Origin of the sequence: Pseudomonas sp. P8_229 (assembly GCF_034008635.1) — a bacterium.
In the GTDB taxonomy this organism is placed as follows: Bacteria; Pseudomonadota; Gammaproteobacteria; order Pseudomonadales; family Pseudomonadaceae; genus Aquipseudomonas.
The window spans coordinates 5,326,531-5,440,172 of sequence record NZ_CP125378.1 but is presented as its reverse complement, the minus strand read 5'-3'; the positions used below and the strand labels follow the sequence as shown (position 1 = coordinate 5,440,172).

The 113,642-nt window shown below is 60.1% G+C and carries 108 protein-coding genes and 2 pseudogenes (2 of these 110 only partly in view); 63 read left to right on the top strand and 47 right to left on the bottom strand.

The genetic code is table 11. The features are described from left to right. Positions 1 to 765, top strand: partial view of a class I SAM-dependent methyltransferase gene (locus tag QMK55_RS24480; protein WP_320330122.1) — the 3' portion only. The gene continues 177 nt to the left of window position 1, outside the view; the window shows 765 of its 942 coding nt (coding positions 178-942); its start codon lies off the left edge, out of view; its stop codon occupies positions 763 to 765. A 125-nt stretch (positions 766 to 890) separates the two neighbouring features. Here the strand turns inward: QMK55_RS24480 and QMK55_RS24475 are convergent, their stop codons facing one another. Continuing rightward, positions 891 to 1,670, bottom strand: coding sequence for a helix-turn-helix transcriptional regulator (locus QMK55_RS24475; protein WP_320330121.1), 780 nt, complete (start codon positions 1,668 to 1,670; stop codon positions 891 to 893). A gap of 111 nt (positions 1,671 to 1,781) precedes the next feature. Between QMK55_RS24475 and QMK55_RS24470 the strand changes: the two genes are divergently transcribed. Both QMK55_RS24470 and QMK55_RS24465 read left to right on the top strand, forming a co-directional pair. Beyond that, entirely contained in the window at positions 1,782 to 2,897 is a 1,116-nt protein-coding gene (locus tag QMK55_RS24470) for a polyamine ABC transporter substrate-binding protein (RefSeq protein WP_320330120.1), read from the top strand. 63 nt (positions 2,898 to 2,960) lie between these two features. Continuing rightward, entirely contained in the window at positions 2,961 to 4,079 is a 1,119-nt protein-coding gene (locus QMK55_RS24465) for a P1 family peptidase (RefSeq protein ID WP_320330119.1), read from the top strand. Positions 4,080 to 4,126: 47 nt separating this feature from the next. On the opposite strand, the gene QMK55_RS24460 is transcribed toward QMK55_RS24465, so the two are convergent. Beyond that, positions 4,127 to 4,774 (bottom strand): NAD(P)H-dependent oxidoreductase, encoded by a 648-nt coding sequence (locus QMK55_RS24460; RefSeq protein WP_320330118.1) that lies wholly within the window; start codon positions 4,772 to 4,774, stop codon positions 4,127 to 4,129. Positions 4,775 to 4,860: 86 nt separating this feature from the next. On the opposite strand from QMK55_RS24460, the gene QMK55_RS24455 reads away from it, so the two are divergent. Then, complete coding sequence (locus QMK55_RS24455) at positions 4,861 to 5,499, top strand: TetR/AcrR family transcriptional regulator (protein ID WP_320330117.1); 639 nt, start codon at positions 4,861 to 4,863, stop codon at positions 5,497 to 5,499. 192 nt (positions 5,500 to 5,691) lie between these two features. Here the strand turns inward: QMK55_RS24455 and QMK55_RS24450 are convergent, their stop codons facing one another. After that, entirely contained in the window at positions 5,692 to 6,378 is a 687-nt protein-coding gene (locus QMK55_RS24450; protein WP_102358451.1) for a GNAT family N-acetyltransferase, read from the bottom strand. 324 nt (positions 6,379 to 6,702) lie between these two features. On the opposite strand from QMK55_RS24450, the gene QMK55_RS24445 reads away from it, so the two are divergent. The 3 genes from QMK55_RS24445 (at position 6,703) to QMK55_RS24435 (ending at position 8,289) form a co-directional block, all read left to right on the top strand. Continuing rightward, positions 6,703 to 7,578, top strand: a complete 876-nt coding sequence (locus QMK55_RS24445) for a hypothetical protein (RefSeq protein ID WP_320330116.1) — start codon at positions 6,703 to 6,705, stop codon at positions 7,576 to 7,578. A 133-nt stretch (positions 7,579 to 7,711) separates the two neighbouring features. Further along, positions 7,712 to 8,035, top strand: a complete 324-nt coding sequence (locus QMK55_RS24440) for a YXWGXW repeat-containing protein (protein ID WP_102358454.1) — start codon at positions 7,712 to 7,714, stop codon at positions 8,033 to 8,035. Between the two features lie 41 nt (positions 8,036 to 8,076). Next, a complete protein-coding gene (locus tag QMK55_RS24435) occupies positions 8,077 to 8,289 on the top strand; it encodes a YXWGXW repeat-containing protein (RefSeq protein ID WP_102358455.1) in 213 nt (70 codons plus the stop codon). Between the two features lie 15 nt (positions 8,290 to 8,304). Here QMK55_RS24435 and QMK55_RS24430 read toward each other — a convergent pair whose 3' ends face one another. From QMK55_RS24430 to QMK55_RS24420, 3 genes are all read right to left on the bottom strand, one after another. Then, entirely contained in the window at positions 8,305 to 8,865 is a 561-nt protein-coding gene (locus QMK55_RS24430; RefSeq protein ID WP_102358456.1) for a YceI family protein, read from the bottom strand. A gap of 92 nt (positions 8,866 to 8,957) precedes the next feature. After that, on the bottom strand, positions 8,958 to 9,953 hold the full coding sequence (locus tag QMK55_RS24425; RefSeq protein WP_102358457.1) for an acyltransferase family protein: 996 nt from the start codon (positions 9,951 to 9,953) through the stop codon (positions 8,958 to 8,960). A 163-nt stretch (positions 9,954 to 10,116) separates the two neighbouring features. Beyond that, positions 10,117 to 11,475, bottom strand: a complete 1,359-nt coding sequence (locus QMK55_RS24420; RefSeq protein ID WP_102358458.1) for an MATE family efflux transporter — start codon at positions 11,473 to 11,475, stop codon at positions 10,117 to 10,119. Positions 11,476 to 11,601: 126 nt separating this feature from the next. Here QMK55_RS24420 and QMK55_RS24415 point away from each other — a divergent pair, with 126 nt between their 5' ends. Together QMK55_RS24415 and QMK55_RS24410 are read left to right on the top strand one after the other, a co-directional pair. Further along, a complete protein-coding gene (locus tag QMK55_RS24415) occupies positions 11,602 to 12,171 on the top strand; it encodes a chorismate mutase (RefSeq protein ID WP_320330115.1) in 570 nt (189 codons plus the stop codon). A gap of 124 nt (positions 12,172 to 12,295) precedes the next feature. After that, positions 12,296 to 12,697, top strand: a complete 402-nt coding sequence (locus tag QMK55_RS24410; protein WP_320330114.1) for a hypothetical protein — start codon at positions 12,296 to 12,298, stop codon at positions 12,695 to 12,697. 117 nt (positions 12,698 to 12,814) lie between these two features. On the opposite strand, the gene QMK55_RS24405 is transcribed toward QMK55_RS24410, so the two are convergent. The 3 genes from QMK55_RS24405 to QMK55_RS24395 all read right to left on the bottom strand — a co-directional run bounded on the left by QMK55_RS24405 (position 12,815) and on the right by QMK55_RS24395 (position 16,072). After that, positions 12,815 to 13,510, bottom strand: coding sequence for a hypothetical protein (locus QMK55_RS24405; RefSeq protein WP_102358461.1), 696 nt, complete (start codon positions 13,508 to 13,510; stop codon positions 12,815 to 12,817). A gap of 123 nt (positions 13,511 to 13,633) precedes the next feature. After that, positions 13,634 to 14,719 carry a polyamine ABC transporter substrate-binding protein gene (locus tag QMK55_RS24400; protein WP_320330113.1) on the bottom strand — a complete coding sequence of 362 codons (1,086 nt, stop codon included), beginning with the start codon at positions 14,717 to 14,719 and terminating at the stop codon, positions 13,634 to 13,636. A 51-nt stretch (positions 14,720 to 14,770) separates the two neighbouring features. Further along, positions 14,771 to 16,072, bottom strand: a complete 1,302-nt coding sequence (locus QMK55_RS24395) for an NAD(P)/FAD-dependent oxidoreductase (protein WP_102358463.1) — start codon at positions 16,070 to 16,072, stop codon at positions 14,771 to 14,773. A 160-nt stretch (positions 16,073 to 16,232) separates the two neighbouring features. Between QMK55_RS24395 and QMK55_RS24390 the strand changes: the two genes are divergently transcribed. Then, positions 16,233 to 17,117: a LysR substrate-binding domain-containing protein gene (locus tag QMK55_RS24390; protein WP_102358464.1), complete on the top strand. Its 885-nt coding sequence runs from the start codon at positions 16,233 to 16,235 to the stop codon at positions 17,115 to 17,117. Here the strand turns inward: QMK55_RS24390 and QMK55_RS24385 are convergent. Both QMK55_RS24385 and QMK55_RS24380 read right to left on the bottom strand, forming a co-directional pair. Then, positions 17,114 to 17,500 (bottom strand): c-type cytochrome, encoded by a 387-nt coding sequence (locus QMK55_RS24385; RefSeq protein ID WP_102358465.1) that lies wholly within the window; start codon positions 17,498 to 17,500, stop codon positions 17,114 to 17,116. The two genes, QMK55_RS24390 and QMK55_RS24385, sit on opposite strands and share 4 nt — an antisense overlap. A 164-nt stretch (positions 17,501 to 17,664) precedes the next feature. Next, positions 17,665 to 18,996 (bottom strand): PLP-dependent aminotransferase family protein, encoded by a 1,332-nt coding sequence (locus tag QMK55_RS24380; protein WP_102358466.1) that lies wholly within the window; start codon positions 18,994 to 18,996, stop codon positions 17,665 to 17,667. 90 nt (positions 18,997 to 19,086) lie between these two features. Between QMK55_RS24380 and QMK55_RS24375 the strand changes: the two genes are divergently transcribed. Both QMK55_RS24375 and QMK55_RS24370 read left to right on the top strand, forming a co-directional pair. Next, positions 19,087 to 19,980 carry a DMT family transporter gene (locus QMK55_RS24375; RefSeq protein WP_102358467.1) on the top strand — a complete coding sequence of 298 codons (894 nt, stop codon included), beginning with the start codon at positions 19,087 to 19,089 and terminating at the stop codon, positions 19,978 to 19,980. Positions 19,981 to 20,435: 455 nt separating this feature from the next. Next, positions 20,436 to 21,383, top strand: a complete 948-nt coding sequence (locus QMK55_RS24370; RefSeq protein WP_102359176.1) for an IS110 family transposase — start codon at positions 20,436 to 20,438, stop codon at positions 21,381 to 21,383. A gap of 796 nt (positions 21,384 to 22,179) precedes the next feature. Here QMK55_RS24370 and QMK55_RS24365 read toward each other — a convergent pair. Then, positions 22,180 to 23,625 (bottom strand): SulP family inorganic anion transporter, encoded by a 1,446-nt coding sequence (locus QMK55_RS24365; protein ID WP_102359165.1) that lies wholly within the window; start codon positions 23,623 to 23,625, stop codon positions 22,180 to 22,182. 157 nt (positions 23,626 to 23,782) lie between these two features. Here QMK55_RS24365 and QMK55_RS24360 point away from each other — a divergent pair, with 157 nt between their 5' ends. After that, the gene (locus QMK55_RS24360; RefSeq protein WP_102359164.1) at positions 23,783 to 24,103 is read left to right on the top strand and encodes a hypothetical protein; all 321 of its coding nucleotides are present in this window, start codon (positions 23,783 to 23,785) and stop codon (positions 24,101 to 24,103) included. Positions 24,104 to 24,186: 83 nt separating this feature from the next. Next, positions 24,187 to 24,732, top strand: a complete 546-nt coding sequence (locus QMK55_RS24355; RefSeq protein ID WP_320330112.1) for a hypothetical protein — start codon at positions 24,187 to 24,189, stop codon at positions 24,730 to 24,732. A gap of 222 nt (positions 24,733 to 24,954) precedes the next feature. Here the strand turns inward: QMK55_RS24355 and QMK55_RS24350 are convergent, their stop codons facing one another. Further along, on the bottom strand, positions 24,955 to 25,590 hold the full coding sequence (locus tag QMK55_RS24350; protein WP_320330111.1) for a hypothetical protein: 636 nt from the start codon (positions 25,588 to 25,590) through the stop codon (positions 24,955 to 24,957). Between the two features lie 126 nt (positions 25,591 to 25,716). Beyond that, entirely contained in the window at positions 25,717 to 26,175 is a 459-nt protein-coding gene (locus tag QMK55_RS24345; RefSeq protein ID WP_320330110.1) for a GNAT family N-acetyltransferase, read from the bottom strand. A 141-nt stretch (positions 26,176 to 26,316) separates the two neighbouring features. Here QMK55_RS24345 and QMK55_RS24340 point away from each other — a divergent pair, with 141 nt between their 5' ends. Further along, positions 26,317 to 26,958, top strand: a complete 642-nt coding sequence (locus tag QMK55_RS24340; RefSeq protein WP_320330109.1) for a TetR/AcrR family transcriptional regulator — start codon at positions 26,317 to 26,319, stop codon at positions 26,956 to 26,958. Positions 26,959 to 27,020: 62 nt separating this feature from the next. Here QMK55_RS24340 and QMK55_RS24335 read toward each other — a convergent pair whose 3' ends face one another. The 3 genes from QMK55_RS24335 to ggt all read right to left on the bottom strand — a co-directional run bounded on the left by QMK55_RS24335 (position 27,021) and on the right by ggt (position 30,883). Beyond that, entirely contained in the window at positions 27,021 to 28,040 is a 1,020-nt protein-coding gene (locus QMK55_RS24335) for a lysozyme inhibitor LprI family protein (RefSeq protein WP_102358598.1), read from the bottom strand. Between the two features lie 513 nt (positions 28,041 to 28,553). After that, entirely contained in the window at positions 28,554 to 29,087 is a 534-nt protein-coding gene (locus QMK55_RS24330) for a cysteine hydrolase family protein (protein WP_320330108.1), read from the bottom strand. Between the two features lie 68 nt (positions 29,088 to 29,155). Then, positions 29,156 to 30,883, bottom strand: a complete 1,728-nt coding sequence (ggt, locus tag QMK55_RS24325) for a gamma-glutamyltransferase (RefSeq protein WP_320330107.1) — start codon at positions 30,881 to 30,883, stop codon at positions 29,156 to 29,158. A 152-nt stretch (positions 30,884 to 31,035) separates the two neighbouring features. On the opposite strand from ggt, the gene QMK55_RS24320 reads away from it, so the two are divergent. Beyond that, positions 31,036 to 31,551, top strand: coding sequence for a methylated-DNA--[protein]-cysteine S-methyltransferase (locus tag QMK55_RS24320; protein ID WP_320330106.1), 516 nt, complete (start codon positions 31,036 to 31,038; stop codon positions 31,549 to 31,551). A 131-nt stretch (positions 31,552 to 31,682) separates the two neighbouring features. On the opposite strand, the gene QMK55_RS24315 is transcribed toward QMK55_RS24320, so the two are convergent. From QMK55_RS24315 to QMK55_RS24300, 4 genes and pseudogenes are all read right to left on the bottom strand, one after another. Then, positions 31,683 to 32,273 (bottom strand): NUDIX domain-containing protein, encoded by a 591-nt coding sequence (locus QMK55_RS24315; RefSeq protein WP_320330105.1) that lies wholly within the window; start codon positions 32,271 to 32,273, stop codon positions 31,683 to 31,685. Between the two features lie 153 nt (positions 32,274 to 32,426). Then, positions 32,427 to 33,425, bottom strand: a pseudogene (locus tag QMK55_RS24310) (chitinase); the annotation flags it as partial. A gap of 43 nt (positions 33,426 to 33,468) precedes the next feature. Beyond that, a complete protein-coding gene (locus QMK55_RS24305; RefSeq protein ID WP_320330104.1) occupies positions 33,469 to 34,104 on the bottom strand; it encodes a lytic polysaccharide monooxygenase auxiliary activity family 9 protein in 636 nt (211 codons plus the stop codon). Between the two features lie 222 nt (positions 34,105 to 34,326). Next, the gene (locus QMK55_RS24300; protein ID WP_320330103.1) at positions 34,327 to 34,764 is read right to left on the bottom strand and encodes a hemerythrin domain-containing protein; all 438 of its coding nucleotides are present in this window, start codon (positions 34,762 to 34,764) and stop codon (positions 34,327 to 34,329) included. A gap of 147 nt (positions 34,765 to 34,911) precedes the next feature. Between QMK55_RS24300 and QMK55_RS24295 the strand changes: the two genes are divergently transcribed. Continuing rightward, positions 34,912 to 35,337, top strand: coding sequence for a GNAT family N-acetyltransferase (locus QMK55_RS24295; RefSeq protein ID WP_320330102.1), 426 nt, complete (start codon positions 34,912 to 34,914; stop codon positions 35,335 to 35,337). A gap of 110 nt (positions 35,338 to 35,447) precedes the next feature. Here the strand turns inward: QMK55_RS24295 and QMK55_RS24290 are convergent, their stop codons facing one another. Next, positions 35,448 to 35,798 carry a hypothetical protein gene (locus QMK55_RS24290; RefSeq protein WP_047601654.1) on the bottom strand — a complete coding sequence of 117 codons (351 nt, stop codon included), beginning with the start codon at positions 35,796 to 35,798 and terminating at the stop codon, positions 35,448 to 35,450. Between the two features lie 134 nt (positions 35,799 to 35,932). On the opposite strand from QMK55_RS24290, the gene QMK55_RS24285 reads away from it, so the two are divergent. The 8 genes from QMK55_RS24285 to QMK55_RS24250 all read left to right on the top strand — a co-directional run bounded on the left by QMK55_RS24285 (position 35,933) and on the right by QMK55_RS24250 (position 40,640). Further along, entirely contained in the window at positions 35,933 to 36,262 is a 330-nt protein-coding gene (locus QMK55_RS24285) for a DUF6388 family protein (RefSeq protein WP_102358603.1), read from the top strand. Positions 36,263 to 36,287: 25 nt separating this feature from the next. Continuing rightward, on the top strand, positions 36,288 to 36,992 hold the full coding sequence (locus tag QMK55_RS24280; protein ID WP_102358590.1) for a YoaK family protein: 705 nt from the start codon (positions 36,288 to 36,290) through the stop codon (positions 36,990 to 36,992). 181 nt (positions 36,993 to 37,173) lie between these two features. Next, positions 37,174 to 37,566 carry a sulfurtransferase complex subunit TusD gene (gene tusD, locus QMK55_RS24275; protein ID WP_102358602.1) on the top strand — a complete coding sequence of 131 codons (393 nt, stop codon included), beginning with the start codon at positions 37,174 to 37,176 and terminating at the stop codon, positions 37,564 to 37,566. 1 nt (position 37,567) lies between these two features. Beyond that, a complete protein-coding gene (gene tusC / locus QMK55_RS24270) occupies positions 37,568 to 37,924 on the top strand; it encodes a sulfurtransferase complex subunit TusC (RefSeq protein WP_102358589.1) in 357 nt (118 codons plus the stop codon). Next, entirely contained in the window at positions 37,924 to 38,217 is a 294-nt protein-coding gene (gene tusB, locus QMK55_RS24265; RefSeq protein ID WP_102358588.1) for a sulfurtransferase complex subunit TusB, read from the top strand. Before tusC ends, tusB begins: the two co-directional genes overlap by 1 nt. Next, positions 38,214 to 38,549: a TusE/DsrC/DsvC family sulfur relay protein gene (locus QMK55_RS24260; RefSeq protein WP_102358587.1), complete on the top strand. Its 336-nt coding sequence runs from the start codon at positions 38,214 to 38,216 to the stop codon at positions 38,547 to 38,549. Before tusB ends, QMK55_RS24260 begins: the two co-directional genes overlap by 4 nt. After that, positions 38,546 to 39,547, top strand: a complete 1,002-nt coding sequence (locus QMK55_RS24255) for a glycosyl transferase family protein (RefSeq protein WP_320330101.1) — start codon at positions 38,546 to 38,548, stop codon at positions 39,545 to 39,547. The genes QMK55_RS24260 and QMK55_RS24255 overlap by 4 nt, the downstream gene beginning before the upstream one ends. 91 nt (positions 39,548 to 39,638) lie before the next feature. Further along, complete coding sequence (locus QMK55_RS24250) at positions 39,639 to 40,640, top strand: glutathione S-transferase family protein (RefSeq protein ID WP_102358585.1); 1,002 nt, start codon at positions 39,639 to 39,641, stop codon at positions 40,638 to 40,640. A gap of 109 nt (positions 40,641 to 40,749) precedes the next feature. Here QMK55_RS24250 and cysG read toward each other — a convergent pair whose 3' ends face one another. From cysG to QMK55_RS24220, 6 genes are all read right to left on the bottom strand, one after another. Continuing rightward, positions 40,750 to 42,144, bottom strand: a complete 1,395-nt coding sequence (gene cysG, locus QMK55_RS24245; protein ID WP_102358584.1) for a siroheme synthase CysG — start codon at positions 42,142 to 42,144, stop codon at positions 40,750 to 40,752. Next, positions 42,145 to 43,425, bottom strand: coding sequence for a serine--tRNA ligase (serS, locus tag QMK55_RS24240; protein WP_320330100.1), 1,281 nt, complete (start codon positions 43,423 to 43,425; stop codon positions 42,145 to 42,147). A 15-nt stretch (positions 43,426 to 43,440) separates the two neighbouring features. Beyond that, on the bottom strand, positions 43,441 to 43,815 hold the full coding sequence (gene crcB, locus QMK55_RS24235; RefSeq protein WP_102358583.1) for a fluoride efflux transporter CrcB: 375 nt from the start codon (positions 43,813 to 43,815) through the stop codon (positions 43,441 to 43,443). After that, positions 43,815 to 45,137: a replication-associated recombination protein A gene (locus tag QMK55_RS24230; RefSeq protein WP_102358582.1), complete on the bottom strand. Its 1,323-nt coding sequence runs from the start codon at positions 45,135 to 45,137 to the stop codon at positions 43,815 to 43,817. The genes crcB and QMK55_RS24230 overlap by 1 nt, the downstream gene beginning before the upstream one ends. Positions 45,138 to 45,291: 154 nt before the next feature. After that, on the bottom strand, positions 45,292 to 45,912 hold the full coding sequence (gene lolA, locus QMK55_RS24225) for an outer membrane lipoprotein chaperone LolA (RefSeq protein WP_320330099.1): 621 nt from the start codon (positions 45,910 to 45,912) through the stop codon (positions 45,292 to 45,294). A 67-nt stretch (positions 45,913 to 45,979) separates the two neighbouring features. Beyond that, positions 45,980 to 48,388 (bottom strand): DNA translocase FtsK, encoded by a 2,409-nt coding sequence (locus QMK55_RS24220; protein ID WP_102358580.1) that lies wholly within the window; start codon positions 48,386 to 48,388, stop codon positions 45,980 to 45,982. Between the two features lie 309 nt (positions 48,389 to 48,697). Between QMK55_RS24220 and trxB the strand changes: the two genes are divergently transcribed. From trxB to infA, 4 genes are all read left to right on the top strand, one after another. Next, positions 48,698 to 49,657, top strand: coding sequence for a thioredoxin-disulfide reductase (gene trxB, locus QMK55_RS24215; protein ID WP_320330098.1), 960 nt, complete (start codon positions 48,698 to 48,700; stop codon positions 49,655 to 49,657). A 62-nt stretch (positions 49,658 to 49,719) separates the two neighbouring features. Then, positions 49,720 to 50,400 (top strand): leucyl/phenylalanyl-tRNA--protein transferase, encoded by a 681-nt coding sequence (gene aat, locus QMK55_RS24210; protein ID WP_025109007.1) that lies wholly within the window; start codon positions 49,720 to 49,722, stop codon positions 50,398 to 50,400. Between the two features lie 57 nt (positions 50,401 to 50,457). Continuing rightward, positions 50,458 to 51,165 (top strand): arginyltransferase, encoded by a 708-nt coding sequence (locus tag QMK55_RS24205; RefSeq protein ID WP_102358578.1) that lies wholly within the window; start codon positions 50,458 to 50,460, stop codon positions 51,163 to 51,165. 112 nt (positions 51,166 to 51,277) lie between these two features. Continuing rightward, positions 51,278 to 51,496, top strand: a complete 219-nt coding sequence (gene infA / locus QMK55_RS24200) for a translation initiation factor IF-1 (protein ID WP_002553999.1) — start codon at positions 51,278 to 51,280, stop codon at positions 51,494 to 51,496. A gap of 935 nt (positions 51,497 to 52,431) precedes the next feature. On the opposite strand, the gene clpA is transcribed toward infA, so the two are convergent. After that, the gene (gene clpA / locus QMK55_RS24195; protein ID WP_016987404.1) at positions 52,432 to 54,702 is read right to left on the bottom strand and encodes an ATP-dependent Clp protease ATP-binding subunit ClpA; all 2,271 of its coding nucleotides are present in this window, start codon (positions 54,700 to 54,702) and stop codon (positions 52,432 to 52,434) included. Between the two features lie 30 nt (positions 54,703 to 54,732). Beyond that, positions 54,733 to 55,116, bottom strand: coding sequence for an ATP-dependent Clp protease adapter ClpS (gene clpS, locus QMK55_RS24190; RefSeq protein ID WP_011334948.1), 384 nt, complete (start codon positions 55,114 to 55,116; stop codon positions 54,733 to 54,735). A gap of 224 nt (positions 55,117 to 55,340) precedes the next feature. On the opposite strand from clpS, the gene QMK55_RS24185 reads away from it, so the two are divergent. Beyond that, positions 55,341 to 55,622, top strand: coding sequence for a cold shock domain-containing protein (locus tag QMK55_RS24185; protein ID WP_102358983.1), 282 nt, complete (start codon positions 55,341 to 55,343; stop codon positions 55,620 to 55,622). 64 nt (positions 55,623 to 55,686) lie between these two features. Here QMK55_RS24185 and icd read toward each other — a convergent pair whose 3' ends face one another. Further along, positions 55,687 to 56,943, bottom strand: coding sequence for an NADP-dependent isocitrate dehydrogenase (gene icd, locus QMK55_RS24180; protein WP_102358982.1), 1,257 nt, complete (start codon positions 56,941 to 56,943; stop codon positions 55,687 to 55,689). 481 nt (positions 56,944 to 57,424) lie between these two features. On the opposite strand from icd, the gene QMK55_RS24175 reads away from it, so the two are divergent. The 25 genes and pseudogenes from QMK55_RS24175 to QMK55_RS24055 all read left to right on the top strand — a co-directional run bounded on the left by QMK55_RS24175 (position 57,425) and on the right by QMK55_RS24055 (position 86,233). After that, positions 57,425 to 59,650 carry an NADP-dependent isocitrate dehydrogenase gene (locus tag QMK55_RS24175; protein ID WP_320330097.1) on the top strand — a complete coding sequence of 742 codons (2,226 nt, stop codon included), beginning with the start codon at positions 57,425 to 57,427 and terminating at the stop codon, positions 59,648 to 59,650. Positions 59,651 to 59,850: 200 nt separating this feature from the next. Further along, positions 59,851 to 60,297 carry an NUDIX hydrolase gene (locus QMK55_RS24170; RefSeq protein WP_102358980.1) on the top strand — a complete coding sequence of 149 codons (447 nt, stop codon included), beginning with the start codon at positions 59,851 to 59,853 and terminating at the stop codon, positions 60,295 to 60,297. Positions 60,298 to 60,356: 59 nt separating this feature from the next. Beyond that, a complete protein-coding gene (mnmA, locus tag QMK55_RS24165) occupies positions 60,357 to 61,481 on the top strand; it encodes a tRNA 2-thiouridine(34) synthase MnmA (protein WP_102358979.1) in 1,125 nt (374 codons plus the stop codon). Further along, positions 61,478 to 62,101 (top strand): high frequency lysogenization protein HflD, encoded by a 624-nt coding sequence (hflD, locus tag QMK55_RS24160; protein WP_025108999.1) that lies wholly within the window; start codon positions 61,478 to 61,480, stop codon positions 62,099 to 62,101. Before mnmA ends, hflD begins: the two co-directional genes overlap by 4 nt. 128 nt (positions 62,102 to 62,229) lie before the next feature. Then, positions 62,230 to 63,600, top strand: coding sequence for an adenylosuccinate lyase (gene purB, locus QMK55_RS24155; RefSeq protein ID WP_320330096.1), 1,371 nt, complete (start codon positions 62,230 to 62,232; stop codon positions 63,598 to 63,600). 86 nt (positions 63,601 to 63,686) lie between these two features. Beyond that, positions 63,687 to 64,856, top strand: a complete 1,170-nt coding sequence (locus QMK55_RS24150; protein WP_102358978.1) for a cupin domain-containing protein — start codon at positions 63,687 to 63,689, stop codon at positions 64,854 to 64,856. Beyond that, complete coding sequence (locus QMK55_RS24145; protein ID WP_320330095.1) at positions 64,849 to 65,274, top strand: GNAT family N-acetyltransferase; 426 nt, start codon at positions 64,849 to 64,851, stop codon at positions 65,272 to 65,274. Before QMK55_RS24150 ends, QMK55_RS24145 begins: the two co-directional genes overlap by 8 nt. A gap of 243 nt (positions 65,275 to 65,517) precedes the next feature. After that, positions 65,518 to 66,255 (top strand): secretin N-terminal domain-containing protein, encoded by a 738-nt coding sequence (locus QMK55_RS24140; protein ID WP_320330094.1) that lies wholly within the window; start codon positions 65,518 to 65,520, stop codon positions 66,253 to 66,255. A 473-nt stretch (positions 66,256 to 66,728) separates the two neighbouring features. Continuing rightward, positions 66,729 to 68,054 carry an isocitrate lyase gene (aceA, locus tag QMK55_RS24135; protein WP_093434273.1) on the top strand — a complete coding sequence of 442 codons (1,326 nt, stop codon included), beginning with the start codon at positions 66,729 to 66,731 and terminating at the stop codon, positions 68,052 to 68,054. A 643-nt stretch (positions 68,055 to 68,697) separates the two neighbouring features. Next, positions 68,698 to 69,111 carry an NADH-quinone oxidoreductase subunit A gene (locus QMK55_RS24130; protein ID WP_003223812.1) on the top strand — a complete coding sequence of 138 codons (414 nt, stop codon included), beginning with the start codon at positions 68,698 to 68,700 and terminating at the stop codon, positions 69,109 to 69,111. A gap of 10 nt (positions 69,112 to 69,121) precedes the next feature. Then, positions 69,122 to 69,796, top strand: coding sequence for a NuoB/complex I 20 kDa subunit family protein (locus QMK55_RS24125; RefSeq protein ID WP_003223809.1), 675 nt, complete (start codon positions 69,122 to 69,124; stop codon positions 69,794 to 69,796). A gap of 73 nt (positions 69,797 to 69,869) precedes the next feature. Then, positions 69,870 to 71,654 carry an NADH-quinone oxidoreductase subunit C/D gene (gene nuoC, locus QMK55_RS24120; protein WP_102357811.1) on the top strand — a complete coding sequence of 595 codons (1,785 nt, stop codon included), beginning with the start codon at positions 69,870 to 69,872 and terminating at the stop codon, positions 71,652 to 71,654. A 2-nt stretch (positions 71,655 to 71,656) separates the two neighbouring features. Next, positions 71,657 to 72,154, top strand: a complete 498-nt coding sequence (gene nuoE / locus QMK55_RS24115) for an NADH-quinone oxidoreductase subunit NuoE (protein ID WP_003223804.1) — start codon at positions 71,657 to 71,659, stop codon at positions 72,152 to 72,154. Next, a complete protein-coding gene (nuoF, locus tag QMK55_RS24110) occupies positions 72,151 to 73,506 on the top strand; it encodes an NADH-quinone oxidoreductase subunit NuoF (protein ID WP_102357810.1) in 1,356 nt (451 codons plus the stop codon). The genes nuoE and nuoF overlap by 4 nt, the downstream gene beginning before the upstream one ends. A 136-nt stretch (positions 73,507 to 73,642) precedes the next feature. Continuing rightward, a complete protein-coding gene (gene nuoG, locus QMK55_RS24105) occupies positions 73,643 to 76,357 on the top strand; it encodes an NADH-quinone oxidoreductase subunit NuoG (RefSeq protein WP_320330093.1) in 2,715 nt (904 codons plus the stop codon). Beyond that, positions 76,354 to 77,361, top strand: coding sequence for an NADH-quinone oxidoreductase subunit NuoH (nuoH, locus tag QMK55_RS24100; RefSeq protein ID WP_007964859.1), 1,008 nt, complete (start codon positions 76,354 to 76,356; stop codon positions 77,359 to 77,361). Before nuoG ends, nuoH begins: the two co-directional genes overlap by 4 nt. Positions 77,362 to 77,372: 11 nt before the next feature. Next, on the top strand, positions 77,373 to 77,921 hold the full coding sequence (nuoI, locus tag QMK55_RS24095; protein WP_007920177.1) for an NADH-quinone oxidoreductase subunit NuoI: 549 nt from the start codon (positions 77,373 to 77,375) through the stop codon (positions 77,919 to 77,921). A gap of 9 nt (positions 77,922 to 77,930) precedes the next feature. Continuing rightward, complete coding sequence (nuoJ, locus tag QMK55_RS24090) at positions 77,931 to 78,431, top strand: NADH-quinone oxidoreductase subunit J (RefSeq protein WP_007951462.1); 501 nt, start codon at positions 77,931 to 77,933, stop codon at positions 78,429 to 78,431. A 3-nt stretch (positions 78,432 to 78,434) separates the two neighbouring features. Further along, entirely contained in the window at positions 78,435 to 78,743 is a 309-nt protein-coding gene (gene nuoK, locus QMK55_RS24085; protein ID WP_003223790.1) for an NADH-quinone oxidoreductase subunit NuoK, read from the top strand. Continuing rightward, positions 78,740 to 80,593 carry an NADH-quinone oxidoreductase subunit L gene (gene nuoL, locus QMK55_RS24080; RefSeq protein WP_102357808.1) on the top strand — a complete coding sequence of 618 codons (1,854 nt, stop codon included), beginning with the start codon at positions 78,740 to 78,742 and terminating at the stop codon, positions 80,591 to 80,593. Before nuoK ends, nuoL begins: the two co-directional genes overlap by 4 nt. Positions 80,594 to 80,632: 39 nt before the next feature. Next, a complete protein-coding gene (gene nuoM, locus QMK55_RS24075) occupies positions 80,633 to 82,165 on the top strand; it encodes an NADH-quinone oxidoreductase subunit M (RefSeq protein ID WP_102357806.1) in 1,533 nt (510 codons plus the stop codon). A gap of 7 nt (positions 82,166 to 82,172) precedes the next feature. Then, positions 82,173 to 83,636: an NADH-quinone oxidoreductase subunit NuoN gene (gene nuoN / locus QMK55_RS24070; protein ID WP_007920173.1), complete on the top strand. Its 1,464-nt coding sequence runs from the start codon at positions 82,173 to 82,175 to the stop codon at positions 83,634 to 83,636. A 446-nt stretch (positions 83,637 to 84,082) separates the two neighbouring features. Further along, positions 84,083 to 84,434: pseudogene (locus QMK55_RS24065) on the top strand (toxin). Further along, entirely contained in the window at positions 84,424 to 84,738 is a 315-nt protein-coding gene (locus QMK55_RS24060) for a helix-turn-helix domain-containing protein (RefSeq protein WP_007964870.1), read from the top strand. The pseudogene QMK55_RS24065 and the gene QMK55_RS24060 overlap by 11 nt, the downstream one beginning before the upstream one ends. A 169-nt stretch (positions 84,739 to 84,907) precedes the next feature. Next, entirely contained in the window at positions 84,908 to 86,233 is a 1,326-nt protein-coding gene (locus QMK55_RS24055) for an OprD family porin (RefSeq protein WP_320330092.1), read from the top strand. A 207-nt stretch (positions 86,234 to 86,440) separates the two neighbouring features. Here QMK55_RS24055 and QMK55_RS24050 read toward each other — a convergent pair whose 3' ends face one another. From QMK55_RS24050 to QMK55_RS24025, 6 genes are all read right to left on the bottom strand, one after another. After that, the gene (locus QMK55_RS24050) at positions 86,441 to 86,821 is read right to left on the bottom strand and encodes a DUF6124 family protein (protein ID WP_102357803.1); all 381 of its coding nucleotides are present in this window, start codon (positions 86,819 to 86,821) and stop codon (positions 86,441 to 86,443) included. 355 nt (positions 86,822 to 87,176) lie between these two features. Beyond that, positions 87,177 to 87,509, bottom strand: coding sequence for a DUF2790 domain-containing protein (locus tag QMK55_RS24045; protein ID WP_102357802.1), 333 nt, complete (start codon positions 87,507 to 87,509; stop codon positions 87,177 to 87,179). Between the two features lie 78 nt (positions 87,510 to 87,587). Continuing rightward, positions 87,588 to 87,791 carry a co-regulatory protein PtrA N-terminal domain-containing protein gene (locus QMK55_RS24040; RefSeq protein ID WP_102357800.1) on the bottom strand — a complete coding sequence of 68 codons (204 nt, stop codon included), beginning with the start codon at positions 87,789 to 87,791 and terminating at the stop codon, positions 87,588 to 87,590. Positions 87,792 to 87,901: 110 nt separating this feature from the next. Next, positions 87,902 to 91,054 (bottom strand): CusA/CzcA family heavy metal efflux RND transporter, encoded by a 3,153-nt coding sequence (locus QMK55_RS24035; RefSeq protein WP_320330091.1) that lies wholly within the window; start codon positions 91,052 to 91,054, stop codon positions 87,902 to 87,904. A gap of 27 nt (positions 91,055 to 91,081) precedes the next feature. Further along, positions 91,082 to 92,275 carry an efflux RND transporter periplasmic adaptor subunit gene (locus QMK55_RS24030; RefSeq protein ID WP_320330090.1) on the bottom strand — a complete coding sequence of 398 codons (1,194 nt, stop codon included), beginning with the start codon at positions 92,273 to 92,275 and terminating at the stop codon, positions 91,082 to 91,084. A 48-nt stretch (positions 92,276 to 92,323) separates the two neighbouring features. After that, on the bottom strand, positions 92,324 to 93,571 hold the full coding sequence (locus tag QMK55_RS24025) for a TolC family protein (RefSeq protein WP_320330089.1): 1,248 nt from the start codon (positions 93,569 to 93,571) through the stop codon (positions 92,324 to 92,326). A gap of 411 nt (positions 93,572 to 93,982) precedes the next feature. On the opposite strand from QMK55_RS24025, the gene QMK55_RS24020 reads away from it, so the two are divergent. The 4 genes from QMK55_RS24020 (at position 93,983) to QMK55_RS24005 (ending at position 97,029) form a co-directional block, all read left to right on the top strand. Further along, on the top strand, positions 93,983 to 94,657 hold the full coding sequence (locus tag QMK55_RS24020; protein WP_102357794.1) for a heavy metal response regulator transcription factor: 675 nt from the start codon (positions 93,983 to 93,985) through the stop codon (positions 94,655 to 94,657). Next, on the top strand, positions 94,654 to 96,087 hold the full coding sequence (locus QMK55_RS24015; protein ID WP_102357793.1) for a heavy metal sensor histidine kinase: 1,434 nt from the start codon (positions 94,654 to 94,656) through the stop codon (positions 96,085 to 96,087). The genes QMK55_RS24020 and QMK55_RS24015 overlap by 4 nt, the downstream gene beginning before the upstream one ends. 229 nt (positions 96,088 to 96,316) lie before the next feature. Then, positions 96,317 to 96,655: a type II toxin-antitoxin system Phd/YefM family antitoxin gene (locus tag QMK55_RS24010; RefSeq protein WP_242207617.1), complete on the top strand. Its 339-nt coding sequence runs from the start codon at positions 96,317 to 96,319 to the stop codon at positions 96,653 to 96,655. After that, entirely contained in the window at positions 96,652 to 97,029 is a 378-nt protein-coding gene (locus QMK55_RS24005; RefSeq protein ID WP_064389299.1) for a type II toxin-antitoxin system VapC family toxin, read from the top strand. Before QMK55_RS24010 ends, QMK55_RS24005 begins: the two co-directional genes overlap by 4 nt. Before the next feature lie 234 nt (positions 97,030 to 97,263). Here the strand turns inward: QMK55_RS24005 and QMK55_RS24000 are convergent, their stop codons facing one another. Genes QMK55_RS24000 through QMK55_RS23975 form a run of 6 tightly spaced genes read right to left on the bottom strand, consistent with a single transcriptional unit; the run spans position 97,264 to position 103,219 of the window. Continuing rightward, positions 97,264 to 99,006, bottom strand: coding sequence for an ABC transporter substrate-binding protein (locus tag QMK55_RS24000; protein WP_320330088.1), 1,743 nt, complete (start codon positions 99,004 to 99,006; stop codon positions 97,264 to 97,266). A 47-nt stretch (positions 99,007 to 99,053) separates the two neighbouring features. Next, positions 99,054 to 99,326, bottom strand: coding sequence for a DUF2160 domain-containing protein (locus QMK55_RS23995; RefSeq protein WP_102357790.1), 273 nt, complete (start codon positions 99,324 to 99,326; stop codon positions 99,054 to 99,056). 10 nt (positions 99,327 to 99,336) lie between these two features. After that, a complete protein-coding gene (locus tag QMK55_RS23990) occupies positions 99,337 to 100,137 on the bottom strand; it encodes a carbohydrate ABC transporter permease (protein ID WP_102357788.1) in 801 nt (266 codons plus the stop codon). A 9-nt stretch (positions 100,138 to 100,146) separates the two neighbouring features. Further along, complete coding sequence (locus tag QMK55_RS23985) at positions 100,147 to 101,013, bottom strand: carbohydrate ABC transporter permease (RefSeq protein ID WP_102357787.1); 867 nt, start codon at positions 101,011 to 101,013, stop codon at positions 100,147 to 100,149. Next, positions 101,010 to 102,125, bottom strand: a complete 1,116-nt coding sequence (locus QMK55_RS23980) for an ABC transporter ATP-binding protein (RefSeq protein WP_320330087.1) — start codon at positions 102,123 to 102,125, stop codon at positions 101,010 to 101,012. The genes QMK55_RS23985 and QMK55_RS23980 overlap by 4 nt, the downstream gene beginning before the upstream one ends. Beyond that, positions 102,125 to 103,219: an ABC transporter ATP-binding protein gene (locus tag QMK55_RS23975; RefSeq protein ID WP_102357784.1), complete on the bottom strand. Its 1,095-nt coding sequence runs from the start codon at positions 103,217 to 103,219 to the stop codon at positions 102,125 to 102,127. The genes QMK55_RS23980 and QMK55_RS23975 overlap by 1 nt, the downstream gene beginning before the upstream one ends. Positions 103,220 to 103,600: 381 nt before the next feature. Here QMK55_RS23975 and QMK55_RS23970 point away from each other — a divergent pair, with 381 nt between their 5' ends. Both QMK55_RS23970 and QMK55_RS23965 read left to right on the top strand, forming a co-directional pair. Next, on the top strand, positions 103,601 to 105,451 hold the full coding sequence (locus tag QMK55_RS23970) for a sigma-54-dependent Fis family transcriptional regulator (protein ID WP_102357782.1): 1,851 nt from the start codon (positions 103,601 to 103,603) through the stop codon (positions 105,449 to 105,451). Between the two features lie 253 nt (positions 105,452 to 105,704). Then, positions 105,705 to 106,577 carry an undecaprenyl-diphosphate phosphatase gene (locus tag QMK55_RS23965; RefSeq protein WP_102357781.1) on the top strand — a complete coding sequence of 291 codons (873 nt, stop codon included), beginning with the start codon at positions 105,705 to 105,707 and terminating at the stop codon, positions 106,575 to 106,577. Positions 106,578 to 106,644: 67 nt separating this feature from the next. On the opposite strand, the gene QMK55_RS23960 is transcribed toward QMK55_RS23965, so the two are convergent. The 3 genes from QMK55_RS23960 to QMK55_RS23950 form a co-directional block, all read right to left on the bottom strand. Further along, positions 106,645 to 107,853, bottom strand: coding sequence for an MFS transporter (locus QMK55_RS23960; protein WP_102357779.1), 1,209 nt, complete (start codon positions 107,851 to 107,853; stop codon positions 106,645 to 106,647). Positions 107,854 to 108,197: 344 nt separating this feature from the next. Then, positions 108,198 to 109,580, bottom strand: coding sequence for a cysteine--tRNA ligase (gene cysS / locus QMK55_RS23955; protein ID WP_008082133.1), 1,383 nt, complete (start codon positions 109,578 to 109,580; stop codon positions 108,198 to 108,200). A gap of 21 nt (positions 109,581 to 109,601) precedes the next feature. Continuing rightward, positions 109,602 to 111,299, bottom strand: coding sequence for a glutamine--tRNA ligase/YqeY domain fusion protein (locus QMK55_RS23950; protein ID WP_320330086.1), 1,698 nt, complete (start codon positions 111,297 to 111,299; stop codon positions 109,602 to 109,604). A 249-nt stretch (positions 111,300 to 111,548) separates the two neighbouring features. On the opposite strand from QMK55_RS23950, the gene QMK55_RS23945 reads away from it, so the two are divergent. Together QMK55_RS23945 and lpxH are read left to right on the top strand one after the other, a co-directional pair. Further along, positions 111,549 to 112,055, top strand: a complete 507-nt coding sequence (locus tag QMK55_RS23945; protein WP_016986556.1) for a peptidylprolyl isomerase — start codon at positions 111,549 to 111,551, stop codon at positions 112,053 to 112,055. Next, positions 112,052 to 112,804, top strand: a complete 753-nt coding sequence (gene lpxH / locus QMK55_RS23940; protein ID WP_320330085.1) for a UDP-2,3-diacylglucosamine diphosphatase — start codon at positions 112,052 to 112,054, stop codon at positions 112,802 to 112,804. Before QMK55_RS23945 ends, lpxH begins: the two co-directional genes overlap by 4 nt. Positions 112,805 to 112,921: 117 nt before the next feature. Here lpxH and QMK55_RS23935 read toward each other — a convergent pair whose 3' ends face one another. Beyond that, on the bottom strand, positions 112,922 to 113,642 hold the end of the coding sequence (locus tag QMK55_RS23935) for a DHA2 family efflux MFS transporter permease subunit (protein ID WP_007961985.1). 809 nt of this gene lie beyond the right edge of the window; only the last 721 of its 1,530 coding nucleotides appear in the window; its start codon lies beyond the right edge, outside the window; it ends in the stop codon at positions 112,922 to 112,924.

Sequence of the window (113,642 nt, the reverse complement as noted above, 5' to 3'; positions counted from 1 at the left end):
CCGGAGCAGCTCGAAGCGCTCAAGCACTTGCTGCTCGACATCAGCGCCTCGACCGAATGGCAACAGTGCGGCGCGCACACTTTGCTGCTGCAACACCGTTACCTGCCGCAAAGCACCGCCGAATGGCTGCTGGGCAACGAGATCGACGAGATGAGCATCGTCGAGGGCGGCTTGCAGTACCGCGTCGACCTGGGCCGCAAACAGAACGCCGGGCTGTTTCTCGACATGCGCTTCGGACGCAACTGGGTGCGCGAGCAGGCCGCGGGCAAACGCGTACTGAACCTGTTCGCCTACACCTGCGGGTTTTCCGTGGCGGCGATCGAAGGCGGCGCCAGCCATGTGGTCAACCTCGACATGTCCCGCGCAGCCCTGAGCCGTGGCCGCGACAATCACCGGTTGAACGGGCATGACCTGAGCAAGGTGAGCTTTCTCGGCCACGACCTGTTCAAGTCCTGGGGCAAGGTGATCAACAGCGGCCCGTACGACCTGGTGATCATCGACCCGCCGTCGTTCCAGAAAGGCAGCTTTCTGCTGACCAAGGATTACCAGCGGGTGCTGCGCCGCTTGCCGGAATTACTGACAGCGAACGGCACGGTGCTGGCGTGCATGAATGATCCGTCGTTTGGCTCGGACTTTCTGATTGATGGCGTGACTCAGGAAGCGCCGAGCTTGCGCTTCGAACAACGGCTGGAGAATCCGCCTGAGTTTCCGGATGTCGATCCGCAGAGCGGCCTGAAAGCCCTGGTCTTCAAACGCCTCGACTGACACAGCGCAAATCCCCTGTAGGAGTGAGCCTGCTCGCGATAGCGTTCTGTCAGTTGATGAAAATGTTGACTGACCCACCGCTGTCGCGAGCAGGCTCACTCCTACAAGGGGGGATTTGTGGTGGGTCAGGCAGTCGGGGGGCGCAGCACCAGCGCAAACAGCTCGCCATGCCCGTTTACATTGAGTTTGTGATAGAGATTGCGCCGATGGACTTTCACCGTCTCCGGTGAAATGCCCATCTGCTGGGCAATGGCCTTGCTGGAAAAGCCCTGCAGAATCAGCCGCGCAGTGTCGACTTCACGGGCGGTCAGGCGTGCATCGAAGCGGTCGAGCAAGGTCGCCAGGTCTCCCGCCACGGGTTCAGCGCCCGCCCCTTGCGGCGGCAGCAACTGCATATGGCGACGCATCGCGGCCAGCACCCAGTCGCGCGCGCACAGCAAGCGCCCCTGCTCGGTCAGGTCGAACGCCATCGAGCGCCCGAGTGACAGGCCCAGTACGCCGCCCTCGACGTTGATCATGAACTGCAACTCGTCTTCGCCCACCACCGAACGGAAATAACTCTGGTAATACTCGCTGTGCAGAAACTGGTCCGGCGCCACCGAAGCCAGGCTGTGCAAGCCGTCGGCAATGCCGGTCGAGGCGGTTTGATAGAACGGATCGAGCAGGTACATCCCGGCGCTGTAGCTGGCCAGTTCCTCCTGCTCATCGGCGCGACCCTTGCTGTCGAAATCGATCAGCAACCGCGGCGCCTGCCCCGCCTGCATCAACGCCACCAGCGCGTTGTCCAGCGGCACCAGCAGCCGCAGCGTGTCCACCAGCGCGCGCCAGAAAGCGTCCTGCCCGACCGTGGCAAACACCCGCGCCAGACCTTGATGCACCGGCAACTCCCGCAACAACGCGTCCACGCACTACCCCTTTTGAGTAACCCATGATGGGAATGGGTCAGACGTGATCGGCCCGATAGGCTGAGCACTCCCGATCATCACCGGCCTGCCGCAGGCCAGGAGTGCCGCATCATGCGTTGTCGTCGTGGCTATATCAACTTGGGCATCCACCTGAGCCTGCTCGCCTGTATCGGCGGCGTGTCCGCCGCCAGTGCCGCCGACGCACCGAGCGTGCACGTCTACAACTGGTACGACTACATCGGCCCCAACACCCTGGCTGACTTCAAGCGCGACAGTGGCATTCAACCGGTTTACGACACTTTCGACAGCGCCGAAGTGCTCGAAGGCAAACTGATGACCAGCCGCAGCGGTTACGACGTGGTGGTGGCGAGTAACTACAGCCTGCCGACGCTGATCAAGGCCGGCGCACTCGCCCCGCTGCCGCGCGATCAGTTGCCGGGCTGGAAGAATCTGGACAACGACCTGCTGAGCAAACTGGCCAACAACGACCCCGGCAATCAATACGCCGTGCCGTACCTGTGGGGCACCAACGGCATCGGCTACAACGTCGACAAGGTGCGCGCCGCCCTCGGCGACAAGGCGCCGGTGGATTCCTGGGACCTGGTGTTCAAGGAAGAGAACCTCGCCAAACTCGGCCAGTGCGGGGTGGCGATGCTCGATTCGCCGTCGGAAATGCTCCCGGTAGCCCTGCACTACCTCGGACTGCCGCCCAACAGCACCCACCCCGAGGACTACCAGAAAGCCGAAGCGCTGCTGCTCAAGCTGCGCCCGCACATCGCCTATTTCAACTCGTCGAAATTCATCAGTGACCTGTCCAACGGCAACATCTGCGTGGCCGTGGGCTGGTCCGGGGCGATGCTCGAAGCCAAGATCAATGCCGAGCAGGCGAACAACGGCGTGAAGATCGCCTACAGCCTGCCCAAGGAAGGCGCACCGGTGTGGTTCGACACACTGGTGCTGCTCAAGGACGCGCCGAACCGCGTTCAGGGCCTGGCATTCATCGACTACCTGCTGCGCCCGGAAGTGATCGCGCCGGTCAGTGATCATCTGTCGTATCCAAACGGCAATCGCGCAGCAACGCCGCTGGTGGCCGAGGCCACTCGGGATAACCCGGCGGTGTATCCGTCGGCTGCGGCGATGGCCACCTTGTACACCCTTGAACCGCTGCCCAAAGCCACCGAGCGGGTGCGCACGCGGGTGTGGAGCAAGGTCAAGAACGGCCAGTAAACCCACCACCATTTCCCTTGTGGGTCGGTGAACAATCCAGCAACGTTAGAGAGACTGAATTCGATGAAACCCCGTGCCCGTGACCTCAATATCCGCATCGGCCAACTGCAACACGGCCCGCTCAACGCCATCACCGACGTCCCCGGGGTGCGCGTCGGCCACAGCAATGTGCGTGGACGCAGCGAGGCCGGGCGCGATATCTGCACCGGCGTCACCGTGATCGAACCGCGTCGCGGCTCGACCAACCAGCAACCGTGTTTCGCCGGGGTGCATGTGCTCAACGGCAATGGCGATGCCACCGGCCTTGAGTGGATTCGCGAGGCCGGGCTGCTGACCAGCCCCATCGCCTTCACCAATACCCACAGCCTCGGCGTGGTGCGCGACGCGTTGATTGCGCTGGATCGCCAGCAGCAACCCGACGACGGGCGTCTCTACTGGAACATGCCGGTGGTGCTGGAGACATTCGACGGGCTGCTCAACGACATCAACGGTTTTCACGTCAAGCCCGAGCATGTCGCCGAGGCACTGAATTGCGCGCATGACGGTGCCGTCGAAGAAGGCGCAGTCGGTGGTGGCAGCGGCATGATCTGCCATGAATTCAAGGGCGGGATCGGCAGCGCGTCGCGCCGATTGAGCCGCGCGCAAGGCGGCTGGACGGTGGGGGCGATTGTCCAGGCCAACCACGGCATTCGCAGCGAGTTGCGGGTCGACGGTTATCCGGTGGGCCGTTACATGGAGCAGGTGGATTCACCGTTCCTGCGCGCTGCACTGCCACACCCGGGCATGGGTTCGATCGTGGTCTGCCTGGCCACCGATGCGCCGCTGCTGCCGCATCAGTGTACGCGTCTGGCGCAACGGGCCAGCCTCGGCCTGGCGCGCAGCGGCGGCGGCAACGAAGACCACAGCGGTGACATCTTCATCGCCTTCGCCACCGGCAACGATCACGTCCCGCCTGCCGCGTATGAAGGCAAAGGTGCGCCCACCTGTGACGGTTTGCGCATGGTCAATAACGACCACATCAGCGAGCTGTTCCTGGCCGCCACCGAAGCGGTAGAAGAAGCGATCATCAATGCCCTGCTCGCCAGCGACAGCACTGAAGGCAACGGGCATGCGGTGCCGGGGCTGGACAAGGAAACCTTGCTCGCCGCACTCGCCAACGCCGGCTGGCCCGGCACCCGCTGACATTAAAGATACCCTGTGGGAGCGAGCCTGCTCGCGAAAGCGGTCTGTCAGCTGGCGATCAGTTCGACTGCACGGGTGCCTTCGCGAGCAGGCTCGCTCCCGCCCGGAACCGGGAATATCCGGACACCGATTTTATAAGCCGTTTGCAAATGCCCCTGCGGATCACTCGACTCCGACTCCAGCAGCAACGTCGAACTCTGCACCGTCGCCCCGCTGTAATCGAAAATCCCGTGCTCGATCTGCGCCTTCATCGCCTCAGCATAACCATGACGCTGAAACGCCCCGGCGTCCGCCCCGCCCAGCCCGACCAGATGCACGCGCAGGCGCTGCAGCTTTTTAATGTGCTTCTGGTCACTGCCATAATCAAACGCCCAGCCATTGCTGAACACCCGGTCGATCCAGCCCTTGAGCAGCGCCGGCATCGACCACCAGTACACCGGGAACACCAGCACCAACGCATCAGCGCGGTCGATCCGCGCGTGCTCGGCCTGCACGTCGGCGGGCGGCAGCGCTTCCCGGTGATGCACGGCGAAATCCGCTGCGCCGAACACCGGCTGGAAACCTTGCGCATACAAATCAGCGATTTCACAGGTATTGGCCGGTTCAGCCTGGGTCAGGCCCTCGGCAATCTGTGTCGCCACGCTGTGGGTCAGCGAACGCGGCTGATGATGCGCCACAACAATCAATGCATGCATGGGAATTCTCCTGTAAGTTTGCGCTGACCAAGGGCTATGTACTCTTGGTAAGTTACGAACAGTAAGTTACGTTTGGTATATTAGCGATGTCAACCACTGAAATGACCGAAGCCGATGCCCCTGCCCAACCGCGCCGTCGTCTGTCGCGCGAAGATCGCAATCGCCAGTTGCTCGACATCGCCTGGCAGATCATCCGTGCCGAAGGCACCGATGCGCTGACGCTGGGTTATCTGGCGGACAAGGCTGGCGTGACCAAACCGGTGGTCTACGACCACTTCACCACGCGCTCGGGCCTGCTCGTGGCGCTGTACCGGGATTTCGACACGCGCCAGACGGCGGTGATGGACGCGGCCATCGACAATTGCCCACCGACACTGATCGACACCGCGACGGTGATCGCCACCGCGTATGTCGATTGCGTGCTGTTGCAGGGCAATGAGATTCCGGGAGTGATTGCGGCGTTGGGTAGCACGCCGGAGCTGGAGAAGATCAAGCGCGATTACGAGGTGATCTTCCTCGAAAAGTGTCGCCGAGTGCTGCAACCGCTTGCTGCTGGTGGCGAAATCACCCAAGCCGGTTTGCGCGCCATGCTTGGCGCCGCCGAGGCACTGTCGAATGCCGCCGCCAGCAGTGAAATCAGCGCGGATCAGGCCAGGGAAGAGTTGTTCGCTACGCTCATCGCGATGGTCGAAAGAGCTGCCGCCCGCGCGACTAGCGGTACTTGAGTCGGCCCCCGCGCATTCCCATGATGAAGATACGCAGTCGCTTCACTCCTGAGCGTCTGCGTAGGGAACGGGTGCTCTGAACCCCAAATCAAGCCCGTTCCTTGTTTCATGCGCAGCTTGAGCCTCGTGGGCTCTACTTCTCCCCATCAAAGAGCCTTGAGGCTCTTTTTTTGTCTGTTTTTTGCGTCAGACTCAGTGCAGCGTCAAACGCTGGCGCACGAATTCGTCAGTGTGACGGGTGACCTGATCCAGATGCCGGTCGCGCTGTTTTTCAGCATCGAGCATCGCGCGCTTGCCGTTTTTCTGCAGCAGGTAGGTGTGAATCTGTTGCACTTCCAGCGAGCGATAGATCGGCGTGGTGTCGATAAAACCGCGCAAGCCGTTGCTGCGGTAATGCCGGGTGCTCATCAGCACCTGAGTCTCACGCGCGCCGATCACCTCGAAACCCAGCGCCTCGAAGTACGGCACTTTGCCGACACTGCAGGTCAGCTCGGCATGCGGATAACGGCTGACCATCTCGCCGATCATCGCCCGCGCCACACCCTGGCGCCGATACCCTTCGCGCACGGCCATGTAGGCGACGCTGCAAGCCTCCCAATCGCCCTGCACCGGCAGGTACAAGAGGAACCCGATGACCAGCTCCGGGTCGTCCTCGGCCGTCGCGACCAGCAACTCCACCTCGGTGCCCTTCTCGCCGTTCAGCGCTTCCAGATACAGATGCACCTCATAGCCAACCGCGTACTGATAGACGTTGTACAGCAGGTTGCTCGGGCCGAGGCCGACCGCGCTGATGTCGGTCAGATAGTCGACCACCAGTTGCAGAATCTGGCTGTTGACGCTTTCAGGGCATGGGGATTTGTAGTGGGTGATGCGTGGCATGACAGCTGAACTCCGGCGGCAAAGACATGTTGCCAGCGGTCGGGCTGCCGGCGAACCGCGACATCATACCGTGCCCGGCCCGGCCAGGGCCTAAAGTTCCCGGATCCAGCGCCGATGCAGCGGCTTCCAGCGTCTGGCATCACCAAAGATCAGGTCATGTTCTATCCCCGCGAAGCCGCAAGAGACCACCTAGATAACCGTATCGTCATGATGACCGGCGCCGGCCGTGGCGTGTTTGCAGATTGCGAACTACAACAAGATGAGAGGGATACATCCGCTGCTGCTATCACAGGGTGACGCTGACCAGGATGCTCGGAGCATGAAATGAAAACACGACGTCGATTTTCGTTGGCAGCCTTACCGTTCCTTGCAGCGCCTGTGTGTTCCGCCGCCGACGGCCCCACGTTCAATGCGCCATACATGGATGTCCCTACCGCAGAGCTCCTGCAGAAGCAGTTTGCGATTCCTGCTCATCTGATCCCGCTGTATCAGATAGGCGGACACTTCTACACCGTTTCTTACATCGCCGAGCTGGCAGGTGTCGAACGCAGCAGAGCCGACAGGTTGACGTGCTTTTCTCAGGCGCCGGACGCGATAAGCACTTACAACGCCATTCCGGTCTCGATCAAAAATACCTTCTACGACCGAACCTGGCGGCACCAGATCGTCAATTCACTGCATTCATTGCATGGCGGCGACAGCCAGGCCGTCGCTGCCAGACGGTCCAACCTGCAAAGACTGGTGGCTGCCTCGTATGCGAAGGGCACAACGTCGGACTGGAAAACCGGCTTCCTGATCCATGCGCTCGGCGACAGCTATGCACATGTCTACGGACCGTTTGAAGCACCCCATGCCTACCCCGAGGCCTACGGGCATCTCTTCGCGTTATTCCAGAGCCCGGATGACGTTTATGCCGGCGAGAACTACCGAGCGTTCGATGTTTACATCCACGCCCTGTTCGACACGCTCAAAGATGCGCAACACGCCGGGGAACGCAGCAAAGTCGATGATCTCGCCTCGATCATCAAAAGCAATGCCGGACGGGGTAATAAACAAGACTACCGACTCATTTCTCTGATGATCAGCCTGACACATGCGCCAATTTCGGAAAGTGATTGCACCCGCATCAATGCCGAACTGAACGAAGCGGATGTCCGCACATTCCTGGCCGAACTGACCCGTAAACTGAAAGCCCCCTAGCGCTCGACGGGCCCTCCAGACACCTGCCCGACTCTGAAGAAAATTTCATCTCTTGCAGACCGGATCTTTTGCCGATTTGGCGTCCAATTCTTCAACTGCGTTGTCTTTTTCACGCAGGCCTTGAGGAGTTGTCATGAGCGTTTTGCGTTCCCTGTTCAAATGGCGAAAGACCTTGCTGCTGGTGCCGATGACGCTGGCGGCGCTGGCCAGTGCACCGGTGTTCGCCCAGCAGGTGGTGATCGTCCAGCAAGCCCCACCGCCAATGCGCATGGAAGTGATGCCCGGGCCGCGTCACGGTTATGTCTGGGACCAGGGCCATTGGCGTTGGGAAGGACGTGGTTACGTGTGGATGCCCGGTCACTGGCAACCGGTGCGCTACGGCGCGCACTGGCGACCGGGGCATTGGCAGGCGCGCGGGCCGAACTGGTTCTGGGTTGAAGGGCACTGGGTGCGCTGAAATCTCGTCAACCTGAGCCTCTCAACTATAAGGAACACCCCATGTCCAGAAGCATTAAAACCTTGATCGCCGCGTCGCTGGTGGCCATCACCTTGTCCGGCTGTATCGTCGAACCGGCCCGTCCGCACCGACCACCGCCGCCGGTGGAAGTCGTGCCGGTCATGCCTGCGCCGGGCTATCACTGGGTCGCCGGTCATTACCGCTGGGGCGGCCATGAATGGCGCTGGGTGCCGGGACACTGGCGGGCCTACTGATCCGGTTGGCTGGCGTCACTGCTGTGGCGCCACCACCTTGAATTTGATGGCAATGTCGTTGGACACCACCGTGTCCGCCCACTCTCCCGCTCCGAGCCCGAACTCGCTCCTTTTGAGGACCAGTTCGCCGTCGAAAATACCTATCGCGCTTTCCGGTTTCAGCTCGACCGGCACCTGCACTGCACGAGTGATGCCTTTGACGGTGAGCTGGCCGGCGATCAGATAGTGGTTGTCCGCCACCCGGGTAAACCGGCTGGATTCGAACACAGCCACGGGAAAGCGCCGGGTATCGAACCACGCCGGCTTCACCAGCTCCGTATTGGCGTCCTCGCTGCCGGCGTCAATGCTGTTGAGGTCGATGTGCAATGTGGTGTGAGCGCCGGCGAGGTTGTCGCTGTCGAACTGCAGCGTCGCGTCGAACTTGCCGAAGGTGCCGTACATCAGCGAGCCCATCTGGTTGTAGGTAAAGCTGATCTGGCTGGCGGTGGTATTGACGCGGTTGTATTCAGCGGCCTGCGCCGCGCTCATGACGTACAGGCAGGCAAACAGTGCCACAGCGGTGAATCGAGCACGCATGGGATTCTCCGGACAGGGCAAACCTTCGAGGCCTCGACTGACTTAAGCAAACAACCGGCGGATGCGCCATGTCATCTGTCTGCCGGTGCGCCTCATGCGGTCGTCTCGACGCCTTGGATTTGCACGCGCTGGCGCGGCCCGCGACGCAGGCGATGGCGCAGTGCCAACGCCGGGCGCTCGACGCAGTAATAGGAAACCCCGCTCAGCGCAAAGGCCAGCACCAGCACCGCCACGACGATGTGCGCGTCGTAGGGCACCGGCCAGAAGCCGCGCAAAAAGTACATCACCACAAAGTGATTGAGGAACACACCGTAGCTGATATTGCCGAGGAACTCGTCAACCCGGTGATACTTGAGTCGGGTCAGCAGGTACACCGCCGCAATGCCCAGTGCGATACCCAGGCTCACCTCCGCGTTGAATGGACGACGTTCGATGACTCCCGTCATAATCGCCACGAACAGCAATCCCGCCACCAGCGCCGTGCCGACCGCGATGGCCAGGCCTTTGGCCCGCGGCCGGTACAGATAGCTGCCGCACAGGAAGATAAACAGCACCCCCGGCAGCAACCGGTAACCGTAGATATCGGTATTGAGATAGCCCAGACACGCCAGCATGAAAATGCCAACCGACAGCACAAACGCAGCGCCCCGCGCCTTGAAGATCAGCAGGAACGGGATCACCAGGTAGAAACACAGCTCCAGCCCCAGCGACCAGGCCGGAGGCAGGATTTCAGTCCCCGCCACTCCGAACATGTAGAAGCCGAGCGGCAGCATGAGCACACTGCTGACGATGGTCTTCAGCGTCAACTCCGCCGCCTGGGGCGTGCCGGGCAGCAGGAAGTGGATCACCGCACAAGAGACGACGAAGTAGAACAGGAACTGCGGAAACAGCCGCAAGGCCCGGTCCACATAGAACCGGCCGATTTCCCCGGGCGCGTTGTAGTTGCGTTCGATGAGCGAGGTCATGACAAAACCGCTGATGATCAGGAACGAGATGACGGCCACCACCCCCGGGTTGAGTCCTGCGACCGTCTTGCCCATATGAGAAACGGCGACCAGAACCGCCAGCAACAGACGAAAAGCTCCCATCGATACCCTCAAGCGTCCTTATCGTTATGGCGGCTAAGCTACGACGCTTTGCACGACAATGCCAGCGGCACAAAAAAGGGCCGCCCCACCGGGCCGCCCTCTCTCGATCCTCCAGTGGGAGCAAGCCTGCTCGCAAAGAGGTCGGCCCTGCTCGCGGGGTCCTTCAGACCAGACGCTCGATCTTCTGATGCTGCCAGACCAGTTTGTAATACAGGGTCTGCAACACCAGCATGCCCAGATACGCCACCGGGAACCCCATCCACACGCCTTGCAAGCCGTACTGCCCATCCAGCCAGTAAGCCGCCGGCAGTTGCACGCCAACCACACAGACAATCGCAATCGCCACCGGCACCAGCACCGTGCCGCTGGCGCGCATGATGCCGCCGATGATCGCCTGAAAGCCGAACACCAACAGGCTCCAGAGCATGATGTGCAGCAAGTGCTCCGCCATCACCCGGGTCGAGTCTTCAGTCAGGAACAGCCCCAGCAACCAGTGCGACAACAGGTAACCGAGCACGATCAAACCGCCGGTGAGGCACACGTTGATCAACAGCCCGGTGCGCAGGATCGGCGTCATGTGTTCCAGGCGTCCGGCACCGATGGCCTGCGCGCCGAGGATCGACGCAGTGATCGCAATCGACAGCGCCGGGAACTGCACGTAGTTGACGATCTGCGTCACCGCGCCATAGGCCGCCGTCGCCTGCGAACCGTGCTGGTTGACCAGCGCCAGAATCACCAGCTCCGAGAGTGACAACACGATCATCTGCACCCCGGTCGGCAGGCCGATGCGCAGCACCTTGCCGAGAATCACCCCGTCCAGCCGCAGTGCAGCAAAGAACTCGCGGTCCGGCGCCAGCGGATGGCGCTTGCGAATCAACCGCCACGCCAGCCACGCCATCGCGCACAGGTTACCGGCCAGACCGGCGAACGCCGCGCTCTGAATCCCCAGTTGGGGCAGACCGAACCAGCCGCGAATCAACGCCGGGGTCAGCGCCAGCCCGACGCACGTTGACACCATCAACGCCAACAACGGCGACACGGTATCGCTGACCCCGCGCAGCAATTGCGTGAACAGCACAAACACCAGCATCGACGGCAGAATCCACATCATCACGTGCGCATAGGCCACTGCATCGTCCAGCACATCCGCCGGCGTGCCCAACCCCTGCAAAGCCTGCCGCGCGAACACACTGCCGAGCACCGCCGCCGCCAGCCCGATCAACACGCCCAGCAACAACGTCGCCCCGGCAATCGCCTTGACCATGTGCGCCTCGCGCGCGCCCCACGCCTGGCCGATCAACACCCCGGCGCCCGCACCCAGCCCGATCACCAGCGCGATAAAGAAAAAGATGATCGGAAACATCCCCGACACCGCCGCCAGCGCCTGCGTACCGAGCATCTGCCCGATGTAAATGCTGTTGACCGTGCCCGACATCGACTGCAGAAAGTTGGACAGCACCATCGGTGCGAGGAACAGCAGGTAGGTTTGCCAGAGGGGTTTGGCGGCGGTCGGGGTTTGCATTGAGGATCCGTCTCGGGGTGGGAGATGCGAGGGATATTACGCTAGATGGGCGGGTTAAAGTCGGTCGACATCGAGTCCGCTCAAGGCTTAAATGGCGACACTCTTATCCGTGGATTGCGCCTGCCCATGACCCCTTTGCGAAATGTTCTGAGCTGTTCCCTGCTGGTTGTTTTCAGCCACATGACTCACGCCGCCGAAGCCCTCACTCCCGCCGAATCGCTGCGCCCCTTGCTGACGACCCTGAACCAACGTCTGAACATCGGCGACCTCGTGGCCTTGACCAAATGGGACAGCGGCAAGCCGATTCAGGACAGCCCGCGCGAGGCGCAGGTCATCGCCAACGCCCGAACGCTGGCCAGCGAACGCAAGCTCGATCCCGAAGACGTGGCGCAGTTGATTGCCGCGCAAATGGAAGCGAACAAACTGGTGCAATACGGACTGCTGACGCAATGGCAGGCGGCAGGTCGCGCGCCGGACACGCCGCGACCGGATCTGGCGCAACAGATTCGCCCGCAACTGGACCAATTGCAGAGCCGTCTGCTGCGCCAATACGCCGACTTCGTGCCTTATCGTCGTGACCCTGATTGTCCGGTCTGGCTGGCCAGGGCGCGTCAGGGTCTGACCCACGATGCATTGCACGATCTGGCCCTGACCCGCGCCACCGGGGAGCTGTGCATTCGGGCGGCGGGCCTCTGAATCGCGGGTTCCGGCACACATCGCTGGCGTCGATAGTCACCATCACGCCAATGAAGTTCTCATAGAAAATCCGCGGCGTAACATTGGCTCCAGACCAACCAACCACACCCCAGAGCACACGATCATGAAACGCCAAACCATCCTCGGCATCGCTTTCTCGGTTCTCGCAGTCAACGCTTTTGCAGCAACGCCCGCTCACACCCTGGTCGCTGAAGGCGGCTCGGACAAGTTGATTGAAAGCCGTCTGGCTGAAGGTGGTTCTGATCGTTTGCTGGAACGTCGTGTTGCCGAAGGTGGTTCTGATCGCCTGCTGGAACGTCGTGTTGCCGAAGGTGGTTCTGATCGCCTGCAGGAACGCCGTGTTGCCGAAGGTGGTTCGGATCGTCTGCTGGAACGCCGTGTTGCCGAAGGTGGCTCGGATCGCCTGCTGGAACGTCGCGTTGCCGAAGGTGGCTCGGATCGACTGCTGGAACGCCGTGTTGCCGAAGGTGGCTCGGATCGCCTGATCGAAAGTCGCAACGCCTGAACGAATGGTTCTCCCGCATTAAAGAAGCCCGGCCTGATCAGCCGGGCTTTTTTCATGATGCATGAATCCGCTGGGGAGTCCTCAGGGTTGATACTGAACGCTGGATTTTCCGTGCCTTCACTGCTTCAAATCATCGACCAGTTTATTCATCACCAGGTCGGATACATGGGTAAATGCCTTGCGCAAGGCCTCGGGATCGGTGGCGTATTGCTCGGGTGTATAGGCGATAGTGTTGGCGTCATTGAACACTGAGATGGTTTCGAAATTACGCCACACCGCCGAACCATTGCGTTTGATGGACGCATTGGCGCCGACAACGGGATACAGCACGGTACTGTAGTTCTTCAGGCAAAGACCCCACTGCATCACGAGGATCTCCACCTCGGCGTCAGCCTGCTCGCCCTCACCCACGACGGTGAACATGCGCTCCTGCTGGATGCGGCTGACGAAGCTCTGCCGGATCAGCTGACTGAGGTCGATACCGTTGGCTTTCATGTTGTTCTGAATCGCTCGGAAAATGTCCCCGGTCGCCACATCGCCAACTTTTGTCCCGGCCACTGAGCCCGCGCCGGTCAGCGCCGCTGTCCCGCCGGACGACGCACCGGACGCCATCCCGGTTGCCGCGCCAGCGCCAGCACCGAGCCCTGCACCCCATGCCTGCGTCATGCTGGTGTACTGGAAGTTGTCGACCGCCACAAACACCGGAAGCACCTTCAGGGTTTTGATTTGGTGCCGGTCTTCAGTGCTCAGGCTTTTGGTCACGCAACCCGACAGCAACGCCAGGGCACAAACAAGAGTGACGAACTTTTTCATATCAGACGGGATCCAGAACTTGGGAGAAAGGCATATCGCCCTCCACCGGCATTTCTTGAGTCCCGCGAGGCCTCGCGGGTGCGGGCCGTGCATCCATGCACAACCCGGATCGAGTGCGTGAACTCAGGTATTGGTTTTCAACTTGGTCCACAACCGCGTCGACAACCGTGCAATCGCCGCCGGCAACTCTTCCACGGTGAACAACCGTTGCATCACGTCCTTGGGCGGGTAGATAGCCGGATCCTGCTTTACATCCGCGTTGAGGAACGGTTCGGCCGCCGCATTCGGGTTGGCGTAGTGAATGCTGTTGCTGATGTTGGCCACCACTTTGGGGTCGAGCAGGTAATTCATGTAGGCGTAGCCGTTCTTTGCATGCGGCGCGCTTTTGGGCATGACCACCATGTCGAACCACAAGGTCGTGCCTTCTTTCGGAATCGAGTACGCGATATTGATGCCGTTCTTCGCTTCCTTCGCACTGGCGGCGGCCTGAACGATGTCGCCGTTGAAGCCGATCACCGCGCAGACGTTGCCGTTGGCCAGGTCACTGATGTACTTCGAGGCGTGGAAGTACTGAATGTAAGGACGGATTTTCAGCAAGGCCTGTTCGGCCTGTTTGTAATCCGCCGGCTCATGACTGTGCGCAGGCAAGTGCAGGTAGTTCAGCGTGATCGGCAGCACCTGCGTCGGGTTGTCGATGAACGCCACGCCGCACTGGCTGAGCTTCTTGATGTTTTCTTGGTTGAAGAAAAAGTCCCATGACTGGGTGACATCGGTGCTGCCGAAGATCGCCTTGATCTTCTCGACGTTGTAACCGATACCGGCTGTGCCCCACATGTAGGGATAGCCGTACTGGTTGCCAGGATCGTTGACTTCAAGTTTTTGCAGCAGCACCGGGTCGAGGTTTTTCCAGTTCGGCAGTTGCGCCCTGTCGAGCTTCTGAATCGCCCCGGCCTTGATCAACCGCGAGAGAAAGTGGTTCGACGGACTGACCACGTCATAACCGGTGTTGCCGGTCATCAATTTCGATTCCAGCACTTCGTTGCTGTCGTGAATGTCGTAGGTGGTCTTGATCCCTGTGGCCTGGGTGAAATTGGCCAGGGTGTCCGGGGCGATGTAGCTGTTCCAGTTGGAGATATTGACAGTTTCGTCGGCACAAGCGGCTGTGCTGGCCGCGAGCAGGATCGCCAGGAAAAGTGGATTGACGCGCATGGTCTGTCACCTGTGTTGAGTGGCTTTTGTTGTTGTGCGGTAGGCGAATGTTCAGATTTCTGTTCTGGCCCTGACTGCCTCCACGCGCATGCGAAGCATGGCACCGATGTCGAAAAAAGGTCGTGGCGGCAGCCAGCCGGGTTCGGCCCGTTGCATCACCGATTGCAGCAGCGGTGAATCAACGCCAGATGCCAGTTGCGCCAATAAACGTCCCCACAGCGTGCCGCGCGCCACCCCCGAACCATTGCAACCGGCCACAGCAAACACGCCCTCTTCCACCCGCTGGAAAAACGCCTGACCACTGCGGGTCGCGCTCAAGTGGCCGGTCCAGGTGTATTGGATGTCTTGCGCGCCGAGGAACGGGAAGCGTCGTTGCAAGCCGCGCACATGGTGCTGACGGCGCAGCGCCAGTTCGCTCTCGGACAGGTCGCGCGTGCGGTATTCGGCGGTGTTGCGGATCATCACCCGCCGATCTGGCGTCAGTCGCACCGTGGCCCCCAGCGGCCGGGTCGACAGTACGCCCCACGGCTCGACCGCGCCGATAGCTTGAAACTCCTGAGCGCTAAGCGGCCGGGTGAGACTGGCACTGAGCTCCATCGGGAAGGTGCTGCTGTCGTGGATTCCGACCCGGGGAATGAAGGCGTTCAGGCACACCAGCACCCGTTTGGCCTCGACACTGCCATCCACCGCGTTGGCCCGCAGTCGCCCGTGGCTCATGCGCTCCAGGCGGGTGATGTCGGTGTGTTCGTAAACCGTGATGTTGCCCGGCAACGCATTGAGCAGGCCTTTAACGTATTTGGCCGGTTGCAGCAGTGCATTGCCGCTGCCGCACCAGATCGCCGCCGCGTAGTGCGGCGTGCCGAGTTTTTGCGCCAGCGCCGCACCCTGGAGAAATTCGGCGCGGGCACCGAGGGCGCGTAAAGTTGCCAGTTTGGCGTCGACATGACTGAGCTTGGCGGCGTCGCTGACGGCGAAGAAGTAACCGTTGTCACGAAAGTCGCAGTCGATGGCATGGTCGGCGATACATTGGCGCACGGCTTCACTGGCGGCACGGGAAATCGCCGTGTCGGTTTCAAATCCGCGAAAGCCTGGCGCGCCGATCAACTCACTGTCGGCGGGATGTTCGTGGGCCACGACAAACCCCGAGTTACGCGCCGATGCGCCCTGCGCCGCGCGCTGCCGATCAACCACCACGATGCGCGCCTGCGGGTGCATTTGTGCCAGGTTGTGCGCGGCGCTGAGACCGGTGATGCCGGCGCCGATCACCAGCCAGTCGGCCTTTTGCGCACCGCTCAGGCGGCTACGCTGCGGCGAACTGCCGGCCTGCGCGATCCAGCCACATACGTTTTCCATTGCTGACCTCATTCGACTGTCGTTCCACGGCTTGCCTTTCGCCCTGACCCATGCGTGAATCGCATGAGAAAACTGCAAAGGTCGCCGCCAGAGCTAAAATCTATAAGGTCCTGGCTTGCCCAACCAACGTTATAAAATCATCGAGCCATTCTGAAAACGCATGGATAAAATTCGCCACGTGCCCTCGCTGCAAGCCCTGCAGACGCTGGTTGAAGTCGCCCGCTGCGCCAGCTTCACCCAGGCTGCGCAACAGCTGTGCCTGACCCAGAGCGCCGTCAGCCGGCAGATCCAGCAACTGGAAAGCCATTTCAACGTCGCGCTGTTCATCCGCACCAGCCGCAGCCTGCGCCTGACCCCGGAGGGCGAACAGGTTCTGGCCAGCGCCATCAGCATTCTCGATCAACTAAAAAGCCTCGAAGAACGCCTCGTCCCGCAACAGCGCCCGTTCCGTATCCGTATGCACGTGTCACTGGCGGTGCGTTGGTTGCTGCCCAGACTCAGCGACTTCTACCTCAGCCACCCCGAGGTCTCGCTGGCGATTGAAACCGTTGCCACCGAAGTCGTCGAGCCGGCCAGCGACAGCGATGCCTACATTCTTTACCTGCCGCAGCCGTCCACTGAGGCGGATTGCCTGACGCTGTTCGAGGAAGCCCTGGTGCCGGTGTGTTCGCCCAACCTTGCGGGGTCACCGCGGTCAGTTGATGAGTTACAGCGTTTCGCCTTGCTGCATCGCTCGGCCGATCGGCAGGCCTGGATCGAATGGCTGGCGGCCAACGATGGTCAGCCGCTGGAGCGCTACCGGCACATTCCGTTCAACCTCGATGAGTTGGCGCTGGATGCAGCGGCGCGAGGCCTGGGCGTGGCGGTGACGGACATGACGCTCGCGGCGGAGTCCATCGAGCGTGGCGTACTGGTGGTGCCGTTCGGGCAGCCGCTGAAGACCGGCGGAATTTACGCGTTGTGCCTGCAGCCGGCAGCAGCTTCAAACCCGGCGTGCGAGGTGGTCATGCAGTGGTTTGCCGGGCAGGCCGAGCAAAACGGTTAATTGGAGTACTGCTGCAGGTACGCCAGCAAATTATCGATTTTCTCCTGATCACTCAGGCCCCAGAAAATCATCCGCGTGCCAGGCACCACGCCTTTAGGGTCTTTCAAATACGCAGTCAACGTGTCGCGATCCCAGGTCACGCCAGAGTTTTTCATGGCGTCGGAATACACGTAGTTGGCCGAGGTCCCGGCCGCTCGACCGATGATGCCGTTGAGTTGTGGGCCGAAACCCGGGCGCGCATCCGGCCCCACCTGATGGCAGCCGCCGCACAGGCGCGGGAAGATTTTTTCGCCGGCTGCGGGGTCGCCAGCGGCGCGGGTGGTTGAGCTGAACAGAACGGCGGTGGCGGTCAAGGCAAGCAAGAGTGCAACGGTGTTTTTCATCGGGTGTTCCAAAACGGTGTGATGCAGTTGAGGCAAGGCTAACACTTTGTAGCGAGGGCACTTGCTCCCGCTGGCCTGCGCAGCAGGCTCATCACAGGGGCGCGCTTCGCACCCGGCGAGAGCAAGCTAACTCGCAACAGGTGGGTTTTCACAAGAGGTACTTTTTACAGGTAAGCGGCGATGATCCTCCTGACAGTGATCAACGCTTGCTCCAACACATCCATTTCCACCGACCCCAGTGCCAGCCGAATCGCATGCGGCACATGCGCCGATACCGCAAACGGCTCGGCCGTGGTGACCGAAATCTGCTGATGCATCAATTCCACCACGATCTGATCAGCGCGCACATCTTCCGGTAACGGCAGCCACAGGAAGTACGAATTCGGATGGGCGACGCACGGCAAGCCTTTGAGCAATCGGGCGGCCAGTACCTGGCGGGCCTGAGCGTCGCTGCGTTTTTGCGCTTCGAGCTCGATCACGGTGCCGTCGTCGAGCCAGCCACAGGCAATCGCGGTCATCAGCCCCGGCGTGTTCCAGGTGGTTGCGCGGATAACCCGCTCCAACGCCGGTACGCTGGCTGCAGGCGCCGCAATGAAGCCAACGCGCAGGCCGGTGGCGATGTTCTTCGACAGACCGGAGACGTAAACCGTACGCTCTGACGCCAGATCGACCAGAGGCCGCGGCGGATTTTCCACGAGAAAGGCGTAGGCCGCGTCTTCGATGAGGGTCAAATCATGCCGTCGCGCGATGGCAACCAATTCCTCGCGCTGCTCGAGCGGCATCACCCAGCCCAGCGGATTGTGCAGGGTCGGCATGCTATACACGGCACGTACCGAACGACTGCGGCAGAGTTTTTCCAGCGCAGGCAGATCCGGCCCGTGCTCGTTGACCGGGATCGCCACCACTTCCAGATGCAACGCTTCAGCCAGCACCTTGAACCCGGAGTAAGTCAACGCATCGGCGGCGATCACGTCGCCGGGCTTGAGCAACGCCATCAGCGTCACCGCCAGTCCCTGCTGGGCGCCATTGACGATCAGCACTTGCTCGGCGTCCACCGTCACCCCGCGACTGCGCAAATGGCGGGCGACCGAGGCCCGTTCATGGGCACGACCGGCATGGGGCTGATAGCGCAACAAAGCTTCCAGGTCACCGGACAACGCCAACTGACGCAAGGCGCTACGCAACAACTGCGTTTGCCCGGGCAGCGACGGGTAATTGAAATTGAGGTCGATCATGCCGACTGCCACGTCTTTCTGATCGATGCCCTGCCCTGGCGACAACGCGGTTTCACGCACGAAAGTGCCGCGCCCGGTTTCGCCGCTGACCAGGCCCATGGCTTCGAGCTCGGCATACACCCGCGAGGCCGTGACCAGCGCCAGTCCTTCCTGCGTGGCCAGTTGCCGATGCGTCGGCAGTCGCGTGCCGGGCGCCAGACGCCCGCTGCGAATGTCGGCAGCGTAGGTGTCGACGAGGGTCTTGTAGCGTGAGCGTGGCATGCCGGGATGTATCCATGACAATTTTTTGATTGTCCTGATTCTCAGCCATAGGATCGACCCAACGCAACCCACCTCTGAGCACAATTTAGTATGGAACGAACCTCTAATCTGCCCCACCCGACCCTGGAAAAAACCAGTGGCTGGATCAACGGCTTTATTGGCGTGGTGATTTTCAGCGGCTCACTGCCGGCTACGCGTCTGGCAGTGCTGGAGTTCGACCCGGTGTTTCTCACCGTCGCGCGTGCGACCATTGCCGGCGTGCTGGCTGTGGCCTTGTTGTGGTTGTTCCGTGAACGGCGACCGGCGAGGGATCAGTGGTTGTCATTGGTCATCGTGGCATTGGGCGTCGTGCTCGGCTTCCCGTTGCTGACGGCGCTGGCCCTGCAACACGTGACGTCGGCACATTCGATTGTGTTTGTTGGCTTGCTGCCACTGGCGACTGCGTTATTTGGTGTATTGCGCGGTGGCGAGCGTCCGCGTCTGGTGTTCTGGATCTTCTCGATCCTCGGCAGCACGCTGGTGGTTGGGTTTGCCTTGTCGCAGGGGCTGTCCGCCTCGCCCACCGGCGACCTGCTGATGCTGGCCTCGATTCTGGTCTGTGGTCTCGGTTATGCCGAAGGCGCAAAACTGTCGCGCACACTGGGTGGCTGGCAGGTGATCTGTTGGGCATTGGTGTTGTCGCTGCCATTGATGGCAATCGCGAGCCTGTGGCTGGCCCCGCCGTCGTTCAGCAGCATCAGCGTGTCGGCATGGGCCTGCCTGGGCTACGTTTCGCTGTTCAGTATGCTGATTGCCTTTGTGTTCTGGTATCGCGGGCTGGCCCAGGGCGGGATCGCGGCCGTCGGACAGTTGCAGTTGCTGCAACCGTTTTTCGGCCTGGCGCTGGCGGCGACGTTGCTGCATGAGCACGTCAGCATCGGCATGCTGGCGGTGACGGTTGGCGTCATCCTCTGCGTGGCCGGCGCAAAGAAATTCGCCCGATAGTGATCTTTGGCATCGCATCTGTGGGAGTGGGCTTGCTCACGAAGAGGCCGGAACATCCAGCATCCATGTCGACTGACCTGACGCCTTCGTCGGAACGCCGCCCGGAGCAAGCCCGCTCCCACTGTAGATTGGTGGTGGATGGAGGATTCGGGGCTGGCCGAGATCAAGGGTGGGAGTGGGCTTGCTCACGAAGAGGCCGGAACATCCAGCATCCATGTCGACTGACCTGACGCCTTCGCGAGCAGGCTCGCTTGTATGGTAGGACTTGAAGGGAGGAGGAGGGACAAGGCTCGATTCTGACTGTTAGCGCAGTACAGACCGTGGGAGATTTCACCCCTCCTCCTTTCACCCAAGCGCCGATAAAGAATGCATCTGGCCTAGACCGACGATAGGAACAAGCCTGCGCCTCTGGGTGAACCCTTCAAGCGTTCAAACCTTAGCCCGGAGGATTTCTCATGGCAATGCCCGTCGTTACCACTCAGTCGATTATCGGGGTTGATGTCGCCAAGGACGAACTGGTGATTTATCACGCCGAATCAGATCAGCTCGAGACAATCTCCAATACCAAAGCGGCGATCAAGAAATGGCTCAAAACCGCTGCCAAGCCAGTGGCAATCGCCATCGAAGCCACCAATATCTATCACCAGGAATTTGCTGATCTGGCGTATGCCGATGGTTGCGTGATCTATATGGTTGGCGGTTATGAGCTCAGCCATTACCGCAAAGGTGTGAACGTTCGCGCCAAAACTGATGCGCTGGATGCCCGATTACTGGCCCGTTATCTGACAAACGAAGGGGACCACTTACGCCCTTGGACACCGCCGTCGCCCTTGTATTGCCGGCTCATCAGTCTTTTCCGGCGTCGTGCGGCTCTGGTCCAGGCTCGTGTCAGCCTCAAGCAGAGCTGGGAGAATGAGCCATTGCTCAAAACCGCTTTCAAAAATCAGATAAACGCCATGCAAAGACTGGAAATCCTGCTGGAGAAAACGATCCTGGCGCAGATAGACGAAGCCGGTTTAGGCGCTCAGCTCAAGCGTTGCATGAAGGTAGAAGGCATCGGTACGTTGACCGGCGCCCGCTTGCTCGCATCCTTTCAGCGTGGGGACTTCAGGAATGCCGACGCTTTCATCGCCTTTCTAGGCCTGGATCTGCGCATATCGGACTCAGGCAAAAAGAAAGGCCGTCGCTGCCTGACCAAACGAGGCGACTCAGAGGCACGTCGATTGCTGCACAACGCTGCAATGGCGGCGAGCCGGACCTCGGCGTGGAAAGGGTTTTATGAGGCTTTAAGAGAGCGCGGATTGAGCACTACCCAAGCACTGGTCGCACTAGCCCGCAAGCTTGCCCGGGTGGTATTTGCTCTGTTGAAAAACCAGAGCGAATACTCACCTAAAGCCGTTTAGGGGCTAGGCATGAACCATAGAATCTCCCACTGGGCATTGGTGGTGAATGAAGGGTTCGGGGCTGGCCGAGATCGAAGGTGGGAGTGGGCTTGCTCACGAAGAGGTTGGCACATTCAGCATCCATGTCGACTGACCTGACGCCTTCGTCGGAACGCCGCCCGGAGCAAGCCCGCTCCCACAGTAGATTGGTGGTGGATGGAGGATTCGGGGCTGGCCGAGATCAAGGGTGGGAGTGGGCTTGCTCACGAAGAGGCCGGAACATCCAGCATCCATGTCGACTGACCTGACGCCTTCGTCGGAACGCCGCCCGGAGCAAGCCCGCTCCCACAGTAGATTGGTGGTGGATGGAGGATTCGGGGCTGGCCGAGATCAAGGGTGGGAGTGGGCTTGCTCACGAAGGGGTTGGCACATTCTGCATCCATATCGACTGACCTGGCGCCTTCGTCGGAACGCCGCCCGGAGCAAGCCCGCTCCCACAGTAGATTGGTGGTGGATGGAGGATTCGGGGCTGGCCGAGATCAAGGGTGGGAGTGGGCTTGCTCACGAAGAGGCCGGAACATCCAGCATCCATGTCGACTGACCTGACGCCTTCGTCGGAACGCCGCCCGGAGCAAGCCCGCTCCCACTGTAGATTGGTGGTGGATGGAGGATTCGGGGCTGGCCGAGATCAAGGGTGGGAGTGGGCTTGCTCACGAAGAGGCCGGAACATCCAGCATCCATGTCGACTGACCTGACGCCTTCGTCGGAACGCCGCCCGGAGCAAGCCCGCTCCCACAGTGGATCTGCGTTACAGCGCTCAGTGGTGTTCCACTCCGGCGCGTTTCAACAGCTTCTTGCAGCGCTCGGACAGATGAAACACCTGCAACTCCTTGCCTGCCTTGGCGTAACGCTCGCGCAAGGTCTTCAGCGCGGCAATCGCGGAATAATCGACGAAGCTCAGATGCCGGCAATCCAGCGTGACTTTCGCCGGGTCATTGGCCGGGTCGAACTGGTTGAGGAACGGCGTCGTCGAGGCAAAAAACAGTGTGCCGTGCAGGCGATAGAGTTTGCTGCCGTCGGCTTCCAGATGTTCATCGGCGTACAACTCACGGGCCTGCTGCCAGGCAAAATTCAGGGCGGCAATGATGATCCCGCACAGCACAGCGGTGGCCAGATCGGTGAACACGGTAATGGTGGTCACCGCGATGATCACCAGCACATCGTTGAGCGGCACTTTGTTCAACACCCGCAACGAGGCCCAGGCGAAGGTCTGCTGCGAGACCACGAACATCACACCCACCAGCGCCGCCAGCGGAATGCGCTCGATCAGCGGCGACAGGAACAGGATGAACAACAGAATCAGCCCCCCCGCCACCACCCCGGACAAGCGTCCGCGTCCGCCGGAGCTGAGGTTGATCACGGTCTGGCCGATCATCGCGCAACCGCCCATGCCACCGAACGCACCGGAGACCATGTTCGCCGCACCCAGCGCCACGCACTCGCGATCCGGATAGCCACGGGTTTCGGTGATTTCGTCGGTGAGGTTGAGGGTCAGCAGGGTTTCCAGCAGGCCGACCAGCGCCATCAGAATCGCGTAGGGGGCGATGATGCGCAGGGTCTCCAGGTTCCACGGGATGTCCGGCAGCGCGAAGCTCGGCAGACCACCGGCGATGTGCGCCATGTCGCCGAGGGTGCGGGTCGGCAGGCCGAACAGGTAGACCAGCAGCCCCACGCCAAGGATCGCCACCAGTGCCGGCGGCACCGCGCGGGTCAGGCGCGGCAGGAGGTAGACGATGGCCATGGTCAGCACCACCAGCCCGGTCATCAGGTACAACGGCGTGCCGCTGAGCCAGTGTTCGCCGCTCTTGAAATGCTCCAGTTGCGCCAGCGCAATGATGATCGCCAGGCCGTTGACGAAGCCGAGCATCACCGGGTGCGGCACCATGCGCACCAGTTTGCCCAGACGCAACAAGCCGAACGCCATCATGATCAAGCCACCCAGCAACACCGTCGCCAGCAGGTATTGCACGCCGTGCTGCACCACCAGCGCGACAATCACCACCGCCATTGAACCCGCCGCCCCGGAGACCATCCCCGGCCGGCCGCCGAACAACGCGGTCAAGGTGCAGATGATGAAGGCACCGTACAGGCCCATCAGCGGATTGAGGTGGGCCACCAGCGCAAACGCAATGCATTCGGGCAACAAGGCAAACGAGGTGGTGAGTCCGGCCAGGACATCGGCGCGCAGACGTATCGGTTTCATGGCTTACCTGACTGACGGCCGACGAGCGCGGCCGCTGATATTCGTAAAAAAGTGGGGTGCGGATGGTACGGAATAGTTCGGAATCGGGCCAGCAATCGCTGACACCCATCGACGCGCGATTTATGCTGACGCGCTTCTGCCGCCACCGAGTACAACCATGACTGCATTGCTGACCGCCCGCGACGTTTGCCAACGCCTGCGCGAGGCCGCGCTGGGTGTGCGGCTATTCAACCTGTGCCCGTCGCCCGGCGACGCCGGCCTGATGGCCGTGGATATTGACGGCTGGCGCCTGTTGCTGGAGGTCGAGGGTGGGCGATTACATCATTGTGAACACTGCCACAGCCCGGAGGATGGCGATTGGTATTTCAACGCCCGCTATGGCACCGACCCGGTCAATCTGTTGAGTACCTGGGAACTGGCGCAGATCGAGAAATGGCTGGTCGAACAACAAACACAAGGACGGCTCGCGGAAGGCTGATTACAGCTTGGGCGAAGACGGTTGCTCAATGATGGCACTCTGCCCATAATTCGCCCCCCCTTATCCTCACGCAAGGAAACGCCGTGCAAAAGTCTCTGTTGTTGATCCCGATGCTGGCCGTGCTGCTGCAAGGCTGCGGCATGACCATGACCCGCTACGAGCCGAGCTACGAAAACGTCCAGAAGCTCAAGCAGACCCCGCCCCTGCACGCGATCAGCAATCCGCAAGTGAGTGCCGAGTCCGGCGAAGGCTCGCTGGTGGTACGGGCCAACCCGGTGCGCTCGCCATCCGGCAGCATCCCGGCGCACATTCAGGACGCGATCACTGAAGAGCTGCGCAAGGCCGGCCTGCTTGATCCGCAAGCCCAGCGTCAGTTGAAAGTGCTGGTAGTGAAGAACGAACTGTCGGCCGGCATGGGCACAGGCGACGGTCAGCTCGCGGCACGCTTCACGCTGCTCAATGGCCAGGACGTGGTCTACGACGCGACCAAGAATGTCAGCAGCCAGTGGAGCAGCAGCTTCTTCGGTTTCATTGCGATTCCGAATGCGGTGAACGCTTACAACCCGATGCTGCGCGATTTGCTGAAAGAACTGTACAGCGATCCGCAGTTCATCCAGGCCCTGAAGTAAGGGCAAAAAAAGAGCCGCGATTGCGGCTAATGCCGATCAGTTAAGCGAACTCAATGCTCAAAGCATCGAAGATCAATAGTGGGAGCGGGCTTGCTCGAGAAGACGTCGGCCCAGCCAACATTGATGTTGACTGTCCTACCGCTTTCGCGAGCAAGCCCGCTCCCACAGGGGATCTGCGCTTAACTGATCGGCATTATCGCGATTGCGGCTCTTTTTTTCGCATCACGCCCGTGGAATACGAGTCTCGAGCGCCGAGTATTTCAGGTGGTTGTTGTCGATCATTTGCTTGAGCAGCGCATTGACCTGACGGGCGAACGTGTCGTTGACCGCTGCCTTCGGGGTGTTGCCCATCAGCGGAATGAACCAGATGCCGATCCAGGTACCCACCGCATCGTGGTTGCTCGCGGTGGTCAGGGCCTGACCCGTTCCGTCCACGGCTTCGAGGCTCATGGTGTATTGATCCGTGCCGTATGCCGGGATCACCCCCAGACTGAAACCACTGATGAAGCCCAGCACCATCGAACCGGCATTCGGCGGATGGTTGTACATTTTCAGGCGCAGGCTGTAATCGCCCGGTTGCTTCTGGAACTCGTCCAGCGTGACACGGCCAAACAGGCCGGAATCGCTCAGAATCTTTTGCAGCTCTGGTTTGAGCTGGTCACGTGCCTGCGGCACCTCTACAGCCGAAGCGCTTTTCGGCTCGCCCTGATAGAAGTCGAAATCCACATAGACATTGGGCTTGTTGGCGTAGCTGGCCATCGATGGCAGTTTGACCGGCGCCACTTCGTCTTTGGTGAAACTGGCACAACCACCCAGCGTAAGCACCAGGCCCAGCGCCAGGATTTTCCCGAATTGCATATTGTCTTCCCTATCTGAACCGAGCCGAGTGATATCAAAGAGCCTCCATTGCGGAGGCCGGGCGGATTCTAGAGAGAGCAGTCGCTTGAGGAAAGACTGAATCGGGAAATTTACACAAAAAGTCAGTCAGCCCTGACGCAAGTCGAGCATGTAGGTGTAATAACCCGTATCGCGCACATAACCCAGCGACTCGTACAAACCCTGCGCGGTGAAGTTGTCGGTGGCGGTTTCCAGCACCAGCCCTTTGGCGCCGGTCTGCAGCGCAAAGTCCCGCGCCGTGTTCATCAGCAACCGGCCGACGCCACGACCACGGGCGGCAGGCGCGGTGAACAAATCACTGAGCAGCCAGGTGCGGTGGGCATCGATCGAGGAAAACGTCGGGTACAACTGTACAAAGCCCAGCGCTCCGCCGTTTTCATCCTGCGCGAGGAAAATTGCCGATTCGTCACCGTCCATGCGCTCGGCAATGAACGCTCGCGATTGCGCCAGATTCGACGGCTGTTGATAGAAACCACGATAAGCGTCGAACAGTTCCGCCACCGCCTCCAACTGAGCAGTGGTGGCGCGCATTACCTGAATAGTCATATTCCCTCTCCATTATTTGAATCGTCGAACCAGCATAGCGCTGTCCGACGAGTTAGCTGGCCCCACCGCTATATAGTTTTGTATATTGCGAGACCGAATTTGCCAGAACCTGCCCATGCCATCCATTTACACCGTGCTCCCATGAGCGCCATCCGCGTACGCAACGAGCAACTGATCCTCGCCGCCGCCAGCGAGGAGTTTGCCGCCAACGGCTTCGATGCGACCCAGACCCGCGACATCGCCGCCCGCGCTGGCGTGCCCAAGGCTAACCTGTATTACTACTTCCAGACCAAGGAAAACCTGTACTCCAAGGTCCTCCTGGGATTTGTCGAGCCGCTTCTGGAAGCCTCGGCGGCACTGCGCGAAAGCGACGATCCGCTGATCGGCCTGCGTGCCTACGTCGCCGCCCGCATCCGCATCGCCCGCGAGCATCCGGCGATCGCCAAGGTGTTCAGCGGCGAACTGCTGCTTGGTGGACGCCAACTGCCGGACGAATGCCGCGACCTGCTGCACGCCGAAGCGCGGCGCAACGTCGACTGCCTGCGCAGCTGGATCGAACGCGGCTTGCTGGCACCGGTAGACCCGGAGCATCTGATGCTCTTCATCTGGTCGGCGACCCGCACCTACACCAACATCGGCTGGCAGATGGGCTGCATCACCGGGCGCCCGGTGCCGCAGGATGAGGACTATCAGACCGCCGCCAACACCATCACGCGGATGGTGCTGGAGGGGGTGGTGTCGGAACCTGTGGCGACTGCACGTGGATGGTTGTTTGCGACTTGAACGACGCGGGGCTGCCTCGGGCAGCCCCGTCGATGTTTCGCCAAGTACCTCGCCGCAGAGCGTCAGGGCATGAAATCCAGCGGCAAAGTCTCACCGTTCGCTATTCGCGTATGCCAGGCAAGCAGTGCTTCGGGCACACGTTTTTTCCATTGCGGTACGTTGGTGTAATAGCGGGCACGCAATTGACGCTGCTCATCGAACACCAATAACACGAGCCATACCCGAGCGTCCGGCGCTCGCATCAGGATGCCTGCATTGGTATTGGCCAGCCCACGTAACCAGAACTCATCGACCTGAGCATCCGGCACATCGCGGGAAGCCTCGCCCGTCACCATCGATCCACTGTTTTGCAACAACGTCTGATAATCGCCTTTGAGCAGCGTGTGCAATAGCTCGTTTTCCTGCTCAGTCCGCGCCACCCCCAGGCTGAGCAGGTCGTAATCAATCGACAGTGACTGTTCCGACGCCACGTAGCGCCCGCCGTAATAAACCCCCATACCACCACCGCAAGCAGGGTCTGCACCATCTTGTGCAATGTCCAACAGTCCGTTGAATGGGCTGAACTTCAACGAACAGTTGACTTGGGCGTAGTGTGCTTCGCTGCCCTCAATGGTGGCGACGCCATCCATGTCGCCGGAGTTGGCGCCGGCCACGCCTGAAATATCAAAGGCGATATGAGTGGCATCGATACGCTTGGTGTTCACCACAACCGCCGCTGAAACGCCCCATGGAATGAGCTGCCAGGTCGCATCCCAATTGAAGGGTTTGGCCATGAACTCCAGGGCCTTGAGGCGCATCAGGTATTGCCGGCGCAAACAGGCAACATCCGCAGCACATTGATTGCGTTGCTTCAGCCAGCCTCGCTGATCGACCTTCAAGGCTTTCGAATCCACAACTTTGGGCAACGTAGCACGCCACAGCGAGCCCAGTTTCTCATCAAGATTCGAGATATAGGGATCAGAGCAAATGGTTTTTTCAGCCGGACTGGTGGCGCTGGCGCAATCAAAACTGCTGGCGTGTACAGCGGGAATAAACATCAGGGACGCCAGCAGAAACGCGTGGCGGAGTTTGAAAGGCAACATCGACAGATTCCATTCTTCGGGGCAGCGGCATTATGCCAGCGAAATGTTGGCAGTGCTGCCGCCTTCGCGGGCAAGCCCCACAGGGGACTTATGCTGGACAGGGGAATCTGCGAACACCACGCATTATTGTGGGAGCGGGCTTGCTCGCAAAGGCGTTGGGTTAGCCAACACACACGTCACAGAAGCAACGCTTTCGCGAGCAGGCTCACTCCTACAGGGGACTTATGCCGGACATAGGAATCTGTGAACACCATCAATCATTGTGGGAGCGGGCTTGCTCGCGAAGGCGTTGGGTCAGCCAACACATGCGTCACAGGCATGCGTCACAGGCACACCGCTTTCGCGAGCAGGCTTGCTCCTACAGGGGGCCTATGCTGGACAGGGGAATCTGCGAACACCACGCATTATTGTGGGAGCGGGCTTGCTCGCGAAGGCATTTGGTCAGCCAACACGTGCGTCACAGGCACACCGCTTTCGCGAGCAGGCTCGCTCCCACAGGGGTATGCGCTGGCTTTAGAAAACGATGTCGGCTGCGGGTTTGACGTCGATGCGGCCGGTGGCACCGGTCAGGTGCGCCAGGTCCTTATTGTGTTCGGCGATGATGTCTTCGGCGCTCATGTTGCCATTGTCGACGGTGGAGTGAGCGTCCGCGACGAGTACCACGTCATAACCCAGATGATGGGCCTTGCGCACGGTGGCGTTGACGCAGTAGTCGGTTTGCAGGCCGCAGATGATCAGGCGTTCGAAGTCTTCGCCGGGCAGCAGTTTGCCCAGGTCGGGCTGGTAGAACGAATCCGGGGCGGTTTTGCGTACACGCAGGTCTTGGGCTTCAGTCAGCAGGCCTTCGGCCAGTTGCCAGCCTTCGGCACCGTGGGCCAATGGGCTGTCCTTTTCTTCATGCTGAATCAGCACCACCGGCACGCGGCAATTGCGCGCGCGCGTACTGAGCTGGTTGATGGTGTCGATGACGCGGTGGATGTCGAAGCACTGGTACTGGCCGGAGCAGAGGGCCTGCTGGACGTCGATGATCAGCAATGCGCTAGACATGATGGGCCTTCCTTGATCGATCCTTGAGAGGGGGGCGGGCCAGAGCCCGCCCCCCTCTTTTACGCCTATCAGTAACCCAGTGACAACCCGGTATTGCGCCGTGGATCGTTGGCGCCGTAGAAGCGGTTTTTGCCCACCGGCTTACCGCCCAGCGACGGCGCGCCGACCAGGATCGCCGCAATGTGGTTGGCATCCTGCGGCCCCGCAAACTTGTGGCCCCAGCTCTCGAGGATCTTCTTCGTGTCGGGGCTGGCGGCGAAGTCTTCGAGGTTGGTTTGTTCCGGCATCCATTGCTGGTGGAAACGTGGCGCGTCGACCGCTTCCTGCAGGCCCATGCCGTAGTCGATGACGTTGAGCATGGTCAGCAAGGTGGCGGTGATGATCCGGCTGCCACCTGGTGTACCGACCACCATCACCACTTTTCCGTCCTTGGTGACGATGGTCGGGCTCATCGACGACAGCGGGGTTTTGCCCGGCGCAATGGCGTTGGCTTCACCCTGGACCAGGCCGTACATGTTCGGCACGCCGACCTTGGAGGTGAAGTCGTCCATTTCGTCGTTGAGGATCACCCCGGTCTTGCTCGCCATCACGCCGGCGCCGAACCAGTCATTGAGGGTGTAGGTCACCGACACCGCGTTGCCCCACTTGTCGACGATCGAATAGTGCGTGGTGTTGTTGCCTTCATGCGGCGCGACGCCGGGTTTCAGCTCGGCGGAGATTCCGGCCTTCTGCGGCTGGATCGCGTCACGCAGCTTGGTCGCGTAGTTCTTGTCCAGCAGGTGCTCGATCGGGTTCTTGACGAAATCCGGGTCGCCCAGGTAGCTGTTGCGGTCCACGTAGGCGTGACGCATCGCCTCGATCTGGTAGTGCATGCCCTGGGCCGAATGGAAGCCCAGATCCTTCATCGGGTAGCCTTCGAGAATGTTCATGATCTCGCAGATCACTACCCCGCCAGAGCTTGGCGGTGGCGCCGAGACTACGTGGTAGCCACGGTAGTCGCATTCCACCGGGGCCAGTTCACGGGTCTTGTACTTGTCGAGGTCAGCCTGGGTGATGATGCCCTTGTTGGCCTGGCTGGAGGTGACGATAGCGTCGGCCACCCAGCCTTTATAGAAGCCGTCGGCGCCTTTTTCCGAGATGGTGCGCAGGGTTTTCGCCAGGTCCTTCTGCACCAGTTTCTGCCCGACCTGCATCGGCTCGCCGTTGTGCAGGAAGATCGAGCCGGAGTCGCGCATGTCCTTCTTGAACACATCGGTGGCGTAGTCCAGCAGATCGACGTCGCCCTGCTCCAGTTCGAAACCGTCTTCAGCCAGTTTGATCGCCGGAGCGATCATGTCCTTGCGCGGCTTGGTGCCGTACTTGCTCAGCGCCAGCTCCATGCCCGACACGGTGCCCGGCACTGCCACGGCGAGATGGCCACGGGTGCTCAGGTCCGGGACGACGTTGCCGTCCTTGTCCAGGTACATGTTGGCGGTTGCCGCCAGCGGGGCTTTTTCGCGGAAGTCGAGAAAGGTCTTGCGCCCGTCCGCCAGTTGAATGGTCATGAAGCCGCCACCGCCGAGATTGCCCGCCGCGGGATAAACCACCGCCAGCGCATAACCCACGGCAACCGCAGCATCCACCGCGTTGCCGCCGTTTTTCAACACATCGACGCCGACATGGGACGCCAGGTGTTGGGCGGTGACCACCATGCCGTTCTCGGCGGTAACCGGTGCCACCGACGCGGCGTGGGCCATGAGGCAGCTCAGTGCCAGTGACGTCGCAATCAGCGTTTTGGCCAAAGGTTCGTACTTCATGAGTCGATCTCTTTTTTTGTTTTTGGATTCTGTGCAGAACAGAAGGGAACGCTTCAAAAGCAACAAACAGTATGGTCGCTATTGCGATTTGCGCCTCCTCGATCAGGCAGTATGCTGGGCGCTCTCGCCGTGCCGATCCGGAGTTCCACCCCATGTCTTACACGTTCATCACCCTGCCCTCACCAGTCGGTGAATTGAAGCTGGTCGCGAACGACACACGACTGGCGGCCATCCTCTGGGAAAACGATAAAGCAGGCCGGGTGCGCCTCGGGCCGATGACTGAAGCGCCGGATAATCCGTTGCTGCAGAAAGCCGCTCGACAGCTGCAAGAATATTTTGCCGGCAGCCGCGATCGTTTCGATCTGGAGCTGGACTTTGTCGGCACCGACTTTCAGAAGAAGGTCTGGGCGGCGCTGCTGACCATTCCGTTTGGCGAAACCCGCACCTACAGCCAGATCGCCCAACAGATCGGCAATCCGACCGCCGTGCGTGCGGTGGGGGCTGCGAACGGGCGCAACCCGATTTCAATTGTGGCGCCGTGTCATCGGGTGATCGGCGCGTCGGGAAAACTGACCGGTTTTGCCGGTGGGCTTGAGGCCAAGGAGCGGTTGCTGACGCTGGAGGATGGCGGTCGGTCTGACGTCGGTAGAACAGGCAACCTGTTTTAACCCTGTGAAAATCCATTTGTGGCGAGGGCGCTTGCTCCCGCCGGGCTGCAAAGCGGCCCCGGGATTTTGCCAGCGCTGCTCACTGGAGCAGGAGCAAGCAGCGCCCTCACCACAATGGATTTACGCTGAATTCAGGTGTTGAACAGCTTATTCATCGCCGCGTACTGCAACAGCATGATGGTCTTGGCATCGCAGATCTCGCCGCGATGGAACGCCGCCAAGGCGTCATCAAAGCCCCATTCCAGCACTTCCAGTTCTTCGGTTTCCTCTTCCAGGCCGCCGCCCTCGCTGACCTTCGACTTCGCGTCGTACTCGGCAATGAAGAAGTGCAGTTTCTCGGTCACCGAGCCGGGGCTCATGTAGGCCTCGAACACCTTCTTCACGTCGTGCACGCGGTAACCGGTTTCCTCTTCGGCCTCATCACGAATCCGCTGCTCCGGCGCGGCGCCTTCGAGCAGCCCCGCCGCCACTTCAATCAACAAGCCGTCGTGACCGTTGACGAACACCGGTAAACGGAATTGGCGCGTCAACACCACGGTGCGCTTGTCACGGTTGAACAGCAGAATCGCGGCGCCATTGCCTCGGTCGTAGACCTCGCGCGTCTGACGCTGCCAGTCCCCATTGTTGCGCAGGTAGTCAAAGCTGATTTTCTTCAGCAGGTACCAGTCGTGGGACAACACCTGAGTGTCGACAATGTTGACCCGCTCGGCGGTCTTGGTCATGACGCCTGATCCTTGTGTCATCGGAAAACGCCCATATTCGAATAATCGCGCCCACAAAAAAAGCCCGGCAGCGCTACCGGGCTTCTTTATTTGCGTTTAACGGGCGAGGCGCGACAACGCGTCATCCGTTTCCTGGGCCGCTGTGCGGACGCCGTGAATCAGTGGTCCATAACGCCGACTGAATTCCCAGTTGTACGGCACGCGGTCCTTGCTGGCGCCGTTGTCCCAGTTCACCGACCAGGTCATCAGGCCCTTGATCGGCAGCCCTTTGATCGCCAGGCGCTTGAGCGCATTGCCCACTGCGGTGCTGTCGATCACATACCCCGTGGCGGCGTCAACATTGGCCGGCAGGCCGATGACGAATTTATCCGCCGCAATTTTGGTGAAGCCCCGGGTACCGGTCACCAGACTTTCGGTCAGGTAATAAAGGAAGTCCTCTTTCAGCACATCGTTGTTCTGCGCGATCCACGCGCCGTTGCCGTTGTTGGCTTCCGGCACCCAGACCCCATCACCGCCCTGGTTATAGAACTGCGGGGCGATGAAGTCGTAGTAGCCTTCCAGCGCCTGCAGGTAACCAACGTACTTGCCGTTGGTGGTCAGGTACGGAAACTCCGGGGCCATGCTGATGATGAAGTGCTTGCCCTGGCCTGCGTAGTGATCCTTGACCAGTTTCAGTGCGGCCGGGAGCACGGTCTTGTTGGCAGCGAAATCAATCGCGCTCTGTTCAAGATCGATGTCCAGCCCGTCGAAGCCGTAGGTTTCCACCAGTCGGATGATTTCATTGGCCAGCGGCTGTTCCTGTCCGGCACGCAGTTCGATATGCGCATCGGCGCCACCCAGGGAGATCAGTACCGCCCGCCCCTGACTGTTGAGCACGCCGACCTGGCGACGAAACTCGGCGTCGGAGACGTTGAACGGCTTGAAGGTCGGAATCCCGCTGCCCTTCATGAACGCCACCGCGACCACGTTGTACTCCTTGGGCACTGCCTCCAGAGACATTTCGGCGAACCGGCCCTGATGGTAGCCGTCACTCGGACCGGCCGGCCAGTTGTGCCAGAAGCCCATGAGGATCTTCTTGCCGGCGATGCTCGGCATTAACGAAGCCGCGTCACCCACTGTGTTTTGCATCAATGAAAAGTCGATTTTTGACATGTTCTAATCCTTCAGAACCTGTGAATTTGACGGCGTTGCGCCGTTATTTGAAGTCGACGTCGAACGCCTGATAGAAGGCGTTGCCGGTGTTGGCGACGATCCACATCAGCACGATGACGTGATGCCCCTTCTTGTTGGCCGGCAGTTTCACTTCGTGATCGACCTTGGCCTTCATCTCACCGGCATGACTGTAGTACGGCACCTGCGTGTAGAAATCCTCGAAGAACGGCTGTGCTTCCAGCTGCGCACGGCTGATGCGCTGCTGCGGATCCCAGCCATCCTTGGTGATCAGCCAGCGATAACCACGGGTGGTGTGCGCTGCGGTGTACACCCAGTCGACCTTGAGGGTCTGACCCGGGGTAACGTTGAGCAGCGGCCACTCGAATGGGCGATTGAGCTTCTTGCTCATCTCGGCGCCGGTGAAGTTCACGCAATCGCGGGCATCGGCCTTGCCGCCACTGAGGATGTAACCGTCGGCCGGCGGCGTGACGCTGTCACTATCGGAACCGTACGGTGCCGGGAACGGCCCGGCCACCAGCGCCGGGAAGTTCTTGCCGCCTTCCATTTCGTTGACTTGCCAGCCGGCCAGCAGACCCAGGTCGATGGCGACCGAGCCGCGGCTTGCGGGAGAGGTGACGCGACCGTGTCGCAGTTGGGTTTGAGCTTGTGGTTGATTCATGTTTTTCACTCCGTTGATTTAAGAACTCTCCTTCCCGAGGAGAGGCCTTCAAGCTAACGGAGGTGGATTTTTTGTCCATCGGCGGTTTTGTCGCAGGCATCCGCCGTCGATGGCGGAAAACACCCAGAATACTGGATGCATATACAGCCAACTGCGACAAAACCCACCTGTCGCATGGCTAAAGGCCTACACGCCGACACTGCAAAAACCGCCATTCAGCACTCATGGCAGTTGTGCCTGATACTCCTTTTCGTATTGGCCGGCGAGATGTTCCTTTTGCTTGTCGTCGAGCAGTTTGCCGGCCATCTGGAAGAACTTCTGCTCTTCTTCCTTGAGATGGTGATGGACTTTGTCCGAGAGCTTCTTCGCGGTTACCAGCCACGCTGGGCTGGACATCTCGGTCTCGTCCAGTTCTTCCATCATCTCGTCCATCTCGTGGTGTTCCGAGATCGCGTGGCGGCTGAGGTCGACGCCGTTGTCGAACTCCATCAACGGGATGTAGAAGTGGCGTTCTTCGGCGGTTTCGTGGGCCTGCAGTTCGGCCTTGAGCTGCTTGTAGGCTTCGACCCGCTCTGGAGTATCGCCGCTGGTTTTGACCAGGGCTTTGGCGTAATTGCGCTGCCGGTCGTGGCTTTCGCGAAGGGCTTCGAAAATATTCATGGGGGATCCTCATCAACCGCGTTCGGAATGACGCTTAAAAAGCTAGACCCCGACGCGGCAGCGGCGGTTCCAAGGGGATGAGGAAGGACTTGGAAGACGCCCACCGGGCAGGATAGGCTGGCGGTTCACCTCACAAGGAAGTTCCGCATGACGTTGCGAATCGAGTTGTCGAAGAACCCCACGGAAGAACAACGCAAGGCCATTCTCGAGCCACTGATTGCCTATAACGATGCCAAGACCGGCGGCTCCACGTCGGAACCTTTCGCGCTGATGGTGCGCGATGAGCACGACGCAATTCTCGGCGGCTTGTATGGCCGGGTGATTTTCCAGTGGATGTACATCGAGTTGCTTTCAGTGCCGGAGCAGGGACGCGGCCAGGGCATTGGCTCGAGATTGATGGCGATGGCCGAAGCACTGGCCAACGAGAAGCGCTGCCTGGGGATCTGGCTGGACACCTTCGATTTTCAGGCGCCGGAGTTCTACAAGAAGCTGGGATTCAGCCAGTTTGGCGAGATTATCGATTACCCGCCGGGGCATAGCCGGCATTATTTCCAGAAGCGGTTGAACGGCTGAATTCACTGGCCCCATCGCGAGCAGGCTCACTCCTACAGAATGGGTGGCAAACACAAATCCAGTGTAGGAGTGAGCCCGCTCGCGATGACGGCGGCCGCCTCAACACATGATCAGAGACAGGTCGCCAACGCCGCCAACCGCCGCTTGGCAACAAAATCATCCTTCTGCGCGTAGTAATTGAGCACGGTCCCCGAAGCATCGCTGGTCACGTCGACAAACGATTCCGCCGAACGGGTATACACCGTCGACCCACCCTTCTTGCCCGGTTGCAGATACGCCCCGGCATCCACGCCGAACACCGCTTCGTCCTGCCAGCCGAACTGCACGCACTGGGCGACAACTTTCTCAGGCTTGTCCGAGGTCAGGACCTTGTACGGGGCTTTGGTGCGAGAATCGTCCATTACCGAACCCGCGCAACCGGCCAGCACCGTCGCGGCCAGCGCTACCATCAGAATTCGCATTGCATTCGCTCATTCAGAAAAAAGCGGACTGTATCACCGCAACAGGCAAAATCGTTCTGCTTTACTGCATTTATAGCGCGACACGCACGGGCCGCTCCGGCACCCTAGGGTCATCAGCCTCACAAGGAACACACATGGCGCCCACCGACCAGCGACACGAACAGGCCCTGAAACTGTTTCTCGACGCACGCCCCGAACTGCGCGAAACCCTCGATCATCTCAATCCACTGCTGGCCCAGGCCAAGGGTGAAACCGCCGCACAGTATCGTGAAGAACGCTTGCATGAAGCCTTCGAGGCCGAGGCTGAAGATCAGGGACTGTTTGCCTGGGAACTGACCTTGCTGCTCACGGCGGCAACGCCCGAGGAGTATCAGGCCCAGCGCATGGAGGTGCATCGCGAGGTGGCAGAAATGGCGCACATGAGTTGGCCGGATTACTGCGACCTGTATGGGCTGGAACTGTAACCGCCGCTCAAGGATATCGTCGCCGATGCTGCCTTCCACTTCGACTCACCGCGCCACCTCCGGTCATCTGCATCGGCAGAAATGGCGCGGGCGCATCGGTCTGGCGCTGGTGGCCAGCCTGTCGGTACTCGCCGGGATGACCGACGCGATCGGCTTCATGGCCAGCGGCGATTTCGTCTCGTTCATGAGCGGCAACACCACGCGGCTGGCGGTGGCGATCAGTGTCGGCGATCTGGGGCTGACGTTGCGCCTGGTCATCCTCGTCGTCACGTTTGTGCTCGGCAATGCCCTGGGGATTGTGATCGGGCGCGTGGGTGGGCGGCGCACACTGCCGTTGTTACTGTGCATCGCCACCCTGCTCTGCGTGGCAGCCGCGTTGCCATCTGACACGCAACTCCCGGCGCTGCTGGCGGCGATCGTCGCGATGGGCATGCTCAACGCCGCGGTCGAGGAAGTGAACGGTCTCCCGGTGGGCCTGACCTACGTGACCGGGGCGCTGTCGCGGTTTGGTCGTGGACTGGGGCGCTGGATGCTCGGCGAACGCCGTAACGGCTGGCGGGTGCAGCTGGTGCCGTGGACCGGCATGTTCATCGGCGCGATCCTGGGGGCGGTGCTGGAACATCAGCTCGGGCTGCGGGCATTATTCGCCAGCGGCTTGCTGGCGGCGGTGCTCGGCGTGCTGTCGCTGACCATTCCGCGGCGCTGGCAACTCGGCTACATGCCCCGCTGAAATGCGCCCCTGTGGGAGCGGGCTTGCTCGCGAAGAGGCCGGTACATTCAATATCTTTATCGCCTGACCCACCGCTTTCGCGAGCAGGCTCACTCCTACAGGGGACATGCGTACAACTTGGGTTTCGCGGCAGCCTTCATAAAGCTTTATCATGACCGCAGTTTTGCTGATCGAGTCCGTCATGAAGTTCGCCATTGCGCTGTTTTCCGCCGCCCATGCGCCCTCCTCGCGCCGTGCCCTGCTGTTTGCGCAGGCAGCACTGGCCGGTGGGCATGAAATTGTCCGGCTGTTTTTCTATCAGGACGGCGTCTACAACGCCTCGGACGCGGTGGTCACCCCGCAGGACGAACTGGACCTGCCCAAACAATGGCGCGCGTTCATCACCGAGCAGCAACTGGACGGCGTGGTGTGCATCGCCGCTGCCTTACGCCGTGGCGCATTGAACGGCGAAGAAGCCAGGCGCTACCAGCGCGATGCCGTCTCGGTCAACGCGCCGTGGGAGTTGTCCGGCCTCGGCCAATTGCATGACGCGGTGCAGGATGCCGACCGTCTGATCTGCTTCGGAGGTGCGTGAGATGGCCAAATCCCTGTTGATCATCAGCCGCCAGTCACCGTGGTCCGGCCCCGGTGCCCGCGAAGCGCTGGACATCGTGCTCGCCGGTGGCGCGTTCGATCTGCCGATCGGCCTGCTGTTTCTCGACGACGGCGTGTTGCAACTGGCCGCCGGACAAAACGCCAGAGCCTTGCAACAGAAAGACCTGAGCGCCAACCTGCAGGCGCTGCCGATGTTCGGCGTTGAAGCGCTGTTCTACTGCGCCGACAGCGCCAGCCTGCGTGGCCTGAGCAAACTGTCGCTGGACGAGGCACAGCCGCTCGGCGCCGAACAAATCACCGCCCTTATTGACCGTTACGACCAGGTGATCACCCTCTGATGTCGACTTTGCATGTGTTGTCTCATTCCCCGTTCGGTGACGAACGCCTGACCAGTTGCCTGCGCGTGCTCGGCAACAAGGATGCGCTACTGCTGTCTGGCGACGCGGTGTATGCCCTGCAACCCGGCACCGCGCCGTTCACCGCGCTGCAAAACCGTCAGTTGAAGCTGCTGGTGCTGGCCGAAGATGCGCAGGCGCGTGCCGTGCAGGTGCCGGACTGGGCCGAAGCCATCGATTACCCGGCCTTCGTCGAACTGTCGATCCACCACGACAAGGTCAACAGCTGGCTATGAATTCCCTGACCGTCGGCGCCCGCGCCATCGAACTGGACAAGGACGGCTTTCTGCTCGACCTCGACGACTGGTCTCGTGACGTCGCCGGCGCCCTCGCCGCCGCCGAAGCGATCGAACTGACGGCCGAACACTGGGAAGTCCTCGAACTGCTGCGCAGCTTCTACGCCGAATTCCAGCTGTCCCCGGCCACCCGGCCGTTGATCAAGTACACCGCACTGAAACTCGGCCCGGACAAAGGCAACAGCCTGCACCTGAACCGACTGTTCAAAGGCACCCCTGCCAAACTCGCCGCGAAACTGGCGGGTCTGCCCAAACCGACGAATTGCTTATGACCGACTTTCCAGCGCTGACCCTTGAAACGCCCGCCGAACACCCGTTCGCTCAATTCGTGCGGATCCTCGGCAAGGGCAAGCGCGGCGCCCGCGACCTGACCCGTGAGGAAGCCCGGGAGGCGATGGGCATGGTGCTCGACGACAAGGTCGAAGACACCCAGCTCGGGGCCTTCCTGATGCTGCTGCGGCACAAGGAAGAAAGCGCCGAGGAAATGGCCGGTTTCACCGAGGCCTTGCGCGAGCGCTTGCAGGCGCCGGCGTTGAATGTCGATCTGGACTGGCCGACCTACGCCGGCAAAAAACGTCATCTGCCGTGGTACCTGCTGGCAGCCAAGTGCCTGGCGCAAAACGGCGTGCGGATTTTCATGCACGGCGGCGGCGCGCATACCGCCGGGCGCTTGTACACCGAACAACTGCTTGGCGAACTGCACATCCCGCTGTGCCGCACCTGGCAGCAGGTCGCCAGTGCGCTGGACAACGGCGGCCTGGCGTTCATGCCGCTGATGGACTGGGCGCCGCAGTTGCAAAAGATGATTGACCTGCGCAACACCATGGGCCTGCGTTCGCCGATCCACTCGCTGGCGCGGATTCTCAATCCGCTGCGCGCACGGTGTGGCCTGCAAAGTATTTTTCACCCGGGCTATCAAGCGGTGCACCGCGACGCCAGCGGCCTGCTCGGCGACACGGCGATCGTGGTCAAGGGCGATGGCGGTGAAATCGAGATCAACCCGGATGCCGACAGTCATCTGTACGGCACCACTGGCGGCGAGAGCTGGGACGAGGAATGGCCGCAACTGTCGAGCCAGCGCCACGTCAAACCGGCCACGCTGGATGTTGAACATCTGAAGGCTGTGTGGCGCGGCGAGGTGGTCGACAGCTATCCGCAAATGGCCCTGATCTCGACCATGGCCTTGGCTCTGCGCGGCCTCGGGCGAAGCCGCGAGCATGCGTTCGAAACCGCCGAGCAGTACTGGGCGGCGCGCAACAAATCGATTTAACCGATCATCGACGCCCGATCTTTGCGCTTTTTGTTCGAACTCATCGGAATAGACTCGGCTCCAACGCTTATTGGATTGTGGAGTCTTGATCATGGGTTTACTCGTTGATGGCCACTGGCAGGACAAGTGGTACGAAAGCAGCAAGGACGGCGCGTTCCAGCGCGAACAGGCGCAGCGCCGCCACTGGGTTACCGCTGACGGCCAGCCCGGGCCGAGCGGTGAAGGTGGTTTTGCCGCCGAAGTCGGGCGTTATCACCTCTACGTTTCTCTCGCCTGTCCTTGGGCGCATCGCACGCTGATCCTGCGCAAGCTCAAAGGTCTGGAAAGACTGGTCGACGTTTCGGTGGTCAGTTGGTTGATGCTGGAAAACGGCTGGACCTTCGACAAAGCACTTGGTTCGACGGGCGACAAGCTTGATGGCTTTGAATTCATGCATCAGCGCTACACCGCCGACACTGCCGACTACACCGGCCGCGTCACCGTGCCGGTGCTGTGGGACAAGAAGCTCAAGCGCATCGTCAGCAATGAGTCGGCGGAGATCATCCGCATGTTCAACAGCGCCTTTGATGACCTGACTGGCAACGATCTGGATTTCTACCCGGCACCATTACGCGGCGAGATCGATGCGCTGAACGAGCGGATCTATCCAGCGGTAAACAACGGTGTCTATCGCGCAGGCTTTGCGACTTCGCAACAGGCTTATGAAGAAGCATTCGATGAGGTGTTTGCCGAGCTCGATCACCTTGAGCGCGTTTTGGGCGCCAACCGTTATCTGAGCGGGGAATACCTGACTGAAGCAGACATCCGCCTGTTCACCACGATGATTCGTTTTGACGCGGTGTATCACGGGCACTTCAAGTGCAACCTGCGGCGGATTGCCGATTACCCGAATCTGTCGAGCTGGCTGCGTGAGGTGTATCAGCTGCCGGGGATTGCCGAGACGGTGGATTTCCAGCACATCAAGAATCATTACTACGGCAGCCACAAGACCATTAACCCGACGGGGATTGTGCCGAAGGGACCGGAGCAGGATTTTACTGTTGCCCATGACCGGGCGCGGTTAAACGGGAAAGGGGTTTGGCGCCGGGGCTGATCAGAGTCTGTGTGATTTTCGAGGGCCTCATCGCGAGCAGGCTCACTCTTACAGGAGATCGCTGTCCTCTGTAGGAGTGAGCCTGCTCGCGATGGAGGTACCTCGGTGATCAGACTTGCGCCTGAGCCCCTTCGAACCAAGCCAGTTTCTCGCGCAGTTGCACCACTTCTCCAACGATCACCAGTGTCGGCGCATGCACTTCATGCTCCGCCACCAGGCGCGGCAGATCGGCCAGAGTGCCGGTGAAGACGCGCTGATTGACCGTGGTGCCCTGCTGAATCAGCGCAGCCGGAGTATCCGCTGAACGACCATGTTTGATCAGTTGTTCGCAAATGACCGGCAACCCGACCAGGCCCATGTAGAACACCAGCGTCTGCGCCGGCGCGACGAGGTCGGCCCACGGCAGGTCGGTGGAGCCGTCCTTCAAGTGACCGGTGACGAACCGCACCGACTGCGCGTAATCGCGATGGGTCAGCGGAATCCCGGCATACGCCGCGCAACCGCTGGCCGCCGTGATCCCCGGCACCACCTGGAATGGAATGCCATGGGCTGCCAGTTCTTCGATCTCTTCACCGCCACGGCCGAAAATGAACGGATCACCGCCCTTCAACCGCACCACGCGCTTGCCGGCCTTGGCCAGATCGACCAATTGCTGGTTGATCTGATCCTGCGGCACAGCATGATCGGCGCGACGCTTGCCGACGTAAATCCGCTCGGCATCGCGACGGCACAGCTCAAGAATCGCCGGAGCGACCAAGCGGTCGTACAGCACCACGTCGGCTTGCTGCATCAGACGCAAGGCGCGGAAGGTCAGCAGGTCCGGATCACCCGGCCCGGCGCCCACCAGATACACCTCACCGGTGGTGATATCCGCTTCGCCATCGATCTTCGCTTGCAGCAGACGTTCGGCCTCGGCGCCCTGCCCGGCCAATTGCCGGTCGGCAATCGGGCCTTGAAACACGTCTTCCCAGAAACCACGACGTTGCTGCACATCCGGAAACAGGTTTTTCACCTGATTGCGGAAACGCGCCGCCAGTCCGGCCAACTGGCCGTAGGTCGAAGGAATCCAGGTCTCGATCTTGGCGCGAATCAACCGGGCCAGCACCGGCGCATCGCCGCCGCTGGACACCGCAATGATCAATGGCGAGCGATCGACGATCGCCGGGAAGATCACGCTGCACAACTGCGGCGCGTCGACCACATTGACCGGCACGCAACGCCGATGAGCATCGCTGGAAACTTGCGCATTCAGCGCTTCATCGTCGGTGGCGGCGATGATCAGCCCGCAACCGTCCAGGTCCGCTTCCACGTACCCGCGCAGCAGGCACTCGCCACCGTTGGCGGTGACCAGTTCCCGCAGCTGGCTTTCGATTTCAGGTGCGATCACCCGCAGCAGCGCACCGGCATCGGCCAGCAGGCGGGATTTGCGCAAGGCAATTTCCCCCCCACCGACAACCAACACACGACTGCCGCGCAGGTTGTGAAACAGCGGCAGATATTTCATTTAGCCGATGACCTCAAGGCCACCCATGTACGGCTTCAGCACGTCCGGCACACGGATCGAACCGTCGGCCTGCTGGTAGTTTTCCAGCACGGCAACCAGGGTACGACCGACCGCCAGACCCGAACCGTTCAGGGTGTGCACCAGCTCAGGCTTGCCGGTTTCCGGGTTGCGGAAACGCGCCTGCATGCGACGAGCCTGGAAGTCACCGCAGTTGGAGCACGAAGAAATTTCGCGGTACTTGTCCTGGCTCGGAATCCACACTTCGAGGTCGTAAGTCTTGACCGCGCTGAAGCCCATGTCGCCGGTGCACAGCGCCAGGGTGCGGTAAGGCAGACCCAGCAGTTGCAGGACTTTCTCGGCGTTGGCGGTCAGGCCTTCCAGTGCTTCCATCGAAGTCGACGGCTCAACGATCTGGACCATTTCGACTTTGTCGAACTGGTGCTGACGGATCATGCCGCGCGTGTCGCGACCCGATGCGCCGGCTTCGCTGCGGAAGCACGGGGTGTGGGCGACGAACTTGATCGGCAGCAGTTTCGAGTCGACGATTTCGCCGGCCACAATGTTGGTCAGCGACACTTCGGCGGTCGGGATCAGGTACAGATCGGCTTCACCTTCGCGAGCGATCTTGAACAGGTCTTCCTCGAACTTCGGCAGTTGACCGGTGCCTTGCAGCGCCGGGGCCTGAACCAGATAAGGCGTGTAGGCCTCTTCGTAGCCGTGTTCGTTGACGTGCAGGTTGATCATGAACTGCGCCAGGGCGCGGTGCAGACGGGCAATAGGCCCACGCAGCAGAGCGAAACGCGCACCGGACAGCTTGGCGGCGGTTTCGAAATCCAGCCAGCCGAACTTCTCGCCCAGCGCGACGTGGTCCTTGACCTCGAAATCGAACGCGGTCGGGGTGCCCCAGCGACGCACTTCGACGTTGCCGTCTTCATCTTCGCCAACCGGCACCGATTCGTGCGGCAGGTTGGGGATACCCAGCAGGATCGAGTCCAGTTCGGTCTGGATCGCGTCCAGTTCGACTTTACCGGCGCTCAGTTCGCCCGCCATGCGCTCGACGTCCGCCATCAGCGGCGCGATGTCTTCGCCACGCTGCTTGGCCTGACCGATGGATTTGGAACGCGCGTTACGTTCAGCCTGCAGTGCTTCGGTGCGGGTCTGGACGGTCTTGCGCTGTTCTTCCAGCGCTTCGATGCGCGCGGTATCCAGGGCAAAGCCACGGGAAGCCAGGCGGTCCGCTACGTCCTGAAGGTTGCTACGTAACAGTTTGGAATCGAGCATGTCGGTTTCTCGTTATCAAAGTTTGGTCAAAGACAGGCCAGCCCACGTCGCGAGCAGCCCGCCGAATACGCTGAGTGCTGCATAGCCCAGGGCCAGCGGCACTTGCCCGCTTTCTAGCAGGCGCACCGTATCCAGTGAAAAGGATGAAAAAGTCGTCAGCCCTCCGAGGAAGCCGACGATCAACCCGGCACGCACCTCGATCGGCACCTCCGGGCGTATCAAAAACAGGCCGTACAACACGCCAATCAACAGACAGCCCACGATATTAACGGCCAGCGTCGCGGTATAGAAGTGCCGCGGCCAATTGGCACTGACCCAATTGGCCGCGGCGAAGCGCAACAGCGTACCGGCAATCCCGCCGGCGGAGACGGCAACAATCAATGGAAGCACTATTTTCTCCGCTGCCGAGGGCTTGAACGGTCGAGTTGAGCGAGGTGGTTGAGCTTTTCACCGATCTTCAATTCCAGACCACGGGGCACCGGCTGGTAGAACGGGATCGGTTCGAGTTCTTCCGGGAAATAATCTTCGCCGGCGGCATAGGCGTCCGGCTCGTCGTGGGCATAGCGGTATTCGTCGCCGTAACCCAATTGTTTCATCAGCTTGGTCGGCGCGTTGCGCAGGTGCAGCGGCACTTCCAGCGAGCCGTTCTCAGCGGCCGCACGCAGCGCGGTCTTGAAGCCCATGTACACCGCGTTGCTTTTCGGCGCACAGGCCAGATAAGTGATGGCCTGGGCCACCGCCAACTCGCCTTCCGGGCTGCCGAGGCGCTCCTGCACTTCCCACGCCGCCAGGCACAGGCTCAGGGCACGCGGGTCGGCATTGCCGATGTCTTCGCTGGCCATGCGCACCACGCGTCGGGCCAGGTACAGCGGATCGCAACCGCCATCGATCATCCGCGCGAACCAGTAGAGTGCGCCGTCGGGGTTGGAGCCACGGACCGATTTGTGCAGTGCCGAGATCTGGTCGTAGAACGCTTCGCCGCCCTTGTCGAAGCGCCGACGCGTATCGCCGAGCAGGCTTTGCAACAGCTCGGTGCCGATCTCGCTGTTGTCTTCGGCGAGGTCCGAGGCGTTTTCCAGCAGATTGAGCAGACGCCGGCCATCGCCATCGGCGGCCGACAGCAACATCTGAAAGCCTTCGTCGTTGAGCGTCAGATTACGTTTGCCCAGTCCGCGTTCTTCAGTGAGTGCGCGGTGCACCAGTTTGCGCAGCGCCGCTTCGTCGAGGCTTTTCAGCACATACACGCGGGCCCGCGACAACAAGGCGTTATTGAGTTCGAACGAGGGGTTTTCGGTGGTGGCGCCGATGAAGATCAGCGTGCCGTCTTCAACATATGGCAGGAACGCATCCTGCTGCGACTTGTTGAAACGGTGCACTTCATCGACAAACAGAATCGTGCGCTTGCCGTACTGGCCGGCCTGCTGCTTGGCGATTTCAACCGCCTGACGGATCTCCTTGACCCCGGCGAGCACCGCCGAGACCGTTTCGAAGTGTGCATCCGAGACTTCCGCGAGCAACCGCGCCAGGGTGGTCTTGCCCACGCCGGGCGGGCCCCAGAAGATCATCGAATGCAGGGCACCCTGCTCCAGCGCCTCACGCAGAGGCTTGCCGCGAGCGAGCACGTGCTCCTGACCGACATACTCATCCAGATTGGTCGCACGCAAACGCGCGGCCAGTGGCTGGGCAATCGGTGCACTGCGAAACAGATCCATCACGTAGCGTTGAAACCTCTATTTGAATCGGTTGCCAATCATGCTTTTGATTTTGTAGGAGTGAGCCTGCTCGCGATTCGATGTGTCAGTCACAGCTGCAGTGTCTGACCCACCGCTATCGCGAGCAGGCTCACTCCTACAAGGGTTTTGCATTTTACTCCTGGATTACATCCGCACCCTTGGGGATGTCGAACTTGAACTTGGACGGCGACACCGGCTCGTTGGCCTTGACCCCAGTGAACAGGATGTTGGTGCGCTGGCCGACGCTGTCGATCAGTTGCATGTCATTGACCAGACCATTGCGGAACGACAGACGCAGGTTGTCGAACAGGGTGTCCTTGGTTTTCGGCTTGAGGGTGAAGTCGATCACGCCGCCCGCTTCTTTCGCGGTGATGTCGAAGCTCTGGCTGATCTTCGATACGTCACCGGACAGCAGCAGTGCCGGGGTCTGAGTCAGACGCTCGTCGAGTTTCTTGATGGTCGCCTGTTCCAGATCCGGGTCCCACAGGGTGACCTTTTTGCCGTCGGAGACCATGGTCTGCTCGTTCGGCGCATTGGTGTGCCAGTAGAACAGACCTGGACGCTGCAGGGTCATCTCACCGGTGGTTTCCTGCAACTGGGTGCCGCTGCCGTCGAGGGTCAGCTGCGAAAAGTTCGCGGTCAGGGTTTTCGATGTTTCCAGCAATTGGGTCAGACGCGCCACGTCCTTGTCATCGGCGTGGGCCGTGAGTGTGGTCAACGCCAGTACTGGCAGCAGCATGCGGATAAGACGCATGGGAGTCCTCTTGAATACTCGTTGGGAGAGCGACGGCACATCATTGTCCCGCCTCTTGCGTTTGCAATCAGTCGCGTACCGGGCCCGGGGCCAGGACTTCACGGGAACCGTTGGTGTTCATCGAGGTGACGACCCCGGCCATTTCCATGGCTTCGATCATCCGTGCGGCGCGGTTGTAGCCGATCTTCAGCTTGCGCTGTACCGCGGAAATCGAGGCACGACGGCTTTCCAGCACGAACTGTACAGCTTCGTCATACAGCGCGTCGGCTTCAGGATCATCGCCATCGCCGCCACCGCTGCTGCCTTCAAAACCGCTGCCAGCCTCTTCGACACCGTTGAGGATGTCGTCGTTGTATTCCGGTGCGCCGCGCAGTTTCCACGCTTCGACCACACGGTGCACCTCATCGTCGGATACAAATGCACCGTGAACCCGGATCGGCAGGCTGGTGCCCGGCGGCATGTAGAGCATGTCACCGTGGCCCAGCAGTTGCTCGGCACCGCCCTGGTCGATGATGGTGCGGGAGTCGATCTTGCTCGACACCTGGAACGCCATCCGCGTCGGAATGTTGGCCTTGATCAGACCGGTGATCACGTCCACCGAAGGACGCTGGGTCGCGAGGATCAAGTGAATACCGGCGGCACGCGCCTTCTGGGCGATACGGGCGATCAGTTCTTCGACCTTCTTGCCGACGATCATCATCATGTCGGCGAACTCGTCCACGACCACGACGATGGTCGGCAGTTTCTGCAGCAGCGGTGCTTCGTCGTGGATGCTTTCGCGCTTGTACAGTGGATCGCTCAACGGCTCGCCGGCGTCCTGGGCTTCCTTGACCTTGGCGTTGAAGCCGGACAGGTTACGCACGCCCATCTTCGCCATCAGCTTGTAGCGGCGTTCCATTTCGGCAACGCTCCAGCGCAGGGCGTTGGCGGCGTCCTTCATGTCGGTGACGACCGGGCACAGCAGGTGCGGAATACCTTCATAGATCGACAGTTCGAGCATTTTCGGGTCGATCATGATCAGCTTGGCATCTTCCGGGCCGGACTTGAACAGGATCGACAGGATCATCGCGTTCACACCCACCGATTTACCGGAACCGGTGGTACCGGCCACCAGCAGGTGCGGCATCTTCGCCAGGTCAGTGATCACCGGTTTGCCGCCGATGTCGTGACCCAGGGCCAGGGTGACCGGCGATTTGAAGTTGTCGTACTCGGGGGTCGACAGCACTTCGGAGAAACGCACGATCTGCCGGTCTTCGTTGGGGATCTCGATACCGACCGTGGTCTTGCCCGGAATCACCTCGACCACCCGCACACTGGTCACGGCCAGCGAACGAGCAAGGTCTTTCGCCAGGTTGGCGATGCGGCTGACTTTGACCCCGGCGGCAGGCTGGATTTCGTAACGGGTAATTACCGGGCCCGGGTGGATCGAATCCACGGTGACCTCGACGCCGAATTCCTTGAGCTTGATCTCCAGCAAGTGGCCGACCGCCGCCAGGGACTCAGGCGAATAATTGAGTTGTTTCTTTTCCGCAGGATCGAGGATCGAGATCGGCGGCAAGGTGCCTTCCACGGCACTGTCGACGAACAACGGCGCCTGCTTCTCTTTCTGCACACGCTTGCTCGGCTCGGGCGCCTTGGCCGGAGCCGGGGCGATGACCGGCGGCACCTGCTTCTCGCGATCGGACATGTGCTTGCTCAGGGCTTGCTCGCGTTCGATCAGGCGCTCCTTGACCTTGGCCTGCTCACGTTTGTCGGTGACGGTCGGAGCGACCACGTCGTGGACGCGGTCATCGACTTCACGCAGTTGCGCCACCAATTGCTTGCGCTCGGTACGCGCCGACCACCAGCGGTTGATCGCGCCCTGGAACAGTTCAAACAGGTCGAGGGTGATCTTGCCGGTAACGTCCATCACCTTGAACCACGACAGGTCGGTGAACACCGTCAGGCCGAACAGAAACAGCGCAATGAACAGCAGTGTGCTGCCCTGGATGTTCAGGGCATTGCGTGCCAGATCGCCAAGGCTTTCGCCCAACGCCCCGCCCGCGCCTGCCGGCAGACCGGTGGCGGCATGGAAATGGATATGCGCCAGCGCAGCACCAGACAGCACCAGAAACACCAGACCGATCAGGCGCCAGGAGAACAGCCAGCCGCTCCACTGCCACGGCTCGTGGCGTTGACGGAAGATCTGATACGCCTTGATCGCCAACAGCAACGGGAAGATGTACGCGAAGTAACCCAGCACCATGAACAGGATGTCGGCGCTGTAGGAACCGGCCGGGCCGCCGAAGTTCTGTACGTCGTCGATCTTGCTGTTGTGGCTCCAGCCCGGATCGTCCTTGCCATAGGTCAGCAAGGCCATCATCAGGAACAGGCACAAGGCACCGATGGCGATCAATGCACCTTCCTTGAGCCGGTAGTGCAATTGCTGGCGCCAGAGCGGAACGACTGTTTTTGGTGCTGCGGTGGATTTCTTCAAAACGCTTCTTTTCCTGCGCCCGGGGCGCGTCCATCTATTGAATGACGATAAAAAACTGCCCAATCCAGGCAGGTAAAAAAGTGAACCGGCGCAACTGAGACTACTTTTAACACTGTGCCGCTGCTTTTATAAACACAGCCATAAACACTGCACACGGCGAATATTCTGTAACAGCCCGGCATTGTACGGGTTTGTGCGGCTGATGCCATGCCTCAAAACCCATAGCTGAGCATAGCCAATCCTACAAATCCTGCGGCTCAATTTGAGCATGCATTGTCTTTTGTGACAAAGGCTTATGAGGTGTATTTGATGAACGCAGCGAAGCATTCACGCCTGATCATTCTCGGCTCCGGCCCCGCCGGTTACAGCGCCGCCGTGTACGCCGCCCGCGCCAACCTCAAACCGGTGGTCATTACCGGGCTGCAGGCCGGTGGCCAGCTCACCACTACCGTCGAGGTCGACAACTGGCCCGGCGACGTCGAAGGCCTGACCGGTCCGGTGCTGATGGAGCGCATGCAGAAACACGCCGAACGCTTTGCCACAGAGATCGTTTACGACCACATCCACACCGCCAAGTTGCAGCAGCGCCCGTTCGAACTCATCGGTGACAGCGGCATTTACACCTGCGACGCGCTGATCATCGCCACTGGCGCCTCGGCGCAGTATCTGGGCCTGCCTTCGGAAGAAGCCTTCGCCGGCAAAGGCGTTTCAGCCTGTGCGACCTGTGATGGCTTTTTCTACCGCAATCAGGTGGTCGCGGTGGTGGGCGGTGGCAACACCGCCGTCGAGGAGGCTCTTTACCTGTCGAACATCGCCAAAGAGGTGCATTTGATCCACCGGCGCGACAAGCTGCGCTCGGAGAAAATCCTCCAGGACAAACTGTTCGAAAAGGCCGCCAACGGCAACGTTCGCCTGCACTGGAACCAGAATCTGGACGAAGTACTGGGCGATGCCAGCGGCGTGACTGGCGCGCGCCTGCGTGACAGCCACACCGGGCAGACCCGCGAGCTGGCACTGGCCGGCGTGTTCATCGCCATCGGCCACAAACCCAACACCGACCTGTTTCAAGGCCATCTGGCGATGCGTGACGGCTACCTGCTGGTCAAGGGCGGCAGTGACGGCGACGCGACGTCCACCGAGATCCCCGGCGTCTTCGCTGCGGGCGACGTGGCCGACCACGTTTACCGTCAGGCCGTGACCTCGGCCGGGGCCGGTTGCATGGCGGCACTGGATGCGGAGAAGTATCTGGACGACATTCCCGTCATTTAACGGCACACTTTATCGCGGGCCCTGCGCCCGCACCGCCCTCCCCTTCTGCAAGCCCGGACGCCATGCTGACTTGGTTACAACGCAATTCCCTGACCTTCCCGCCCCTGGAAAAGGCCATGCGCGATCCCAATGGATTGCTGGCCGCGGGTGGCGACCTGTCCGCCGACCGTCTGGTGCAGGCTTACCGGCACGGCTGTTTTCCGTGGTTTTCCGAAGGTCAGCCGATCCTCTGGTGGTCACCGGATCCACGCACCGTGTTGTTTCCCGACGAACTGCATGTCTCGCGCAGTCTCGGCAAACTGCTGCGCAAGGAACGCTATCAGGTGACCTTCGATCAGGACTTCGACGCAGTGATTCGCGCCTGCGCCGCGCCGCGGGATTACGCTGACGGCACCTGGATCACCGAAGCCATGCAGGACGCCTACCTGGAACTGCATCGCCGCGGCTTTGCCCATTCGGTCGAGGTTTGGGACCAAGGCCAACTGGTCGGCGGTCTATATGGCCTGGCGATGGGGCAGCTGTTTTTCGGCGAATCGATGTTCAGCCGTGCCGACAACGCCTCCAAATATGGCTTTGCCACCTTGGTGCAGCATCTGAAAGACGCGGGATTCGTCCTGATTGACTGCCAGATGCCGACCGATCATCTGCACAGCCTCGGCGCCCGGGCAATCCCCCGCCACGAATTCGCCGACTATCTGGCCCGCCACCTGGATCAACCCAGCCGTGCCACCTGGGTTTGCTGAGCGACTTTTGCGCGCGTGGCTTACACTTAATTCACCAGCTTATCCCGAGGGTTGATCATGACCGAGTTGGCGCGGTTGAAGTTCTATGCCACTCAGCCTCACTCCTGCAGTTATCTGCCCGAGGAGCAGGCGACGACGCTGTTTCTCGACCCGAGCCAGCCCATGGATGTGCACGTCTACGCAGATCTGTCGGAAATGGGCTTTCGTCGCAGTGGCGATCATCTGTATCGGCCCCATTGCCAGAATTGCAATGCGTGCGTGCCTGCACGCATCCCGGTAGCGCAGTTCAGCCCCAACCGCCAGCAGAAACGCATTTTCAAACGCAATGCCGACCTGCAGGTACGCCCGATAAAACCGCATTTCAGCGAAGAATATTTCGACCTGTACCAGCGCTATATCGAGCAGCGGCATGCCGACGGCGACATGTACCCGCCAAGCCGTGACCAGTTCTCGACCTTTCTGGTGCGCGACCTGCCCTTCTCGCGCTTCTATGAGTTTCGTCTCGACGGACGGTTACTCGCCGTCGCGGTGACCGATCTGCTACCCAACGGCCTGTCGGCGGTCTACACCTTTTACGAACCTTGCGAGGAGCGCCGCAGCCTCGGTCGTTTCGCGATCCTGTGGCAAATCGCCGAAAGCCAGCGGCTGGGGCTGGAAGCGGTGTATCTCGGTTATTGGATCAAGAACTGCAAAAAGATGAACTACAAGACCCAATATCGCCCCATCGAATTGCTGATTAATCAGCGCTGGGTGATCCTGAACTAATCGCAAGCCCTAAACCCCTTGGCTTAAACCCCCTTTTTCGGGCACAATGCACGCCGCTTTTGCCTGGCGCAGTTGCACCGGGCCATTCATTGGATACCGAGGGCTTTACTGCATGTCGAAAGAAGACAGCTTCGAAATGGAAGGCACTGTCGTCGACACCCTGCCCAACACCATGTTTCGTGTGGAGTTGGAAAATGGGCACGTCGTAACCGCGCATATTTCCGGCAAGATGCGCAAGAACTACATTCGTATTCTTACCGGTGACAAGGTGCGCGTCGAGCTGACGCCCTATGACTTGAGCAAAGGGCGCATCACTTACCGCGCTCGCTAATCAAGTCAATACAAGACGCCCGGCTATGCCGGGCGTTTTTGTTTGTCTGCGATTTGGGTTTTGGTTTTGGTTTTGGTTTTGGGTGCATATCCGTTGCTGCGGGTGCTGCCGCTGGCGGTTTCGCTTTTACAGCGAGTCACCTTTTCCAGACGCCGAAAAGGTAACCCAAAAGGCTTTGCCCCGGCGTACGGCACTTCGCTGAGGCTCAGTGTTCCCTCGCTACGGTATCCATCAGGGGGCATCGCCTACGGTTTGCTTCGCTGCACCTCCTCTCGATGTATGCGGCTTCGCCGCATGGCGCTGCGCGCCTAACCCTGATGGACACCTTCGCTCGGCCTGCCGAAGGGGCTGGAGAGCAAAAGCAAGATCAAGAGCCCCTCACCCTAGCCCTCTCCCGGAGGGAGAGGGGACTGACCGGGGTGCTTGGGAGAGATTCGCCGACGTGCGATACCGCGTTGAACTCAAGTATTGAAAAGCCCACAAATCGGCTCCCTCTCCTTGGGGAGAGGGCTGGGGTGAGGGGTAAATCCACCACAAAACCAAAGCCGAACACGCCCTGCTCCCCCCACTTAACACGACGAGCGTTAGCTCGAGTACCGCTTTTGACGCGAAGGCCCGTCGGCAGGCTGAGTGGAGGGATTGATTCGGGGGTGGGAGCGCAGCGACCGTTTGGCGAAGCCAAACACATCGAGAGGAGGTGCAGCGAAGCAAACCGTAGGCGATGCGCCCGGATCGATCCCGGAGCGAAGGAACCCGAGCCACAGCGAGGGCCGTACGTCAGGGTAAAGCCTTTTGGGTTACCTTTTCGGCGTTTGGAAAAGGTGACCCGCCGTAAGGGCGGAACCCCAAGAAGCCGTTACCGCAGCAACGGATATTCACACCAAACAAACGGACAATAAAAAGGCGCCCGAAGGCGCCTTTTCACTTACCAGCCGTCAGGCCATCTCAGCCGTAGTCTCGAAGTCAAACGTCAACTCACCATCCTTGATGTCGATGTGAACCACACCGCCATGCTCGGCCAGCTCGCCAAACAGAATCTCCTCCGCCAACGGACGCTTGATCTTGTCCTGGATCAGACGCGCCATCGGACGTGCGCCCATGGCCGAATCGTAACCACCGGCCGCCAGCCAACTGCGCGCCGCGTCGGTAACCTCCAGCAACACACGCTTGTCCTCCAGTTGCGCCTGCAGTTCGGTAAGGAATTTGTCCACCACACTTTTGATGACCTCATGACTGAGGCGACCAAACTGGATAATGGTGTCCAGACGGTTACGGAACTCCGGCGTGAAGCTCTTCTTGATCACTTCCATCGCATCAGACGAGTGATCCTGATGGGTGAAACCGATCGAAGCCCGCGCAGCCGTTTCGGCACCGGCGTTAGTGGTCATGATCACGATCACATTGCGGAAGTCCGCCTTGCGCCCGTTGTTGTCGGTGAGCGTACCGTGGTCCATCACCTGCAGCAGCAGGTTGAAGACTTCCGGATGCGCCTTCTCGATTTCATCGAGCAGCAATACGCAGTGCGGCTGCTTGGTGATCGCTTCGGTCAACAGACCGCCCTGATCGAACCCGACATAGCCTGGAGGCGCACCGATCAGACGCGACACGGTGTGACGCTCCATGTACTCGGACATGTCGAAGCGCACCAGCTCAATGCCCAGCGCCTTGGCCAGTTGCCGCGCGGCCTCGGTTTTACCGACACCGGTCGGGCCTGCGAACAGGAACGAACCGACTGGCTTGTCAGGCGACTTGAGGCCGGCACGGGACAGTTTGATCGCAGTCGACAGCGAATCAATCGCCGCGTCCTGACCAAACACCGTCAGTTTCAGGTCACGCTCCAGGTTGCGCAGCAGTTCTTTATCGGAACTGGTGACGTGCTTAGGTGGAATCCGCGCGATTTTCGCCACGATGTCTTCAACCTGCGGCACTTCAATACGCTTCACGCGTTTTTCGACCGGTTGCAGACGCTGATAAGCACCCGCCTCGTCGATCACGTCGATGGCCTTGTCCGGCATGTGCCGGTCATTGATATAGCGCGACGCCAGTTCAGCCGCGGCGCGCAACGACTCATCGCTGTATTCGATGTTGTGGTGCTGCTCGAAACGCCCTTTCAGGCCACGCAGGATGCCGATGGTGTCTTCCACCGACGGCTCGACGACATCGACCTTCTGGAAGCGCCGCGCCAGAGCACGGTCCTTCTCGAAGATGCCGCGAAATTCCTGGAACGTGGTGGAGCCGATGCAGCGGATGTCGCCAGACGACAGCAGTGGCTTGAGCAGGTTCGAAGCATCCATCACGCCACCGGACGCAGCGCCCGCACCAATGATGGTGTGGATCTCGTCGATGAACAGGATCGCCTGCGGACGTTTTTTCAGTTCATTGAGCAGCGCCTTGAAGCGCTTCTCGAAATCACCGCGATACTTGGTGCCCGCGAGCAGAGCGCCAAGGTCGAGCGAGTAAACAACGCTGTTGGCCAGCAGATCCGGCACCTGATTGTCGACAATGCGCTTGGCCAGGCCTTCGGCAATTGCGGTTTTACCCACGCCTGCCTCGCCCACCAGCAGCGGATTGTTCTTGCGCCGACGCGCGAGAATCTGCGCGACACGCTCGACCTCCGATTCGCGGCCGACCAGTGGGTCGATGCGACCCTGGCGCGCGAGTTCGTTGAGGTTGCTGGCATAAGCATCCAGAGGATTGCCTGAAGAAGAAGACTCACCGCCCTCGTCGTCCTGCATATCTTGTTCACCTTCAGAGTGATCGCCATGCCCCGGCACTTTGGAAATGCCATGAGCGATGTAGTTGACGACATCGATACGCGCAACGCTCTGCTGCTTCAGCAGGAACACTGCCTGACTCTCTTGCTCACTGAAGATTGCAACCAGCACATTGGCGCCGGTTACTTCGCGTTTACCCGAGCTCTGTACGTGGAAAACAGCACGTTGCAGTACACGCTGGAAGCCCAGGGTTGGCTGGGTTTCGCGATCTTCGTCATGAACGGGGATCAATGGCGTGGTGGAGTCGATGAACTCCTGCAGGTCATGCTTGAGTTTGTCGAGGTTTGCGCCGCAGGCACGCAAAACGGTGGCGGCAGCCTCATTGTCCAATAGGGCCAGCAAAAGGTGTTCGACGGTCATGAATTCATGACGTTTCGAACGAGCCTCCTTGAAGGCTAGATTGAGGGTGACTTCGAGCTCGCGGTTTAACATAGCTTCACCTCATACCCAAGTGGTCGGCGATTAACCGTCCTTCTCGATTTCACAGAGTAGCGGATGCTGGCTTTCCCTGGCGTACTGGTTGACCTGCATGGCCTTTGTCTCGGCGATGTCGCGGGTAAACACTCCACATACTGCCCGTCCTTCTGTGTGGACGGCCAGCATGACCTTGGTCGCCAGCTCGCGATTCAGGTTAAAAAACACCTCGAGCACTTCGACGACGAAATCCATCGGTGTGTAGTCATCGTTGAACAAAACCACCTTGTACATCGGCGGCGCCTGTAACGCAGGCTTTGCTTCCTGAACAGCAACGCCTGCCGAATCGTCGTCGTGCTCCTGTGGAAGATCCTTTTGGAGAAGCGGGCGATCCTGATTGAATGTTAGTCGAATCTGGCTGATTGCATGCATGGAAAGAAAGGTTCGTCAGTTGTGCAAATACAGTGGTGGGGGCGGTTGTGCACCTTTTCAACTCCGACTGCCCGGTCACCTTGACTATCGGGAAAACGGTGTTACAACCAATAGAGCCCACAGTGGGTAAAAAAGATCCGCGGAGTCAATTCTTTTAACGGATTAGATTGCGGATGAATTGGATGATACTCCAGCGATGGAGTCTGTTGCAGAGGGATTTGAGCATGGCTGTCGGCAAGGTGAAATGGTTCAACAATGCCAAGGGATTCGGCTTTATCAATACCGACGCCCGCGAAGGCCGCGATGAGGATGGCAACGACATCGATTTCTTTGCGCACTACTCCGCCATTGAAATGGACGGGTATAAAACCCTCAAGGCCGGACAGGCCGTGAACTTCGACATCGTGCAAGGCCCCAAAGGCCTGCATGCCGTGAAGATCACAGCTGCGGCGACTGCCAGCGAGCCGACCGCGCATACGCCCCATACCGAAAAAGTGTCGAGCTGACGCAATCGCGCTCACTCAGCCATGAAAAAACCGCCCGAAGGCGGTTTTTTTGTACCTGTATTGCTTACATGTGCGAAATCAGCGCATCGCCAAAGCCCGAAGACGACACCAGTTTGGCCCCATCCATCAGACGTTCGAAGTCATAGGTCACGGTCTTGGCGCCAATGGCGCCGTTGGTGCCCTTGATGATCAGATCCGCCGCTTCGGTCCAGCCCATGTGACGCAGCATCATTTCTGCCGAGAGAATCAGCGACCCCGGGTTGACCTGGTCCTTGCCGGCGTACTTCGGCGCGGTACCGTGGGTGGCTTCGAACATCGCCACGGTGTCGGACAGGTTGGCGCCCGGCGCGATACCGATACCGCCCACTTCCGCCGCCAGAGCGTCGGAGAGGTAGTCGCCGTTGAGGTTGAGGGTCGCGATCACATCGTATTCGGCCGGGCGCAGCAGGATCTGCTGGAGCATGGCGTCGGCGATGGCATCTTTCACGATGACGTTCTTGCCGGTTTTCGGGTTCTTGAACTGCATCCACGGGCCGCCGTCGAGCAGGGTCGCGCCGAATTCTTCGGCCGCCACTTCGTAGGCCCACTCTTTGAAGGCACCTTCGGTGAACTTCATGATGTTGCCTTTATGCACGATGGTCAGCGAATCGCGGTCGTTGTCGACCACATATTGCAGGGCCTTGCGCGCCAGACGTTTGGTGCCTTCCAGCGAAACCGGCTTGACGCCGATACCGCAGTTTTCGTCGAAACGGATCTTGGTGACGCCCATTTCTTCTTTAAGGAATTTGATGACCTTGGTGGCTTCCGGCGAACCGGCCTTCCACTCGATACCCGCGTAGATGTCCTCGGAGTTCTCGCGAAAGATGGTCATGTCGACGTCGCCAGGCTTTTTCACCGGGCTAGGCACGCCTTCGAACCAGCGCACCGGGCGCAGGCAGACGTACAGGTCGAGTTGCTGGCGCAGGGCCACGTTCAGCGAACGGATGCCGCCACCGACCGGCGTGGTCAGCGGGCCTTTGATGGAAACCACGTAATCCTTGACTGCGTCCAGGGTTTCCTGAGGCAGCCAGGTGTCCTGGTCGTAAACCTGAGTGGCTTTTTCGCCGGCATAGACTTCCATCCAGGAAATCTTGCGCTTGCCGCCGTAGGCCTTCTGAACAGCAGCATCGACAACCTTGATCATCACCGGGCTGATGTCGACACCAATGCCGTCACCTTCGATGAAGGGGATGATCGGGTTATCAGGAACATTGAGAGAATGGTCTGCATTGACGGTGATTTTGTCGCCGACGGCTGGAACCTGAATCTTCTTGTAACCCATGCTGAACTCCATTGTTTGGATTGAACATCTGGCTTGGTTCGAGCGTAACCCAGTTAAATCAACACGCAAACCCTCTGTTCACGGCGCGGGCACATCTGGTTTCGTACAAGCCTGAAAGCAAAGGGAAAAGCGCCAAACTCAAGCATTCGCGACGACTCTACGCCCCACCCCGCCCTGCGACCTTTAGACCAATGGACGAGAATCGTTGCATATGAACCATCGGCAGATTGCCAGCTACCTATGTATAATGCCGCCCGCTGACCACAGGGTCACGACGGCTGGCCTCTCTAGCACGAGACTTTCCGCCTGATTGGTCGGGTTGTTACCGCAGTCCGACTGCTTGACGCTCTACTGATGCACCCAACATCACCGCGAAGAATCTCGACATTCGGTTCATGGATGACTTTGAACGAACGCGCTTACCCGGCGCCCCTCGAGTTTCTGCGCACGCTTTAGCAAAGAAGAGAGAGTTAATCCGAATATGCCCACCCGCTCGAAGATCATCTATACCTTCACCGACGAAGCTCCAGCCCTCGCCACCTATTCCCTGCTGCCGATCATCGAGGCTTACACCGCCTCGGCCGATATCGCCGTGGAAACCCGCGATATCTCTCTTGCAGCACGCATCCTGGCCAGCTTCCCCGAGCAACTGGGCGACAAAGCCGTAGCCGACCACCTCGCCGAACTGGGTGACCTGGCCGTTACGCCTGAAGCCAACATCATCAAGCTGCCGAACATCAGTGCTTCGGTGCCTCAGCTGCAAGCGGCGATCAAAGAGCTGCAAGCCCAGGGTTACAACCTGCCGGACTACCCGGAAACCGTGACCAGCGATGCCGACAAAGACGCCAAGGCGCGTTACGACAAGGTCAAGGGCAGCGCCGTGAACCCGGTTCTGCGCGAAGGCAACTCCGACCGCCGCGCTCCGCTGTCGGTCAAGAACTACGCACGCAAGCACCCGCACAAAATGGGCGCCTGGGCCAAGGACTCCAAGTCCCACGTCGCTCACATGAGCACCGGCGATTTCTACGGCAGCGAAAAAGCTGCCCTGATCGACGCCGCTGACGCTGTGAAGATCGAGCTGATCGCCAAAGACGGCACCGCCACTGTCCTGAAAGAAAAAACCACCGTTCAGGCCGGCGAGATCCTCGACTGCGCGGTGATGAGCAAAAACGCCCTGCGTGCATTCATCGCCGCTGAAATCGAAAACGCCAAGGCGCAAGGCGTGCTGCTGTCGGTTCACTTGAAAGCGACAATGATGAAGGTCTCCGACCCGATCATGTTCGGCCAGATCGTTGCCGAGTTCTATAAAGACGCCCTGACCAAGCACGCTGACGTGCTGGCCGAGATCGGCTTCAACCTGAACAACGGCATCGGCGATCTGTACGCGCGCATCAAGGCCCTGCCGGCCGAGCAGCAAGCGCAGATCGAAGCCGACATGGCAGCGGTCTACGCCGCGCGTCCGTCGCTGGCGATGGTCAACTCCGACAAGGGCATCACCAACCTGCACGTGCCGAGCGACGTTATCGTCGACGCCTCGATGCCAGCGATGATCCGTGACTCCGGCAAAATGTGGGGCACCGACGGTCAGCTGCACGACACCAAGGCGGTGATCCCGGATCGTTGCTACGCAACCATCTACCAGGCCGTGATCGAAGATTGCAAAGCCAATGGCGCTTTCGACCCGACCACCATGGGCAGCGTGCCAAACGTTGGCCTGATGGCGAAGAAAGCCGAAGAGTACGGCTCGCACGACAAGACCTTCCAGATCAAGGCTGAGGGCGTGGTTCGCGTCACCGACAGCAAGGGCAACCTGCTGATGGAACAGGCTGTTGAAGCCGGCGACATCTTCCGCATGTGCCAGACCAAAGACGCGCCGATCCAGGACTGGGTCAAACTGGCCGTCAACCGCGCTCGCGCAAGCGCAACTCCAGCGATCTTCTGGCTGGACCCGATGCGCGCTCACGATGGCGTAGTGATCGAGAAGGTTCAGGCTTACCTGAAGGATCACGACACCAGCGGTCTGGACATCCAGATCATGGCGCCGGTCGACGCAATGAAGTACACCCTGCAGCGCACCCGCGAAGGCAAGGACACCATCTCGGTGACCGGCAACGTACTGCGCGACTACCTGACCGACCTGTTCCCGATCATGGAACTGGGCACCAGCGCCAAAATGCTGTCGATCGTGCCGCTGATGAACGGCGGCGGCCTGTTCGAAACCGGCGCTGGCGGTTCGGCTCCGAAGCACGTGCAGCAACTGGTTGAAGAGAACTTCCTGCGCTGGGATTCGCTGGGCGAATTCCTTGCGCTGGCAGCATCCCTTGAGCACCTGGGCGTGAACTACAACAACCCGAAAGCGCTGGTGCTGTCGAAAACTCTGGATCAAGCCACTGGCCAGTTCCTCGACAACAACAAGTCGCCATCGCGCAAAGTCGGCAACATCGACAACCGCGGCAGCCACTTCTACCTGGCAATGTACTGGGCTCAGGCCCTGGCCGCCCAGACTGAAGACGCTGCACTGCAAGCGCAGTTCGCAACCCTGGCCAAAACCCTGACCGAGAACGAGGCAACCATCGTTGCCGAACTCAACGCTGTTCAGGGCAAGCCAGTGGACATCGGCGGTTACTACCACGCCAATGCCGAGCTGATCAGCAAGGCCATGCGCCCAAGCGCAACCTTCAACGCAGCGGTTGCTGCGCTGGTTTAAGGTTGTAAAGGGAACATCACAAACCCCGGCCTCGTGCCGGGGTTTGTGTTTTCAGAGTTCACACCAATCCCTTGTAGGAGTGAGCCTGCTCGCGATAGCGGTATACCATTCAACAATTATGGTGACTGACATTGCGCTATCGCGAGCAGGCTCACTCCTACATTGGATTGCATTTCAACCCCAGACTTGAGGAAGGTTTTATGGAATGGCTCCCCCACATCACTGTCGCCACCATCGTCGAGGACAACGGTCGCTTCCTGATGGTTGAAGAACACAAGGCCGGGCGTAACGTGCTCAACCAGCCCGCCGGCCATCTCGACCCGGACGAAACCCTGATCGATGCAGCCGTGCGCGAAACCCTCGAAGAAACCGGCTGGGACGTCGAACCCACCGGCGTCATCGGCATTTACCTGTACACCGCACCAAGCAACGGCGTGACCTACCAGCGTGTGTGTTTCAGCGCCAAAGCCGTCAAACACCACCCCGATTATCAACTCGACGACGGTATCGTCGGCGCCAAGTGGCTGACCCGCGACGAATTAATCGCCCAGCGCGACAACTGGCGCAGCGAGCTGATCATTCGCTGCATCGACGATTATCTGGCCGGTCATCACTTCAGTCTCGAACTGATCCGCCCTTCTCTTTAGCCTTGAGGCCGTGAGCCTGATAGAATCGCGTCCTTTTTCAAGACACTCATTGAATCCCTATGCGTGATCCAGCCCCTTCTGACACATCCAAGAAGCGCGTCATTGTCGGCATGTCCGGCGGCGTGGACTCTTCCGTTTCCGCCCTCCTGCTGATCGAGCAGGGTTACGAGGTGGAAGGCCTGTTCATGAAGAACTGGGAAGAAGACGACGGAACGGAATACTGCACCGCCATGGACGACCTGGCGGATGCTCAGGCTGTGTGCGACAAAATCGGTATCAAGCTGCACACCGCCAACTTCGCGGCAGAATACTGGGACAACGTGTTCGAGCACTTCCTGGCCGAATACAAGGCCGGGCGCACGCCGAACCCGGACATCCTCTGTAACCGCGAAATCAAGTTCAAGGCGTTTCTCGACTACGCCATGATGCTCGGCGCGGATCTGATCGCCACTGGCCATTACGTGCGTCGCCGCGACATCGATGGCCGTACTGAGCTGCTCAAAGGCCTCGACCCGAACAAGGATCAGAGCTACTTCCTGCACGCCGTCGGCGGCGAACAGATTGCCAAGACCCTGTTCCCGGTCGGCGAACTGGAAAAGCCTGAAGTACGCGCGATCGCCGAGAAATACGAACTGGCGACCGCCAAGAAGAAGGATTCCACCGGGATCTGCTTCATCGGCGAGCGCCGCTTCAGCGACTTCCTCAAGCAGTACCTGCCGGCGCAACCGGGCGAGATCAAGACCACCGAAGGCGAAGTCATCGGCCGTCACCACGGTTTGATGTACCACACCATCGGTCAGCGCCAAGGCCTTGGCATCGGCGGCTTGAAAGACGCCGGCGATGAGCCGTGGTACGTGCTGCGCAAGGATCTGGACACCAACGAGCTGATCGTCGGCCAGGGCAACAACCATCCGTGGCTGTTCTCCGGCGCCCTGCTCGCTTCGGAAATCTATTGGGTCAACCCGATCGACCTGAGCCAGCCGCTGCGCCTGACCGCCAAAGTGCGTTATCGCCAGAGCGATCAGACCTGCATCCTGGAAAAAACCGCCAGCGGCTACCGCGCCGTGTTCGACGAACCGCAGCGCGCGGTGACCCCGGGCCAGTCCGTGGTGTTCTACGACGGTGAAATCTGCCTCGGCGGCGGCGTGATCGAAGTCGCCGAGCCGTGGAGCGGCCAGGCATGAGCCCGACTCAGGAACAACTGACGGCGCTGGGCGGCGTGTTTCTCGCGGCCGTACTGGTCGACCGGATCGCCAAGACCGGCCAGACCAGCGAAGCCGGCCTGAGCTGCATGCTTGGCAGCCTGCTGGTGCGCGACCCGAAGGACACGCTGGATGTTTACGGCGGCGACGACATCAATCTGCGCGAAGGTTATCGCGCCTTGATCGGCGCACTGGAGCGCGACCCGAGCACCCTGCAGCGTGAGCCGCTGCGCTACGCCCTGTCGATGCTCGGCCTCGAGCGTCAACTGGCCAAGCGTAACGACATGCTCGACACCATCGGCAAGCGCCTGCCGCAGATCCAGTCACAGGTCGAACACTTCGGCCCGGCTCACGAAAACGTGGTCGCCGCCTGTGGCGCGCTGTACCAGGACACCCTGAGCACCCTGCGCCAACGCATTCAAGTGCATGGCGACATGCGCAACCTGCAGCAACCGAGCAACGCCTCGAAGATCCGTGCCCTGCTGCTGGCCGGGATCCGCTCGGCACGCCTGTGGCGACAGCTCGGCGGCCACCGCTGGCAGTTGGTGATCAGCCGGCGCAAGCTGCTCAAAGAGCTGTATCCGTTGATGCGCAGCGAGTAAATCGTCGCGCAATAAAAGTTTTTGTAGTCTGTAACGCGTAATACGCCGGTCAGTTGGCGACGGACCGGCGGATTTTTTCATGTATGATACGCGCCCCATTTCGTTGCCCGACTGTCCGAGAACACCCCATGCAGCTCTCTTCGCTCACTGCGGTTTCCCCTGTTGACGGCCGCTACGCCGGCAAAACCCAGGCCCTGCGCCCGATTTTCAGCGAGTACGGCCTGATCCGTGCCCGCGTTCTGGTTGAAGTGCGCTGGCTCCAGCGCCTGGCCGCCCACGCCGGCATCCCGGAAGTGCCAGCCTTCTCCGCCGAGGCCAACGCCGTTCTCAATGAACTGGCTGAAAACTTCTCGATGGAGCACGCCGAGCGCGTCAAAGAGATCGAGCGCACCACCAACCACGACGTCAAGGCGATCGAATACCTGCTCAAGGAGCAGGCGGCCAAGCTGCCGGAGCTGGCCAAGGTCAGCGAATTCATCCACTTTGCCTGCACCAGCGAAGACATCAACAACCTGTCCCACGCCCTGATGCTGCGCGAAGGCCGTGACGACGTGATGCTGCCGCTGATGCGCCAGACCGCCAACGCCATCCGCGAACTGGCGATCCGCTTCGCCGACGTGCCAATGCTGTCGCGCACCCACGGTCAGCCGGCCTCGCCGACCACTTTGGGTAAAGAACTGGCGAACGTGGTTTACCGTCTCGAGCGTCAGATCGCTCAAGTCGCTGCCGTGCCGCTGCTGGGCAAGATCAATGGCGCCGTGGGCAACTACAACGCGCACCTGTCGGCCTACCCGCAGATCGACTGGGAAGCCAACGCCCGCGCCTTCATCGAAGACGAGCTGGGCCTGGGCTTCAACCCGTACACCACGCAGATCGAACCGCACGACTACATCGCCGAGCTGTTCGACGCGATTGCGCGCTTCAACACCATCCTGATCGACTTCGACCGTGACATCTGGGGCTACATCTCCCTGGGTTACTTCAAGCAGCGCACCATCGCCGGCGAAATCGGTTCGTCGACCATGCCGCACAAGGTCAACCCGATCGACTTCGAAAACTCCGAAGGCAACCTGGGCATCGCCAACGCACTGTTCCAGCACCTGGCGAGCAAACTGCCGATTTCCCGCTGGCAGCGTGACCTGACCGACTCCACCGTCCTGCGTAATCTCGGTGTCGGCTTCGCCCACAGCGTGATCGCCTACGAAGCCAGCCTCAAAGGCATCAGCAAACTGGAGCTCAACGAGCAGAAGATTGCCGCTGACCTCGACGCTTGCTGGGAAGTGTTGGCCGAGCCGATCCAGACCGTAATGCGCCGCTACAACATCGAAAACCCGTACGAAAAACTCAAAGAACTGACTCGCGGCAAGGGCATTAGCCCAGAAGCGCTGCAGACTTTCATCGACGGTCTGGACATGCCAGCGCAAGCGAAAGCCGAGCTGAAACAGCTGACCCCGGCCAACTACATCGGTAACGCTGTAGCACAAGCCAAACGCATCTGATCGACCGCTTGACCCGCTTGAGACGCCCGGCCGCGCCGGGCGTTTTTATTCCCGTCTGAAAAATGCTTTTTTTCAATAGGTTACACATGAATCCTGATACTCCTCTTCAACTTCTGGGCGGTCTCACGGCGCGCGAATTCATGCGCGATTACTGGCAGAAAAAGCCGCTGCTGATCCGTCAGGCCATTCCTGACTTCGAAAGCCCGATCGACGCCGACGAACTGGCAGGCCTGGCCCTGGAAGAAGAGGTCGAGTCGCGCCTGGTGATCGAGCACGGCGAGCGTCCGTGGGAGCTGCGTCGCGGCCCGTTCGCCGAAGATGAATTCAGCAAACTGCCGGAAAAAGAGTGGACCTTGCTCGTTCAGGCCGTTGATCAATTCGTGCCGGAAGTCAGCGAGCTGCTGGAAAACTTCCGCTTCCTGCCGAGCTGGCGCGTCGACGACGTGATGATCAGTTTCGCAGCCCCAGGTGGCAGCGTCGGTCCGCACTTCGACAACTACGACGTGTTCCTGCTGCAAGGCCACGGCAAGCGCAACTGGAAAATCGGCCAGATGTGCGACTCCGAGAGCCCGCTGCTGCAACACGCGGACCTGCGCATCCTCGCCGAATTCCACGAGACCGAAGAGTGGGTTCTGGAACCGGGCGACATGCTCTACCTGCCGCCGCGCCTGGCCCACTGCGGCGTAGCCGTGGACGACTGCATGACCTACTCGGTCGGCTTCCGCGCACCAAGCGCTTCCGAAGTGCTGACTCACTTCACCGATTTCCTCAGCCAGTTCCTGACTGACGAAGAGCGCTACACCGATGCCGACGCCAAGCCAGCCGTCGATCCGCATCAGATTCAGCACGATGCGCTGGACCGCCTGAAAAGCCTGCTCGCCGAACACATGAGCGATGAGCGCTTGCTGCTGACCTGGTTCGGCCAGTACATGACCGAGCCGCGCTACCCGGAACTGGTGGTCGGTCCGGAAGACGTCGAAGAAGACGACTTCCTTGTCGCTCTGCAGGACGGCGCCGTACTGATCCGCAACCCGAGCGCGCGCCTGGCGTGGTCGGAAGTCGATGACGATCTGCTGCTGTTCGCCAGCGGCCAGAGCCGTTACCTGCCGGGCAAACTGCGTGAGCTGCTGAAGCTGATCTGCGCCGCCGACGCGCTGCACGTCGATAACCTCGGCGAGTGGCTGAACGACGAAGACGGTCGCGGCCTGCTGTGCGAGCTGGTCAAACAAGGCAGCCTGGGATTCGCCGATGAATAAGATTCGCGTACGTGTCGCAGACTGGCAGAAGGACAACGCCGAGATCCGGCGCATTCGTGAAACGGTGTTCATTGCCGAACAATCGGTGCCACCTGAGTTGGAATGGGATGCGGATGACGCGACCGCCGTGCATTTTCTGGCGTTCGAAGGCGACTTTCCAATAGGCACCGCGCGCCTGTTGCCCGACGGGCATATTGGCCGGGTGTCGGTACTGAAGGACTGGCGCGGGCTGAAGGTTGGCGATGCGCTGATGCAAGCAGTCATCGCCGAAGCCGAAGCCCGCGGTCTGAAGCAGCAGATGCTCAGCGCGCAGGTACAGGCCACGGCGTTCTATGAGCGCCTGGGCTTCAGCCTGGTCAGCGAGGAATTCCTCGAAGCCGGGATTCCGCATGTCGACATGGTTCGCCATTCGGCCTGAGACCGCGGCGCGGCTTTCGCGAGCAGGCTCGCTCCCACAAGGGATCTCTATTTGGCGCAAAATTGGTGTCCACTAGAGATCCAATGTGGGAGCGAGCCTGCTCGCGAAGAGTCCCTCGAGAACACCACAAAACGCCCCGACATCAACCGATGCCGGGGCGTTTTGCTGTCTACGATTCAACTTGCCCCACCCCGGGCCGACAAACTGGCAATATCAAGCCTTTCGAAAGCGGAGATAACGGACATGTCCCTACGCACCCTGCTCACCACCCTGCTGCTCGCCTGCAGTTTTTCGGTGATGGCAGCCACTGAAATCGTGCCCCTCAAGTACCGCACCAGCGCCGACATGCTGCCGATGGCGCAGGACTTTCTCGGCAAGGACGGTCAGGTCAGCGCCTACGGCAATCAACTGATCGTCAAGGCCGAGCCGGACAAGATCCAGGAACTCAAGGCCATGATCACCCAGCTCGACACCGCGCCCAAACGCCTGCTGATCACCGTCGACACCAACGAGAACAACCAGCAGAACACCGGCGACCAACAGACCCGAATCATCAACTACAGCACCGCCAGCCGTGACGGCGGTATCCAGCAGGTTCAGGCCAGCGAAGGGGCACCGGCGCTGATTCAGGTCGGCCAGAGCGTGCCGATCACCAGCAGCCAGACCAATTCCTACGGTGATTACAGCAGCCAGACCCAATACCGCAACGTCACCCAGGGCTTCTACGTCACTGCCAGCGTCACCGGCGACATCGTTCACCTGGCGATCAGCACCAATCGTGACCGCATGAGTCAGGAACGTCCCGATGTAGTGAACGTGCAAAGCACCGACACAACTGTCAGCGGACGCCTCGGCGAATGGATCACCCTCGCCGGCATAAACCGCGAAACCCAGGCCGACAAACAGAGCCAGACCCGCAGCTACTCGACTCAAGGCCGGGATGACATGACTTTACGGGTGAAAGTCGACACGCTGGACTAAAGCACCGAAAACTGACTGATTAGTCGTATTAGACGAAAGATGTAGTGCTTTAAAAAAAGCACTACAAAACGTTTGACGAGGCAAAAAAGCGAAGGCATGATGGCCTCGCTCCCGCTAATCAGAGGCCCTGGCAAGGGCCTTCGAAGCGATGTTCGCACCTACCCCGCGAACCGCTTCGTGTCTGTACCGCCCACAAGGTGTGTTTGACGAGGTTGCCGACTGGAACGAAGTTGTCCCGAGGGACGGAAGCGTAATTAGGTAACCCGGCTTCACGCTGTAGTTCGTATAAAGGCCCACGACGCCCGAATGCGCCCACAGTCCGCCACTACCTGCTCACTTCCCCTCGAGCCCATCGTTCACCCCGTCGCCTACCCCGCCGAATCCGACTTGACCACCTAAGCTTCTGGTCAGCGAGCGCAGGAATTTTCCACCGCAGAACAACTTTTCATAAAGACGCGACGAGGTTTATCTCCATGGCACTGACACGCGAACAGCAAATTGCAGCCCTTGAAAAAGACTGGGCTGAAAACCCGCGCTGGAAAGGCGTGACTCGCACTTACTCCGCTGCTGACGTCGTCCGTCTGCGTGGCTCGGTTCAACCTGAGCACACCTTTGCGAAAATGGGCGCCGAGAAGCTGTGGAACCTGGTGACCCAGGGTGCCAAGCCGTCCTTCCGCCCAGAGAAAGATTTCGTCAACTGCATGGGCGCCCTGACCGGCGGCCAGGCTGTTCAACAGGTCAAGGCCGGTATCCAGGCGATCTACCTGTCGGGCTGGCAGGTTGCTGCGGACAACAACTCCGCAGAATCGATGTACCCGGACCAGTCGCTGTACCCGGTGGACTCGGTGCCAACCGTGGTCAAGCGCATCAACAACTCGTTCCGTCGTGCTGACCAGATCCAGTGGAAAGCCGGCAAGAACCCGGGCGACGATGGCTACATCGACTACTTCGCGCCAATCGTGGCCGACGCTGAAGCCGGTTTCGGCGGCGTCCTGAACGCCTACGAGTTGATGAAGAGCATGATCGAAGCAGGCGCCGCCGGCGTTCACTTCGAAGACCAACTGGCTTCCGTGAAAAAATGCGGCCACATGGGCGGCAAAGTACTGGTTCCAACCCAGGAAGCCGTACAGAAGCTGACCGCTGCTCGTCTGGCTGCTGACGTTGCCGGTACCCCGACCATCATTCTGGCCCGTACCGACGCCAACGCGGCTGACCTGCTGACCTCCGATTGCGACCCGTACGACCAGCCGTTCGTGACTGGCGAGCGCACTCAGGAAGGTTTCTACAAGGTTCGTGCAGGCCTCGATCAAGCCATCGCTCGTGGCCTGGCTTACGCGCCATACGCCGACCTGATCTGGTGCGAAACTGCCAAGCCGGATCTGGACGAGGCTCGTCGCTTCGCTGAAGCGATCAAAAAGGAATACCCGGACCAACTGCTGTCGTACAACTGCTCGCCTTCCTTCAACTGGAAGAAAAACCTGGACGACGCGACCATCGCCAAGTTCCAGCGTGAACTGTCCGCCATGGGCTACAAGCACCAGTTCATCACCCTGGCCGGCATTCACAACATGTGGCACAGCATGTTCAACCTGGCGCACGACTACGCCCGCAACGACATGACTGCCTACGTGAAGCTGCAAGAGCAGGAGTTCGCTGACGCCGCCAAGGGCTACACCTTCGTGGCCCACCAGCAGGAAGTGGGCACCGGCTACTTCGACGACATGACCACTGTGATTCAGGGTGGCTCGTCTTCGGTAACCGCACTGACCGGTTCGACCGAAGAAGAACAGTTCCACTGATTCGGCTTCGCTGAGCAGACGGCCTTTACGGATCGTATAGAAAGCTAACCGCAGAGCCGCAAAACTGACGCCCCGACTGGTTCGGGGCGTTTTTTTGCCCGCCGATTCCCCGACCCCCACAAATCCCCTGCGGGAGTGAGCCTGCTCGCGATAGCGGTGTGTCAGTGACGTTATGTGTTGGCAGGCACACCGCTATCGCGAGCAGGCTCACTCCTACAGGTCCTGCGTCACCTCTGACAAAAAACATTGATCCAGAGCGGTACCCGCACCACAAAAAACGGGTAAAACGCTCGCCACCGCTACTTGCAGTAACGGGCATATAAGACAACTTTCCGATTACTGCACCGCTAAACAGTTACAAAACCGCCACAAACGATATTAATTATCATTTAGCAGCAACTATGTTCGTTACATTTTCTACAAAACATAATTCGCCCAAAACCGGCTAATGCCCGCAACGCATGGGCTGCAGGGCATTGGAGGTGCGCTATGTCCTTATTCCAATAAATAATTTCGCTATAGGAATTTTACTTGCAGGGTGTTTAGCCATAAAATCAGCGCGATTGATTGCTGCGACATATCGTCACTGCCTTATTTCTTTATCAAGCTCAGAGACCTTTGCTCTCTGTTAAGGATTACCAGCATGCCCGAAGCGACAGGACTCATGGCCCACAACTGGGGCTTTGCCATTTTCCTTCTGGGTGTAGTCGGCCTGTGTGCCTTCATGCTCGGCGTCTCCAGCCTCCTCGGGTCAAAAGCCTGGGGCCGCAGCAAAAACGAACCGTTCGAGTCCGGCATGCTACCTACCGGTGGCGCCCGCTTGCGGCTCTCAGCCAAATTCTATCTGGTCGCGATGCTCTTCGTGATCTTCGATATCGAAGCCCTCTTTCTCTTTGCATGGTCTGTGTCCGTCCGCGAAAGCGGCTGGACCGGATTCGTCGAAGCTCTCGTTTTCATAGCAATTCTGTTGGCAGGTCTTGTCTACCTGTTCCGAGTGGGCGCCCTTGACTGGGCTCCGGAAGCTCGTCGCAAGCGGCAGGCGAAGCTGAAACAATGAGGCTTTGGCAATGCAATACAATCTCACCAGAATCGACCCCGATGCTCCTAACGAGCAGTATCCGATTGGCGAACGGGAAACCGTTTCCGATCCGTTAGAAGATCAAGTCCACAAAAACATTTTCATGGGCAAGCTCGAAGACGTGCTGAGTGGCGCGGTCAACTGGGGGCGTAAAAACTCCCTGTGGCCGTACAACTTCGGCCTTTCGTGCTGCTATGTGGAAATGACCACCGCCTTCACGGCGCCCCACGACATCGCGCGCTTTGGCGCCGAAGTTATCCGGGCATCACCGCGTCAGGCCGACTTCATGGTTATCGCCGGTACCTGCTTCATCAAGATGGCGCCGATCATTCAGCGTCTCTACGAGCAAATGCTCGAGCCGAAGTGGGTGATTTCCATGGGCTCGTGCGCCAACTCCGGTGGTATGTACGACATCTACTCCGTGGTTCAAGGGGTGGACAAGTTCCTGCCCGTGGACGTCTACGTACCTGGCTGCCCGCCCCGTCCAGAAGCATTTCTGCAAGGCTTGATGCTGTTGCAGGAATCGATTGGCCAGGAGCGTCGCCCACTGTCCTGGGTCGTTGGTGATCAAGGCGTTTATCGCGCCGACATGCCTTCGCAGAAAGAACAGCGCCGCGAACAGCGAATCGCAGTCACCAACCTGCGCAGCCCTGACGAAGTCTGATCCAGATCTGTTCTTACAAAGAAACGAGAAGCTGGCTTCATTCTTTACGTTGACCGAAAGCGAAAAAATAACCATGACTACAGGCAGCGCTCTGTACATCCCGCCTTATAAGGCAGACGACCAGGATGTGGTCGTCGAATTGAACAACCGTTTTGGCGCCGAAGCGTTCACCGCTCAGTCGACCCGCACCGGCATGCCGGTGCTGTGGGTGGCGCGCGCCAAACTCGTCGAAGTCCTGACCTTCCTGCGCAACCTGCCCAAGCCGTACGTCATGCTCTATGACCTGCACGGCGTGGACGAGCGTCTGCGCACCAAACGTCAAGGACTGCCATCGGGCGCCGACTTCACCGTGTTCTATCACCTCATGTCGCTTGAGCGTAATAGTGACGTGATGATCAAAGTCGCCTTGTCCGAAAGCGACCTCAGTTTGCCCACCGTCACCAGCATCTGGCCGAACGCCAACTGGTACGAGCGTGAAGTCTGGGACATGTACGGCATCGACTTCAAAGGCCACCCGCACCTGTCGCGCATCATGATGCCGCCGACCTGGGAAGGTCACCCGCTGCGCAAGGACTTTCCGGCGCGCGCCACCGAATTCGATCCGTTCAGCCTCAACCTTGCCAAGCAACAGCTTGAGGAAGAGGCCGCGCGCTTCCGTCCTGAAGACTGGGGCATGAAGCGTTCCGGCGCCAACGAGGACTACATGTTCCTCAACCTCGGCCCGAACCACCCTTCCGCGCACGGTGCTTTCCGCATCATTCTGCAACTGGACGGTGAAGAGATCGTCGACTGCGTGCCGGACATCGGTTACCACCACCGTGGTGCCGAGAAGATGGCCGAGCGTCAGTCGTGGCACAGTTTCATCCCGTACACCGACCGTATCGATTACCTCGGCGGCGTGATGAACAACCTGCCGTACGTGCTCTCGGTCGAGAAGCTGGCCGGTATCAAGGTGCCCGAGAAGGTCGACGTCATCCGCATCATGATGGCCGAGTTCTTCCGGATCACCAGCCACCTGCTGTTCCTGGGGACTTACATCCAGGACGTCGGCGCCATGACTCCGGTGTTCTTCACCTTCACCGACCGCCAGAAGGCGTACACGGTAATTGAAGCCATTACCGGTTTCCGTCTGCACCCGGCCTGGTACCGCATCGGTGGTGTTGCTCACGACCTGCCGCGCGGCTGGGACAAACTGGTAAAAGACTTCGTTGAATGGCTGCCAAAACGCCTCGATGAATACACCAAGGCTGCCCTGCAGAACAGTATCCTCAAGGGCCGTACCATCGGCGTCGCTGCCTACAACACCAAAGAAGCCCTGGAATGGGGCGTCACCGGTGCAGGCCTGCGTTCGACCGGTTGCGACTTCGACCTGCGTAAAGCGCGTCCATACTCGGGCTACGAGAACTTCGAATTCGAAGTGCCGCTGGCCGCCAATGGCGATGCCTACGACCGCTGCATGGTTCGCGTCGAAGAGATGCGCCAGAGCATCAAGATCATCGACCAGTGCATGCGCAACATGCCGGAAGGCCCGTACAAGGCGGATCACCCGCTGACCACGCCGCCGCCGAAAGAGCGCACGCTGCAGCACATCGAAACCTTGATCACGCACTTCCTGCAAGTTTCGTGGGGCCCGGTCATGCCGGCCAACGAATCCTTCCAGATGATCGAAGCGACCAAGGGCATCAACAGTTATTACCTGACGAGCGACGGCGGCACCATGAGCTACCGTACCCGGATCCGCACTCCGAGCTTCCCCCATCTGCAACAGATCCCTTCGGTGATCAAAGGCAGCATGGTCGCGGACTTGATTGCGTACCTGGGTAGTATCGACTTCGTTATGGCCGACGTGGACCGCTAAGCATGAACAGCACGCTTATCCAGACAGACCGTTTCACCTTGAGTGAAACCGAGCGCTCGGCCATCGAGCACGAGCTGCATCACTACGAAGACCCGCGCGCGGCGTCGATCGAAGCCCTGAAGATCGTTCAGAAAGAACGCGGCTGGGTGCCGGATGGCGCCTTGTACGCGATCGGCGAGATCCTCGGCATCCCGGCCAGCGACGTTGAAGGTGTGGCGACGTTCTATAGCCAGATCTTCCGTCAGCCGGTCGGCCGCCACATCATTCGCGTCTGCGACAGCATGGTCTGCTACATCGGCGGCCACGAGTCGGTGGTCAGTGAAATCCAGAACAATCTGGGCATCGGCCTGGGTCAGACCACCGCCGACGGTCGTTTCACCCTGCTGCCTGTCTGCTGCCTCGGCAACTGCGACAAGGCACCGGCGCTGATGATCGACGACGACACCTTTGGCGACGTGCAGCCTGCTGGCGTGGCCAAACTGCTCGAGGGCTACGTATGACCCTGACATCTTTCGGTCCTGCCAACCGCATCCAGCGTTCGGCCGAGACTCACCCGCTGACCTGGCGTCTGCGTGACGACGGCGAAGCCGTGTGGCTCGACGAGTACCAGGCCAAGAACGGTTACGCTGCGGCGCGCAAAGCCTTCGCCGACATGGATCAGGACGCCATCGTCCAGACCGTGAAAGACGCAGGCCTCAAAGGTCGCGGCGGTGCAGGCTTCCCCACGGGCGTGAAGTGGGGCCTGATGCCCAAAGACGAATCCATCAACATCCGCTACCTGCTGTGCAACGCGGACGAGATGGAGCCGAACACCTGGAAAGACCGCATGCTGATGGAGCAACTGCCCCATCTGCTGATCGAAGGCATGCTGATCAGTGCTCGCGCGCTGAAAACCTACCGTGGCTACATCTTCCTGCGTGGCGAGTACACCACCGCCGCCAAGCACCTCAACCGTGCCGTGGAAGAAGCCAAGGCTGCAGGCCTGCTGGGTAAAAACATTCTGGGCAGCGGCTTCGATTTCGAGCTGTTCGTCCACACCGGCGCCGGGCGTTACATCTGCGGTGAAGAAACCGCACTGATCAACTCCCTCGAAGGCCGCCGTGCCAACCCGCGCTCCAAGCCGCCCTTCCCTGCCGCCGTCGGCGTGTGGGGCAAGCCGACTTGCGTGAACAACGTTGAGACTCTGTGCAACGTGCCGGCGATCATTGCCGACGGCGTTGACTGGTACAAATCGTTGGCCCGCGAAGGCAGCGAAGACATGGGCACCAAGCTCATGGGCTTCTCCGGCAAAGTGAAAAACCCGGGCCTGTGGGAACTGCCATTCGGCGTCACCGGTCGCGAGCTGTTCGAAGACTACGCCGGCGGCATGCGCGACGGCTTCAAGCTCAAGGCCTGGCAGCCAGGTGGTGCCGGTACCGGTTTTCTCTTGCCGGAACACCTCGACGCACAAATGTACGCCGGCGGCATCGCCAAGGTGGGCACCCGTATGGGTACCGGCCTGGCCATGGCGGTGGACGACAGCGTCAACATGGTCTCCTTGCTGCGCAACATGGAGCAGTTCTTCGCTCGCGAGTCGTGCGGCTTCTGCACCCCGTGCCGCGATGGTTTGCCATGGAGCGTCAAGCTCTTGATGGCCATCGAAGAAGGCCGCGGTCAGCCAGGCGACATCGAGACCCTGCTGGGTCTGGTCAACTTCCTCGGCCCAGGCAAGACCTTCTGTGCTCACGCACCGGGTGCCGTGGAGCCGTTGGGCAGTGCCATCAAATACTTCCGTCCAGAGTTCGAAGCCGGTATCGCGCCTGCAAGCGCCGCCGTCCCGCCTCTGGCAAGGCCGATCGTAGTCGGCGCGTAAACGCTTAAAAAGGCGAAGGGTCCGTGCCCTTCGCCTTTCGTCCGATGACGCCTTTCGGGGCTGACTGGATTCGGACGGATAACAAGATTCCATTAGCCACGCCCGCTGACACCGGGCCAACGAAGACCTTTGAACCATGGCCACTATCCACGTAGACGGCAAAGCGCTCGAAGTCGACGGGGCAGACAACCTGTTACAGGCATGTCTGTCGCTGGGCCTCGACATCCCTTATTTCTGCTGGCACCCCGCGCTTGGTAGCGTCGGGGCTTGCCGCCAGTGCGCGGTCAAGCAGTACACCGACGAGAACGACACCCGTGGTCGCATCGTCATGTCCTGCATGACCCCGGCCACCGACAACACCTGGATCTCCATCGACGATGAAGAATCCAAGGCGTTCCGCGCCAGTGTTGTCGAATGGCTGATGACCAACCACCCGCACGACTGCCCTGTGTGCGAAGAAGGCGGTCACTGCCACCTGCAAGACATGACCGTGATGACCGGCCACAACGAGCGCCGTTATCGCTTCACCAAACGCACCCACCAGAACCAGCAACTGGGCCCGTTCATTTCTCATGAAATGAACCGCTGCATCGCCTGCTACCGCTGCGTGCGTTTCTACAAGGATTACGCTGGCGGCACCGACCTCGGTGTATTCGGCGCCCACGACAACGTGTACTTCGGTCGTGTTGAAGACGGCACCCTCGAAAGCGAGTTCTCCGGCAACCTCACCGAGGTCTGCCCGACCGGTGTGTTCACCGACAAGACTCACTCCGAGCGCTACAACCGCAAGTGGGACATGCAGTTCTCGCCGAGCATCTGCCATGGCTGCTCCAGCGGTTGCAACATCTCCCCGGGCGAGCGTTACGGCGAACTGCGTCGCATCGAAAACCGTTTCAACGGTTCGGTGAACCAGTACTTCCTGTGCGACCGTGGCCGTTTCGGTTATGGCTACGTCAACCGCACCGACCGTCCACGTCAGCCGCTGCTGGCCGATGGCACCAAGCTGGGCCTCGACGCTGCACTGGATAAAGCCGCTGACTTGCTGCGCGGCCGCAACATCGTCGGTATCGGTTCGCCGCGCGCCAGCCTCGAAAGCAACTACGCGTTGCGCGAACTGGTCGGCGCCGAGCACTTCTACTCTGGCATTGAAGCGTCCGAACTGGAACGCATCCGTCTGGTCCTGCAAGTGCTCAAGGACAGCCCGCTGCCTGTGCCGAACATGCGCGACATCGAAGACCACGACGCTGTGTTCGTCCTCGGTGAAGACCTGACTCAGACTGCTGCGCGTATGGCTCTGTCCCTGCGTCAGTCGGTCAAGGGCAAAGCCGAAGACATGGCCGAAGCCATGCGCGTTCAGCCTTGGCTGGATGCTGCGGTGAAGAACATCGGTCAGCACGCGCTGAACCCGCTGTTCATCGCCAGCCTGGCGGAAACCAAGCTCGACGACATCGCCGAAGAATGCGTACACGCAGCTCCGGACGACCTGGCGCGCATCGGTTTCGCCGTGGCTCACGCTCTGGATGCCAGCGCGCCTGCCGTTGAAGGTCTGGACGCTGAAGCTCTGGAACTGGCCAAGCACATCGCCGACGCCCTGCTCGCGGCCAAGCGCCCGCTGATCATCGCCGGTACTTCGCTGGGCTCCAAAGCGCTCATTGAGGCTGCTGCAAACATCGCCAAGGCGCTGAAGCTGCGCGAGAAAAACGGTTCGATCAGCCTGATCGTGCCGGAAGCCAACAGCCTCGGTCTGGCCATGCTCGGTGGCGAATCGGTCGACGCGGCGCTGCAAGCCGTGATCGACGGCAAGGCCGACGCCATCGTCGTGCTGGAAAACGATCTGTACACCCGCACCTCGAAAGCCAAGGTCGATGCGGCGCTGAACGCTGCGAAAGTGGTGATCGTTGCTGACCACCAGAAGACCGCCACTAGCGATCGCGCGCACCTGGTGCTGCCAGCGGCGAGCTTCGCTGAAGGCGACGGTACGCTGGTCAGCCAGGAAGGTCGCGCCCAGCGCTTCTTCCAGGTTTTCGACCCGCAATACATGGACGCGAGCATCCTGGTGCACGAAGGCTGGCGCTGGCTGCACGCCCTGCGCGCGACCCTGCTGAACCAGCCGATCGACTGGACGCAACTCGACCACGTGACTGCTGCCGTTGCTTCGAGCACCGAGCAACTGGCGCGCATCGTCGACGCTGCACCATCGGCGGCGTTCCGCATCAAGGGTCTGAAACTGGCGCGTGAGCCGCTGCGTTATTCCGGTCGCACCGCGATGCGCGCCGACATCAGCGTTCACGAACCGCGCACCCCGCAAGACAAAGACACCGCGTTCGCCTTCTCCATGGAAGGTTACTCGGGCTCTACCGAACCGCGTCAGCAGGTTCCGTTTGCCTGGTCTCCGGGCTGGAACTCGCCGCAAGCGTGGAACAAGTTCCAGGACGAAGTCGGTGGTCACATCCGTGCAGGCGACCCGGGCACCCGCCTGATCGAAAGCACCGGTGATTCACTGAACTGGTTCGCTGCAGCACCGCGCGCATTCAACCCGGCGCCGGGCACCTGGCAAGCCGTGCCGTTCTACCACCTGTTCGGCAGCGACGAGAACTCTTCGAAAGCCGCACCGGTTCAAGAGCGCATTCCAGCTCCGTACGTGGCTCTGGCGAAATCCGAAGCGGATCGCCTGGGCGTCAACGACGGTGCTTTGCTGAGCCTGAACGTGGCCGGCCAGACCCTGCGTCTGCCGCTGCGCATCAATGAAGAACTGGGCGCTGGTCTGGTGGCCTTGCCTGCGGGCATCGCCGGCATTCCACCGGCATTCGCCGGCGTGTCCGTCGACGGTCTGCAGGAGGCAGCGCAATGACCTGGTTCACCCCTGAAGTGATCGACGTGATCCTGACGGTCATCAAAGCCATCGTGATTCTGCTGGCCGTTGTGGTCGCAGGCGCGTTGCTCAGCTTTGTCGAACGTCGCCTGCTGGGCTGGTGGCAGGACCGTTACGGTCCGAACCGCGTTGGCCCGTTCGGCATGTTCCAGATCGCTGCCGACATGCTGAAGATGTTCTTCAAGGAAGACTGGACCCCACCGTTTGCCGACAAGGTGATCTTCACCCTGGCACCGGTGGTGGCCATGTCGGCCCTGCTGATCGCCTTCGCGATCATCCCGATCACCCCGACCTGGGGCGTGGCGGATCTGAACATCGGCCTGCTGTTCTTCTTCGCCATGGCGGGTCTCTCGGTCTACGCGGTGCTGTTCGCCGGCTGGTCGAGTAACAACAAGTTCGCCCTGCTCGGCAGCTTGCGTGCCTCGGCGCAGACCGTGTCCTACGAAGTGTTCATGGGCCTGGCCCTGATGGGCATCGTGGTGCAGGTCGGCTCGTTCAACATGCGCGACATCGTCGAATACCAGGCGCAGAACCTGTGGTTCATCATTCCGCAGTTCTTCGGCTTCTGTACCTTCTTCATCGCTGGCGTCGCCGTGACTCACCGTCACCCGTTCGACCAGCCGGAAGCGGAACAGGAACTGGCCGACGGTTACCACATTGAATACGCCGGTATGAAATGGGGCATGTTCTTCGTCGGTGAATACATCGGCATCATCCTGATCTCGGCGCTGCTGGTCACCCTGTTCTTCGGTGGCTGGCACGGTCCGTTCGGCATCCTGCCGCAACTGTCCTTCGTCTGGTTCGCACTGAAGACCGCGTTCTTCATCATGCTGTTCATCCTGCTGCGCGCCTCCATCCCGCGTCCGCGTTATGACCAGGTGATGGACTTCAGCTGGAAATTCTGCCTGCCACTGACCCTGATCAATTTGCTGATAACCGCTGCGGTTGTGTTGTGGAACACACCTGCGGTTGCGGTTCAGTGAGGATTTGACCCATGTTCAAATATATTGGCGACATCGTTAAGGGTACCGGTACCCAGTTGCGCAGCCTGGTCATGGTCTTCGGCCATGGCTTTCGCAAGCGCGACACCCTGCAATACCCGGAAGAAGCGGTCTACCTGCCACCACGCTACCGTGGTCGCATCGTCCTGACCCGCGACCCCGATGGCGAAGAGCGTTGCGTAGCCTGCAACCTGTGCGCCGTGGCTTGCCCGGTCGGTTGCATCTCGCTGCAGAAAGCTGAAACCGAAGACGGTCGCTGGTACCCGGACTTCTTCCGTATCAACTTCTCGCGCTGCATTTTCTGCGGTCTCTGCGAGGAAGCCTGTCCGACCACCGCAATCCAGCTGACCCCGGATTTCGAGATGGCCGAGTTCAAACGTCAGGACCTGGTGTACGAGAAAGAAGATCTTTTGATCTCCGGCCCCGGCAAAAACCCTGATTACAACTTCTATCGTGTTGCAGGTATGGCAATCGCTGGCAAGCCGAAAGGCTCTGCGCAGAACGAAGCCGAACCGATCAACGTGAAGAGCTTGCTGCCTTAAGGAAGAACGATGGAATTCGCTTTCTATTTCGCATCGGGTATCGCGGTTGTGTCCACGCTTCGCGTGGTCACCAACACCAACCCTGTGCACGCCCTGCTCTACCTGATCATCTCGTTGATTGCCGTGGCCATGACCTTCTTCGCACTCGGCGCACCGTTCGCCGGCGTGCTGGAAGTGATCGCCTACGCCGGCGCCATCATGGTGCTGTTCGTGTTCGTGGTGATGATGCTGAACCTGGGCCCGGCCTCGGTTCAGCAGGAACGCACCTGGCTCAAGCCCGGTATCTGGGCGGGGCCGGTGATTCTCGCCGCCCTGCTGCTGGCCGAACTGCTGTATGTGCTGTTCGCTCACCAGAGCGGTCAGGCCATCGGCCACACCACCGTAGACGCGAAAGCCGTGGGCATCAGCCTGTTCGGTCCGTACCTGCTGGTGGTCGAACTCGCCTCGATGCTGCTGCTTGCTGCAGCCGTCACGGCGTTCCATTTGGGCCGTAACGAGGCGAAGGAGTAAGACATGCCTGCTATCCCTCTCGAGCATGGATTGGCCGTTGCCGGCATCCTGTTCTGCCTTGGTCTGGTCGGCCTGATGGTCCGCCGCAACATTTTGTTCGTGTTGATGAGTCTGGAAGTGATGATGAACGCCTCTGCACTGGCGTTCATTGTTGCTGGCGCCCGTTGGGGCCAGCCGGATGGACAGATCATGTTCATCCTGGTGATCAGCCTTGCAGCCGCCGAGGCCAGTATCGGCCTGGCGATCCTGCTGCAACTGTATCGCCGCTTCCACACGCTCGATATCGACGCTGCCAGTGAGATGCGCGGATGAACCTGATCTTTCTGACTTTCGTATTCCCTCTGATCGGTTTCCTGCTGCTGTCGTTCTCCCGTGGACGCTGGTCGGAAAACCTCTCGGCGCTGATCGGCGTGGGTTCCATTGGCTTGTCGGCGATTGTCGCCGCCTACGTCATCTGGCAATTCAACGTCGCACCTCCCGAAGGCGGTCACTACACCCTGGTACTTTGGCAGTGGATGGCGGTGGAAGGCTTCAAGCCTGACTTCGCCCTCTACGTCGACGGCCTGTCGGTCACCATGCTCGGCGTGGTGGTTGGCGTAGGTTTCCTGATCCACCTGTTCGCGTCCTGGTACATGCGCGGCGAAGCGGGTTACTCGCGCTTCTTCGCGTACACCAACCTGTTTATCGCCAGCATGCTGTTCCTGGTGCTCGGCGATAACCTGTTGTTCCTGTACTTCGGCTGGGAAGGCGTGGGCCTGTGCTCGTACCTGTTGATCGGTTTCTACTACAGCAACCGCAACAACGGTAACGCCGCACTCAAGGCCTTCATCGTGACCCGGATCGGCGACGTGTTCATGGCCATCGGCCTGTTCATCCTGTTCCAGCAAGTGGGCACGCTGAACATCCAGGAACTGCTGGTGCTGGCACCGCAGAAATTCCAGGTCGGCGACTTCTGGATCACCCTGGCGACTCTGATGCTGCTGGGTGGTGCGGTTGGTAAATCGGCGCAACTGCCGCTGCAAACCTGGCTCGCGGACGCAATGGCCGGCCCGACCCCGGTGTCGGCACTGATCCACGCCGCAACGATGGTGACTGCCGGTGTCTACCTGATCGCCCGTACCCACGGTCTGTTCACCCTGGCGCCGGAAATCCTGCACCTGGTCGGCATCGTGGGTGGTGTGACCCTGGTACTGGCTGGTTTCGCCGCTCTGGTACAAACCGACATCAAACGTATCCTCGCCTACTCGACCATGAGCCAGATCGGCTACATGTTCCTGGCGCTGGGCGTTGGCGCATGGGATGGCGCGATTTTCCACCTGATGACCCACGCCTTCTTCAAGGCCCTGTTGTTCCTTGCTTCCGGTGCGGTGATCGTTGCCTGCCACCACGAGCAGAACATCTTCAAGATGGGCGGTCTGTGGAAAAAACTGCCACTGGCCTACGCCAGTTTCATCGTCGGTGGTGCTGCGCTGGCCGCTCTGCCACTGGTCACCGCAGGCTTCTACTCCAAGGACGAAATCCTTTGGGAAGCGTTCGCCAGCGGTAACCACGGTCTGCTCTACGCAGGTCTGGTCGGCGCGTTCATGACTTCGCTGTACACCTTCCGCCTGATCTTCATCACCTTCCACGGTGAAGCCAAGACCGAAGCTCACGCTGGTCACGGCATCGCTCACTGGCTGCCTCTGTCGGTGCTGATCGTGCTGTCGACCTTCATCGGCGCGATGATCGTTCCACCGCTGCACGGCGTACTGCCGGAAAGCGTTGGGCATGCCGGCGGCGAAGCCAAGCACAGTCTGGAACTCGCTTCGGGCGCCATCGCCCTGGCCGGTATCCTGCTGGCGGCCTTGCTGTTCCTCGGCAAGCGTCGCTTTGTAACGGCAATCGCCAACAGCGGCATCGGCCGTTTCCTTTCGGCCTGGTGGTTCGCTGCCTGGGGCTTCGACTGGATCTACGACAAACTGTTCGTCAAGCCGTACCTTGCGATCAGCCACATGCTGCGCAGAGACCCGCTCGACCAGACCATCGGTCTGATCCCGCGTATGGCCAAGGGTGGTCACACTGCCCTGAGCCGCACCGAGACCGGTCAACTGCGTTGGTACGCTGCTTCGATGGCTGCTGGTGCCGTGCTGGTTATTGGCGCCATCGTGCTGGTAGCGGTCTGATATGAACCTTGCGAATTTGCGAAAGGAAACGAGCCCGTCATGATTCTGCCTTGGCTAATCCTGATCCCCTTCATCGGCGGCCTGCTGTGCTGGATGGGTGAGCGCTTCGGCGCTACCCTCCCCCGCTGGATTGCGCTGTTGACCATGACCCTGGAACTCGCCCTCGGCCTCTGGCTGTGGGCCCACGGTGACTATTCATTTGCTCCGGCGCCTGGCGCCGATCCGACCTGGGCGCTTGAGTTCAAGCATGTCTGGATCCAGCGCTTCGGCATCAACGTGCACCTGGCCCTCGACGGCCTGTCGCTGTTGATGATCCTGCTGACCGGTCTGCTGGGTATCCTCTCGGTCCTCTGCTCGTGGAAAGAGATTCAACGTCACGTTGGCTTCTTCCACCTGAACCTGATGTGGATCCTGGGCGGCGTTGTCGGCGTGTTCCTCGCCCTCGACCTGTTCATGTTCTTCTTCTTCTGGGAAATGATGCTGGTGCCGATGTACTTCCTCATCGCGCTCTGGGGTCACAGTTCTTCGGACGGCAAGAAAACCCGGATCTACGCAGCAACCAAGTTCTTCATCTTCACTCAGGCTTCCGGCCTGATCATGCTGGTGGCGATCCTTGGTCTGGTGCTGGTCAACTTCAACAACACCGGCGTGATTACCTTCAACTACGCCGACCTGTTGAAAACCAAGATGTCGATGACCACCGAGTACATTCTGATGCTCGGCTTCTTCATCGCCTTCGCGGTCAAGCTGCCAGTTGTACCGTTCCACTCCTGGTTGCCTGATGCGCACGCCCAGGCACCGACTGCAGGTTCTGTCGACCTCGCCGGTATCTTGCTGAAAACCGCTGCTTACGGTCTGCTGCGCTTCGCTCTGCCGCTGTTCCCGAATGCTTCGGCCGAGTTCGCGCCGATCGCCATGACCCTCGGTCTGGTCGGGATCTTCTACGGTGCGTTCCTCGCTTTCGCACAAACCGACATCAAGCGTCTGATCGCCTTCTCTTCCGTTTCCCACATGGGCTTCGTGTTGATCGGCATCTACTCCGGCAGCCAACTGGCGCTGCAAGGTGCAGTGATCCAGATGCTGGCGCACGGTCTGTCGGCAGCGGCACTGTTTATCCTCAGCGGTCAGTTGTACGAGCGTCTGCACACCCGTGACATGCGTGAGATGGGCGGACTGTGGTCGCGCATCGCTTACCTGCCGGCGATCAGCCTGTTCTTTGCAGCCGCGTCCTTGGGTCTGCCGGGTACCGGTAACTTTGTCGGCGAGTTCCTGATCCTGATCGGTACCTTCGCCAGTGCTCCATGGATCACGGCGATTGCCACCTCCGGTCTGGTGTTCGGTTCGGTCTACTCGCTGATCATGATCCACCGTGCCTACTTCGGTCCGGCCAAATCGGACTCGATCCTGCACGGCATGGACGGTCGCGAACTGATCATGGTGCTGGGCCTTGCGGCGTTGCTGATTTACCTCGGCGTCTACCCGCAGCCGTTCCTCGACACTTCCGCCGCCACGATGCATGGCGTGCAGCAGTGGCTCGGCACCGCCTTCACTCAACTCGCTTCGGCCCGGTAAGAGCGCTATGGAATTCACGATTCAACACTTTATTGCGCTTGCGCCACTGTTGATCACCAGCCTCACCATTATCGTGGTGATGCTGGCAATCGCCTGGCGCCGCAACCACTCGCAGACCTTCCTGATCTCGGTCGCCGGTCTGAACCTGGCCTTGCTGTCGATCCTGCCGGCCCTGAAAGTCGCGCCTCTGGCCGTGACTCCATTGCTGCAAATCGACACCTTCGCCTGCCTGTACATGGCGCTGATCCTGGTCGCCACCCTCGCCTGCGTCACCCTCGCTCACGCCTATCTGGGCGATGGCGGTTCGGGTTACCCGGGCAACCGTGAAGAACTGTACCTGCTGATCCTGATGGCCGCCGCCGGTGGTCTGGTTCTGGTCAGCGCGCAGCACCTGGCCGGTTTGTTCATCGGTCTGGAACTGCTGTCGGTACCGGTTTACGGTCTGGTGGCTTACGCCTTCTTCAACAAGCGTTCGCTGGAAGCCGGCATCAAGTACATGGTGCTGTCGGCCGCCGGTTCCGCGTTTCTGTTGTTCGGTATGGCGCTGCTGTACGCCGACTCGGGTTCGCTGAGCTTTGTCGGTATCGGTCAGGCGCTGGCTGCAACTGGCCTGCCTAGCTCGCTGGCACAACTGGGCCTGGGCATGATGCTGATCGGTCTGGCGTTCAAGCTGTCGCTGGTACCGTTCCACCTGTGGACGCCGGACGTGTACGAAGGTGCTCCGGCACCGGTCGCCGCGTTCCTCGCCACGGCGTCGAAGGTTGCGGTGTTTGCGGTGATGGTGCGCCTGTTCCAGATCTCTCCTGCTGCCAGCAGCGGTGTACTGAGCGACGTGCTGACCGTGATCGCCATCGCCTCGATCCTGTTCGGTAACCTGCTGGCCCTGACCCAGAGCAACCTCAAGCGTCTGCTCGGTTACTCGTCCATCGCGCACTTCGGCTACCTGCTGATCGCCCTGGTGGCGAGCAAGGGTCTGGCGGTGGAAGCCATCGGCGTGTACCTGGTGACTTATGTGATCACCAGCCTCGGCGCGTTCGGCGTGATCACTCTGATGTCCTCGCCATACAACGGCCGTGACGCGGATGCCCTGTACGAGTATCGCGGCCTGTTCTGGCGCCGTCCGTACCTGACCGCCGTACTGACCGTAATGATGCTGTCCCTGGCCGGTATCCCGCTGACTGCTGGCTTCATCGGCAAGTTCTACATCATCGCCACCGGTGTTGAATCGCACCAATGGTGGCTGGTCGGTTCGCTGGTTCTGGGCAGCGCCATCGGCGTGTTCTACTACCTGCGCGTGATGGTCACCCTGTACCTGATCGAGCCAAACCTGCGTCGCCACGACGCCCAGTTGCACTGGGAACAGAAGGCAGGCGGCGTGATGCTGCTGGCCATCGCCCTGGTCGCATTCTTCCTGGGTGTGTACCCGCAGCCATTGCTGACCCTGGTTCAGCAGGCGGGTCTGGCGGGCTGATTGCTCCGCTAGCACTGGCAACAAATGAAAACGGCACTTCGGGTGCCGTTTTTGTTTTTGCAGGATTCAATATCTCGAGCGCTTGCGCTGGCCTCATCGCGGGCAAGCCCGGCTCCCACCGGTTTCGATGGTGTTCGCAAAGTCTGTACCCACCCTGGACCACTGTGGGAGCGGGCCTGCTCGCGAAGGCGTCGGCACATTCAGCCTCTTCATACCCTGACACCCCGCCGCTATCGCTATTCGGACGCTGCTGCAGGATTGTTCCGGCACGTCAGTTGCGAAGTCTCCTCCCTATCAATCGAACGTTCTCACCACACTCGCCGATTCGTCCTACAGGTGTTTTTACGACCGGCGTCTACCGTTGAAAAAGGGACGAAAAGCAAGGCCAGGAGGCCTTGACCGATTCGATTATCGAGACAACACTATACGTAGGTAGCGTACAGAACATGGATGCTCTATTTATCGAATTGCCTGTGTTTCAGAAGCACCGGGACGACTATCTGGATGACGAACTGTTTCGCAGCTTTCAACTGGAGTTGCTGAAAAATCCGGAAGCAGGCGATCTCATCGAGGACACAGGCGGGCTTCGTAAAATTCGCTTTAGCGACCAACGAAGAGGGAAAGGCAAGCGCAGCGGATTACGAGTGATTTATTACTGGTGGTCAGGCTTTGATCAGTTCTGGCTCTTTACCGTCTACAACAAAAACGAGCAGGACGATTTGACGCCTGCCCAGAAAAAACTTTTCAGAAAAACACTGGATAGAGAACTCAACGCGAGAACCACACTATGAAACGTGACATTTTTTCCGAATTGATGGATGGACTGGAAGCACTGGCCGATGAACGCCAAGGCAAAATCACCTTGCGTACCCACAAGGTTCAGTTGCCAAAACTGATGCCGATCACTGCGGAGGAAGTCGTAGCCATCCGTCAGCAACTTAATCTTTCCCGGTCAGTTTTCGCGATGTATCTACGCACCAACACGCGAACGCTGGAAAACTGGGAGCAAGGACGAGCAACGCCCAATGCTCAGGCCACAACGCTGATCCGTCTGGTCGAGCGTTTCCCCCAAACGATCGAACAGCTCGCAGCCCTGACCTGACCGTTTTCATTGCATCCGCATGACGAAATTGTAATTCCCCCATCACCTTGGCGTTATCCGCAGCTTGTAACGATGTCACCCGGCGACCAATGCCGGCGGGCCCGCCCCGCCGAACAATAAAACCTACGCCGAAGCACGTTCCCGCTCTGCCGATCCCAAGGAGTATTTGATGGTTAACCATAAAAAAATGCCGATGGCCGCTTTAGCGATGGTGGTTGGCTCCGGGCCGTCCATGGTGTTTGCCGAAGACAAGCCCGAGGGCTTTGTCGAAGGCAGCAGCCTGACAGTGCTCAACCGCAGCTTCTACTTCAATCGTGATCACCGCAACGGCCAGTCCAGCCCTACCGGCAACAGCTATTCCGAAGCCTGGGCCCATGCGGTAATCAGCCAGTTCGAATCCGGTTTCACCCAAGGCACCGTCGGGGTGGGTGTCGATGCGTTTGCGATGATCGGGCTGAAACTTGATACCGGTGACGGACGCAACGGTGGCCGCAGTTCGTTTGATGTGTTGCCGGTCAACAGCGACGGTCAGGCGCGGGATGAATACACCAAGGTCGGTGGCGCCGCGAAAGTGCGGGCGTTCGATACGGTGGTCAGGGTCGGTGATGTGTTCCCGGTCAACCCGATGGTGGCGGCCGGTGACTCGCGCCTGCTGCCGGAAAGTTTTCGCGGGGTAACGGCGACCAACACCAGCATCGAAGGCCTGTCGATTCAGGGCGGACGCCTGCATGCGATGAGCCAACCGGTGTCCAGCGACATGCGCGAGAACTTCGTTACGTTCTACGCAGGGCCGGTCAATTCGCCGTGGATCGCTTACGGCGGTGGTGACTATGCGCTGAACAAGAACCTTAGTGTCAGCCTGTATTCCAGCCGCCTCAAGGATGCCTGGAATCAGTACTACGCCGCCACCGCCTGGACCTATCCGCTGTCCGATGACCTGTCGCTGTTCGGTGGTCTGAACTATTACAAGGCCGTCGACGAAGGCAAGCAACTGCTCGGCCAGTTCGACAACAACATCTGGAGCGGCCGCGTCGGTGTCAAACTCGGCGCCCACTCCGTCGCCCTCTCCCACCAGCGCAACAACGGTAACGACGACTTCGATTACCTGCGCCAGTCGGACTCGATCTTCCTCGACAACTCGATCCAGTACAGCGACTTCAACTCGCCGAAAGAACGTTCGTGGATGGTGCGTTATGACCTCGACATGAGCACCTATGGCGTACCCGGGCTGTCGTTCATGACCCGTTACGCGCGCGGCACTGACGCCGACTATTCCAACGCCAACGCCGTGTACATGCGCCGCGATGCCGAAGGCAATCCGCTGACCGACCAAAAACGTTGGGAGCGCGATGTCGAGGTCAAGTACGTGGTGCAAAGCGGTTCGATGAAGGACCTGTCGTTGCGTCTGCGCCAGGCCACCACCCGCGCCACGGCGTTCGAGTCGGATCTGGAAGAAGTGCGGGTGATTGTCGAATACCCGCTGGCGATTCTCTGAGTTTCACGAGCAATACCATTCACCTTTAGAAGCTCCTTGCTCCTTTGGTCAGAGGTGAATTTTTTGGCGTCCTTCGGGGCGCCTTTTTTATGTCCGGACTTTGCCCGGTCAACTGTAGGAGTGAGCCTGCTCGCGATGGCGGTGGACCCGTCGATGAAGATGTTGGCTGTACCGACGCCACCGCGAGCAGGCTCACTCCTACAAGGGTTATGCGGTGGGTTCGACGTTATCCAGTGCCTTGTTCACCGCCAGTTCGCCGAGCATGACGACCTGCGCAATCCCCAGCAGCGTCTTGCGATGCGTGCCCTCCAGCAACGCGGCGAAGTCGCCGAGCATCACCGTGGCCGAGGCCAGGGATTCGCAGGCGTTGGCCAGCAGGGATTCGGTGTCAGCGTCGGGATTGACCAGAAACAGCGCGTTAGGGGTGTATGGCGCGGCCATGACTTGCGGTGCGGGGTTGAGGTAGTAGTCGAGGGCGCGCTCGGCGGCTTCGTGGAGTTTGTGGGTATCGATGGTGGCGTAGGGGGATGTTGGGTCGGGGCCTACAGAAGCATCTGTTTCAGGGGGATTGGGTGTTGGCTTTTTCATGATGTTCTTACTCAGCTTGACGGTGGAGCTGGCCCTTTCGGTTCCACGCGAAAGGGTGGCAGCTGTACGCAGGTTGGAACCCGGGCAACTGAGCAAAACCCGACAGACTCGAAGTCTCCCGCGCACAGCCGCCATAACGGAGTGCACACATGAAAGTGCACAAGCATACGTCATGAAAGGTGCGTTTTGCGTCAGTTAAGCCGCGGGGTTCCAATCCCGATCGCTGATTTGGCAGCGACCCACACAGGCTAGAGAGCGGACGTCCGACGAACAACCTGAAAACATTGTGGGAAGGTTCAGCACTTCCCGCACAAACTTTAAACATTCCGAATCGAAATACGCAACGTGTGCGTCCTCAGCCACCGCTGTTGCGGCACACGCCCGCCACGCTGTATTTGAGGGTGTTTAACTGGCCTTGCGAATCTTCATAAGTCATGGCGGTCGGAACCACCGCGCAACCTGGCTGCGGCTTCACCACGCTGACGATTTTCACCACGTCCAGCTTCATGCCGTATTCGTAGTTCTTCACCACTGGCGCCGCTTTACCCTGTTCGGCGGCGTATTGCTCCATGGCTTTGGCATTGGCGCTGAAGGCACGCTCGAAGGTGCGGTCACCGCCGCCTTCGGCCATGACCAGAGAAGACATCGCCATGACACCGGCGAACGCGATCAACTTGAGCATTTTCATATCCATTTCCTTCCCATCCAGGCTTAAAGAAAAGCCCAGCATCGATGCGCGATGACGGGCTTGATCAAGTGCTGTCGCTTACAGGTTCTTGCTGTTGTCGACAGTTTTTTCATTCACCACCACCGGATTGCCGGCGGCTTTTTCCTTGGCCACGAACAGCTCCATGGAGCGGTCGTTGTTGGTCATCATCCGGTCGAAAGCACGATCACCACCGCCTTCGGCCAAGGCCAGGGAAGACACTGCCAAGGCCACGACAAAAGCACCCATCTGTACAATTTTCATCTTTGATTCCTCGTTTAAGTAACTGACGGGATCAAGGTAACAATCCGAACCTTTCGTGACGGTGGCGTGGAAATTACATATCCGTAATGTGGGCGCAAAACCTGTAGGGATCACCGTTTGGTAGGGATTGGCTCTTCATCGCGGTGATGGGCGAGTTGGTAGAGCGCCGGCAATATCAGCAGCGTCAGGATCGTGGAGGACAGAATTCCGCCGATCACCACCGTCGCCAATGGTCGCTGCACCTCGGCACCCGTGCCGGTCGCCAAGGCCATCGGTATGAAACCCAGCGACGCCACCAGCGCCGTCATCAGCACCGGGCGCAGACGTGTCAGCGCACCTTCGTTGATCGCGTCCGCCAGCGAACGCCCCTCCTCGCGCAAATTGCGGATGAACGCAATCATCACCAGACCGTTGAGCACCGCGACACCCGACAGCGCAATAAACCCGACGCCCGCCGAAATCGACAACGGAATATCCCGCAACCACAGCGCCATGACCCCACCGGTCAGCGCGAACGGAATCCCGGTAAACACCAGCAATCCGTCCTTGAGGTTGTTGAACATCATGAACAACAAGCCGAACACCAGCAGCAACGCCACCGGCACTACAATCTGCAAACGCTTGGCCGCCGATTGCAGTTGCTCGAACTGCCCTCCCCAACTGGTCCAGTAACCGGCCGGGACCTGCACGTCACGCTCAATCACCGCGCCCGCTTCACTGACGAACGAGCCGATATCGCGCCCACGCACGTTGGCGCTGACGATCACCAGACGCTTGCCGTTTTCGCGACTGACCTGGTTCGGCCCGAGCACCAGATCGAGGCTGGCCACATCCTTCAACGCGATAAAACCGATCTGATTCGCCGCCCCGCTCAGCGCCGGTACCGGAATCAACAGCGCCGACAAGCCGTCGATGTCCTTGCGCATGGCATCGGACAAACGCACCACCATGTCGAAACGCCGGTCGCCCTCGTACAACGTCCCGGCCTGACGTCCGCCCACTGCCACAGCGATGGTGTCCTGCACATCGCCGACGTTGAGGCCGTAACGCGCGGCCTTGTCGCGATCGATGTTGATGGTCAGCACCGGCAACCCGGTGGTTTGCTCGACCTTCACTTCAGAGGCGCCGTTGACCTTCTGCATCGCCGCCGCGATTTTCGCCGCGGTGGCGTTAAGTACGTCCATGTCATCACCGAACACCTTCACCGCGACATCGCTGCGCACACCTGAGATCAGTTCGTTGAAGCGCAACTGGATCGGCTGCGACAGCTCATAGTTGCTGCCCGGCAGCGTCGCGGCTGCAGCTTGCAGCTCGGCCATCAAGGTCTCGCGGGATTTGTTCGGGTCCGGCCACTGGTCCTTCGGTTTGAGCATCACGTAGCTGTCGGAGATGTTTGGCGGCATCGGGTCAGAGGCGATTTGCGCAGTACCGGTGCGGGCGAACACCCGTTCAACCTCCGGAACTTTGGCGAGAATAAGGGTTTCCAGCCGTTGCTGCATGTCCACCGATTGCGTCAGGCTGGTGCCCGGCACGCGCAAGGCTTGCAGGGCGAAATCGCCTTCGCTGAGGCTCGGCACAAACTCGCTGCCCATGCGACTGGTCAGCACACCGCTGAGCACGATCACGCCCAACGCAGCGCCAACAGCCACCGTGCGATGCGACATGACCCAGGCCAGCGCCGGTGCATACACACGACGCGCACCGCGCATCACCGCGCCCTCTTCTTCCTTGACCTTGCCGGTGACGAACAGCGCAATCGCCGCCGGGACGAAGGTCACGGACAGCAACATCGCACCGAGCAAAGCGATGACCACAGTGAACGCCATCGGGTGGAACATTTTTCCTTCGACGCCGCTCAGGGCGAAGATCGGCAGGTACACCACCATGATGATCAACTGCCCGAAAATCAGCGGGCGCCGTGCCTCTTTCGCCGCCGCAAACACTTCCTTGAAACGCTCGGCACGGGTCAGCAATCGCCCGTGATGCTGCTGCGCATGGGCCAACCGACGAAGAGTGTTTTCAACGATCACCACAGCGCCATCGACGATGATGCCAAAGTCCAGCGCCCCCAGGCTCATCAGGTTGGCACTGACCTTGTTGCTGAACATGCCGGTGAAGGTGAACAGCATCGACAGCGGAATCACCATCGCAGTAATCAGCGCGGCGCGGATGTTGCCGAGGAACAGGAACAGAATCGCGATCACCAGAATCGCGCCTTCGACGAGATTCTTTTTCACCGTGGCGATGGCTTTGTCGACCAGGTGCGTGCGGTCGTACACCGGCACGGCGATCACGCCTTGCGGCAGGGATTTGTTGATCTGTTCAAGCTTGCTGGCGACCGCTTGCGACACCGTGCGGCTGTTCTCGCCGATCAGCATGAACACCGTGCCGAGCACCACTTCACGCCCGTTTTCGGTGGCCGCACCGCTGCGCAACTCACGGCCGATTTCGACGGTGGCGACGTTCTTCACGCGGATCGGCGTGCCGTCGACGTTGGCCATGACGATGTTGGCAATGTCCTCGGTGCTCGCCACCTGGCCCGGTGCGCGGATCAGCAACTGCTCACCGCTGCGTTCGATGTAACCGGCGCCGACGTTCGCGTTGTTGCGCTCCAGCGCAGTGATCAGATCGGTGAGCGTGAGCTTGTACGCGGCCAGGCGTTTCGGATCGGGGGCGATCTGGTATTCCTTGGCAAAACCACCGATGGTGTTGATCTCGGCGACACCCGGTACGTTGCGCAACTGCGGCTTGATGATCCAATCCTGAATCACCCGCAAATCGGTCGGCGTGTAGGCGCTGCCGTCATCCTTCAGTGCGCCCTCTCTGGCTTCCACAGTCCACAGGAAAATCTCGCCGAGGCCGGTGGAAATCGGCCCCATCATCGCTTCCGCACCTTCGGGCAATTGCTCCTTGGCGATCTGCAAACGCTCGTTGACCAATTGCCGGGCGAAGAACAGGTCGGTGCCGTCCTTGAAGATCACCGTGACCTGCGACAGGCCGGAGCGCGACAGCGAACGGGTCTGCTCCAGTGCAGGCAAACCGGCCATGGCGGTTTCAATTGGAAAAGTAATGCGCTGCTCGGTTTCCAGCGGCGAGAACCCGGCGGCGCCGGTGTTGATCTGCACCTGGACGTTGGTGATGTCGGGCACGGCGTCGATTGGCAGTTTTTGATAACTGGCAATGCCGAGGCCGGCCATGAGCAGAACGGCGAGCAGCACGATGATGCGCTGCTCGATGGCAAACTGGATCAGGCGTTCGAACATGAGGTTCTTCCGGTCGAAGGTAGCGGATCAGTGCGAGTGCTCGGCCGAGGCCTTGCCCAGCTCCGACTTGAGGACGAAGCTGCCGGCGCTGGCGACTTGCACACCGGCGTCCAGCCCTTGAGTGATTTCCACGTGACCAGCTGCACGGCTGCCCAGCTCCACCGTTTGCGCCTTGAAGCCGTCGCCGGTGCGCACGAACACCGTGGGTTTTTCCTCGACCGTCTGGATCGCGGTTTCCGGCACGGCGACTTTTGCCTGACGGCTGTCGGTGGCGACCAGCGCGCTGACGAACAGCCCGGGGCGCCATGAGCCTTGAGGGTTTTCCAAGGTGACGCGAACGGTCGCGGTACGGGTTTGTTCGCCGAGCAAGCTGCCAACATAAGCCACGGTGCCGGTGACTTCGGCTTTCAGTTCAGGCGCGCTGACAGTGACCGGCTTGCCCACTTGCACCTTGTTCAGATCCTTGGGCGAAACACCGAAGGTCACCCACACGCGGGACAAGTCCGACAGGGTGAACGCTGCGGTGGTCTCATCGACCACCTCCCCCGGCGTCAGGTGTTTTTCCACCACCACGCCGTCGAACGGTGCGCGCAGTTCGTAGCGATTGCCGCCGGTGGCGACCACGCTGCCGCTGAGTACGCTGATTTTCTGCCGGGCGTTGTTCATGGCGATTTCCGCCTCTTCCAGCGCCTGCTTCGCCTGCAGGAAATCCTGCTCGGCGGAGATCTTGTCCTGCCACAGCTTTTTCTCGCGCTCGTAGGTGGTGCGCGCCAAGGCCAGGCGACGTTGCGCGGCAGCCTGTTCGCTGCGCTGATCGGAGATTTGCTGACTGGCGATCACCGCCAGCAACTGGCCCTTTTTCACCGGTTGCCCGAGGTTGACCGCCACCGACTCGACCACCCCCGGCACGCGCGGCACGACGTGGGCGGTTCGATCCTCATCGAAGCGCACTTCGCCGGGGAACGACAGGCCGAGACTGATACTCTGCGCCCGCGCTTCGGCCAGTTGAATGCCCGCCGCCGCGATCTGCTCGGCGCTCAGTTCGATGTGCCCTTCTTCGTCATGTTCACCGTCGGCCGCAGCGCCCTCCTCGGCGTGATCCGCGTGTTCGGAGGCCACGTCGGCGTGCGCTTCGATATTGCTCGTGGCCGGCCACATCGAGCCGATGCCGATGCCCAGTGCCAACGTCGCCACCGTGACAACCATCAGTTTTTTATCCATGGAAACTCCTCTGCGCCATGCCATCGCGCAGTTGTCTGAAAGTGAAATTCAAGGGCGGACGCTGAGGTCGCCAAAGATCCGTTCGAGGCGCACACGGGCGTCGGTCGCCTCGCTGACGGCCTGGATGTATTGGCTGCGGGCGGCGATCAGCGTGCGCTGGGCGTCGAGCACGTCGAGGAAGCCGAACTTGCCCATTTCGAAGCCGCGCGTGGCGCTGTCCACCGCACTCTGCGCGGCGGGCAGGATGGTCTGGTTGAAGGCTTTGACTTCGCCGTTGGCGGTCTGCCATTGCTCGAGGCTGGTCTGGATTTCGGTGCGCAAGCGCAGCTCGGTGGCGTTGCGCAGATCCCGCGCCTGATCGCTGCGGCGCGCCGCCGCCAGCACGTTGCCCTGATTGCGGTTGAACAGCGGAATCGGCATCGACAGCCCGACCACATTGACCCGCTCGCGCTCGGTTTCGCTGTACTGGCTGCCGATGCTCACGGTGAGGTCAGGGATGCGCTGGGACTTTTCCAGGCCCAACGACGCTTCGCGCTGATCGATCTGCAACTTGGCCAGACGCAATTCGGCGGTCTGGTTCAGACGCTCGAGCAAACGGGTCGGCGGCGGCACGCTGGCGAGGTTTTGTGTGGCGGCTTGCACGTTGGTCGAGGTCGGCAACGGCGCGCCCATGACCTGCGCCAGTTGTTGATAGACGGTGGCCTGATCGCGCTCGGCGCGGCTCAGTTCCAGGCGCACTTCCGAGAGCTGTACTTGTGCGCGGGTGCCCTCGACCGGTGATGATTTACCCGCCTCGATTCGCCCTTGGGCAACGCGCAAACCGTGCTCGGCCAGTTGCAGTGACTGGCGCGACAACTGCAGGCGTTGCTGCGCGGTCTGCGCGCGGTTGAACGCCTGAATCACATCGGCGCGCAAGGCATTGCGCTTGCGCTCCAGCTCGATGCCGGCCGCGTCCTGCGCACGGCTGGCGACATCGATGCGGGCGCCGCGTTTGCCGCCCAGCTCAATCGGCTGGCTGAGCATCACCGTAGTGGTGCGCGAGTTGCGTCGGGTGTCTTCGGCTTCCCAGGAGACTTCGGGGTTGGGGATCAGGCCAGCCTGCTGCCGATCGCCCTCGGCAATGCCGATTTCCCACTGCGCGGCGGCCAGATCCGGGTTGCCGGCGAAGGCGCTTTGCAGCGCCTGATCCAGGGTCAGGGTCGAGGCACTGGCAAGGCTGGTACAGGCCAACAATATGAGGCCGCTGGCGGTTTTTTTCAGGCGTGATCGCGCCGTCAGTTCTATTAAACCGGGCAATGGAAGACTTCCTTTAGTTCAGGATTTTTCGATGCCGCCACGGTAGAGTTTCTAACTTATCGACAAGGTGACTGAAAAATTACAAATCCGTTATCAACGGTTGACGGAAGTTGTTTTGCCTTAAGATGCGGAGTGCAAACGGCTTCGTCGAAATACATGGAAACAATTACTCGATAGTTATCTGCCGAACAGCACTTGTTTAAATGCAATACAGGGATATTCGCGCTCTCTTGCTGCGACAGGCGGTCGCAGATGGCCGTTTTAAAGGCTTCAACTGTTGACCCTGTAGCCACTTCAGCCTTTACCGTGCACGCCATAAAACTGCTGAAACCGTCCGGAAGCCCCTACAAAAACAACAACTTTCCCGGCCACCCTAATTAAATATCCATTGAATGAAAGTGGTGAAAAATCATGCGAATCCTTGTCGTCGAGGACGAGCTTAAAGCTGCCGAATACTTGCATCAGGGTTTGACCGAAAGTGGTTATATCGTTGATCACGCCGTGAATGGCGCCGACGGTTTGCACCTGGCGCAACAACAGGTATATGACCTGGTCATTCTCGACGTGAACCTGCCGGAACTCGACGGCTGGGGCGTGCTGGAACAACTGCGCCGCACCCACTCAACGCGGGTGATGATGCTCACCGCGCGCGGGCGTCTGGCGGACAAGATCCGTGGCCTGGATCTGGGCGCCGACGACTATCTGGTCAAGCCGTTCGAGTTTCCCGAATTGTTGGCGCGGGTGCGCACGTTGATGCGCCGCAGCGAAAACATCCCGGTGCCGCAGGTGCTGAAGGTGGCCGATCTGGAACTCGATCCGGGCCGCCATCGGGCGTTTCGTGGCGCGCAACGCATCGACCTGACTACCAAGGAATTCGCCCTGCTGCACCTGCTGATGCGCCAGTCCGGCGAAGTACTGACGCGCACGCAGATCATCTCGCTGGTGTGGGACATGAATTTCGACTGCGACACCAACGTGGTCGAAGTCTCGATCCGGCGCTTGCGGGCGAAGATCGACGACCCGTTCGACAACAAGCTGATCCATACCCTGCGCGGTGTCGGCTACGTGCTGGAGGCGCGGCAATGAAGCCGGCCAGCCTGTCGATGCGCCTGGGTTTGACGGTGAGTACGCTCGGCGCATTGTTGGTGGTGTTTCTGGCGATCCTGGCGTATTTCGCCCTGACCCATGAGCTCAATGCACTGTCCCGCGACAGTCTGCAAAAGAAGATGGCGCAGGTCGAGCACAGCCTGTCGATGTACGTCGATGCCAATGAAGTCAGCGGCAAGCCGCATATTCTGCTCGATCAGGTCATGGGCCACGACAACCTGACGCTGACGATTTATGACCGTTCGAATCAGCGTTCACCGCTGCTCAAGTCCGGCTCAGGATTGAAGGATCCGCGCGCCGAATTGCGGGCGGTGCGGGCGACGACCGATCAGTTGACCTACAGCGACAGCACCGATGCCGAAGGCGCGAAATTTCTCACCGCGTCGAAGCTGATTCGACTCAAGGATGGCAGCAGAGTGCCGGTGCTGCTGTCGATGGACAACGCGCATGATCAGGCGCTGCTCAGCGCTTATCTGCGTTCGACGCTGATTGCCTTGCCGTTGCTGCTGGTGTTCATCGGCCTGACCGCCTGGGGCGCGGTGCAACGCGGATTGGCACCGCTGCGCGAGTTCCGCAAGGTAGCGGCGATGGTCTCGACCCGGGATCTGGAGCATCGGCTGTCGGTGGTGAACATGCCGCAGGAGTTGAGCGAACTGGCGCAAGGCATCAACTTCATGCTGGATCGGCTCGATGCCGGCGTGCAGCAGTTGTCGCAGTTTTCCGATGATCTGGCGCATGAGTTGCGTACGCCGATCAATAACCTGATGGGCAAGGCGCAGGTGACGCTGTCGCGCGAACGCTCGGTGGATGAGTACAAGGACGTGCTGGTGTCGTGCACCGAAGAGCTGGAACGGGTGGCGCGGATTGTCTCGGACATGCTGTTTCTGGCACAGGTCAGTCATCCGTCGGCGCTGGCGCCGTTTGAGTCGGTGGATCTTGAGGTTGAAACAGCGAAAGTCGCGGAGATGTTTTCGTTGTCGGCGCAGGACAAGGACATTCATTTGAATGTGGTCGGTAGTGCGTCGGTGTTGGGGGATCGCTTGATGATTCAGCGGGCGATTTCGAACCTGCTGTCCAATGCGCTGCGGCACTGCCCTGCCGGGAAAACGGTGACGTTGTTGATCGATCAAGGCGCGACGCAGGCTTCACTGCTGGTCAGCAACCCCGGCGTGGGGATTGAAGCGCAACACTTGCCTTATTTGTTTGATCGCTTCTACCGCGTCGACAGCAGCCGCTCACGCTCGCAGGGCAGCACCGGGCTGGGGCTGGCAATTGTGCGGTCGATCATGAGCCTGCATCAGGGTGTGGCGGAGGTGAAGAGCTTGCCCGGCGCCATGACCGTATTCAGGCTTGGGTTTCCTGCGGTGACGCCAATGGCCCCTTCGCTTGCAGGCAAGCTCCCACAGTGATTTGCGGGGTACTCAGGTTTTGTGGGCACCACTGAAACCTGTAGGCCTTCGCCTGCTCGCGATGGCGGTGGGTCAGTCGACACTTTTGTACGATTTTTTACCGATTTGCTCCATCCCCACACAAACGCCGAAAGCTCTCGCCGCAACCTCCGTTTTGTCCTACAGCCAGTTTGAGTACATAGCTCTATGGTGGAGGCATGGCAGAAGGAAAACCGACGAGAGGCTAAAAATGAACAGGGATATCGTTTGCGAATGGGCTGAAGAAGTCTATGGTTTGGCAGCGTTGAAATATTCTGGCTATATTTGTCCAGAATACAGGGGTGAGCTGATGATCATCGTTCCGCTGGCTGAAGCCAAAAACAATTTATCCAAACTCGTCGATGATGCCGCTGCTGGCCAAGTCATCACGATTGCCAAGCATGGCCGGGCGATGGCGCGCCTCGTTCCCGTAGGAAAACCCAGCGCTCAGCGTATTGGCGCAATGAAAGGCAAACTGGTGTTGCCCGATGATTTCGATTCACCATTGCCCGATGAAATGCTTGATGCATTTGAGGGCACTCAAGCATGAGGCTTCTGCTCGACACGCACATTTTGCTCTGGACGCTCAGTGATGACGCCAGACTGTCCGGCAAAGCCAGAAAACTGATTGAGAACGCCGCCGAAATCTACATCAGTGCCGCCACCTTCTGGGAAATGGCGATCAAGGTCGGGCTCGGCAAGCTGAATGTTGATCTGGAAGAAATCCGCCAATATTGTCTCGACAGTGGCTTTATCGAACTGCCAGTGACTGCAGAGCACGCCATCGCCGTGAAGGATCTTGAGCACCATCATCGCGATCCGTTTGACCGCATTATCGTGGCCACAGCAATGACCGAACCGATGAAGTTGCTCACGGCTGATGCTTTGGTTGCTCGCTACACCGATCTGGCTGTTCTGGTCTGATCAAGACACATCCAGTACCGGCACACATCAATGCTGGCGGCGCGTCAGTCGATATCTTTTTCGTCTGACACGCCGCTATCGCGAGCAGGCGAAGGCCTACAGGTTTTTGTGTCGTTCACAGATGCGGTGTACGCCGCGAACCTCTGTGGGAGCGAGCCTGCTCGCGAAAGCGGTAGATCAGGCAGTAAAGAAAACGGCACCTTCCGGTGCCGTTCGCCTTTTACACATCAGCCATCACTTGCGCGCATCCGCCCATGATTTCAGCAGTTGGTTGTAGCTCACAGTCTCGCCCTGGGGCTTCTCGTTGGCCAGTTTCGGCTTCGGTGCGCCCGGCTGATCGAACCAGTACTGCGCGTCGCGTTCCGGGTTCATCTTCGGTGCGCAAGTGGCCTGGGCCTTGGAGCGTTCGAGGCGCGTCATGATCGCGTCCTGATCCTTGGCCAGGCCATCCAGCGCCTGCTGCGGGGTTTTCTCGCCGCTGGCCGCTTCGGCGATGTGGCTCCACCACAATTGCGCCAGACGCGGATAGTCCGGCACGTTAGTCCCGGTCGGGGTCCATTGCACGCGGGCCGGGCTGCGGTAGAACTCGACCAGGCCACCGAGTTTCGGCGCCAGATCGGTCATTGCCTGCGAGTTGATGTCCGACTCGCGAATCGGCGTCAGACCCACAATGGTTTTCTTCAGCGATACGGTTTTCGAAGTCACGAACTGCGCATACAGCCACGCCGCCAGTTTCTGTTTCTCAGGCGTGGATTTCATGAACGTCCACGAACCCACGTCCTGATAACCGAGCTTCATGCCCTCTTCCCAATACGGTCCGCGCGGCGATGGCGCCATGCGCCATTTCGGCGTGCCGTCGGCGTTGACCACCGGCAGGCCCGGTTTGGTCATGTCGGCGGTGAACGCGGTGTACCAGAAGATCTGCTGGGCGATGTTGCCCTGCGACGGCACCGGGCCGGACTCGGAGAAGGTCATGCCCGCCGCTTCCGGCGGTGCATAAGCCTTGAGCCAGTCGACGTATTTCTGCGTAGCGAACACGGCGGCCGGGCCGTTGGTGTCGCCGCCACGAGTCACGCTGGAACCGACCGGATGGCAGTCCTCGACGCGAATACCCCATTCGTCCACCGGCAAACCGTTGGGCAGACCCTTGTCGCCACCACCGGCCATGGAGAACCAGGCATCGGTGAAACGCCAGCCGAGCGACGGGTCTTTCTTGCCGTAGTCCATGTGCCCGTAGACGCGCTTGCCGTCGATTTCCTTGACGTCTTCGCTGAAGAATTTGGCGATGTCTTCATAGGCCGACCAGTTCACCGGCACACCGAGTTCGTAGCCGTACTTTTCCTTGAACTTGGCTTTCAGATCGGTACGCTCAAACCAGTCGGCGCGGAACCAGTAGAGGTTGGCGAACTGCTGATCAGGCAGTTGATAGATCTTGCCGTCCGGCGCGGTGGTGAACGAGATGCCGATGAAGTCCTTGATATCGAGGGTCGGCGAGGTGAAATTCTTGCCTTCGTTGGCCATCAGGTCGGTGATCGATTCGGTCTTGCCGTAGCGAAAGTGCGTACCGATCAGGTCCGAGTCGTTGACCCAGCCGTCGTAGATGTTCTTGTCCGACTGCATCACTGTCTGCATTTTCTCCACCACGTCGCCTTCTTGCAGCAGGTCGTGGGTGAGTTTGATCCCGGTGATTTCGGTGAAGGCCTTGGCCAGCACCTTGGACTCGTATTCGTGGGTGGTCAGGGTCTCGGAAACCACTTTGATTTCCATGCCGCGAAACGGCTCGGCGGCCTTGATGAACCACTTCAGTTCTTCGAGCTGCTGATCGGCCGTCAGGGTCGACGGTTTGAATTCGCTGCCGATCCATTTTTTCGCAGCGTCTTCATAGGCATCGGCCCAGGCAGATGCGCTCAAACCGCTGAGTGCCAGCATGGCTGCCAATGAAATGCTATGTCGCAGCTTATTGTTTTTATCGAACATAGAGACCTCCAGTTAGAGTTTCGGAGCACGATTGCCGAGCGACTCGACTAGCCCCAGCGCATCACAGCCAACAGCCACACCAGGGACAACGCGGACGCCACCCAGATGCTCCAGTCGGTGACGCCGATTACCAGCAGATGCAGGTAGGCGCTGCCGAGAAGACCGATGAACAAGCGATCGCCACGGGTGGTGGCAATCGGCAGAAAACCTCGCCGCAGGATGCTCGGCGAACGCAATTCCCAAGTGGTCATGCCCACCAGCAGCAGGCCGATGGCGATAAAGAACCCCGCCGTGGGGGTGGTCCAGCTCATCCATTCCATCATGCGTTCCTCAGACCCGACCCAGGGCAAAGCCCTTGGCCACGTGGTTGCGAACAAACCAGATCACCAGCATGCCCGGCAGGATGGTCAGCACCCCCGCCGCCGCCAGCACGCCCCAGTCGATGCCCGACGCCGACACCGTGCGCGTCATGACGGCTGCGATCGGCTTGGCGTTGACCGAGGTCAACGTTCGCGCCAACAGCAGTTCGACCCAGGAAAACATGAAGCAGAAAAACGCCGTCACACCGATGCCGGAGCCGATCAGCGGAATGAAAATCTTCACGAAGAACTTGGGAAAGCTGTAGCCGTCGATGTAGGCGGTTTCGTCGATTTCCTTGGGCACGCCGGACATGAAGCCTTCAAGAATCCACACCGCCAACGGCACGTTGAACAGGCAGTGCGCCAATGCGACGGCGATGTGCGTGTCGAACAGCCCAATCGACGAATACAACTGGAAGAACGGCAGCAAAAACACCGCCGGCGGCGCCATGCGGTTGGTCAGCAGCCAGAAGAACAAGTGCTTGTCGCCGAGAAAGCGGTAGCGCGAAAACGCATAGGCCGCCGGCAGCGCCACACTCAGCGAAATCACCGTGTTCAGGCTCACGTAATACAGCGAGTTGAGATAACCGTTGTACCAACTCGGGTCAGTGAAGATCACCTTGTAGTTGTGCCAAGTGAAATCCTGCGGAAACAGCGTCAGGCCGCCGAGGATCTCGGTGTTGCTCTTGAACGACATGTTCAGCAGCCAGTAGATCGGCACCAGCAGGAACAGGATGTACACCAGCAACGGAATAAGCTTTCTTTTGCTCATGGCCGGGCCTCAGCGGTTGGCGTCGGAATGGGTCATGGCGGTGTAGAACAGCCACGAGACCAGCAGGATGATCAGGAAGTACACCAGCGAAAACGCCGCCGCCGGCCCCAGATCGAATTGGCCGACGGCCATCTGCGTCAAGGTCTGACTGAGGAAGGTCGTGGCATTGCCCGGCCCGCCGCCGGTGAGTACGAACGGCTCGGTGTAGATCATGAAACTGTCCATGAAGCGCAGCATCACCGCGATCAGCAACACGCTTTTCAGCTTCGGCAATTGAATGTGCCGGAACACCGCCCAGGCCGAGGCTCGATCAATCCGCGCCGCCTGGTAATACACATCGGGAATCGCTCGCAGCCCGGAAAAACACAGCAACGCCACTAACGAGGTCCAGTGCCAGACGTCCATCACCAGCACCGTCACCCAGGCGTCCATGGTGTTGGCCGCGTAGTTGTAGCTGATACCCAGCGCATTCAGGCTCGACCCGAGCAGACCAATGTCGGCACGGCCGAAGATCTGCCAGATGGTGCCGACCACATTCCACGGGATCAGCAACGGAATCGCCAGAATGATCAGCACCACCGACGACCAGCGGCCCTTGGTCGGCATGGTCAGGGCGATGCCGATACCCAGCGGAATTTCAATCAGCAGCACGCACGCCGAGTAGATGAACTGGCGCAACAACGAGTCATGCAAACGCGGATCGAGCAGCACCTGCTTGTACCAGTCGGCACCGACGAAGTAGCGGCTGGACTGGTCGAAGATGTCCTGCACCGAGTAGTTGACCACGGTCATCATCGGGATCACCGCGCTGAACGCCACCAGCAGAAACACCGGCAACACCAGCCACCAGGCCTTGTTGTTCTGCACCTTGTTCATGGCTGCACCTCGGTAGGGTCGGTGTCTTCCAGGAGGAATTCGTCGGCATAGACCATCAGCCACTGCGCCGGAAAACTGATGTACGCCGTGCCCTGCGGCACCGGTTTGTCTTCGGCCAGACGCACCTTCAGCGGCGCGCCATCGAGGTCGAGGGTGAGGATCTTGTAGGTGCCAAGGTCTTCGACGTGTACCACCCGGGCCTGCATCGCCTCATCAAACGGCTCGTCCCAGACGTGAATGAATTCCGGGCGGATGCCGACCTTCAGGTTTTTCCACTGACCGTGTTCGATATGCCGCTGCAGGGCGTCGGACAGTGGCAGGTGCGTCGAAGCGAAACCGACCCCGCCCGGTCGTGGCTGCACCTCGATCAGGTTCATCCCCGGGCTGCCGATGAAGTAGCCGACAAAGGTGTGGCTCGGCCGCTCGAACAATTCCCGTGGCGTGCCGAACTGGACGATCTGGCCGCCGTACATCACCGCAATCTTGTCGGCGAAAGTCGAGGCTTCCAGTTGATCGTGGGTGACGTAGACCATGGTGATGTTGAACTGCTCGTGGATCTGCTTGAGCTTGCGCCGCAGCTTCCACTTCAGGTGCGGGTCGATCACCGTCAGCGGTTCATCGAAGAGGATCGCCGAGACGTCGTCGCGCACCAGACCCCGGCCCATGGATACTTTCTGCTTTTCGTCGGCGGTAAGGTTACGGGCCTTCTTGCTCAGCAGGTTTTGCAGGTCGAGGACTTCGGCGATTTCCTGCACTTTACTGTGCACCTTCGCCTCGGCCATGCCCTGATTTCTCAAGGGGAAAGCCAGGTTATCGAACACGCTCATGGTGTCGTAGACCACCGGGAACTGGAACACCTGGGCGATGTTGCGCTTCTCCGGGGTCAGGTCGTTGACCGCTTTGCCATCGAACAGCACATGCCCTTGCGAGGGGCTGAGCAGGCCGGAAATGATGTTTAGCAAGGTCGACTTGCCGCAACCCGACGGCCCGAGCAGAGCGTAAGCGCCGCCCTGCTCCCAGACGTGATCCATCTCGCGGATCGCGTAATCCTCCGCGCCGCCCGGGGTTTTGCTGTAGCTGTGGGCGAGGTGCTGCAAACGGATTTCGGCCATCAGGCAACCCTCGCGACACGTTGGCCCGGTGCTTGCACCAGACGGCCCTGCGCATCGAAAACAAACAGTTTGTGGGTCGGGATGTAAATGCGGATCGGCGCATCGACGTCGTATTCGTGAACGCCGGGCAGGTGCAGCACCAACAGGAAATGCTCGTTGCGCACGTGCAGGAAGGTTTCCGAACCGCTGATCTCGGCGACTTCGACGGTGACCGCCAGTTCGAGGTCGTCATCGTTGCTCGGCACCAACGAGATGTGGCTGGGACGCACACCAAAACGGAACTCGCCCTCGCCCACCGGGCGCAGATCGACGTTCAACGGGAAGTGCACAAAGTTGGCGAAACTGACTTCGTTACCGGCGATGCGCCCGGGCATCAGGTTGATCGGTGGTTCGGAGAACAATTCGGCGGCGAGCACGGTTTGCGGCTGGTGATACACCGAAGTCGACGGGCCGCTCTGAATCACTCGGCCTTCGTGAAGAATCGTCGTGGTGCCGCCGAGTGCCAGCGCTTCGTTGGGTTCGGTGGTGGCGTAGATGGCGATGGTGTGGCGCGCCTTGAACAGCTCGCGCATTTCCTGGCGCAGTTCTTCGCGCAGCTTGTAATCGAGGTTGACCAGCGGCTCATCGAACAGAATCAGTTCGGCATCCTTGACCAGCGCCCGGGCCATGGCCGTGCGCTGCTGCTGGCCGCCGGAAAGCTCCAGTGGAAAGCGCTGCAGGAACTTCTCGATGCGCAGCATCCGCGCGGTTTCTTCGACCTTGCTGTGGATGAGTTCCTTGGCGACACCGGCCTGACGCAACGGCGAGGCGATGTTTTCGAACACGGTCATGGTCGGGTAGTTGATGAACTGCTGATAGACCATCGACACGTTGCGCAGACGCACCGGCCGTTGGGTGACGTCGACGCCGTTCATCAGGATGCGGCCGCTGTCGGGCTTATCGAGCCCGGCCATTAATCGCATCAGGCTGGTCTTGCCGGACAGGGTCCGCCCGAGCAGAACGTTGAAGGATCCGGGTTCGAATTTCAGGCACGCATCGTCGATCCAGGTCTGGCCCTCGACGGTACGGCTGACGTGCTCCAGGGTGAGTGACATGGCTCGGCCTTTTTATTATTGGAGTCAAGCGACCTGTGCAGCAGAGCGACATTCGTGCCAGAAATGGCAAGTGGTTGATTTGTCGTGAAAAGTGCCGAAAACGCGGAAGACGGGTGTTCATTGCTGAACACATTTGAACAATTAGGCGATTGACAATGAACAATCGTGAACAACACTCTATGAACGCTTTTTTGCCCGATCTCATGAACACCGAAGATCCCTGTAGGAGTGAGCCTGCTCGCGATAGCCGTGTGTCAGTCAATGCAAATCCGTTTGATAGACCGCTATCGCGAGCAGGCTCACTCCTACAGGGGATTTGTGGTGTTTCAAATATTGGGTTCATAACAACAATAAAAATCGCTGCATCAGAGGCGTACCGCCATGGCCGCACCTGCCCCGCCGTTGTCCCACGACGCGCTCGTCCAGACTTCCTGGCAACGTTGCCGCGCCTTCGGTCTCAACCATCAAAGCGCTCCGGCCTTCGATCAATTGCCTGCCAGCGGCATCGCGCAGTTGCTCGACCGTCACCACTCGCTGGTGCAGACCACCCATCAGGAAGTCCTGCCCTACTACGAGAACATCCTGAGCAACTCCAACTGCCTGATCATGCTCGCTGACAATCAGGGCCAGGTGCTGACGTCGTGGGGCACCCAGCGGTTTATCGAGCCAAGCCTGGCCCGAGGTTTCAGCGCCGGGGCGAGCTGGATGGAACGCGCCAGCGGCACCAATGCGATCGGCACAGCGCTGGCCTGCGAACAAGCGGTGCACATCGAGCACGACGAGCATTTCCTCAAGGCCAACCGTTTCATGACCGGTTCCGCCGCACCGATTTTCGACGCCGAACGCAAGGTAATCGCAGTGCTTGACGTGTCCAGCGACAGCTATCTGCCGCCCTCGCACACCCTGGGCATGGTCAAGATGATGAGTCAGACCGTGGAGAACCGGTTGATCCTCAACCTGTTCCACGGCCAGCACTTTCAACTGACCTTCAACACCGGGTTGAACAACCTCGACAGTCAGTGGGCCGGGTTGTTGATTTTCGATGAGAGCGGTCAGGTGCTATCGGCCAATCGCCGGGCGGACAATCTGCTCGGCGTGCGCCTGTCGCGGGTCAGTGTCGAGAGCCTGTTCAACGTGTCGCTGCTGGAGCTGATGAACCAGCCCGACGGCTTGCCGTTCGCCCTGCAGACCTCGGGACGCAACCGCTTCCAGTGTTTATTGAAGCGACCGAAACAGGCGCCGATTCAGCCTCGGGTATTTGCCGAACCCAAACCCGCGCCAACGCCGACCAAAGCGCCGCCGGGGGCAATCAGCCTCAACGCCTTGCACTTTGGCGACAGCCGCGTGGAAAAAGCCGTGCGCCAGGCCGAGCGCCTGTTGGAAAAAGACATCCCGCTGCTGATCCACGGCGAAACCGGGGTCGGCAAGGAGGTCTTCGTCAAAGCCTTGCATCAAGCCAGCTCGCGCAGCAAACAGGCGTTCATTGCCGTCAACTGCGCAGCGATCCCCGCTGAACTGGTGGAATCAGAACTGTTCGGCTACGAAAAAGGCGCGTTCACCGGTGCCAACCAGAAAGGCAGCATCGGCCTGATCCGCAAGGCTGACAAAGGCACGTTGTTTCTCGACGAAATCGGCGACATGCCGCTGCCGACTCAGGCGCGGCTGCTGCGGGTGTTGCAGGAGCGCTGCGTGCAGCCGGTGGGCAGCAGCGAGTTGTTCGCGGTGGATCTGCGGATCATCTCGGCGACCAACCGTTCGCTGCGTGAACAGGTGCAATTGGGGCGCTTTCGCGAGGATCTGTATTACCGCATCGGCGGCCTGACCCTGGAGCTGCCGCCGTTGCGCGAACGCAGCGACAGGGAGGCGTTGTTCAAACGCCTGTGGGAGCAGCATCGTGAACCGACGCAATGGGCCGGGCTGAGCCGCGAGGTGCTGGAGTTATTCAGCCGGCATCCGTGGCCAGGCAATCTGCGCCAGGTCAGCAGCGTGATGCAGGTGGCACTGGCGATGGCCGAGGAGCAACCGGTGCGACCGGAGCATTTACCGGATGATTTTTTTGTCGATCTGGAGATGGAGCCGGTGGAGGTGGCGCAGCCGCTGGGGGTTGATCTGAATGATAGCGAGGCGTTGAACCGGGAGTTGTTGGCGGCCGGGGGCAATATTTCGCATCTGGCGCGGCGGTTGGGGGTTAGCCGAAATACCCTTTACAAGCGGTTGCGCCAGGCTGAGTGACAGGCTGACTGGGCGGGCCTCTTCGCGAGCAAGCCCGCTCCCACAGGGATCAGTGTCGTACACAAGAATCAGATATGACAAAAATCCAATGTGGGAGCGGGCTTGCTCGCGAAAGCTTTAGCCCGGTCAGCGCAGAACTATCAAACCGCCCCCATTGACCGAACCGACTAGACTATGACGAAATGTTTCAGCTTTTCGCCATGCCTTTGATCCAGACACCTCCCTCCTTTCTTATTCTCACAGGATAAGTGCTTTGACCAACATCTGTTCTACCGGCCTTGATATCGGCTTTGCCTCTCTGGATTACCTGCAGATCGGCATCCTCGGCATCATTCAAGGCATCACCGAGTTACTGCCTGTTTCCTCCACCGCGCACATGCGCATCGTCCCGGCCCTGCTCGGCTGGCCGGATCCCGGCTCGGCGTTTTCTGCAGCGATGCAACTCGCCGCACTGGCGGCGGTGGTCAGTTATTTTTGGCGTGACGTCCGGCAGGTGGTTGGCGGCAGCGTCGAGGCAGTGCGTCAGCGTGACTTCAACAATCAATGGTTCATCCTCGCAGTGGCCATCGTGCTGGCAACGATTCCCATCGGTATCGCCGGCATAGCGCTGTCTTCGACGCTCAATGCCTGCAACTCGCCCCTGCGCGGCCTGATGGTGATCGGGATCTCCTGCGTGGTCATGGCGATTCTGCTGGCCGCTGCCGAGCTTACGTGCCGCCATCGCCGCACGGTGGGCGAGATGCGTCTGCGTGATGCGCTGATCGTCGGGATTGCGCAGATCGGCGCGCTGATTCCCGGGGTGTCACGCTCAGGATCGACGCTGACGGCGGCACTGTTCCTCGACTTCAAACGTGAAGAAGCGGCGCGGTTCTCGTTTCTGCTGGGTTTGCCGGCGATTGCGCTCGCGGGCCTGAAAGAGCTGTGGGTGCTGTTCCATGCCGACCTTCCCGCGTCAGTCTGGGGGCATCTGCTGTTCGGTCTGGTGATCGCCAGCATTTCGGCGTTCTTCGCGATCTGGGGCCTGATGCGTTTTCTTGAGAAGTTCTCCACCTGGCCGTTTGTCATCTACCGCGCGGTGCTGGGGATCTTCCTGATCGTTGCGGTCAGTAGCGGGCTGTTGAGTTGATTTGAACCCCAAAAAACCAGACCCGCACTTGGCGGGTCTGGTTTTTAATGCCTTCCCACAAAGCACGTTACGGGCAAGCCGGCTCAACACTTCTGGTTGCAACGGCACTCAATGTACGCAGCCCGACCAGCACGACCGACACCATCACCACCCCCGCGAAAATCGATACGCCAAACCCTGCCCGAGCGCCGTAAGCGTCGATGATCAACCCCGCCAGCATGCCGCCAAGTGCGACCCCGATGCTGATGCCGGTGGTCATCCATGTCAGCCCTTCAGTGATCCTCGACGGCGGGATGATGATCGTCCCCAGCTTCATCACCACGACCATCGTGGGTGCAAACGATATGCCGGCGATAAACAGCATCGCCGAGAGGACATAAACGTCAGGAGAGAACATGGGCAATACGCCTGTGATTGCCGTGACCAGTATGCCGATAAAGAACTGCTTTTCTATCGCCACGGAAACCTTCAAGGCGCCGAACGTCAGGCCAGCCACAAGCGATCCGAACGCATAGGCTGCGAGAATGAAGGTCGCTGAGCCTGGCCAGTCTTGCGCATTGGCGAAGGCGACAACGGCGACATCGATTGAGCCGCCGATTGCGCCCATCGCCAACAGCGCCAGCACGATGGTCGGAACGCCAGGAATCCGCAGGGTTGAGCCCGTATGCATCGCATGACCCACAACAACCTTGGGTTCAGTCTGGCGTTGCAGGAGAAACGCCGTCACCCCGACGGCCAGCAGTGCGACCGCGACAAGGGGCCCGGCTTCGGCGAAAAAGCTCACGCTCAGGCCGATCGCCAGTGGCGGGCCGATGATGTAAGCGAGTTCAGTCAGCACCGTATCCAGAGAGAACGCCGTGTGCAGCTGCGGCTTGCCCCGGAACAATTGCGTCCAGCGGGCCCTGATCATCGACGGCATGCTGGGCATTGTCCCGGCCAGTGCGGCCAGAACGAAAAGCAATGCCGCCGGCGCCCTCATGTAGACGGCAATGATCAGTGCCAGCAACATGCCAATGCTGAAGGTTGTCACGACAGGCAGCACACGGCTTTGGCCACGCTGATCAACCAGTTTCGAGATGTACGGGCCGATCAGTGCATTGGCCAGGGTAAACGTACCGGCGACGGCGCCGGCCAGCCAGTAAACACCGGTTTGCTCCACGAGCATGGTAATGATGCCAATGCCGATCATCGCCTGCGGCAATCGCGCGATAGAACTCGCGAGCACCAACCCCGTGGCACCGGGGGTCGTCAGCAGCTCGCGATAGTGATTAGCCATGATGTCTCCATTCCAAATCGTCGCCGCTCAGCATCCGGCTGAGCGCGTTGCCGACATCAAGACCTACGCGAACGTCAAAAGCAATCCCTCACCCCAGCCCTCTCCAGGGGGAGAGGGAGCCGACCGAGGTGCCTGGCGCTGTACATCGACCTGAAAGATCCAGTCGATTATGGATTCGGCACAACACGTTCAGGTCGGTGTATCCCTCCAGCATCCCCCAATCAGTCCCCTCTCCTGGGGGAGAGGGGTTAGGACGAGGGCGTAATCTGGGAACAGCACAAACCTCCAAACCAGCAGAAAAAAAACCCGCACAAGGCGGGTTTTGTTTTGCAGCGATCAAGCAATCAGTCAGCCAGACGCCAGGTCGTGCCGCCCTTGCCGTCTTCCAGCACCACGCCCATGGCGGTGAGCTGGTCGCGGATGCGGTCGGATTCGGCCCAGTCCTTGCCGGCGCGTGCCGCCAGACGCGCAGCGATCAGCGCGTCGACTTCGGCTGCATCGACACGCCCTTCGGCGCCGGCCTGCAGGAAGTCATCGGCTTCGAGTTGCAACACGCCCAGCACGCTCGCCAGTTCTTTCAGACGTGCCGCCAGGCCCGCCGCTGCATCGAGATCGCTCTCGCGCAGACGGTTGATCTCACGGACCATCTCGAAGAGCACGGCGCAGGCTTCCGGGGTGCCGAAGTCGTCGTTCATCACCGTGGTGAAACGCTCGACGAACGCTTCGCCGCCGGCCGGCGCCACAGTCGGCAGGCCTTTCAACGCGTGGTAGAAACGCTCGAGTGCGCCTTTGGCGTCCTTGAGGTTGTCTTCCGAATAGTTGATCGCGCTGCGGTAGTGGCTCGACACCAGCAGGTAACGCACGACTTCCGGGTGGTACTTTTCCAGCACGTCGCGAATGGTGAAGAAGTTGTTCAAGGACTTGGACATCTTCTCGCCATTGATACGAATCATGCCGCAATGCATCCACGCGTTGGCGTAGGTCTTGCCGGTGGCCGCTTCGCTCTGGGCGATTTCGTTTTCGTGGTGCGGGAACTCGAGATCGCTGCCGCCGCCATGAATGTCGAAGGTCTCGCCCAGGCAGCAGGTGGACATCACCGAGCACTCGATGTGCCAGCCCGGACGCCCGGCGCCCCACGGCGATTCCCAGCTCGGCTCGCCCGGTTTGGTGGCTTTCCACAGCACGAAGTCCAGCGGATCCTGCTTGGCTTCGTCAACTTCGATCCGCGCGCCGATGCGCAGGTCTTCGATCTTCTTGCGCGACAGCTTGCCGTAACCCATGAACTTGGCGACGCGGTAGTACACGTCACCATTGCCTGGGGCGTAGGCGTAACCCTTGTCGATCAGCGTCTGGATCATGCTCAGCATGCCCGGAATATGATCGGTGGCACGCGGCTCCATGTCCGGCTTGAGGATGTTGAGCCGCGCCTCGTCCTCGTGCATCGCGGTGATCATGCGCTCGGTCAGCGCGTCGTACGGCTCGCCGTTTTCGCGAGCACGATTGATGATCTTGTCTTCGATGTCGGTGATGTTGCGCACGTACGTCAGGTTATAACCGCTGAATCGCAACCAGCGGGTCACCAGGTCGAACGCGACCATGCTGCGGCCGTGGCCAATGTGGCAGTAGTCGTACACGGTCATCCCGCACACGTACATGCGCACATTGTTGCCATCAAGCGGCTTGAAGACTTCTTTGCTCTTGGTGAGCGTGTTGTAGATCGTTAGCACGTTGGTTTCCTTGACGCTGAATCACTGGCCCCACGAATCACGCAGGGTCACGGTACGGTTGAATACCGGCTGACCTGGTTTCGAGTCCTTGATATCGGCAACGAAGTAGCCTTCGCGCTCGAACTGGAAACGGTCTTCCGGCTGTGCATTGCCAAGCGATGGCTCAGCACGACAACCGGTCAGCACTTGCAGTGAGTCAGGGTTGATGTTGTCGAGGAAACTCGCGCTGTCTTCAGCCTTCTCAGGGTTGGCCGAACGGAACAGGCGATCGTACAGACGCACTTCGCACTCGATGCTGGCAGCGGCCGGCACCCAGTGGATCACGCCTTTGACCTTGCGGCCTTCAGGGTTCTTGCCGAGGGTTTGCGGATCGTACGAGCAACGCAGCTCGACGATGTTGCCGTCGGCGTCCTTGATCGCTTCGTCGGCACGGATCACGTAGCTGCCGCGCAGGCGCACTTCGCCACCGGCTTCCAGGCGCTTGTAGCCCTTCGGTGGCTCTTCCATGAAGTCTTCACGGTCGATGTAGATTTCCCGGGCGAACGGCAGAGCGCGCACGCCCATGTCTTCTTTCGGGTGACGCGGCAGTTCGAGGTTCTCGACCTGGCCTTCCGGGTAGTTGGTGATCACGACTTTCAGCGGACGCAGCACGCACATGGCGCGCGGGGCGCTGTGGTCCAGATCGTCACGGATGCTGAATTCGAGCATGCCGAAGTCGACCACGCCGTCGGAACGGTTGGTGCCGACCATTTCGCAGAAGTTGCGGATCGATTTCGGCGTGTAGCCACGGCGGCGGAAGCCCGACAGCGTGGACATGCGCGGATCGTCCCAGCCATTGACGTGCTTTTCATCGACCAGTTGCTTGAGCTTGCGCTTGCTGGTGATGGTGTAGTTGAGGTTCAGACGGCTGAACTCGTACTGACGCGGGTGCGCCGGCACTGGCAATGCGTCGAGGAACCACTCGTACAGCGGACGATGGCTTTCGAACTCCAGGGTGCAGATCGAGTGGGTGATGCCTTCGATGGCGTCCGACTGACCGTGGGTGAAGTCATAGTTCGGGTAGATGCACCACTTGTCGCCGGTCTGGTGGTGATGCGCGTGGCGGATGCGATACATGATCGGGTCGCGCAGGTTCATGTTCGGCGAAGCCATGTCGATCTTCGCACGCAGCACGCGGGCGCCGTCCGGGAATTCACCGGCACGCATGCGGGCGAACCAGTCGAGGTTCTCTTCGACGGAACGGTCGCGGAACGGGCTGTTCTTGCCCGGCTCGGTCAGGCTGCCACGGTACTCCTTGGCCTGCTCAGGGGTCAGGTCGTCGACGTAGGCCTTGCCGGCCTTGATCAGCTCGACAGCCCAGTCGTGCAACTGGTCGAAATACTGCGAGGCGTAGCGCACTTCGCCGGACCACTCGAAGCCCAGCCATTTGACGTCGGCTTCGATCGCGTCGATGTATTCCTGGTCTTCCTTGGCCGGGTTGGTGTCGTCGAAACGCAGGTGCGTGACGCCGCCGAACTCCTGGGCCAGACCGAAGTTCACGCAGATCGACTTGGCGTGGCCGATGTGCAGGTAGCCGTTGGGCTCCGGCGGGAAACGGGTGACGATCTGGGTGTGCTTGCCCGAGTCCAGGTCTGCCTGGATGATCGGCCGCAGGAAATTGACCGGCACGGCAGGGCCGGACTTGGCATTCGAGGTAGGGTCGACAGTGGGCTTGCTCATAGGATCCTTGACTTACATGTGCGCGGCCGCAGAGGGGGCCAGACAAAACAAAGCCGCTATCATAGCCGATGCTGTCAAGGGGCTGACAGAGCACGGCCTATAAAGGAGCGCATTTAATCGCCGGGAATTGAAAAACAGCCTCGAAATTCGCGCCTGTCACGCTAAACTGCGCACCTTGGCCCACGCTGGCTGAACCGGTTTTGGGGCTCGATGTCCCAAAACCACGAATTCCTCTAAAGAGTAGCGATCATGACTCAAGTTAAATTGACCACCAATCATGGCGACATCGTCATCGAACTGAACGCTGAAAAGGCGCCGATCACCGTCGCCAACTTCATCGAGTACGTCAACGCCGGTCACTACGAAAACACCGTTTTCCACCGTGTCATCGGCAACTTCATGATCCAGGGCGGTGGTTTCGAGCCAGGCATGAAAGAAAAGAAAGACAAGCGTCCAAGCATCCAGAACGAAGCTGACAACGGTCTTTCCAACGAGAAATACACCGTTGCCATGGCCCGCACCATGGAGCCGCATTCGGCGTCCGCGCAGTTCTTCATCAACGTTGCCGACAACACTTTCCTCAACCACAGCGGCAAGAACGTGCAAGGCTGGGGCTACGCAGTATTCGGTAAAGTGACCGCTGGCACCGACGTTGTCGACAAGATCAAAGGTGTGTCGACCACTTCCAAGTCCGGCCACCAGGACGTACCAGCAGACGACGTGATCATCGAGAAAGCCGAGATCATCGAAGCGTGATATTGCTGATTTCAGACTTGCATCTGGAAGAGGAGCGCCCGGACATTACCCGGGCGTTTCTGGATTTGCTCGCTGGACGCGCCCGCTCGGCGAGTGCGTTGTACATTCTTGGCGACTTCTTCGAAGCGTGGATTGGCGACGACGCCATGACGCCCTTCCAGCGTTCCATCTGCCAAGCCCTGCGCGAACTCAGCGACAGCGGCACGGCGATCTTTCTGATGCACGGCAATCGCGACTTCCTGCTCGGCAAGGCGTTCTGCAAAGAAGCCGGCTGCACGCTGCTGAAGGACCCGAGTGTCGTGCAGTTTTACGGCGAGCCGGTCTTGCTGATGCACGGCGACAGCCTGTGCACCCGCGACGAAGCCTACATGAAGCTGCGTCGCTACCTGCGCAACCCGATCACCCTGTTCATCCTGCGCCATCTGCCACTGAGCACCCGCCATAAACTGGCACGCAAGCTGCGCAGCGAAAGCCGGGCGCAGACGCGGATGAAGGCCAACGACATTGTCGATGTCACGCCGCAAGAGATTCCGCGAATCTTGCAGGAGTACGGGGTGAAAACCCTGATCCACGGGCACACCCATCGCCCGGCGATCCACAAGCTGCAGCTCGGCGAGCAGGCGGCGAAGCGGATTGTGCTGGGGGATTGGGATCGCCAGGGTTGGGCGTTGCAGGTGGATGAAAGCGGCTACGCGTTGGCGCCGTTCGACTTCGCCCCGCCGCCAGCCCTGCCCGCCCCAAGCGCATGATCGTTCCCACGCTCCGCGTGGGAATGCAGCCCGGGACGCTCCGCGTCCCATCCAGAGCCGAACGCAGAGCGTCCGTTGAGGCATTCCCACGCAGAGCGTGGGAACGATCTTGCGGGATCAGTGCCCGGAAGCCGCCGGGCCTGCTTTTGCGGCAAACGGTGGCTTGGCCAGCCACACAATCAGAATCAACCCCATGAAGCCCCAGCCCAACAACGTGAAGTAATCCACGGTGGAGAGCATGTACGCCTGGCTGGTGAGGATCTGATCCATCTGCGCGTACGCCGACTGGCTCGCGCCGCCTAAATGATTCAAGGTCTCGCGGGTCGCCGGCTCATAGGTGCTGATGCTTTCGCTCATGTACGCATGGTGCTGATCGGCGCGGCGAATCCAGATCCACGTGGTCAGCGATGCCGCGAAGCTGCCGCCCAGTGTCCGCAGGAAGGTCGCCAGGCCCGCACCGTCGGCGATCTGGCTCGGCGGCAGGTCCGACATCAGGATGCTCAGGGTCGGCATGAAGAACAGCGCCACGCCAATCCCCATGAACAGCTGCACCAGGGCGATGTGCTGGAAGTCGACTTCGTTGGTGAACTCAGCGCGCATAAAGCAGCTCAGGCCAATCGCGAGGAACGCCAGACCGGCCAGCAGGCGCAGGTCGAACTTGTTCGCGTACTTGCCGACAAACGGCGACAGCAACACCGGCAGAATGCCGATCGGCGCCACGGCCAGACCGGCCCAGGTCGCGGTGTAACCCATCTGCGTCTGCAACCACTGAGGCAGGATCAGGTTGATGCCGAAGAACCCGGCGTAACCCAACACCAGCACCAGCGTGCCGATGCGG

Bases quoted from the DNA above. Each gene is read 5' to 3' on its own strand.
- QMK55_RS24470 (WP_320330120.1), top strand. From the start codon at position 1,782: ATGCGTTGTCGTCGTGGCTATATCAACTTGGGCATCCACCTGAGCCTG.
- QMK55_RS24465 (WP_320330119.1), top strand. From the start codon at position 2,961: ATGAAACCCCGTGCCCGTGACCTCAATATCCGCATCGGCCAACTGCAA.
- QMK55_RS24460 (WP_320330118.1), bottom strand. From the start codon at position 4,774: ATGCATGCATTGATTGTTGTGGCGCATCATCAGCCGCGTTCGCTGACC.
- QMK55_RS24455 (WP_320330117.1), top strand. From the start codon at position 4,861: ATGTCAACCACTGAAATGACCGAAGCCGATGCCCCTGCCCAACCGCGC.
- QMK55_RS24450 (WP_102358451.1), bottom strand. From the start codon at position 6,378: ATGCCACGCATCACCCACTACAAATCCCCATGCCCTGAAAGCGTCAAC.
- QMK55_RS24445 (WP_320330116.1), top strand. From the start codon at position 6,703: ATGAAAACACGACGTCGATTTTCGTTGGCAGCCTTACCGTTCCTTGCA.
- QMK55_RS24440 (WP_102358454.1), top strand. From the start codon at position 7,712: ATGAGCGTTTTGCGTTCCCTGTTCAAATGGCGAAAGACCTTGCTGCTG.
- QMK55_RS24435 (WP_102358455.1), top strand. From the start codon at position 8,077: ATGTCCAGAAGCATTAAAACCTTGATCGCCGCGTCGCTGGTGGCCATC.
- QMK55_RS24430 (WP_102358456.1), bottom strand. From the start codon at position 8,865: ATGCGTGCTCGATTCACCGCTGTGGCACTGTTTGCCTGCCTGTACGTC.
- QMK55_RS24425 (WP_102358457.1), bottom strand. From the start codon at position 9,953: ATGGGAGCTTTTCGTCTGTTGCTGGCGGTTCTGGTCGCCGTTTCTCAT.
- QMK55_RS24420 (WP_102358458.1), bottom strand. From the start codon at position 11,475: ATGCAAACCCCGACCGCCGCCAAACCCCTCTGGCAAACCTACCTGCTG.
- QMK55_RS24415 (WP_320330115.1), top strand. From the start codon at position 11,602: ATGACCCCTTTGCGAAATGTTCTGAGCTGTTCCCTGCTGGTTGTTTTC.
- QMK55_RS24410 (WP_320330114.1), top strand. From the start codon at position 12,296: ATGAAACGCCAAACCATCCTCGGCATCGCTTTCTCGGTTCTCGCAGTC.
- QMK55_RS24405 (WP_102358461.1), bottom strand. From the start codon at position 13,510: ATGAAAAAGTTCGTCACTCTTGTTTGTGCCCTGGCGTTGCTGTCGGGT.
- QMK55_RS24400 (WP_320330113.1), bottom strand. From the start codon at position 14,719: ATGCGCGTCAATCCACTTTTCCTGGCGATCCTGCTCGCGGCCAGCACA.
- QMK55_RS24395 (WP_102358463.1), bottom strand. From the start codon at position 16,072: ATGGAAAACGTATGTGGCTGGATCGCGCAGGCCGGCAGTTCGCCGCAG.
- QMK55_RS24390 (WP_102358464.1), top strand. From the start codon at position 16,233: ATGGATAAAATTCGCCACGTGCCCTCGCTGCAAGCCCTGCAGACGCTG.
- QMK55_RS24385 (WP_102358465.1), bottom strand. From the start codon at position 17,500: ATGAAAAACACCGTTGCACTCTTGCTTGCCTTGACCGCCACCGCCGTT.
- QMK55_RS24380 (WP_102358466.1), bottom strand. From the start codon at position 18,996: ATGCCACGCTCACGCTACAAGACCCTCGTCGACACCTACGCTGCCGAC.
- QMK55_RS24375 (WP_102358467.1), top strand. From the start codon at position 19,087: ATGGAACGAACCTCTAATCTGCCCCACCCGACCCTGGAAAAAACCAGT.
- QMK55_RS24370 (WP_102359176.1), top strand. From the start codon at position 20,436: ATGGCAATGCCCGTCGTTACCACTCAGTCGATTATCGGGGTTGATGTC.
- QMK55_RS24365 (WP_102359165.1), bottom strand. From the start codon at position 23,625: ATGAAACCGATACGTCTGCGCGCCGATGTCCTGGCCGGACTCACCACC.
- QMK55_RS24360 (WP_102359164.1), top strand. From the start codon at position 23,783: ATGACTGCATTGCTGACCGCCCGCGACGTTTGCCAACGCCTGCGCGAG.
- QMK55_RS24350 (WP_320330111.1), bottom strand. From the start codon at position 25,590: ATGCAATTCGGGAAAATCCTGGCGCTGGGCCTGGTGCTTACGCTGGGT.
- QMK55_RS24345 (WP_320330110.1), bottom strand. From the start codon at position 26,175: ATGACTATTCAGGTAATGCGCGCCACCACTGCTCAGTTGGAGGCGGTG.
- QMK55_RS24340 (WP_320330109.1), top strand. From the start codon at position 26,317: ATGAGCGCCATCCGCGTACGCAACGAGCAACTGATCCTCGCCGCCGCC.
- QMK55_RS24335 (WP_102358598.1), bottom strand. From the start codon at position 28,040: ATGTTGCCTTTCAAACTCCGCCACGCGTTTCTGCTGGCGTCCCTGATG.
- QMK55_RS24330 (WP_320330108.1), bottom strand. From the start codon at position 29,087: ATGTCTAGCGCATTGCTGATCATCGACGTCCAGCAGGCCCTCTGCTCC.
- ggt (WP_320330107.1), bottom strand. From the start codon at position 30,883: ATGAAGTACGAACCTTTGGCCAAAACGCTGATTGCGACGTCACTGGCA.
- QMK55_RS24320 (WP_320330106.1), top strand. From the start codon at position 31,036: ATGTCTTACACGTTCATCACCCTGCCCTCACCAGTCGGTGAATTGAAG.
- QMK55_RS24315 (WP_320330105.1), bottom strand. From the start codon at position 32,273: ATGACCAAGACCGCCGAGCGGGTCAACATTGTCGACACTCAGGTGTTG.
- QMK55_RS24305 (WP_320330104.1), bottom strand. From the start codon at position 34,104: ATGAATCAACCACAAGCTCAAACCCAACTGCGACACGGTCGCGTCACC.
- QMK55_RS24300 (WP_320330103.1), bottom strand. From the start codon at position 34,764: ATGAATATTTTCGAAGCCCTTCGCGAAAGCCACGACCGGCAGCGCAAT.
- QMK55_RS24295 (WP_320330102.1), top strand. From the start codon at position 34,912: ATGACGTTGCGAATCGAGTTGTCGAAGAACCCCACGGAAGAACAACGC.
- QMK55_RS24290 (WP_047601654.1), bottom strand. From the start codon at position 35,798: ATGCGAATTCTGATGGTAGCGCTGGCCGCGACGGTGCTGGCCGGTTGC.
- QMK55_RS24285 (WP_102358603.1), top strand. From the start codon at position 35,933: ATGGCGCCCACCGACCAGCGACACGAACAGGCCCTGAAACTGTTTCTC.
- QMK55_RS24280 (WP_102358590.1), top strand. From the start codon at position 36,288: ATGCTGCCTTCCACTTCGACTCACCGCGCCACCTCCGGTCATCTGCAT.
- tusD (WP_102358602.1), top strand. From the start codon at position 37,174: ATGAAGTTCGCCATTGCGCTGTTTTCCGCCGCCCATGCGCCCTCCTCG.
- tusC (WP_102358589.1), top strand. From the start codon at position 37,568: ATGGCCAAATCCCTGTTGATCATCAGCCGCCAGTCACCGTGGTCCGGC.
- tusB (WP_102358588.1), top strand. From the start codon at position 37,924: ATGTCGACTTTGCATGTGTTGTCTCATTCCCCGTTCGGTGACGAACGC.
- QMK55_RS24260 (WP_102358587.1), top strand. From the start codon at position 38,214: ATGAATTCCCTGACCGTCGGCGCCCGCGCCATCGAACTGGACAAGGAC.
- QMK55_RS24255 (WP_320330101.1), top strand. From the start codon at position 38,546: ATGACCGACTTTCCAGCGCTGACCCTTGAAACGCCCGCCGAACACCCG.
- QMK55_RS24250 (WP_102358585.1), top strand. From the start codon at position 39,639: ATGGGTTTACTCGTTGATGGCCACTGGCAGGACAAGTGGTACGAAAGC.
- cysG (WP_102358584.1), bottom strand. From the start codon at position 42,144: ATGAAATATCTGCCGCTGTTTCACAACCTGCGCGGCAGTCGTGTGTTG.
- serS (WP_320330100.1), bottom strand. From the start codon at position 43,425: ATGCTCGATTCCAAACTGTTACGTAGCAACCTTCAGGACGTAGCGGAC.
- QMK55_RS24230 (WP_102358582.1), bottom strand. From the start codon at position 45,137: ATGGATCTGTTTCGCAGTGCACCGATTGCCCAGCCACTGGCCGCGCGT.
- lolA (WP_320330099.1), bottom strand. From the start codon at position 45,912: ATGCGTCTTATCCGCATGCTGCTGCCAGTACTGGCGTTGACCACACTC.
- trxB (WP_320330098.1), top strand. From the start codon at position 48,698: ATGAACGCAGCGAAGCATTCACGCCTGATCATTCTCGGCTCCGGCCCC.
- aat (WP_025109007.1), top strand. From the start codon at position 49,720: ATGCTGACTTGGTTACAACGCAATTCCCTGACCTTCCCGCCCCTGGAA.
- QMK55_RS24205 (WP_102358578.1), top strand. From the start codon at position 50,458: ATGACCGAGTTGGCGCGGTTGAAGTTCTATGCCACTCAGCCTCACTCC.
- infA (WP_002553999.1), top strand. From the start codon at position 51,278: ATGTCGAAAGAAGACAGCTTCGAAATGGAAGGCACTGTCGTCGACACC.
- clpA (WP_016987404.1), bottom strand. From the start codon at position 54,702: ATGTTAAACCGCGAGCTCGAAGTCACCCTCAATCTAGCCTTCAAGGAG.
- clpS (WP_011334948.1), bottom strand. From the start codon at position 55,116: ATGCATGCAATCAGCCAGATTCGACTAACATTCAATCAGGATCGCCCG.
- QMK55_RS24185 (WP_102358983.1), top strand. From the start codon at position 55,341: ATGGCTGTCGGCAAGGTGAAATGGTTCAACAATGCCAAGGGATTCGGC.
- icd (WP_102358982.1), bottom strand. From the start codon at position 56,943: ATGGGTTACAAGAAGATTCAGGTTCCAGCCGTCGGCGACAAAATCACC.
- QMK55_RS24175 (WP_320330097.1), top strand. From the start codon at position 57,425: ATGCCCACCCGCTCGAAGATCATCTATACCTTCACCGACGAAGCTCCA.
- QMK55_RS24170 (WP_102358980.1), top strand. From the start codon at position 59,851: ATGGAATGGCTCCCCCACATCACTGTCGCCACCATCGTCGAGGACAAC.
- mnmA (WP_102358979.1), top strand. From the start codon at position 60,357: ATGCGTGATCCAGCCCCTTCTGACACATCCAAGAAGCGCGTCATTGTC.
- hflD (WP_025108999.1), top strand. From the start codon at position 61,478: ATGAGCCCGACTCAGGAACAACTGACGGCGCTGGGCGGCGTGTTTCTC.
- purB (WP_320330096.1), top strand. From the start codon at position 62,230: ATGCAGCTCTCTTCGCTCACTGCGGTTTCCCCTGTTGACGGCCGCTAC.
- QMK55_RS24150 (WP_102358978.1), top strand. From the start codon at position 63,687: ATGAATCCTGATACTCCTCTTCAACTTCTGGGCGGTCTCACGGCGCGC.
- QMK55_RS24145 (WP_320330095.1), top strand. From the start codon at position 64,849: ATGAATAAGATTCGCGTACGTGTCGCAGACTGGCAGAAGGACAACGCC.
- QMK55_RS24140 (WP_320330094.1), top strand. From the start codon at position 65,518: ATGTCCCTACGCACCCTGCTCACCACCCTGCTGCTCGCCTGCAGTTTT.
- aceA (WP_093434273.1), top strand. From the start codon at position 66,729: ATGGCACTGACACGCGAACAGCAAATTGCAGCCCTTGAAAAAGACTGG.
- QMK55_RS24130 (WP_003223812.1), top strand. From the start codon at position 68,698: ATGCCCGAAGCGACAGGACTCATGGCCCACAACTGGGGCTTTGCCATT.
- QMK55_RS24125 (WP_003223809.1), top strand. From the start codon at position 69,122: ATGCAATACAATCTCACCAGAATCGACCCCGATGCTCCTAACGAGCAG.
- nuoC (WP_102357811.1), top strand. From the start codon at position 69,870: ATGACTACAGGCAGCGCTCTGTACATCCCGCCTTATAAGGCAGACGAC.
- nuoE (WP_003223804.1), top strand. From the start codon at position 71,657: ATGAACAGCACGCTTATCCAGACAGACCGTTTCACCTTGAGTGAAACC.
- nuoF (WP_102357810.1), top strand. From the start codon at position 72,151: ATGACCCTGACATCTTTCGGTCCTGCCAACCGCATCCAGCGTTCGGCC.
- nuoG (WP_320330093.1), top strand. From the start codon at position 73,643: ATGGCCACTATCCACGTAGACGGCAAAGCGCTCGAAGTCGACGGGGCA.
- nuoH (WP_007964859.1), top strand. From the start codon at position 76,354: ATGACCTGGTTCACCCCTGAAGTGATCGACGTGATCCTGACGGTCATC.
- nuoI (WP_007920177.1), top strand. From the start codon at position 77,373: ATGTTCAAATATATTGGCGACATCGTTAAGGGTACCGGTACCCAGTTG.
- nuoJ (WP_007951462.1), top strand. From the start codon at position 77,931: ATGGAATTCGCTTTCTATTTCGCATCGGGTATCGCGGTTGTGTCCACG.
- nuoK (WP_003223790.1), top strand. From the start codon at position 78,435: ATGCCTGCTATCCCTCTCGAGCATGGATTGGCCGTTGCCGGCATCCTG.
- nuoL (WP_102357808.1), top strand. From the start codon at position 78,740: ATGAACCTGATCTTTCTGACTTTCGTATTCCCTCTGATCGGTTTCCTG.
- nuoM (WP_102357806.1), top strand. From the start codon at position 80,633: ATGATTCTGCCTTGGCTAATCCTGATCCCCTTCATCGGCGGCCTGCTG.
- nuoN (WP_007920173.1), top strand. From the start codon at position 82,173: ATGGAATTCACGATTCAACACTTTATTGCGCTTGCGCCACTGTTGATC.
- QMK55_RS24060 (WP_007964870.1), top strand. From the start codon at position 84,424: ATGAAACGTGACATTTTTTCCGAATTGATGGATGGACTGGAAGCACTG.
- QMK55_RS24055 (WP_320330092.1), top strand. From the start codon at position 84,908: ATGGTTAACCATAAAAAAATGCCGATGGCCGCTTTAGCGATGGTGGTT.
- QMK55_RS24050 (WP_102357803.1), bottom strand. From the start codon at position 86,821: ATGAAAAAGCCAACACCCAATCCCCCTGAAACAGATGCTTCTGTAGGC.
- QMK55_RS24045 (WP_102357802.1), bottom strand. From the start codon at position 87,509: ATGAAAATGCTCAAGTTGATCGCGTTCGCCGGTGTCATGGCGATGTCT.
- QMK55_RS24040 (WP_102357800.1), bottom strand. From the start codon at position 87,791: ATGAAAATTGTACAGATGGGTGCTTTTGTCGTGGCCTTGGCAGTGTCT.
- QMK55_RS24035 (WP_320330091.1), bottom strand. From the start codon at position 91,054: ATGTTCGAACGCCTGATCCAGTTTGCCATCGAGCAGCGCATCATCGTG.
- QMK55_RS24030 (WP_320330090.1), bottom strand. From the start codon at position 92,275: ATGGATAAAAAACTGATGGTTGTCACGGTGGCGACGTTGGCACTGGGC.
- QMK55_RS24020 (WP_102357794.1), top strand. From the start codon at position 93,983: ATGCGAATCCTTGTCGTCGAGGACGAGCTTAAAGCTGCCGAATACTTG.
- QMK55_RS24015 (WP_102357793.1), top strand. From the start codon at position 94,654: ATGAAGCCGGCCAGCCTGTCGATGCGCCTGGGTTTGACGGTGAGTACG.
- QMK55_RS24010 (WP_242207617.1), top strand. From the start codon at position 96,317: ATGAACAGGGATATCGTTTGCGAATGGGCTGAAGAAGTCTATGGTTTG.
- QMK55_RS24005 (WP_064389299.1), top strand. From the start codon at position 96,652: ATGAGGCTTCTGCTCGACACGCACATTTTGCTCTGGACGCTCAGTGAT.
- QMK55_RS24000 (WP_320330088.1), bottom strand. From the start codon at position 99,006: ATGTTCGATAAAAACAATAAGCTGCGACATAGCATTTCATTGGCAGCC.
- QMK55_RS23995 (WP_102357790.1), bottom strand. From the start codon at position 99,326: ATGGAATGGATGAGCTGGACCACCCCCACGGCGGGGTTCTTTATCGCC.
- QMK55_RS23990 (WP_102357788.1), bottom strand. From the start codon at position 100,137: ATGAGCAAAAGAAAGCTTATTCCGTTGCTGGTGTACATCCTGTTCCTG.
- QMK55_RS23985 (WP_102357787.1), bottom strand. From the start codon at position 101,013: ATGAACAAGGTGCAGAACAACAAGGCCTGGTGGCTGGTGTTGCCGGTG.
- QMK55_RS23980 (WP_320330087.1), bottom strand. From the start codon at position 102,125: ATGGCCGAAATCCGTTTGCAGCACCTCGCCCACAGCTACAGCAAAACC.
- QMK55_RS23975 (WP_102357784.1), bottom strand. From the start codon at position 103,219: ATGTCACTCACCCTGGAGCACGTCAGCCGTACCGTCGAGGGCCAGACC.
- QMK55_RS23970 (WP_102357782.1), top strand. From the start codon at position 103,601: ATGGCCGCACCTGCCCCGCCGTTGTCCCACGACGCGCTCGTCCAGACT.
- QMK55_RS23960 (WP_102357779.1), bottom strand. From the start codon at position 107,853: ATGGCTAATCACTATCGCGAGCTGCTGACGACCCCCGGTGCCACGGGG.
- QMK55_RS23950 (WP_320330086.1), bottom strand. From the start codon at position 111,299: ATGAGCAAGCCCACTGTCGACCCTACCTCGAATGCCAAGTCCGGCCCT.
- QMK55_RS23945 (WP_016986556.1), top strand. From the start codon at position 111,549: ATGACTCAAGTTAAATTGACCACCAATCATGGCGACATCGTCATCGAA.